This is a genomic window from Acidihalobacter prosperus (assembly GCF_000754095.2).
In the GTDB taxonomy this organism is placed as follows: Bacteria; Pseudomonadota; Gammaproteobacteria; order DSM-5130; family Acidihalobacteraceae; genus Acidihalobacter; species Acidihalobacter prosperus.
Genome location: NZ_JQSG02000006.1, coordinates 218,449 through 330,340, shown reverse-complemented (window position 1 = coordinate 330,340; position 111,892 = coordinate 218,449). Strand labels below are relative to the sequence as shown.

110 protein-coding genes and 1 riboswitch (2 of these 111 running past the window's edge) are annotated in these 111,892 nt (G+C 65.7%); of the genes, 64 read left to right on the top strand and 46 right to left on the bottom strand.

All coding sequences use genetic code 11. The annotated features are described in order from the left end of the window. Positions 1–323, top strand: the 3' portion of a protein-coding gene (locus THPRO_RS12315; protein ID WP_052064343.1) for a hemerythrin domain-containing protein. Its footprint begins 178 nt before the window's first position; only the last 323 of its 501 coding nucleotides appear in the window; its start codon lies off the left edge, out of view; the stop codon is at positions 321–323. Positions 324–372: 49 nt separating this feature from the next. On the opposite strand, the gene THPRO_RS12310 is transcribed toward THPRO_RS12315, so the two are convergent. From THPRO_RS12310 to rpsU, 3 genes are all read right to left on the bottom strand, one after another. Beyond that, the gene (locus tag THPRO_RS12310; RefSeq protein WP_065089701.1) at positions 373–1,773 is read right to left on the bottom strand and encodes an FAD-dependent oxidoreductase; all 1,401 of its coding nucleotides are present in this window, start codon (positions 1,771–1,773) and stop codon (positions 373–375) included. Between the two features lie 103 nt (positions 1,774–1,876). Further along, a complete protein-coding gene (locus THPRO_RS12305; RefSeq protein WP_038090047.1) occupies positions 1,877–2,335 on the bottom strand; it encodes a GatB/YqeY domain-containing protein in 459 nt (152 codons plus the stop codon). Positions 2,336–2,365: 30 nt separating this feature from the next. Further along, the gene (rpsU, locus tag THPRO_RS12300; RefSeq protein ID WP_038090046.1) at positions 2,366–2,581 is read right to left on the bottom strand and encodes a 30S ribosomal protein S21; all 216 of its coding nucleotides are present in this window, start codon (positions 2,579–2,581) and stop codon (positions 2,366–2,368) included. Positions 2,582–2,681: 100 nt separating this feature from the next. Between rpsU and tsaD the strand changes: the two genes are divergently transcribed. Then, positions 2,682–3,713: a tRNA (adenosine(37)-N6)-threonylcarbamoyltransferase complex transferase subunit TsaD gene (gene tsaD / locus THPRO_RS12295; RefSeq protein ID WP_236717310.1), complete on the top strand. Its 1,032-nt coding sequence runs from the start codon at positions 2,682–2,684 to the stop codon at positions 3,711–3,713. Here the strand turns inward: tsaD and plsY are convergent. Beyond that, positions 3,702–4,313 (bottom strand): glycerol-3-phosphate 1-O-acyltransferase PlsY, encoded by a 612-nt coding sequence (gene plsY, locus THPRO_RS12290; protein WP_038090043.1) that lies wholly within the window; start codon positions 4,311–4,313, stop codon positions 3,702–3,704. The two genes, tsaD and plsY, sit on opposite strands and share 12 nt — an antisense overlap. 76 nt (positions 4,314–4,389) lie before the next feature. Here plsY and THPRO_RS12285 point away from each other — a divergent pair, with 76 nt between their 5' ends. The 10 genes from THPRO_RS12285 (at position 4,390) to ccoS (ending at position 14,710) form a co-directional block, all read left to right on the top strand. Beyond that, a complete protein-coding gene (locus THPRO_RS12285; RefSeq protein WP_038090039.1) occupies positions 4,390–5,178 on the top strand; it encodes an alpha/beta fold hydrolase in 789 nt (262 codons plus the stop codon). After that, complete coding sequence (gene bioC / locus THPRO_RS12280; protein WP_038090035.1) at positions 5,175–6,065, top strand: malonyl-ACP O-methyltransferase BioC; 891 nt, start codon at positions 5,175–5,177, stop codon at positions 6,063–6,065. The genes THPRO_RS12285 and bioC overlap by 4 nt, the downstream gene beginning before the upstream one ends. 147 nt (positions 6,066–6,212) lie before the next feature. Continuing rightward, positions 6,213–7,715 carry a cytochrome-c oxidase, cbb3-type subunit I gene (ccoN, locus tag THPRO_RS12275; protein WP_407922456.1) on the top strand — a complete coding sequence of 501 codons (1,503 nt, stop codon included), beginning with the start codon at positions 6,213–6,215 and terminating at the stop codon, positions 7,713–7,715. Between the two features lie 10 nt (positions 7,716–7,725). After that, complete coding sequence (gene ccoO / locus THPRO_RS12270; RefSeq protein ID WP_038090030.1) at positions 7,726–8,460, top strand: cytochrome-c oxidase, cbb3-type subunit II; 735 nt, start codon at positions 7,726–7,728, stop codon at positions 8,458–8,460. Between the two features lie 33 nt (positions 8,461–8,493). Beyond that, positions 8,494–8,712, top strand: coding sequence for a cbb3-type cytochrome oxidase subunit 3 (locus THPRO_RS12265; protein WP_038090026.1), 219 nt, complete (start codon positions 8,494–8,496; stop codon positions 8,710–8,712). Then, entirely contained in the window at positions 8,709–9,641 is a 933-nt protein-coding gene (gene ccoP, locus THPRO_RS12260; RefSeq protein WP_065089699.1) for a cytochrome-c oxidase, cbb3-type subunit III, read from the top strand. Before THPRO_RS12265 ends, ccoP begins: the two co-directional genes overlap by 4 nt. 103 nt (positions 9,642–9,744) lie before the next feature. Beyond that, entirely contained in the window at positions 9,745–11,151 is a 1,407-nt protein-coding gene (gene ccoG / locus THPRO_RS12255; RefSeq protein ID WP_038090023.1) for a cytochrome c oxidase accessory protein CcoG, read from the top strand. Between the two features lie 5 nt (positions 11,152–11,156). Continuing rightward, positions 11,157–12,008, top strand: a complete 852-nt coding sequence (locus THPRO_RS12250) for a FixH family protein (protein ID WP_065089698.1) — start codon at positions 11,157–11,159, stop codon at positions 12,006–12,008. 24 nt (positions 12,009–12,032) lie between these two features. Continuing rightward, positions 12,033–14,525 (top strand): heavy metal translocating P-type ATPase, encoded by a 2,493-nt coding sequence (locus THPRO_RS12245; RefSeq protein WP_052064339.1) that lies wholly within the window; start codon positions 12,033–12,035, stop codon positions 14,523–14,525. Further along, complete coding sequence (ccoS, locus tag THPRO_RS12240; protein ID WP_038090019.1) at positions 14,522–14,710, top strand: cbb3-type cytochrome oxidase assembly protein CcoS; 189 nt, start codon at positions 14,522–14,524, stop codon at positions 14,708–14,710. Before THPRO_RS12245 ends, ccoS begins: the two co-directional genes overlap by 4 nt. Before the next feature lie 241 nt (positions 14,711–14,951). Here ccoS and rpoH read toward each other — a convergent pair whose 3' ends face one another. From rpoH to ftsY, 4 genes are all read right to left on the bottom strand, one after another. After that, positions 14,952–15,815 carry an RNA polymerase sigma factor RpoH gene (rpoH, locus tag THPRO_RS12235; RefSeq protein WP_038090271.1) on the bottom strand — a complete coding sequence of 288 codons (864 nt, stop codon included), beginning with the start codon at positions 15,813–15,815 and terminating at the stop codon, positions 14,952–14,954. A 167-nt stretch (positions 15,816–15,982) separates the two neighbouring features. Further along, on the bottom strand, positions 15,983–17,005 hold the full coding sequence (ftsX, locus tag THPRO_RS12230; RefSeq protein WP_082954633.1) for a permease-like cell division protein FtsX: 1,023 nt from the start codon (positions 17,003–17,005) through the stop codon (positions 15,983–15,985). Then, positions 17,002–17,682 carry a cell division ATP-binding protein FtsE gene (ftsE, locus tag THPRO_RS12225; RefSeq protein WP_065089697.1) on the bottom strand — a complete coding sequence of 227 codons (681 nt, stop codon included), beginning with the start codon at positions 17,680–17,682 and terminating at the stop codon, positions 17,002–17,004. The genes ftsX and ftsE overlap by 4 nt, the downstream gene beginning before the upstream one ends. Before the next feature lie 5 nt (positions 17,683–17,687). Next, positions 17,688–18,770, bottom strand: a complete 1,083-nt coding sequence (gene ftsY / locus THPRO_RS12220) for a signal recognition particle-docking protein FtsY (RefSeq protein ID WP_082954712.1) — start codon at positions 18,768–18,770, stop codon at positions 17,688–17,690. A 127-nt stretch (positions 18,771–18,897) separates the two neighbouring features. Here ftsY and rsmD point away from each other — a divergent pair, with 127 nt between their 5' ends. Beyond that, positions 18,898–19,497, top strand: coding sequence for a 16S rRNA (guanine(966)-N(2))-methyltransferase RsmD (rsmD, locus tag THPRO_RS12215; protein WP_038090014.1), 600 nt, complete (start codon positions 18,898–18,900; stop codon positions 19,495–19,497). A gap of 80 nt (positions 19,498–19,577) precedes the next feature. Beyond that, positions 19,578–21,104 carry a DNA recombination protein RmuC gene (rmuC, locus tag THPRO_RS12210; RefSeq protein ID WP_236717308.1) on the top strand — a complete coding sequence of 509 codons (1,527 nt, stop codon included), beginning with the start codon at positions 19,578–19,580 and terminating at the stop codon, positions 21,102–21,104. Between the two features lie 12 nt (positions 21,105–21,116). On the opposite strand, the gene metA is transcribed toward rmuC, so the two are convergent. Next, positions 21,117–22,190 (bottom strand): homoserine O-succinyltransferase MetA, encoded by a 1,074-nt coding sequence (gene metA, locus THPRO_RS12205; protein WP_038090012.1) that lies wholly within the window; start codon positions 22,188–22,190, stop codon positions 21,117–21,119. Positions 22,191–22,192: 2 nt separating this feature from the next. Continuing rightward, a complete protein-coding gene (locus tag THPRO_RS12200) occupies positions 22,193–23,035 on the bottom strand; it encodes an ATPase (protein WP_038090007.1) in 843 nt (280 codons plus the stop codon). 65 nt (positions 23,036–23,100) lie between these two features. Between THPRO_RS12200 and THPRO_RS12195 the strand changes: the two genes are divergently transcribed. From THPRO_RS12195 to THPRO_RS12150, 10 genes are all read left to right on the top strand, one after another. Then, entirely contained in the window at positions 23,101–24,342 is a 1,242-nt protein-coding gene (locus THPRO_RS12195; RefSeq protein ID WP_052064337.1) for an MFS transporter, read from the top strand. A gap of 98 nt (positions 24,343–24,440) precedes the next feature. Further along, positions 24,441–25,652, top strand: coding sequence for an amino acid ABC transporter substrate-binding protein (locus tag THPRO_RS12190; RefSeq protein WP_038090268.1), 1,212 nt, complete (start codon positions 24,441–24,443; stop codon positions 25,650–25,652). A 62-nt stretch (positions 25,653–25,714) separates the two neighbouring features. After that, the gene (locus tag THPRO_RS12185; protein ID WP_038090003.1) at positions 25,715–26,617 is read left to right on the top strand and encodes a branched-chain amino acid ABC transporter permease; all 903 of its coding nucleotides are present in this window, start codon (positions 25,715–25,717) and stop codon (positions 26,615–26,617) included. Further along, positions 26,614–27,648, top strand: coding sequence for a branched-chain amino acid ABC transporter permease (locus THPRO_RS12180; RefSeq protein WP_201786987.1), 1,035 nt, complete (start codon positions 26,614–26,616; stop codon positions 27,646–27,648). Before THPRO_RS12185 ends, THPRO_RS12180 begins: the two co-directional genes overlap by 4 nt. Beyond that, on the top strand, positions 27,645–28,391 hold the full coding sequence (locus tag THPRO_RS12175; RefSeq protein ID WP_038090000.1) for an ABC transporter ATP-binding protein: 747 nt from the start codon (positions 27,645–27,647) through the stop codon (positions 28,389–28,391). Before THPRO_RS12180 ends, THPRO_RS12175 begins: the two co-directional genes overlap by 4 nt. Further along, the gene (locus THPRO_RS12170; protein WP_201786986.1) at positions 28,391–29,266 is read left to right on the top strand and encodes an ABC transporter ATP-binding protein; all 876 of its coding nucleotides are present in this window, start codon (positions 28,391–28,393) and stop codon (positions 29,264–29,266) included. The genes THPRO_RS12175 and THPRO_RS12170 overlap by 1 nt, the downstream gene beginning before the upstream one ends. A gap of 89 nt (positions 29,267–29,355) precedes the next feature. Continuing rightward, positions 29,356–32,175 carry a type I restriction endonuclease subunit R gene (locus THPRO_RS12165; RefSeq protein ID WP_038089997.1) on the top strand — a complete coding sequence of 940 codons (2,820 nt, stop codon included), beginning with the start codon at positions 29,356–29,358 and terminating at the stop codon, positions 32,173–32,175. Then, positions 32,172–33,542 carry a restriction endonuclease subunit S gene (locus THPRO_RS12160; protein ID WP_038089995.1) on the top strand — a complete coding sequence of 457 codons (1,371 nt, stop codon included), beginning with the start codon at positions 32,172–32,174 and terminating at the stop codon, positions 33,540–33,542. The genes THPRO_RS12165 and THPRO_RS12160 overlap by 4 nt, the downstream gene beginning before the upstream one ends. Then, on the top strand, positions 33,539–35,206 hold the full coding sequence (locus THPRO_RS12155) for an RNA-binding domain-containing protein (protein ID WP_052064336.1): 1,668 nt from the start codon (positions 33,539–33,541) through the stop codon (positions 35,204–35,206). The genes THPRO_RS12160 and THPRO_RS12155 overlap by 4 nt, the downstream gene beginning before the upstream one ends. 167 nt (positions 35,207–35,373) lie before the next feature. Next, positions 35,374–36,882 (top strand): type I restriction-modification system subunit M, encoded by a 1,509-nt coding sequence (locus tag THPRO_RS12150; RefSeq protein WP_065089696.1) that lies wholly within the window; start codon positions 35,374–35,376, stop codon positions 36,880–36,882. A gap of 80 nt (positions 36,883–36,962) precedes the next feature. Here the strand turns inward: THPRO_RS12150 and THPRO_RS12145 are convergent, their stop codons facing one another. The 3 genes from THPRO_RS12145 to THPRO_RS12135 form a co-directional block, all read right to left on the bottom strand. Continuing rightward, entirely contained in the window at positions 36,963–38,252 is a 1,290-nt protein-coding gene (locus THPRO_RS12145) for a type II toxin-antitoxin system HipA family toxin (RefSeq protein WP_038089988.1), read from the bottom strand. Between the two features lie 4 nt (positions 38,253–38,256). Further along, the gene (locus THPRO_RS12140; protein WP_065089863.1) at positions 38,257–38,592 is read right to left on the bottom strand and encodes a helix-turn-helix domain-containing protein; all 336 of its coding nucleotides are present in this window, start codon (positions 38,590–38,592) and stop codon (positions 38,257–38,259) included. Positions 38,593–38,657: 65 nt separating this feature from the next. Next, complete coding sequence (locus THPRO_RS12135; RefSeq protein ID WP_145930851.1) at positions 38,658–38,939, bottom strand: hypothetical protein; 282 nt, start codon at positions 38,937–38,939, stop codon at positions 38,658–38,660. Here THPRO_RS12135 and THPRO_RS12130 point away from each other — a divergent pair. Both THPRO_RS12130 and THPRO_RS12125 read left to right on the top strand, forming a co-directional pair. Continuing rightward, on the top strand, positions 38,932–39,438 hold the full coding sequence (locus THPRO_RS12130) for a DUF6933 domain-containing protein (RefSeq protein WP_038089982.1): 507 nt from the start codon (positions 38,932–38,934) through the stop codon (positions 39,436–39,438). The two genes, THPRO_RS12135 and THPRO_RS12130, sit on opposite strands and share 8 nt — an antisense overlap. Before the next feature lie 301 nt (positions 39,439–39,739). Beyond that, on the top strand, positions 39,740–40,342 hold the full coding sequence (locus THPRO_RS12125; protein ID WP_065089695.1) for a DUF6933 domain-containing protein: 603 nt from the start codon (positions 39,740–39,742) through the stop codon (positions 40,340–40,342). Between the two features lie 19 nt (positions 40,343–40,361). On the opposite strand, the gene THPRO_RS12120 is transcribed toward THPRO_RS12125, so the two are convergent. Further along, positions 40,362–40,598 (bottom strand): hypothetical protein, encoded by a 237-nt coding sequence (locus THPRO_RS12120; RefSeq protein WP_038089976.1) that lies wholly within the window; start codon positions 40,596–40,598, stop codon positions 40,362–40,364. Between the two features lie 110 nt (positions 40,599–40,708). On the opposite strand from THPRO_RS12120, the gene THPRO_RS12115 reads away from it, so the two are divergent. Next, positions 40,709–41,740, top strand: coding sequence for a methyltransferase (locus THPRO_RS12115; protein ID WP_038089973.1), 1,032 nt, complete (start codon positions 40,709–40,711; stop codon positions 41,738–41,740). Positions 41,741–41,816: 76 nt separating this feature from the next. Further along, positions 41,817–42,443 (top strand): LysE family transporter, encoded by a 627-nt coding sequence (locus THPRO_RS12110; RefSeq protein WP_065089694.1) that lies wholly within the window; start codon positions 41,817–41,819, stop codon positions 42,441–42,443. Between the two features lie 7 nt (positions 42,444–42,450). On the opposite strand, the gene THPRO_RS12105 is transcribed toward THPRO_RS12110, so the two are convergent. Genes THPRO_RS12105 through THPRO_RS12095 form a run of 3 tightly spaced genes read right to left on the bottom strand, consistent with a single transcriptional unit; the run spans position 42,451 to position 44,941 of the window. Then, positions 42,451–42,951, bottom strand: a complete 501-nt coding sequence (locus tag THPRO_RS12105; protein ID WP_052064334.1) for an MOSC domain-containing protein — start codon at positions 42,949–42,951, stop codon at positions 42,451–42,453. Between the two features lie 16 nt (positions 42,952–42,967). Then, positions 42,968–43,246 carry an MTH1187 family thiamine-binding protein gene (locus tag THPRO_RS12100; RefSeq protein ID WP_038089970.1) on the bottom strand — a complete coding sequence of 93 codons (279 nt, stop codon included), beginning with the start codon at positions 43,244–43,246 and terminating at the stop codon, positions 42,968–42,970. A 60-nt stretch (positions 43,247–43,306) separates the two neighbouring features. Beyond that, the gene (locus THPRO_RS12095) at positions 43,307–44,941 is read right to left on the bottom strand and encodes a SagB/ThcOx family dehydrogenase (protein WP_065089693.1); all 1,635 of its coding nucleotides are present in this window, start codon (positions 44,939–44,941) and stop codon (positions 43,307–43,309) included. An 89-nt stretch (positions 44,942–45,030) separates the two neighbouring features. Between THPRO_RS12095 and THPRO_RS12090 the strand changes: the two genes are divergently transcribed. Further along, positions 45,031–45,444, top strand: coding sequence for a YchJ family protein (locus tag THPRO_RS12090; RefSeq protein WP_038089967.1), 414 nt, complete (start codon positions 45,031–45,033; stop codon positions 45,442–45,444). Between the two features lie 37 nt (positions 45,445–45,481). On the opposite strand, the gene THPRO_RS12085 is transcribed toward THPRO_RS12090, so the two are convergent. The 8 genes from THPRO_RS12085 to THPRO_RS12050 form a co-directional block, all read right to left on the bottom strand. Further along, complete coding sequence (locus THPRO_RS12085) at positions 45,482–46,348, bottom strand: glycine betaine ABC transporter substrate-binding protein (RefSeq protein WP_038089964.1); 867 nt, start codon at positions 46,346–46,348, stop codon at positions 45,482–45,484. Further along, positions 46,345–47,205, bottom strand: coding sequence for an ABC transporter permease (locus THPRO_RS12080; RefSeq protein WP_038089962.1), 861 nt, complete (start codon positions 47,203–47,205; stop codon positions 46,345–46,347). The genes THPRO_RS12085 and THPRO_RS12080 overlap by 4 nt, the downstream gene beginning before the upstream one ends. Before the next feature lie 76 nt (positions 47,206–47,281). Next, entirely contained in the window at positions 47,282–48,538 is a 1,257-nt protein-coding gene (locus tag THPRO_RS12075) for a quaternary amine ABC transporter ATP-binding protein (RefSeq protein ID WP_052064333.1), read from the bottom strand. 118 nt (positions 48,539–48,656) lie between these two features. Further along, complete coding sequence (gene cysQ, locus THPRO_RS12070; protein ID WP_065089692.1) at positions 48,657–49,478, bottom strand: 3'(2'),5'-bisphosphate nucleotidase CysQ; 822 nt, start codon at positions 49,476–49,478, stop codon at positions 48,657–48,659. Continuing rightward, positions 49,475–50,026 carry an ADP compounds hydrolase NudE gene (gene nudE, locus THPRO_RS12065; RefSeq protein WP_038089959.1) on the bottom strand — a complete coding sequence of 184 codons (552 nt, stop codon included), beginning with the start codon at positions 50,024–50,026 and terminating at the stop codon, positions 49,475–49,477. Before nudE ends, cysQ begins: the two co-directional genes overlap by 4 nt. Before the next feature lie 45 nt (positions 50,027–50,071). After that, positions 50,072–50,488 (bottom strand): YkgJ family cysteine cluster protein, encoded by a 417-nt coding sequence (locus THPRO_RS12060; RefSeq protein ID WP_052064332.1) that lies wholly within the window; start codon positions 50,486–50,488, stop codon positions 50,072–50,074. Then, complete coding sequence (locus THPRO_RS12055; protein WP_038089956.1) at positions 50,485–50,736, bottom strand: hypothetical protein; 252 nt, start codon at positions 50,734–50,736, stop codon at positions 50,485–50,487. The genes THPRO_RS12060 and THPRO_RS12055 overlap by 4 nt, the downstream gene beginning before the upstream one ends. Continuing rightward, positions 50,733–51,383 carry a 7-cyano-7-deazaguanine synthase gene (locus tag THPRO_RS12050; protein WP_065089691.1) on the bottom strand — a complete coding sequence of 217 codons (651 nt, stop codon included), beginning with the start codon at positions 51,381–51,383 and terminating at the stop codon, positions 50,733–50,735. Before THPRO_RS12050 ends, THPRO_RS12055 begins: the two co-directional genes overlap by 4 nt. 107 nt (positions 51,384–51,490) lie before the next feature. On the opposite strand from THPRO_RS12050, the gene pstS reads away from it, so the two are divergent. The 3 genes from pstS (at position 51,491) to pstA (ending at position 54,512) form a co-directional block, all read left to right on the top strand. Then, positions 51,491–52,573 carry a phosphate ABC transporter substrate-binding protein PstS gene (gene pstS / locus THPRO_RS12045; protein WP_082954631.1) on the top strand — a complete coding sequence of 361 codons (1,083 nt, stop codon included), beginning with the start codon at positions 51,491–51,493 and terminating at the stop codon, positions 52,571–52,573. A 101-nt stretch (positions 52,574–52,674) separates the two neighbouring features. Further along, entirely contained in the window at positions 52,675–53,631 is a 957-nt protein-coding gene (gene pstC, locus THPRO_RS12040; protein WP_038089949.1) for a phosphate ABC transporter permease subunit PstC, read from the top strand. Then, positions 53,628–54,512 carry a phosphate ABC transporter permease PstA gene (gene pstA / locus THPRO_RS12035; protein WP_038089945.1) on the top strand — a complete coding sequence of 295 codons (885 nt, stop codon included), beginning with the start codon at positions 53,628–53,630 and terminating at the stop codon, positions 54,510–54,512. The genes pstC and pstA overlap by 4 nt, the downstream gene beginning before the upstream one ends. A 16-nt stretch (positions 54,513–54,528) precedes the next feature. Here pstA and THPRO_RS12030 read toward each other — a convergent pair whose 3' ends face one another. Then, a complete protein-coding gene (locus tag THPRO_RS12030) occupies positions 54,529–56,283 on the bottom strand; it encodes a chloride channel protein (protein WP_065089690.1) in 1,755 nt (584 codons plus the stop codon). A 126-nt stretch (positions 56,284–56,409) separates the two neighbouring features. On the opposite strand from THPRO_RS12030, the gene THPRO_RS12025 reads away from it, so the two are divergent. Together THPRO_RS12025 and THPRO_RS12020 are read left to right on the top strand one after the other, a co-directional pair. Next, entirely contained in the window at positions 56,410–56,868 is a 459-nt protein-coding gene (locus tag THPRO_RS12025; RefSeq protein ID WP_038089939.1) for a tellurite resistance TerB family protein, read from the top strand. Continuing rightward, positions 56,865–57,575: a sulfite exporter TauE/SafE family protein gene (locus tag THPRO_RS12020; RefSeq protein WP_038089936.1), complete on the top strand. Its 711-nt coding sequence runs from the start codon at positions 56,865–56,867 to the stop codon at positions 57,573–57,575. The genes THPRO_RS12025 and THPRO_RS12020 overlap by 4 nt, the downstream gene beginning before the upstream one ends. On the opposite strand, the gene THPRO_RS12015 is transcribed toward THPRO_RS12020, so the two are convergent. The 6 genes from THPRO_RS12015 to THPRO_RS11990 all read right to left on the bottom strand — a co-directional run bounded on the left by THPRO_RS12015 (position 57,535) and on the right by THPRO_RS11990 (position 62,587). Continuing rightward, entirely contained in the window at positions 57,535–58,041 is a 507-nt protein-coding gene (locus THPRO_RS12015) for a DUF4426 domain-containing protein (RefSeq protein ID WP_082954629.1), read from the bottom strand. The genes THPRO_RS12020 and THPRO_RS12015 overlap by 41 nt on opposite strands. Positions 58,042–58,241: 200 nt before the next feature. Then, entirely contained in the window at positions 58,242–60,068 is a 1,827-nt protein-coding gene (locus tag THPRO_RS12010) for a chloride channel protein (protein WP_082954628.1), read from the bottom strand. Positions 60,069–60,171: 103 nt separating this feature from the next. After that, on the bottom strand, positions 60,172–60,477 hold the full coding sequence (locus THPRO_RS12005) for a DUF167 domain-containing protein (protein WP_065089689.1): 306 nt from the start codon (positions 60,475–60,477) through the stop codon (positions 60,172–60,174). Then, on the bottom strand, positions 60,470–61,024 hold the full coding sequence (locus tag THPRO_RS12000; RefSeq protein ID WP_038090248.1) for a YggT family protein: 555 nt from the start codon (positions 61,022–61,024) through the stop codon (positions 60,470–60,472). The genes THPRO_RS12005 and THPRO_RS12000 overlap by 8 nt, the downstream gene beginning before the upstream one ends. Position 61,025: 1 nt before the next feature. Continuing rightward, positions 61,026–61,841, bottom strand: a complete 816-nt coding sequence (gene proC, locus THPRO_RS11995) for a pyrroline-5-carboxylate reductase (protein ID WP_038090245.1) — start codon at positions 61,839–61,841, stop codon at positions 61,026–61,028. Between the two features lie 44 nt (positions 61,842–61,885). Continuing rightward, positions 61,886–62,587: a YggS family pyridoxal phosphate-dependent enzyme gene (locus tag THPRO_RS11990; protein ID WP_038089930.1), complete on the bottom strand. Its 702-nt coding sequence runs from the start codon at positions 62,585–62,587 to the stop codon at positions 61,886–61,888. A 111-nt stretch (positions 62,588–62,698) separates the two neighbouring features. On the opposite strand from THPRO_RS11990, the gene THPRO_RS11985 reads away from it, so the two are divergent. From THPRO_RS11985 to THPRO_RS11975, 3 genes are read left to right on the top strand one after another with little or no spacing between them, the layout of a single operon-like run. Next, positions 62,699–63,733 (top strand): type IV pilus twitching motility protein PilT, encoded by a 1,035-nt coding sequence (locus THPRO_RS11985; protein ID WP_038089926.1) that lies wholly within the window; start codon positions 62,699–62,701, stop codon positions 63,731–63,733. A 36-nt stretch (positions 63,734–63,769) separates the two neighbouring features. Continuing rightward, a complete protein-coding gene (locus THPRO_RS11980; RefSeq protein ID WP_038089922.1) occupies positions 63,770–64,915 on the top strand; it encodes a PilT/PilU family type 4a pilus ATPase in 1,146 nt (381 codons plus the stop codon). A gap of 33 nt (positions 64,916–64,948) precedes the next feature. Further along, entirely contained in the window at positions 64,949–66,109 is a 1,161-nt protein-coding gene (locus tag THPRO_RS11975) for a PilT/PilU family type 4a pilus ATPase (RefSeq protein ID WP_052064329.1), read from the top strand. A gap of 22 nt (positions 66,110–66,131) precedes the next feature. Here the strand turns inward: THPRO_RS11975 and THPRO_RS11970 are convergent, their stop codons facing one another. The 8 genes from THPRO_RS11970 to gshB all read right to left on the bottom strand — a co-directional run bounded on the left by THPRO_RS11970 (position 66,132) and on the right by gshB (position 72,837). Then, on the bottom strand, positions 66,132–67,013 hold the full coding sequence (locus THPRO_RS11970) for a dihydroorotate dehydrogenase electron transfer subunit (RefSeq protein WP_065089688.1): 882 nt from the start codon (positions 67,011–67,013) through the stop codon (positions 66,132–66,134). Further along, entirely contained in the window at positions 67,010–68,302 is a 1,293-nt protein-coding gene (locus THPRO_RS11965) for a dihydroorotase (RefSeq protein WP_038089919.1), read from the bottom strand. Before THPRO_RS11965 ends, THPRO_RS11970 begins: the two co-directional genes overlap by 4 nt. Next, a complete protein-coding gene (locus THPRO_RS11960; protein ID WP_038089916.1) occupies positions 68,299–69,300 on the bottom strand; it encodes an aspartate carbamoyltransferase catalytic subunit in 1,002 nt (333 codons plus the stop codon). Before THPRO_RS11960 ends, THPRO_RS11965 begins: the two co-directional genes overlap by 4 nt. Further along, a complete protein-coding gene (pyrR, locus tag THPRO_RS11955) occupies positions 69,297–69,824 on the bottom strand; it encodes a bifunctional pyr operon transcriptional regulator/uracil phosphoribosyltransferase PyrR (protein WP_038089913.1) in 528 nt (175 codons plus the stop codon). Before pyrR ends, THPRO_RS11960 begins: the two co-directional genes overlap by 4 nt. Next, positions 69,821–70,264 carry a Holliday junction resolvase RuvX gene (ruvX, locus tag THPRO_RS11950; RefSeq protein WP_161489982.1) on the bottom strand — a complete coding sequence of 148 codons (444 nt, stop codon included), beginning with the start codon at positions 70,262–70,264 and terminating at the stop codon, positions 69,821–69,823. Before ruvX ends, pyrR begins: the two co-directional genes overlap by 4 nt. A 39-nt stretch (positions 70,265–70,303) precedes the next feature. Further along, complete coding sequence (locus THPRO_RS11945; RefSeq protein WP_065089862.1) at positions 70,304–70,867, bottom strand: YqgE/AlgH family protein; 564 nt, start codon at positions 70,865–70,867, stop codon at positions 70,304–70,306. 47 nt (positions 70,868–70,914) lie between these two features. Next, positions 70,915–71,808, bottom strand: a complete 894-nt coding sequence (locus THPRO_RS11940; RefSeq protein ID WP_038089908.1) for an energy transducer TonB — start codon at positions 71,806–71,808, stop codon at positions 70,915–70,917. Positions 71,809–71,874: 66 nt separating this feature from the next. Beyond that, positions 71,875–72,837, bottom strand: coding sequence for a glutathione synthase (gene gshB, locus THPRO_RS11935; protein ID WP_236717307.1), 963 nt, complete (start codon positions 72,835–72,837; stop codon positions 71,875–71,877). A 232-nt stretch (positions 72,838–73,069) separates the two neighbouring features. Here gshB and THPRO_RS11930 point away from each other — a divergent pair, with 232 nt between their 5' ends. The 8 genes from THPRO_RS11930 (at position 73,070) to THPRO_RS11895 (ending at position 84,220) form a co-directional block, all read left to right on the top strand. Next, the gene (locus THPRO_RS11930; RefSeq protein ID WP_052064358.1) at positions 73,070–73,417 is read left to right on the top strand and encodes a response regulator; all 348 of its coding nucleotides are present in this window, start codon (positions 73,070–73,072) and stop codon (positions 73,415–73,417) included. A gap of 113 nt (positions 73,418–73,530) precedes the next feature. Then, positions 73,531–73,896 (top strand): response regulator, encoded by a 366-nt coding sequence (locus tag THPRO_RS11925; RefSeq protein ID WP_038089906.1) that lies wholly within the window; start codon positions 73,531–73,533, stop codon positions 73,894–73,896. Positions 73,897–73,912: 16 nt separating this feature from the next. Further along, a complete protein-coding gene (locus tag THPRO_RS11920) occupies positions 73,913–74,458 on the top strand; it encodes a chemotaxis protein CheW (RefSeq protein ID WP_065089687.1) in 546 nt (181 codons plus the stop codon). Positions 74,459–74,531: 73 nt separating this feature from the next. Beyond that, complete coding sequence (locus tag THPRO_RS11915) at positions 74,532–76,619, top strand: methyl-accepting chemotaxis protein (protein WP_065089686.1); 2,088 nt, start codon at positions 74,532–74,534, stop codon at positions 76,617–76,619. A 54-nt stretch (positions 76,620–76,673) separates the two neighbouring features. After that, positions 76,674–82,094, top strand: coding sequence for a hybrid sensor histidine kinase/response regulator (locus THPRO_RS11910; RefSeq protein WP_065089685.1), 5,421 nt, complete (start codon positions 76,674–76,676; stop codon positions 82,092–82,094). A gap of 34 nt (positions 82,095–82,128) precedes the next feature. After that, the gene (locus tag THPRO_RS11905; protein ID WP_038093471.1) at positions 82,129–82,602 is read left to right on the top strand and encodes a chemotaxis protein CheW; all 474 of its coding nucleotides are present in this window, start codon (positions 82,129–82,131) and stop codon (positions 82,600–82,602) included. Positions 82,603–82,604: 2 nt separating this feature from the next. After that, positions 82,605–83,297 carry a helix-turn-helix domain-containing protein gene (locus tag THPRO_RS11900; protein WP_038093472.1) on the top strand — a complete coding sequence of 231 codons (693 nt, stop codon included), beginning with the start codon at positions 82,605–82,607 and terminating at the stop codon, positions 83,295–83,297. A gap of 62 nt (positions 83,298–83,359) precedes the next feature. Next, entirely contained in the window at positions 83,360–84,220 is an 861-nt protein-coding gene (locus tag THPRO_RS11895; RefSeq protein WP_038093475.1) for a DMT family transporter, read from the top strand. A 58-nt stretch (positions 84,221–84,278) separates the two neighbouring features. Here THPRO_RS11895 and THPRO_RS11890 read toward each other — a convergent pair whose 3' ends face one another. The 4 genes from THPRO_RS11890 to metK form a co-directional block, all read right to left on the bottom strand. Then, entirely contained in the window at positions 84,279–85,013 is a 735-nt protein-coding gene (locus THPRO_RS11890; protein WP_038093526.1) for a 16S rRNA (uracil(1498)-N(3))-methyltransferase, read from the bottom strand. A 5-nt stretch (positions 85,014–85,018) separates the two neighbouring features. Further along, positions 85,019–85,882, bottom strand: a complete 864-nt coding sequence (gene metF, locus THPRO_RS11885) for a methylenetetrahydrofolate reductase [NAD(P)H] (RefSeq protein ID WP_038093529.1) — start codon at positions 85,880–85,882, stop codon at positions 85,019–85,021. A gap of 73 nt (positions 85,883–85,955) precedes the next feature. Continuing rightward, positions 85,956–87,371, bottom strand: coding sequence for an adenosylhomocysteinase (gene ahcY, locus THPRO_RS11880; protein ID WP_065089684.1), 1,416 nt, complete (start codon positions 87,369–87,371; stop codon positions 85,956–85,958). A 16-nt stretch (positions 87,372–87,387) separates the two neighbouring features. Further along, positions 87,388–87,473: riboswitch (S-adenosyl-L-homocysteine riboswitch) on the bottom strand. A gap of 32 nt (positions 87,474–87,505) precedes the next feature. Then, on the bottom strand, positions 87,506–88,690 hold the full coding sequence (gene metK, locus THPRO_RS11875) for a methionine adenosyltransferase (RefSeq protein ID WP_038093478.1): 1,185 nt from the start codon (positions 88,688–88,690) through the stop codon (positions 87,506–87,508). Positions 88,691–89,082: 392 nt separating this feature from the next. Between metK and tkt the strand changes: the two genes are divergently transcribed. From tkt to fba, 5 genes are all read left to right on the top strand, one after another. Beyond that, the gene (tkt, locus tag THPRO_RS11870) at positions 89,083–91,077 is read left to right on the top strand and encodes a transketolase (RefSeq protein WP_065089683.1); all 1,995 of its coding nucleotides are present in this window, start codon (positions 89,083–89,085) and stop codon (positions 91,075–91,077) included. A 66-nt stretch (positions 91,078–91,143) separates the two neighbouring features. Beyond that, entirely contained in the window at positions 91,144–92,151 is a 1,008-nt protein-coding gene (gap, locus tag THPRO_RS11865; RefSeq protein WP_038093481.1) for a type I glyceraldehyde-3-phosphate dehydrogenase, read from the top strand. Between the two features lie 114 nt (positions 92,152–92,265). Then, entirely contained in the window at positions 92,266–93,444 is a 1,179-nt protein-coding gene (locus tag THPRO_RS11860; RefSeq protein WP_038093483.1) for a phosphoglycerate kinase, read from the top strand. A gap of 126 nt (positions 93,445–93,570) precedes the next feature. Further along, positions 93,571–95,016, top strand: coding sequence for a pyruvate kinase (pyk, locus tag THPRO_RS11855; RefSeq protein ID WP_038093486.1), 1,446 nt, complete (start codon positions 93,571–93,573; stop codon positions 95,014–95,016). A gap of 105 nt (positions 95,017–95,121) precedes the next feature. After that, positions 95,122–96,186, top strand: a complete 1,065-nt coding sequence (gene fba / locus THPRO_RS11850; RefSeq protein WP_038093488.1) for a class II fructose-bisphosphate aldolase — start codon at positions 95,122–95,124, stop codon at positions 96,184–96,186. Between the two features lie 94 nt (positions 96,187–96,280). Here the strand turns inward: fba and bioD are convergent, their stop codons facing one another. Beyond that, positions 96,281–96,973 (bottom strand): dethiobiotin synthase, encoded by a 693-nt coding sequence (gene bioD, locus THPRO_RS11845; RefSeq protein ID WP_065089682.1) that lies wholly within the window; start codon positions 96,971–96,973, stop codon positions 96,281–96,283. 329 nt (positions 96,974–97,302) lie between these two features. On the opposite strand from bioD, the gene THPRO_RS11840 reads away from it, so the two are divergent. The 12 genes from THPRO_RS11840 (at position 97,303) to THPRO_RS11785 (ending at position 109,908) form a co-directional block, all read left to right on the top strand. Beyond that, entirely contained in the window at positions 97,303–97,602 is a 300-nt protein-coding gene (locus THPRO_RS11840) for a hypothetical protein (protein ID WP_145930850.1), read from the top strand. 9 nt (positions 97,603–97,611) lie between these two features. After that, on the top strand, positions 97,612–98,208 hold the full coding sequence (locus THPRO_RS11835) for a hypothetical protein (RefSeq protein ID WP_038093491.1): 597 nt from the start codon (positions 97,612–97,614) through the stop codon (positions 98,206–98,208). Positions 98,209–98,276: 68 nt separating this feature from the next. Next, the gene (locus THPRO_RS11830; protein ID WP_038093492.1) at positions 98,277–100,535 is read left to right on the top strand and encodes a beta strand repeat-containing protein; all 2,259 of its coding nucleotides are present in this window, start codon (positions 98,277–98,279) and stop codon (positions 100,533–100,535) included. A gap of 79 nt (positions 100,536–100,614) precedes the next feature. Continuing rightward, on the top strand, positions 100,615–101,316 hold the full coding sequence (locus THPRO_RS11825; protein ID WP_082954627.1) for a C39 family peptidase: 702 nt from the start codon (positions 100,615–100,617) through the stop codon (positions 101,314–101,316). 16 nt (positions 101,317–101,332) lie between these two features. Then, positions 101,333–102,151, top strand: a complete 819-nt coding sequence (locus THPRO_RS11820) for a hypothetical protein (protein WP_038093494.1) — start codon at positions 101,333–101,335, stop codon at positions 102,149–102,151. Positions 102,152–102,171: 20 nt separating this feature from the next. After that, complete coding sequence (gene wecB, locus THPRO_RS11815; protein WP_201786985.1) at positions 102,172–103,413, top strand: non-hydrolyzing UDP-N-acetylglucosamine 2-epimerase; 1,242 nt, start codon at positions 102,172–102,174, stop codon at positions 103,411–103,413. Further along, complete coding sequence (locus THPRO_RS11810) at positions 103,401–104,180, top strand: YaiO family outer membrane beta-barrel protein (RefSeq protein WP_052064692.1); 780 nt, start codon at positions 103,401–103,403, stop codon at positions 104,178–104,180. Before wecB ends, THPRO_RS11810 begins: the two co-directional genes overlap by 13 nt. Further along, complete coding sequence (locus THPRO_RS11805) at positions 104,161–104,961, top strand: hypothetical protein (RefSeq protein WP_065089680.1); 801 nt, start codon at positions 104,161–104,163, stop codon at positions 104,959–104,961. Before THPRO_RS11810 ends, THPRO_RS11805 begins: the two co-directional genes overlap by 20 nt. After that, complete coding sequence (locus THPRO_RS11800) at positions 104,951–106,345, top strand: glycosyltransferase family 2 protein (RefSeq protein ID WP_082954625.1); 1,395 nt, start codon at positions 104,951–104,953, stop codon at positions 106,343–106,345. Before THPRO_RS11805 ends, THPRO_RS11800 begins: the two co-directional genes overlap by 11 nt. Before the next feature lie 3 nt (positions 106,346–106,348). Then, positions 106,349–107,332 carry a polymer-forming cytoskeletal protein gene (locus THPRO_RS11795; RefSeq protein WP_038093496.1) on the top strand — a complete coding sequence of 328 codons (984 nt, stop codon included), beginning with the start codon at positions 106,349–106,351 and terminating at the stop codon, positions 107,330–107,332. 56 nt (positions 107,333–107,388) lie between these two features. Beyond that, the gene (locus THPRO_RS11790) at positions 107,389–108,432 is read left to right on the top strand and encodes a hypothetical protein (protein WP_145930849.1); all 1,044 of its coding nucleotides are present in this window, start codon (positions 107,389–107,391) and stop codon (positions 108,430–108,432) included. A gap of 39 nt (positions 108,433–108,471) precedes the next feature. Further along, positions 108,472–109,908, top strand: a complete 1,437-nt coding sequence (locus THPRO_RS11785) for a sigma-54 dependent transcriptional regulator (protein ID WP_052064695.1) — start codon at positions 108,472–108,474, stop codon at positions 109,906–109,908. Positions 109,909–109,930: 22 nt separating this feature from the next. Here THPRO_RS11785 and THPRO_RS11780 read toward each other — a convergent pair whose 3' ends face one another. After that, the gene (locus tag THPRO_RS11780; RefSeq protein ID WP_038093499.1) at positions 109,931–110,818 is read right to left on the bottom strand and encodes a phosphoribosylaminoimidazolesuccinocarboxamide synthase; all 888 of its coding nucleotides are present in this window, start codon (positions 110,816–110,818) and stop codon (positions 109,931–109,933) included. A 115-nt stretch (positions 110,819–110,933) separates the two neighbouring features. Between THPRO_RS11780 and purE the strand changes: the two genes are divergently transcribed. Together purE and THPRO_RS11770 are read left to right on the top strand one after the other, a co-directional pair. Next, positions 110,934–111,431: a 5-(carboxyamino)imidazole ribonucleotide mutase gene (gene purE, locus THPRO_RS11775; RefSeq protein WP_038093502.1), complete on the top strand. Its 498-nt coding sequence runs from the start codon at positions 110,934–110,936 to the stop codon at positions 111,429–111,431. Next, a protein-coding gene (locus THPRO_RS11770) for a 5-(carboxyamino)imidazole ribonucleotide synthase (RefSeq protein WP_038093504.1) crosses the window boundary here: on the top strand, positions 111,428–111,892 show its start. Its footprint extends 684 nt past the window's final position; the window shows 465 of its 1,149 coding nt (coding positions 1–465); the start codon lies at positions 111,428–111,430; the stop codon falls past the right edge of the window. Before purE ends, THPRO_RS11770 begins: the two co-directional genes overlap by 4 nt.

Below are 111,892 nucleotides of genomic sequence, written 5' to 3'. Positions count from 1 at the left end.
GGACGGTGGCGCGTCTGAGCGATTTCCGGTACCTGCTGCAGGATCATCTGCTGACCGAGAATGTGCGTTTCTATCTGTATCTCGGACAGCAGTTCGCACATGACGCGACCAATGCTGAACTGATCCGGGGTTTTCGTCAGGAGATGGACGCGATCGGGCGCGTGGTACTGCGTTTCCTGGACCGATACGAAAAACTGGCCGAGAATCCCGAGCTCGCGGACACCTTCCTGGGGGAGCTGGGACAGATCGGCGCGGTGCTCTCCAAGCGGATCAAGAAGGAAGAACAGACGCTCTACCCCTTGTACATGCCACGCTACCAGTAATCGGCCAGCGGTCAGTGATCGCGGGCGGGCCGTTGGCTGGACGCGCGCTTCAGACGCCAAGATAGTCGAGGATGCCTTGGGCGGCCTCGCGTCCTTCGAAGACGGCGGTGACCACGAGGTCGGAGCCGCGCACCATGTCGCCGCCGGCAAAAAGTTTCTTGTTGGTGGTCTGAAAGGGGTACCCGGTGCCGGTCGCGACGCGCCCGTCGGGGTGTAGTTCGACGCCGTGCTCGCCCAGCCATGCTGCCGGGCTCGGACGGAAGCCGAAGGCCACGATCACATGGTCGGCGGGAATGATTTCTTCCGAGCCAGGCACTGGGACCGGGCGCCGCCTGCCGCGCTCATCGGGCTCGCCGAGCCGCGTGGTTACGGTCTTGACGCCTTCTACGCGATCCGTGCCGACGATTTCGACTGGCTGGCGGTTGAACAGGAATTGCACGCCTTCCTCTCGGGCGTTGGCCACCTCGCGGCGCGATCCCGGCATGTTGTCTTCGTCGCGTCGGTAGGCGCAGGTGACGCTGGCCGCGCCCAGGCGTATCGCGGTGCGATTGCAGTCCATTGCGGTATCGCCGCCGCCGAGTACGACCACGCGCCGTCCCGCAAGTTCGACGAACTCGCCAGGGTCCCGCTCGAAGCCGAGTTCGCGGTTGGCATTGGCGACAAGGAAGGGCAGTGCTTCGTGCACTCCGGGCAGGCTCTCGCCCGGGAAACCGCCTTTCATGTAGGTGTAGGTGCCCATGCCAAGAAAAACCGCGTCGTACTCGTCGAGCAGTTCCTGCAGAGGCAGGTCTCGGCCTATCTCGGTGTTGAGGCGGAACTCGACGCCCATTTCCTCCAGCAGCTTCCGGCGCGTGCGCACGATTTCCTTTTCGAGCTTGAATGCAGGGATGCCGAAGGTGAGCAGGCCGCCTATCTCGGGATAGCGGTCGTATACCACCGCCTTGACGCCATTGCGCACGAGGATGTCGGCGCAGCCAAGGCCAGCGGGGCCGGCGCCGACGATGGCCACCCGCTTGTCCGTGGCGACGACCTGTGAAAGATCCGGGCGCCAGCCGGCCTTGAGGGCTTCGTCCGTGATGTAGCGCTCGATCGAGCCGATGGTGACCGCACCGAAACCGTCGTTCAGGGTGCAGGCGCCTTCGCAGAGGCGGTCTTGTGGGCAGACGCGTCCACAGACTTCGGGTAGGGAGTTGGTCTTGTGGGACATTTCCGCCGCGGCGAAGAGATTGCCCTCGGCAATCAGCTTGAGCCAGTTGGGTATGTAGTTGTGGACCGGGCACTTCCACTCGCAATAGGGGTTGCCGCAGGATAGGCAGCGCCCTGCCTGGCGCTGGGCGCTTTCGGCCTTGAATTGCCCGTATATCTCCTTGAATTCATGAATGCGGACTTCAGCCGGCTTTTTGTCCGGATCCTGTCGCTGGATTTCAAGGAATTGCATCGGGTTGGCCATGTGCGCTACCTAACTCCGTGGACCTGGTTGGGGACTCTAGATGGTGTTGTCATCCGGCGCGCGATCTCGCTGCATGCGCCGGGCCCGCGCGGCGAGGCCGGTCTCAGCCGGCCAGTCGGCTTTTGACGCGACCGCTGACGGTCGACATGTCCGCGCGCCCCTGCATCTGCGGGCGTAGGGCATTCATGACCTTGCCCATGTCGCGCAGGCTGGCTGCGCCCGCATCGGCGATGGCCGACTCGATGAGGCGATCTATCTCCGCATCATCAAGCGGAGTGGGCAGGAATTCCGCGATGATTTCGAGCTCCTGCCGTTCGCGCGCCTCAAGCTCGTGCCGCCCGGCGGCGGCGAACTGTTCGATGGACTCGCGCCGTTGCTTGCCGAGCTTGTCCAGAATGGCCAGCACGTCCTCGTCCGACAATGACTTGCGGGTATCGACCTCGACCTGCTGTATCGCGGCCAGCATAAGCCTGAGCGCGTCTCGACGCGCCTTATGTCCTTGCCGCTGGGCGGTTTTGACCGCCTCCTCGATCCGGGACTTGATGTCCGCGCCTGTGCTCATGGCCGTGCCTGTGCGCGATGATTCGTCGGATCAGTACAGGCGTGTGTGGCGAGCGGTCTCGCGCGAGATGCGCTTGGCCTGGCGCTTGACCGCGGCGGCGGCCTTGCGCTTGCGCACGGCGGTGGGCTTTTCGTAAAACTCGCGGCGTCGAACCTCGGTCAGTACGCCCGCCTTCTCGCAGGTGCGCTTGAAACGGCGCAGCGCAACCTCGAAGGGCTCATTCTCTTTCACGCGGACATTCGGCATATGAACTCACTAGCTCCTTGAAATCTGTGATAATGCGCGGTTTCGGGCATCCAAGGTTGCCGCGCCCTGACCGCGGAACCCAACATTTTATAGGTTGCATATGGCAATTGCTAGCATGGAGATGGGTTGCCGCCGCGTGCTGGGGATCGAAACCTCCTGCGACGAAACCGGCGTGGCCATTTACGATGGTGCCGAGGGTTTGGTGGCGGAGCGTCTGTATACGCAGGTGGGGCTGCATGCACGCTATGGCGGCGTGGTGCCGGAACTCGCGTCGCGCGACCATGTGCGGCGCCTGTTGCCGCTGGTGCGCGAGGTACTCGATGAGGTGGGTGCGGCGTGCCCGGACGGCGTGGCCTATACCGCGGGGCCAGGGTTGATCGGCGCCTTGCATGTGGGTGCGTCGGTGGGCCGGAGCCTGGCCTTCGGCTGGGGCGTGCCCGCGATCGGCGTGCATCACCTGGAAGGGCATCTTTTGGCGCCGATGCTGGAAGCGGATGCGCCCGATTTCCCGTTCGTTGCATTGTTGGTTTCGGGCGGGCATACGATGCTGATCGATGTGACCGACGTGGGTCGCTATGCGTTGCTGGGCGAAAGCCTGGACGATGCGGCGGGCGAGGCGTTCGACAAGACGGCGAAGTTGCTCGGCCTGTCTTATCCGGGCGGCGCGGCGCTGGCGAAATTGGCTTGCGATGGCGACCCCGCGCGCTTTCGTTTCCCGCGGCCGATGACCGATCGTCCGGGCCTGGATTTTAGTTTCAGCGGGCTCAAGACGTTCGCGCTGAACACCTTGCAGTCGATCGGCGAGGATGCGCGAGGGCGGGCGGATGTGGCGCGGGCTTTTGAGGACGCGGTGGTCGATACGCTGACCATCAAGTGCCGGCGGGCCCTGCAGCAGACCGGCCGCCGTCGTCTCGTGGTGGCGGGCGGCGTCAGCGCCAACCGTCGTTTGCGGGTGCATCTGGAGGATATGGCAAACGCGCACTCGGTCAGGGTGTATTTCCCCAGGCCGGCTTACTGTACCGACAATGGCGCGATGATCGCCTATGCCGGCTACCGGCGGCTGCGGGCTGGGGAAGTCGAAGATCTCGTCATCCGCTCACGGCCGCGCTGGCCGCTTGCCTCACTCGGTTGAATCGGCCCGCGCCTTGCCCCCGATGCGCGGCTCGGAGCCTGCTGCCAGGTTGCGGATATTGCGGCGATGGCGCCAAAAGATCAGTGCACTCATGAATGCCATGATCAGGCTGGCCGGGGTCGAATGTGCCAGCAGATACAGGTAAGCCGGCGCGCAGAGGAATGCGGTCAGCGCCGAGAGCGAGGATATCCGCGAAACGAGCGCCATGCCGAGCCAAGTGCCCGCCACAGCGGCACCGGCCAGCGGGTTCAGCCCGAAGATCGCGCCGAGGGCGGTGGCAACACCTTTGCCGCCCTTGAAGCCGAAGTAGAGCGGATAGAGGTGGCCGAGGAAGGCGGCGAACCCGACCAGTGCCGCTGTCGCCTGGCCGCGGCCCAACGCCAGCGTGAGGGCAACGGGGAGCGCGCCCTTGATGAGGTCGCCCGCAAGCGTGATGATGGCGGCCTTTTTCCCGCCGGCCCGCAGGACATTGGTGGCCCCTGGGTTGCCGGAGCCAACGCCCCTGGGGTCCGGAAGCCCCATGAGCCTGCACGTGAGAATGGCGGTGGACAGCGAGCCGAGCAGATAAGCGGCGACAATCAGCAGGACATCGTATGGCATGGGCAATCGGGTATTGTGAGTGGTCGCCGGTAGGCGGTTCGAGCGCGATCATAACCGATCCAAGGGAGTGTGGCCGTTGAGTCTTGCAAGCGTGACCCGTGGCGCGGGGCCTGATTTGGTGATGATCCCCGGCTGGGGCATGCACGCCGGCGTGTTTGCCGGGCTTGCCGATTCGCTGTCATCGCGTTTTCGCGTGACTTGCGTCGACCTTCCCGGGCATGGCAACAGCGCGGGCGTGGCATGGCCGGATGACGTGGGGTCTGTGGCCGATTTGCTGTTGGCTGCGGCACCGCCGCGCGCGGCCTGGCTGGGATGGTCTCTCGGCGGTCTGGCGGCCATCGCTGCCAGCGCACGCGAGGCTGATCGGATCGATCGGTTGGTGCTGCTCGCGGCAACCCCGCGCTTCACGGCGACTGGCGATTGGCTGTGCGCCATGTCGGCCGACGAGTTGGCGGGGTTTGCGGAGCGCTTCGAACGACATCCGGAGCGGACGCTGCAGCGGTTCCAGGCCCTTCAGTTCAGTCGCGATGTCGATTCCGGGCGAGGTCTGCGCCGTCTGCGCGCGCTGCTCGGCGATGGCGAGATCGCGGTGCCGGCACTTGCGGCGGCGCTGCGGGTGTTGCTTGAGGCGGATATGCGTGCGGCGCTTGCCGCTTGCGGGCGACCCGTCTGCGCCCTGCTCGGCGGCGACGATCCGTTGATTCCGGCTTGCGTGTCGTCTGCGCTGTCGCAACTCTTGCCGCGTATCCGTATCGAGCGTATCGAGGGTGCCGGCCACGCGCCTTTCATTACCCATGAGGAGGTGGTCGCCGCGACGATCGCCGATATGCTGCAGGAGCCGGCAGCGCCGGAGCGTGAAGAATGAGCGAGGATCGACAGCACGAATTGGATCGACGTGCCGTGCGGGCGCATTTCGAGCGCGCGGCGAACACCTACGACGGCGCCGCCGTGCTGCAGGCCGAAGTGGCGTACCGCTTGCTCGAACGTCTCGACATCGTGCGTTTGTCGCCGCGGCGGATGCTTGATCTCGGTGCGGGCACGGGTTTCGTCAGCGCCGATCTGTTGCGGCGCTACCCCAGAGGCGACGTGATCGCGCTCGATATGGCCCTGGGCATGCTGCGGCAGACCGGTTCGCGAGGACGCTGGCGCCGGCGCGCCGCCCTGGTGGCCGCCGATGCGGAGCGCCTGCCGTTTGCCGCCGAAGCCTTCGATCTGGTCTGTTCGAGTCTGATGCTGCAATGGTGTCAGCCGCCCGACCGCGCTCTGCAGGAAATGGCGCGGGTCGTGGCGCCAGAGGGGATGCTCATGTTCGCGACCCTGGGGCCGGATACCCTGCGTGAGCTCAGGGAGAGCTGGGCCCGTGTCGACGGTGGTCGGCACGTGAGCGTTTTCATGGATATGCACGATATCGGCGACGCCATGCTGCGAGCCGGGCTGCGCGATCCTGTGGTCGATGTTGAAACGATCACGCTGACCTACGAAAGCGCGACCGCGCTGCTGCGCGATCTCAAATCGATCGGTGCCACCAATGCGGCGACCGGGCGGGCGCCGGGTCTCGGCGGGCGCGGCGCGTTGGCCGGGATGATGCAGGCATACGAGGGCTATCGGCGCGCGGACGGTTTGCTGCCGGCCACGTATGAGGTGATTTACGGCCACGCCTGGGCGGGACGGCCGCAATCGATCGCGCCGCAGTCGCCCGGAGAGGTGCGGATCCCGCTGGCGGGACTGATGGCGAGCCGCCGCCGCGACTGAGTCGCGTGGCCAGAAAAGCCCCGCCAGGGCTTGAGACAGTGGTTATGCTTATTTAGTTCCAACCAGTGTGGATTTTTTGTATCCTGAGCAGTAGAGTAGTTTCAAATAAAACCATAAAACTGCTGATAAAGTTGCGGGGGGGAGGAGCTGATGGCAGTCACCAGCGTGGCAGGGGCTGATCCGTCTGCGGTCGGCATGCGGGTCGCGGCGCACGAACAATACAATTTCGACATCGTCAAGAAGTTCGCCTTTATGGCCTTGCTGTGGGCGGTGGTCGGGATGAGCGCCGGCGTCTGGATAGCGGGCGAACTGGCCTATCCGCATCTGAACCTGAGTCTTGCGGAAATCGCCTTCGGACGTCTGCGTCCGGTTCATACCAGCAGCGTGCTGTTCGGCTTTGCCGCCAATGCGCTCTTCGCCACGTCCTATTATGTGGTTCAGCGGACCTGCCAGACGCGTCTGTACAGCGATACGCTCGCCAATTTCACCTTCTGGGGCTGGAACATCACCATTGCCCTCGGCGTGATTTCCTATCTGTTCGGGTATACCCAGTCTCGTGAGTACGCCGAATTCGAATGGCCCTTCGATATCGCAATCGCTGTCGTGTGGGTGGTGTACGGGTGGGTTTTCCTGCAGACGCTGCGTCGGCGTTCACAGCCGCACATCTATGTCGCCAACTGGTTCTACATGGCATTCATCATCACCGTGGCGCTGTTACACATCTTCAATAATCTCGCGGTCCCCGTCTGCCCCACCTGCTTCAAGTCCTACTCGCTCTTCTCCGGAGTTCAGGACGCCATGACCCAGTGGTGGTACGGGCACAATATGGTCGGCTTCCTGCTGACGGCAGCCTTTCTGGGCATGATGTATTACTTCGTGCCCAAGCAGGCCGGCCGGCCGGTCTATTCCTACCGGTTGTCGATCGTGCACTTCTGGGCGCTGATATTCCTCTACATGTGGGTCGGCGCTCACCACCTCCACTGGACCGCGTTGCCGGACTGGACCTCCACGCTGGCGGCAACCTTTTCGATCCTGCTGCTGATGCCTTCCTGGGGCGGCATGATCAACGGCATCATGACGCTGTCGGGCGCCTGGGAGAAGCTGCGCACCGACCCGATCATGTTGTTCCTGATAACTGGACTGTCGTTTTACGGCATGTCCACCTTCGAGGGCCCGATGATGGCGCTCAAGAGCGTCAACGCCCTGTCCCATTACACCGACTGGACCATCGGTCACGTGCACTCCGGCGCATTGGGCTGGGTGGCCATGATCACCTTCGGTTCCTTCTACAATATGGTGCCGACGCTCTGGAATACGCGGCTTTACAGTCAGCGGCTGGTGTATATCCACTTCTTCCTGGCGACCATCGGCATCGTGCTTTACATCGTGGCGATGTGGGTGGCGGGCATCGGCCAGGGCCTCATGTGGCGGGCCTACGATCAATACGGCAATCTCGCCTACACCTTCGTTCAGTCCGTCGAGTTCCTCCACCAGCCCTACGTTACGCGCTGGATTGGCGGAGCCTTTTTCCTGAGCGGCGTTCTCGTGATGGTCTACAACCTGGGCATGACCATTGCTCAGGCCAAGCGCGAGGCGCGTCACGGCGGTTCGACGCAACCGGCGGGCGATGCCGGCCTGGCCAAGGTTTGAGGGCACGATCATGAAACATGAAAGCATCGAAACCAATGCCGGTCTGCTGGTGATCCTGACCCTGGTGGTCGTAGCCATCGGTGGTTTGGTCGAGATCGTGCCCCTGTTCTACCTTAAGGGGACCGTCGAGCCGGTGCAGGGTGTGCATCCCTATACCCCGCTCGAACTGCGCGGGCGCGACATCTACCAACGTGAAGGCTGTTTCTACTGCCATTCCCAGATGGTGCGTCCCTTCCGTAACGAGGCGCTGCGCTACGGGCATTACTCCCTTGCCGCGGAGTCCGAATACGATCATCCGTTTCTCTGGGGTTCCAAGCGTACCGGCCCCGATTTGGCGCGTGTGGGCGGCAAGTATTCCAATGCCTGGATGGTGCAGCATCTGATCGCGCCACGTTCGGTGGTGCCGGAGTCGATCATGCCCAATTACCCCTGGCTGTTGAGCAACGATCTTGATTACGCGCACATCGCGGCGCGCATGCGCGCCTTGCGCGATGTCGGCGTGCCCTATTCGGAGACCAAGGCCGAATACGATGCCAACGTCAAGCGTTTTGGCGCCAGAATGGCGGATATGCTCGACATCAATCGCGCGCAGGCGAATCTGATCCAGCAGGCCCAGCAGGGCGACTATGATGGCGTGCCGTCGCGATTGACCGAGATGGACGCCCTGGTAGCGTATCTGCAGGTGCTGGGGACCGAGGTGAACTTCAATCGCTATGGCGAGGGTTATTTCGTCAAATTCCGCTAGCCGTGGCTAGCGGGTTGTGGATGCGGAGGGGATGTGACTGATTTCTGGCAATGGCTGGTCGAGCTTGCGAGCCACAAGGCAACGCTGCTCGGATTGCTGTTCCCGCTCTTCATCGGCATCGTGATTTACGCCTATACCAATAAGCGCCGAACCGCGCGCCTGGAATCCTACCGGTACATGCCCTTCGAGGACGAGCCGGCATCTGGTGCAGACGGCAAGGACAAGCAGCAGGGCAGGGGGGACGGAGCATGAGTGATCCTAAGGGCAGGGGCGACGAGGGCGAAGTCGAGACCACAGGCCATGTCTGGGACGGTGATCTTCAGGAGTACAACAATCCTTTGCCCGGCTGGTGGATATGGGCTTTCTACGGCACCGTGGTATTTGCCGTCGTGTACTGGTTTTTGTATCCGGCATGGCCGATTGGCAAGACCTTCACCAAAGGCTTCGAGACCGTCACCTACACCCAGGCGGACGGCAAGCAGACGACGGTGCCCTGGAGCACGCGGGCCGAATTCGTACATGACATGCAATCCGGGCCGGAAGCGGTGAAGCAGAAAGTTTGGCTGGACAAGGCGTCCCAAGCCACGATGCAGCAGCTGGAAACCGATCCCCAACTGCTCGATTTCACGATGAAAATCGGCAAACGACTATTCGGCGACAACTGTGCGGCCTGCCATGGCGCGGGTGGGCAGGGCGTGCTCGGCCACTACCCTAACCTGACCGACGATGCCTGGTTGTGGGGCGGCAGCCTGGCCGCCATACGAGAGACCATCATGCGCGGTCATCATGGTTTCATGCCGGCATTCAAGGGCAGCTTCACGCAGACCGAAGTGACCGATCTGGCTGAATTCGTGCTGAGCTTGTCTGGCACGCCCGGTGGTAACGAGGCCGCGATCCAGCGGGGGGCGCAGTTGTTCCGCAGCGATCAAAGCGGTTGTTTCTACTGCCACACCAAGGCCGGCACGGGCAATCGTGTTGTCGGTTCGGCTAACCTTGCCGACAAGGTGTGGACGATCGCGAATGTGCCCGGAGCCAGCAGTTATACCGCCAAGGTCGCGGCAGTCGCCTCCGTGATCGACAATGGCGTGCAGCGGCAGATGCCGGCTTGGGATCATCGCCTCAGTCAGACCGAGATCAAGTTGCTTGCGGTGTATGTCCATGCGCTTGGGGGTGGCCAGTAACGCGGTACGCGTCGCCGCGCTCCGTGCCGTGCCGGACTCGCGCGTGCCGACCCTCGCGAGCCGGGTGGTGGCTTGCCGCGGGCGATGACCAGACGGGTGCGATATGAATGACCATGCCACCCAACCTTACCAGAGCCGCATCGCAATCTACCCCCGTACGGTAAAGGGGCGGTTTCGCGGCATCAAATATGCCATTCTCATATTGGCCTATGGGGTGTTTTTTCTGTTGCCGTGGCTGCGCTGGACGCGCGTCGCCGGGCCGCACCAGGCAGTACTGTTCGATCTGCCCGAGCGACATTTTTATCTGTTCGATCTGGTGGTATTCCCCCAGAACATCTTCTGGCTGGCGATCCTGCTCGTCATAGCGGCCCTGCTGTTGTTTTTCGTGACCGGGGTTGCCGGCAGGGTCTGGTGCGGCTACTTCTGCTTTCAAACGCTCTGGACCGATGTCTACCTGCTGATTGAACGATGGATACAGGGCGAACGGCCCGCACGTATGCGGCTGCGCGAACACGGCTGGACGGGCGAGCGGGTGTTGAAACTCGGCCTGACACACGCGCTGTGGCTGGCCGTGGCCTTCTGGACTGGGTTGACCTTCACCCTTTACTGGGCGGACGCGCCCGGGTTGGCGCTGTCGTTTTTCCAGCTGCAGGCGCCCTTTGCAGCATATGCGACCACGTTCCTGCTGATGGCGACCACCTATATATTCGCCGGTTTGGCGCGCGAGCAGGTTTGTACCTACATGTGCCCCTACGCGCGATTCCAGAGCGTGATGTTCGACCGTGACACCTTGATCGTGAGTTACGACCGGTCTCGCGGAGAAGGCGAGGGTGGACGTCGCAAGGTGACGCGGGAGCTGAAGTCGCGCGAGGCACGTCAGGCGGCCGGTCATGGCGACTGCATCGATTGTGGGTATTGCGTACAGGTCTGCCCCACCGGCATCGATATCCGCAATGGACTGCAGGTGGAATGCATACACTGCGCCCTGTGCGTGGATGCCTGCAACGGCATCATGCGCAACCTGGGATGGCCATCGGGCTTGATACGATACACCTCCGAGCGCGCGCTCGCAGGCGGACGTACCCGCTTTCTCAAGCTCAAGACCGTGGGCTACGGACTGGCGCTGACCGCAGCGGTGGTGCTGTTGATCGGTAGCGTGGCGACGCGCGCCGCCTTCGACGCGAGTGTGCAGCAGACGCGTCAGCCGCTGACGGTGACACTGTCGGACGGCAGCATCCAGAACGGCTATGCCATCGTCGTCAACAACACGTCCACGCAACGTCTGACCCTGCGCGTCGGTATTCAGGGACTCGCAGGGGCACGGCTGGAGGTTCAGCCCGGCGCGGAAATGATCCTGGCGCCGGAGGCCAGCCGCACCGTTTATGTCAAACTGCGGTATGCGGCGAAGGCGAGCGATCCCAAGCGGATACCCTTCAGTTTCCGGCTGACGCCCGAGGGGCGTGGCGCACCCGCGGCGCTATTGTTGCCGACGCAGTTCTACACGAGGTAGGGCGCATGGACGATCAAGTCTTGACTCATGATCTGGTGAGTACGCTGGCCATCGGCGTGGGACTCGCATTTGCCGCCTACGTGCTGCTCTATCGTCTCACCCGGCTGCGCGGCAAGCAGGTGGGCTTGATCGTCGCGGTGCTCGTCCTGCTCGCCTACACGCCCTTTGCGATCCTCTATTGGCAGGGTCTCGACGTACTGGCGATCCATCTCGCGCTATACCTGTTGACCCCCTACGGTCTGAGCATCATCACCACGCACTGGGAGGGGCACCGTGAGCTGCATATGGGCAAGCGTTGGTTCAACTGGGCGCCGGCCACCATCGTGATCTTTCTCGGAATCGTGGCGTTTGTGGACGCCGTGATCATCAATTTCGCGGAAAACGGCGTTTCGCCGAACACCGCCGCCTGGTTGCTGCCGTCCGCCGGCAAGGATGTGGCGGTCAGATCGGATTTCCCCGGTACGGTGCCGCATGATTACCAGGACAAGGCCGAGGATTACGCGAGGTATCTGGCGGCCCGCGAGGCGCAGAAACAGCTTGGTTGGACGTTGCGCAAGGGATTCCTGGAGGTTCCCGTGGCCGGGCGCGAGGAGGTCTTTCAGGTCAAGGTCAGCGACCGCGAGGGCCGGCCGGTGTCAGCCGCACGTATCGGCGGGCGTTTCATGCGCCCCTCAAACGAGGATGACGATCGTGCCTTCACCATGCATGAAGTCGAACCCGGCCTTTACCAGGCCAGCGTTTCCCTGCCCTATCCCGGCAGTTGGGAACTGTTGCTCGACATCCGGCGCGGACCGGATGTGTACGAGTCGCACGGCCTGACCGTCGTCGAGCCTGCGACCGCCGCACAAGGCGGCTGATGCCGCGTCCTCGCCGGAGCTTCGATGAACGCCAGGCCACAGGATATCAGCCACCCGCCTGCCGGACATGGCGAGCCGACGTGCTACCACTGCGGTCTGCCGGTTCCGCACGGCAGTGATTATCGGACCGTCGTGCTTGGCGAAAGGCGCGAGATGTGCTGTCCGGGTTGCGCCGCGGTCGCCAGCGCGATCGTCGAAGGTGGGCTGGAGGATTATTACCGCTATCGCACGGCCAGGCCGGAAGGGCAGCGCGATCTGGTGCCGGAGGCGTTGTCGGAACTGGCGCTCTACGACCGGCCGGAGGTTCAGCGGAGCTTCGTGCGCGGCCAGGGCGAGCAGCGCGAAGCGGCACTGATTCTGGAGGGCATCGTCTGTGCCGCCTGCGCCTGGCTCAGCGAGCGGCACGTCAAGGAATTGCCCGGCGTGGTCGATTTCAACGTCAACTACACCACGCACCGCGCGCGGCTGCGCTGGGATGAGAGCCGTACCAAGCTGAGCGACGTGCTGGCGGCGATCGCAGCCATCGGTTATCGCGCACACCCTTTCGATCCCAGCCGTCAGGCGGACATGTACCAGCTCGAGCGCGCACGCATGCTCAAGCAGATTGCCGTGGCGGGTATCGGCATGATGCAGGTGATGATGGTGGCCATCGGCTTGTACGCCGGCGATCATGGCGGCATGACGGCCGACACGCGCAGCCTGCTGCGCTGGATCAGCTTCGCCTTCGCCACGCCGGTGGTCTTCTATGCCTCACGCGGTTTCTTCGCCGCAGCCTGGCGCGATCTGCGCCGTCGCACTCTGGGCATGGACGTTCCGGTCGCGCTGGCCGTCTCCGCCGCATACGCCGCCAGCACCTGGGCCACCCTCTCGGGGACCGGCGAGGTGTACTTCGATTCGGTCACCATGTTCGTGTTTTTCCTGCTGGTCGGGCGATTTCTGGAAATGCTCGCGCGACATCGCGCCGGACAGACAGCTGAAGCGCTGGTCCGTCTCAAGCCGGCCATGGCGCGCCGACTGGATGCGGAGGGAGGCGAAGAACGCATCGCCGCCTCGGAGCTATGCGTGGGTGATCGCGTGCGCGTGCGTGCCGGCGAATCCATACCTGCCGACGGCCGGGTGATCGAGGGCACCAGCAGCGTCGACGAATCGCTGCTGACCGGCGAGCACATGCCTCATCGGCGTGTGTCGGGCGATATCGTGTTGGGCGGCGCGATCAATGTGGAGAGTCCGATCACGGTCAGCGTGACCGCCGTGGGTCCCGACAGTACGCTCTCCGCGATCCTGCGCCTGCTTGACCGGGCGCTATCCGAAAAGCCGCGTTTGGCCGTGATGGCCGACCACGTGGCGGGCGGATTCGTGGCCGGCCTGCTGCTGACGGCGATTTTGGTCTTCGCCTTTTGGTACGGGCACGATCCGGAGCGGGCGTTCTGGGTGACACTGTCGGTACTGGTCGTCACCTGTCCGTGTGCGCTCTCGCTGGCGATGCCGGCCGCGCTGACGGCCGCGACGGGCACCATGAGCCGGCTGGGCCTGCTGGCCGCGCGCGGGCATGTACTGGAAGCGCTGTCGAAAACCAGTGACGTTGTGTTCGACAAGACCGGCACGTTGACATATGGCCGGCCCGAACTGGTGGTCGTTGACGTGGCCGAGGGTGAGGACGTCGAGCGTTGCCTGCAGTGGGCGGCCGCGCTCGAACGAGATTCCGGTCATCCCGTCGCGCAGGCCTTCAAGGCCTATGTGACCACGACGATGACGGTCGAGGGCCTGGCGGCTGAACCCGGCTTCGGCGTGGCCGGGGTGATCGAAGGCAGACGCATGCGCATAGGACGTCCCGCATGGGTGGCGGGTGAGGAAACGGGCGTCTTGCCGCTGGCCAGCGACGCGGACGGAGAGGGAGACATGATCGTCTGGCTGGCCGACGAAGTCCGGGTGCTGGCCGCGTTCCGCCTGCGCGACCGCCTGCGCCCCGGCGTGGCTGCCGCAGTCACGGCCCTGCGGGCACGGGGGATCAAGGTGCATGTGTACAGTGGAGACAATCAGCCTGCGGTTGCCGAGGTGGCGGGGCGTATCGGAATCGACGACGCAATCGGCGACCTTGCGCCGGCTGGCAAACTCGATGCGCTGCGGCGCTTGCAGACCGGCGGTGCGACCGTTGCCATGATCGGCGATGGCATCAATGACGCGCCGGTGCTGGCGGGTGCCGATGTTTCGATCGCATTGTCGGCGGGCGCGCAGCTGGCGCATGCCAGCGCCGACATGGTGTTGCTGAGCGATCGTCTGGAGCGTCTGCCTCAGGCGGTCGACGTAGCCCGGCGCTGTCAGCGCATCGTGAGACAGAATCTGGCCTGGGCGGTGGGCTACAATCTGTTTGCGGTGCCGTTGGCTGCGGCTGGATGGATTGCACCGTGGATGGCGGCGATCGGCATGTCGGCAAGCTCGCTGGTGGTGGTCATGAACGCGCTGCGACTGCGCGATCTGCCGGGGGATCACGGGCGCGGGCGGGAGGAAGCGGTATGACAATACTCTATCTGTTGCTGCCGATCGCCGTACTGTTGGCCATTATCGCCATCGCCGCGTTTCTCTGGACGGTCAGGAGCGGGCAGTACGACGACCTGGAAGGTCCGCCGCAACGCATGTTGATGGACGACGACGACCCGCGGATGCCGGGCAATGCGGCGCGCCGCGGCAAGCCGCGCGCGTGAAACCAAGGGCGGCAATCGACCGCAGAGCGAGATAATCGAAAAACGGGGGGGAGTATGAACAAACAGAACATACCGCTGGTGATCATCGTGGCGCTGATCGCGCTGAGCTGGGCAAGTTTTCTGTCCGTATTGTTCGCCTATTGGCTGTAGGCGGTCGTTAGTGCGGCACATCCATAGGCAAAACGCCCGCCAAGCGGCGGGCGTCGTTCTCTCGCTCGGTTTCCCGTTTTGCGCCCGTGCTTCAGGCGGCGACTGCGCCCTTGAGCTTGCGCAGGGCATTGTTTTCGATCTGCCGGATGCGCTCCGCTGACACCTGGTATTCGTCTGCCAGCTCATGCAGCGTGGCCTTCGGTTCGTTCAGCCAGCGGCGGCGAACGATGTCCAGGCTGCGAGGGTCGAGTTCGGACATCGCGGCCTGCAGGCGCGCTTCGTGGTGCATCTGCCAGTCCTCTTCCTCCAGCTGCATGGCGGGATCGGGACGATCATCGGTGAGGTAGGCGGAGGGCGAGAAGGTCTTGTCCTCGCCGTCGCTGGGCTCCGGATCGAAGGCCGTGTCCTGGTTCGACAGGCGCGACTCCATTTCCATCACTTCGCGCGGGCTGACGCCCAAGTCGCGCGCGACGGTTTCCACCTCGTCCTGATTCAGCCAGCCGAGGCGTTTTTTGGCGCCGCGGAGGTTGAAGAACAGCTTGCGCTGCGCCTTGGTGGTCGCCACCTTCACGATGCGCCAGTTGCGCAGAATAAACTCATGTATCTCGGCGCGAATCCAGTGCACCGCGAAGGAAACCAAGCGCACGCCCATCTCGGGGTTGAAGCGCTTGACCGCCTTCATCAGGCCGATGTTGCCTTCCTGGATCAGGTCGCCGAGCGGCAGGCCGTAGCCGCGGTAGCCGCGAGCGACCTGAACAACGAAGCGCAGATTGTGCAGCACCAGCCTGCGCGCGGCCTCGAGGTCGTTCTGCTGGTGCAGACGGCGCGCGAGGGTGCGCTCGTCCTCGGCGGAGAGCACGGGCAGACGGTAAACGGCCGCGATATAGCTCTCCAGGCTGCCGGCGTTGAGGCTGGGCAGAGCAGTGCTATTGACGGTGGCCAGTGAATTGTTCATCGATTCGTTCATCCTTCGGCACGGGTCCGAACTGGGTTGCCAAACGGTTCGACCAGACTCAATGGGGGTGGTTCTCGGTCATTTCAAGCCCCATGCCCCCTTTCCACACCAACATTATACATCCCAAATGCGTTGCCGGTCCCTGACCGGGGTCAACCCGCGTGCCCTCAACTGGGCTCGATGTCGCGCAAATGCCTGCCGACGGCCAGCCATGAGCCGCCGAGTCCGAACGCGATGCTCAACAGCAGCAGCCGCAGGCTGGCGCCGAGATCCAGCCCGGTGAGGACGTAACGGCTGTCGTAGAGTCCGGCCAGATGGTTGACGGGGCCGGCCAGCAGCCAGAGGGAGAGCGTCAGTACGACCAGGGCAAGCAGGCCGCCAAGCAGTCCCAGCCAGAAGCCGCCGTAAAGGAATGGGCGGCGGATGAAGGCATTGGTGGCGCCGATCAGCTTGGCGACCTCGATTTCCTGGCGGCGATTGAGGATGTCGAGCCGAATGGTGTTGCCGACCACCAGCAGCACCGCCAGCGCGAGCATGCCGCCGACCACCCAGACGGTGCGTTGCGCGATGGTGACGATGGCGTAGAGCCGTTCCACCCAGGCCAGATTCAGCTGCGCGTCCGCAACATCAGGGCGGGCCGCCAGATCGTGCTGCAGGGCGCGTATCTGCGCAGCCTGGTGTCCCTGCAGGTGCGGGTAGACGATGACCACCGGTGGCAGCGGGTTATCCGGCAGGGCGTCGAGGGCGTCGCCAAACCCGGCCGACTGGGCGAGCTCGGACAGACCTTGCGCGGGCGTGACCGTTTTCACGCGTGCGATGCGCGGGTCGGTCTGCAACCGTTCGGCCAAAGTGGTCATGGCCTGATCCGAGGTGCCGGACTTGAGATACAGCGTCACCTGCACGCCCCTGTCCCAACTGCCGGCCACCTGCTCGATATTGGTCAGCACCACGTACAGGCCGGCGGGCAGGGCGAGCGCGATACCGATCACGGCCACGGTCATGGCGCTGGCCATGGGATTGCGATAGAGCTTGCCGAGGCTGAAAAACAGCGCGCGCGCATGGTTGAGCAGCCAGGCGCCGGGGCGGGTGTGGCTGTCGGCGGCACGCCGGGCGATGCGCGTCTTCGCGGGCTTCGGCTTGTTCGCCGTCGCCGCCGGGCGTGGGCGCCTGCGTGCGGGGCGGCCGATCATCGGTGCGGTACCGCGTGCGTGGGGTCGTTTTCCAGGCGGCCCGCGTAGAGACCGATCACGCGCCTGTCCATGATGCGAATCAGCTCGTGATCGTGGCTCGCGACCAGCACCGTGACGCCGACGCGATTGAATTCGTCGAACAGACTCATGATTTCCAGCGACAGCTCGGGATCGAGGTTGCCGGTGGGTTCGTCGGCGAGCAGGATCGGCGGCTTGTTGACCACCGCGCGGGCGATGCCCACACGCTGCTGCTCGCCGGTCGACAGCGTGATCGGCAGCGCGCGTTCCTTGTGCAGCAGGCCGACCTTGTCCAGCGCGGCGCGCACGCGGCGCAGGATTTCGGCATGGCGCAGGCCGGCGATGACCAGCGGCAGGGCCACGTTGTCACCCACGCTGCGGTCGTGCAACAGGTGGTGGTCCTGGAAGATCATGCCGATCTGGCGGCGGTAGTAGGGAATGTGGCGGTTGCCGATGCTGTTCAGATTGCGGCCGTTGACCACGATCTGACCGCGGGACGGCCGTTCGATCATGGCGATCAGCTTGAGCAGGGTGCTCTTGCCGGCGCCGGAGTGGCCGGTCAGAAAGGCCATTTCCCCGGCGTCGAGTTCCAGGCTCACGTCGGCCAGGGCCTCCTGGCCGGTCGTGTAACGCTTGCCGACATGTTGCAGGAAGATCATGCGCCCTATTCGTCTGTCGTGGCTTGCTCCGCCAACAGGGCCGAGACGAATTCGCCGGCCTCGAAGGTGCGCAGGTCGTCGACGGCCTCGCCGACGCCGATGAAACGGATCGGAATGCCGATCTGCTGGGCGATCGCGAACAGGATGCCGCCCTTGGCGGTGCCGTCCAGCTTGGTGACCGTAATGCCGGTCAGCCCCAGCGCGTTGTGGAATTCGCGTGCCTGGATCAGCGCGTTCTGCCCGATGCCGGCGTCGACCACCAGCATGATCTCGTGTGGCGCATCGGAATCGAGCTTGGCGATCACGCGCTTGACCTTGCGCAGCTCGTCCATGAGGTTGGTCTGCGTGTGCAGGCGTCCCGCGGTGTCCGCGATGAGCACGTCGATGCCGCGCGCCCGCGCGGCCTGCAGGCCGTCGAAGATCACCGAGGCGCTGTCCGCGCCGCTGCCCTGGGCGATTACCTGTACCTCGTTGCGCGCGCCCCAGGCCTGCAGCTGTTCGACCGCGGCGGCGCGGAAGGTGTCGCCGGCGGCGAGCAGGACTGACTTGCCTTGGCCCTGCAGATGCTTGGCCAGTTTGCCGATGGTGGTGGTCTTGCCGGCGCCGTTGATGCCCACCATCAGGATCACGTAGGGGTGCCGGCTCGCGTCGACGACCAGCGGCTGCGTCACCGGCCGCAGGATTTCGGTCATGTTTTCGTGCAGCGCCGCGAACAGGGCCTCGGCATCGCCGAGCTGCTTGCGGCGGACGCGCGCGGTGAGGTCGTCGATGATGCGCGTGGTGGCCTCGATGCCGACGTCTGCCATCAGCAGGCGGGTTTCGAGTTCCTCCAGCAGGGCATCGTCGATCGCCTTGCGGCCCAGCACCAGCGAGGCGACGCCGCCGGTCAGGCCGCGCCCGGTCTTGGACAGGCCCTCGCGCAGGCGCGACAGCAGGCCGCCGCGGGCGGGCGCCTGCGCGGGCGCCGGTGGTTCTGGCACCGCGGCGTCGGATGCGCGGCCGGATTCGCCGTCGTCGGTCGCGGACGGCTGCGCGTTTTCGGGGGTATCCTGATCCGGTGACTTCTTGCGTCTGGTGAAACCGAACATAATGGGCGGCATCCCGGCCGGGTGATAGAAGAGGAACAGCATGCACATGCTAGCAGGAGCGCGCCGCCGGCGTAATCCGCAACGTGCCGGACAAGGCGGGCGGCAGGGCGGCGAAGGGAGCGTTTGAATGGCACCGGGTGGCAGACGCGGGGCGGACAATCGGCTGCGCATCATCGGTGGCCGCTGGCGAGGCCGGCGTATCGAATTTCCCGATGCGCCCGGCCTGCGGCCGACCGCCGACCGCGTGCGCGAGACCCTGTTCAACTGGCTGCAGTGGTCGTTGCCGGGCAGTCGCTGCCTGGACCTGTTCGCCGGCAGCGGCGCGCTGGGTTTCGAGGCGGCCTCGCGCGGTGCCGCGGAGGTCGTGATGGTGGAGGTCTCGCCGCATGTTGCGGCCGGACTCGCCGGCAATGCCGCGCGCCTCGACGCGCCCGTGCAGGTCGTGAACCGCTCGGCGGAGGCTTATCTGCGAGGCGAGCCGACGCCGTTCGACATCGTGTTTCTGGATCCGCCTTTCGCGCAGGCCTTGCTGGAGCCGTCGCTCGCGGCGCTGGCCGAGGGCGGCTGGCTGAAGCCCGGCGCAGCGGTCTATCTGGAGTATCCGTCCACGCATGCGGCGCCCATGCTGCCGCCGGGCCTGACGTTCGCTCGCCAGCAGCGCGCCGGGCAGGTGGCGTATGCGCTGGCGCACCGGTCACCGGCGAACGGGGCTGTCGCCGATCAGTGACGGGCTGCATCGGACGGCGATTCGTACATACTCGGCACGGGAGCCACTCGCTAACCCGGGCCGCAAGGGAGGTCGTGATCGTGGAGGAACCCTGGTATCTCGCAGCCGTAGTCGCTGCCTGCCTGGCCGCGGGCTGGCTCTTGCGCCACCTGTTCGCCATCGGTACGCGCCGACTGCTGCAGTCGCGTCTTGAGGCCACCGAGACGCGGGTGGAGGAACTGCGTCCGGCGCTCGCCGAGTCGGAGCGCCAGCGTAACGAGCTGCACGAACGCCTGATCGAACGCGAGCGCAACTACGCCGAGCTCGCCGGGCGCAGCGAGGGCGAGCGGCGCCGGGTGGCCGAGCTGCTCGCGGAACTGCAGGGGCGCACGGCGGCGCTGGATGCCGAGCGCGAGCTGACCAACGAGCTGCAGCGCGATCTGGCCGAGCTGCGCGAACGCCTGACCCAGGAGCGGCGCGGCTCGGCGGAGAAGCTCGCCCTGCTGGAAGAGGCCCGCGTCAAGCTGGCGGATGCCTTCAAGGCGCTGTCTTCCGACGCCCTCAAGCACAACAACGAATCCTTCCTGCGTCTGGCGCAGGAGAACCTCAAGCGCTTCCAGCAGGGTGCGCAGTCCGATCTGGAACAGCGCCAGAAGGCGATCGAGGAGCTGACCCGGCCGATCCGCGAATCGCTGACCAAGGTCGACGGCACCCTGGGCGAGCTGGAGAAATCGCGCGTGGCGGCCTACAGCGCGCTCGACCAGCAGCTCCAATCCCTGCTCAAGCACCACCTGCCGCAGCTGCACGCGGAGACCGCGAATCTGGTCAAGGCGTTGCGCCAACCGGCCGCGCGCGGCCGCTGGGGCGAGGTCCAGCTCAAGCGCGTGGTCGAGATGGCCGGCATGCTGGAGCACTGCGACTTCGAGGAGCAGGTCAATCAGAATACGGAGGCGGGACGCCTGCGGCCGGATATGATCGTCAGGCTGCCGGGCGGGCGGCGCATCGTGGTCGACGCCAAGGCGCCGGTCGACGCCTATCTGACCGCGGTGGAGGCGGCCGACGAGGTCACGCGCGACGCGGCGTTGCTGCGCCACGCGCAGCAGGTACGCACCCATATCGGCCAGCTCGGCCGCAAGAGCTACTTCGAACAGTTCGATCCGTCGCCGGAATTCGTGGTCATGTTCGTGCCCGGCGAGGCCTTCTTCTCCGCCGCGCTGGCGCAGGATCCCGGCCTGATCGAATACGGTGCCGAGCAGCGGGTGATCCCCGCCAGCCCGACCACCCTGATCGCCCTGCTCAAGGCGGTCGCCTACGGCTGGCGGCAGGAGGCGATGGCGCGCAACGCGGTCGAGGTCGCCGCGCTCGGCAAGGAGCTGTACGACCGCATCGCCACGCTGGCGAAGCATTGGGAGGCGGTCGGCAGCCGGCTCGACCAGGCAGTGGATGCCTACAACAAATCGGTGGGGACGCTGGAACGCCGCGTGCTGCCCAGCGCGCGCAAGTTCCGCGACCTCAAGACCGTGGCGGCGGACACCGAGATCGAGCCGCTCGGCCCCTTGACCGAGGAGACCCGCCGACTGACCGCCGCGGAATTCGAGGTCGCCGCGCGCGCGGACGACTCCGATTGAGCCCGTCGGCGCTCAGCCGCGCAGCCCGGCGAGCGGGTTCTGCGGATCGATGCCGGCCATGAAGGGCTTGCGGCGGTCGCGGTCGGTGAGCTGGTAGACGAGCCCCATCCAGTTGCCGACCACCGCCTCGGCGGTGTCGTGCCAGGTGTTGTCCAGACGCGGCACCAGCAGGGCCTCGGGCAGCGGCGGCGCCGCCTCGCCGGCGCGCCGGGCCTGTTCCAGGCGCGCGCGATACTCGCGCAGCACCGCCTGCGACCAGTTGTCGAAGTAGTTCGCCACGAACGGCGGGTAGGCGTCGAGCTCGCCGGTGGCGTAGCGGCGCAGCTCGCGCTTGTACTCCTTGAGCAGCGAGATCGTGTCGTACTCCGGGTGGCCCTGGAAGAACACGAAGCGGATGCCGTCCGCGCTCGTCGCCAGATGCACCCCGATCTCCTCGCTTTCCGCCAGCACGCGCAGCCCGGCCTCACGGAACTGCACCCGCGATACCGCGTTCCAGCGCGAATGCGGCACGTCGAAGCGCGTGTTGATGCCGTCCACCAGCGGGTGCCCGGGGTCGATCACGCGGTGCGGGAACACGCCCCAGATCTTCGCCGGCCGCGGCTGGCGGCGCTGGCCGTGGCGCCGCTCCAGCACCGCGTGGGTGGCGAGGCAGGAGCACAGCGTCGAGGTCACGTTTCCCCAGGCCCATTCGATCACCTGGCTCAGCGGCTCCCAGAACGGCTGGGTCGACAGCTCCGGCCCGGTCACGTTGGCGCCGGTGATGATCAGCGCGTCCAGCCCCTGCTCGCGCAGGTCCTCGAAGCGCTCGTAGTAGCGCGCGATGTGCTCGCGCGCGTCCTCGCCGCGCGGCAGCTCGTCCAGCGTGAAGGGGTGCACGTAGAACTGCGCGATCGGGTTGCTCTGCGCCACCAGCCGCAGGAACTGGCGCTCGGTGGCGGCCAGCGCCTTGTCCGGCATCATGTTGAGCAGGCCGATGTGCAGCTCGCGGATGTCCTGGTTGCGCGCGCGGTGCGGCGACAGGATGCCCAGCCCCTCGGCGCGCAGGCGTTCGAAGGTCGGCAGGCCGTTGTGGGCGACGATCGGCACCCTCAGCCCCTCGCGATCGCCGTTTCGAGCAGAGCGAGGAAGTCCTGCTCGTCGCGCACGGCGGCGACCTCCTTCGAGGTTACCGTGTAGCCGTGGCGCGCCAGCGCCTCGTAGCGCGGCAGGCGCGAGCGGAACAGGCGCGGGAAGATCCAGCGCGTGAAATCGTCGGGGTCCATCTGCGCGGCATACTCCAGGCCGTGCTCGGCGAGGTATTCGGCCAGTTGCGCCTCCAGGAACTCGCGCCGATAGTACAGCGGCTTGGGCGCCTCCTGGGCGCGGCGGATCAGGGTGTCCTCCTCGTCCTGGTCGGTGACCTTGATGTAGAGCATCAGCGTGTGCTCCACCAGCAGGTCGATCACGCCGGGTTCGTCCAGCTCGCACAGCGAGCCGCCGACGTCGTTGACGAAATGCCGGTAGCCGTAGATCCGCTGCGCCTTGTCGATGAAGTCCGGCACGTCGTACATCGCGCGGATCTCGCCCTCGCGGTAGGCCGCCTGGCGGCGGTGGAAATCCTCCAGCTCGACGCCGCCGAGGTCCGGATTGCCGAGCTTGCCGACGAACGACAGCACCGGGCCGGGATCGGTGATCTTGATGTTGTTGCGGATGTAGATCCAGTCCTTGCGCAGCAGGTCGCGCAGAAAGGGCACCTGCATCGCCTGCGCCTTGATCATGTCGAGGATCGCCTCGTCCAGATAACGCGTGCCGATGCGGTAGTCGCCGGCGTAGTGGAACCAGTCGTGCTCGCGCAGCAGCGACGACAGGTAGGTCTTGCCCACCCCCGACATGCCGATCAGGGTGACGCGCTTGTGCGGCCACCGGCGGAATTCGTCGACGCTGAATTTCACGCTTCGCTCCCTGTCGAAAAGAGGCCATTATCCGGCATCGTCGGTGTCGGCGGGAAGCGCCGGCCTTGTCGCGCCGGCGGCAGCGGCCGGCGATTGCCGGCGGTGCCGCCGGCCGCTATCGTGACGCGATCGCTTCCGCCGTCGTGAAAAGTCGCCCGCCCATGCGCCTGCGCAACAGTCTCATCGTGCTGTACTGCACCGTGGTGTCGGTGGCGATTCTCTACGAGCATCAGGCCCTGTTGCCGCTGTTCGCGCGCCAATGGGGCGTCAGCCCGGCGGACGTCGCCCTGCTCACCACCGTCACCATGACCCCGCTGGCGGTCGCGCCGCTGGTCTACGGCTACGTCCTTGAACGCGTCTCCGCCCGCCGCCTGCTGGTGCTCGGTCTCGGCGTGCTCACCGCGGTGCAGTTCGTGCTCGCGCAGGGGCCAGGCTACGGTGCCTTTCTGCTGCTGCGTGGCCTGGAGGGCCTCATCCTGCCCGCCGTGCTCACCGCGCTGATGACCTACAGCTCCGCCATCGGCGGCCCGGCCGGCGCGCGCCGCGCGATCACCCTCTACATCGCCGCCACCATCGTCGGCGGCTTCAGCGGGCGCACCTTCTCCGGCGTGGTCGCCAGCTACCTGGACTGGCAGGCCGCGTTCTGGATGTGGTCCGCGCTGGCCGCGCTGGCGCTGCTGTCGACGCGCTGGCTGGCCACCGACCCGCGCGCCGATCTCGGCCGCGTGCGCTGGCCGGAGGTGCGCGCGCTGATCGCGCGGCCGGTCAACCGGCTGGGCTTCGCGGCGGCCTTTCTGCTGTTCTTCGTGTTCGCCGCGATGATGAACTTCCTGCCGTTTCGCATGCACCAGCTCGACCCCGGCATCACCCAGGGCGCGGTCGCCTGGGTCTACGCCGGCTACCTCGTCGGCGTCGTCGTGCCGCTGTCCTCGCTGTGGCTCATCCGCCGCCTCGGCGGCGAGCGGCGCACCCTGCTCGCCGGCTGCGCGGTGTATCTCGTCGGGTTGTCGATGCTCGCCTTCGGCGGGCTGCCCTGGGTCTACTTCGGTATGTTCGTGTTCGCCGCCGGCATGTTCACCCTGCACAGTGTGCTTTCCGCCTATCTCAACCACCTTGAAACGCGTCGCAAGGGCCTGGTCAACGGACTGTACGTGTCCAGCTACTACAGCGGCGGCGCCGTCGGCTCCTATCTGCCCGGCGTGGTCTACGAGCACGCCGGCTGGGTGCCCTACAGCCTGCTGCTGTTCGCGCTGCTGATCCTGGTCGGCGCCACGCTGTGGCGCATGCCGTCGGCTGGCGCAGCCTGAGGTCCGGTCGGCGCGCCGCGCGCGTGCTATATAAACGGAACACAGAAGCAGAAGAAGCCGCTGTCAGCGGCTCGACCATCGACCAGGGGGAGAAAACCATGAACCCACTCACCAAGGGTCTGGCGCTCGTTGCCGGCTTGCTCGCTGCTGGCGGAGCCTTCGCCGCCGACGGCACCATCGTGCTTGGCGCCGCCGTCTCGCTTACCGGCAAATACTCCACCGCCGGCACCCACACCAAGCGCGGCTACGACCTCGCCGTGGCCCGCATCAACCAGCACGGAGGAGTCAAGGTCGGCGACAAAACCTACAACATCGCGGTGCAGTACTACGATGACGAATCCACGCCCGCGCGCGCCGCCGAGCTGGCCGAACGCCTGATCAAGCGCGACGGCGTGCGCTTCATGCTCGGGCCGTACAGCTCCGGCCTGACCAAGGCCATCGCGCCGGTCACCGAGATGTATCAGGTGCCCATGATCGAGGCCAACGGCGCCTCGCGCGCGCTGTTCGACAAGGGCTACAAATACCTCTTCGCCGTGCTCTCCACCTCCGAGCAGTACCTGCAGGAGGCGATCAACCTCGCCGCCGAGCAGGCCGAGAAGCAGGGCAGGAAGCCCTCCGACGTGCGCGTCGCCGTGGCCACCGAAAATGACCCCTTCTCGCAGGATATCCGCGCCGGGGTGCTGGAAAACGCCAAGTCCTACGGCATGAAGATCGTGGTCGATGACAAGTTCCCGCGCGACCTCAGCGACATGACGGCCACCCTGGTCAAGGTGCGCGCCCTGCGTCCCGACATCCTCGTCGCCTCCGGGCACTCCAAGGGGGCCGCGCTGGTGACGCGGCAGATGCCGGAAATGAAGGTCAAGGTGCCCATGGTCGCGCTGACGCACTGCGAGTCCGCGCAGATCACCGATCAGGAGAAGTTCGGCCATCACGCCGAGGGCACGCTGTGCGCCTCGCAGTGGGCGCCCACCATGACCTATCGCGACAACCTCTTCGGCAGCGCCGCCGATTACGCCAAATTGTTCGAAAAGACCTACGGCTACGTGCCGCCGTACCAGGCGGCCGAGTCCTCGGCGGCGGTGGAGATCTACGCCGACGCCATCCATCGCGCCGGCTCGCTGGACCCGAAGAAGGTGCGCGACGCCATCGCCGCGACCGACATGCAGACCTTCTACGGCAACATCCGCTTCGACGCGACCGGCAAGAACATCGCCAAGCCCATGGTCTTGCGCCAGATACAGAAGGGCGCCTACGTGGTGGTCGCGCCGAGCAAATGGGCCACCGGCAAACTGGAGTGGCCGCACCCCTGAACGCCTGACCGCCCGCCGGCGCCGCCCGCGGCGCCGGCCGTCCAGCCGCCGGGGGAGACCGCATGGACAATCTGCTGCTGCTGTATCAGGCGCCGACCATACTGCTGCAGCTCGTCGTCGACGGGTTGCTGGTCGGTGCCGTGTTTGCGCTGGCCGCCTACGGCATGGCCCTCGTGTGGGGCGTGATGAACATCATCAACGTCTCCCAGGGCGAATACGTCATCCTCGGCGGCTACATCAGCTACTTCCTGTTCCGCCAGTTCGGCTTGCATCCGCTGCTCGGCCTGCCGATCGCCGGGCTGGCGCTGTTTCTGCTCGGGCTGCTGCTCTACCGGGTGGTGATCCACCGTATCGTCGGCCGCGACATGTTCATCTCCCTGCTCGCCACCTTCGGCATCTCCATCCTGCTGCAGCAGCTTATGAACGAACTGTTCGGGCCGGACGTGGTCAGCGTCGATGCCGGCATGCCCACCTGGTACTTCCTCGGCAACGCCGTCACCGTGCCCACCGCCAAGCTGCTCGCCTTCGGCGTGGTGCTTGCGATCGCGGCGCTGCTGGTGGCGGGGCTGCGCTACTCGCGGCTGGGTCAGGCGATTCGCGCCACCGCGCAGAACGCCCGCGCCGCGCGCGTGCTCGGCGTCGACACCGATCGCGTCTACGCGGCCACCTACGCCCTCAACGCCGCCCTCTGCGGTATGGCCGGCAGCCTGGTGGTGATGATCTGGGTGATCCATCCCTTCATCGGCCTGACCTACACCGTGCGCTCGTTCATGATCGTCATCGTCGCCGGCCTGGGCAACTTGCCCGGCGTGTTCGCCACCGGCCTCGGCCTTGGCGCGCTGGAGCAGATCGCCGGCTTCGTGCTCGGCGCCGAATTCCAGTCCGCCTTCGTGTTCAGCCTGCTGGTGGTCATCCTGATCGTGCGCAACGCCTGGCTGCGCCGCCGCCGCGAGTATCTGTCGTGAGCGCCCGCCTGCAGCGCCTGTCCGCGCCGGCCTGGACGGGGCTGATCGTCGCCGGCCTCGTCGTGCCCTGGCTGTTTCCGCACCACCTCACCGTGTTCGCCTTCGCCTGGTGCATGGTCGTGCTGGCCCTGTCGTGGGACATCTGCGGCGGCCAGATGGGTTACAACTCCTTCGGCAACATCTTCTTCTTCGGCATCGGCATGTACGCCTGCGCCGTGGTCCAGCGCGACCTCTGGCACGGCGTCGCCAGCGGGCAGGCGCAGCTCGTGCTCACCGCGCCGCAATACCTCATTGGCCTCGGCCTCGGGCTCGTCGCCGGGGTGGTCGCCGCCGTCGCGCTGGCCTTTCTGCTCGGCTCGCAGATCCTCGGCATGCGCGGTCACTATTTCGCCATCTGCACCCTCGGCCTCGGCATCGCCGCCGGCGAAATCGCCACCGGCGTCGACTTCATCGGCGCCGGCTCCGGCATGGTCACCCCGCTGATGCCGGCCGGCCTGCCCGGCAAGGAAATCTTCTACTACGCCTTCTTCATGCTGCTCGCGCTGTTCGCCCTGTGGCTGCTGTCGCGGCTGTATGCAGGCCGCTTCGGGTTGGCGCTCAACGCCATCCGCGACAACGAGGACAAGGCCGAGGCCATGGGCCTGCCCACCGTCGCCTACAAGACCACCGCCTGGGCCGTGTCCGCCGCGCTGCTCGCGCTCGCCGGCGGCGGCGTCGGCAATCTCGTCGGCTTCATCGACCCCATCGACGTCGCCTTCGCCGGCGCCAGTTTCGGCGTATGGATGATTCTCATGGCCATCCTCGGCGGCAAGGGCACGCTGTGGGGGCCGCTGATCGGCGCCTTCCTGTTCTACGCCGCCAAGGAGGTCACCTGGACCTATTTCCTCGGCTGGCAGCGCGTGATGCTCGGCGCGCTGATCGTGATCATCGTCGTGTTCTTCCCCGAAGGCATCATGGGCTGGCTGCGCGAGCGCTTCCCCGCGCGCTTCGGCGGCGCGCCCGCGTCCGAAACCCAGGAGGACCGCTCATGAGCCGCGTGCTGCTCGACGTCGCCGGCGTCAGCAAGACATTCGGTGGCGTGATCGCCAACGACGGCGTCTGCCTCAGCGTGCCCGAGGGCGCGATCTACGGTCTCATCGGCCCCAACGGCTCCGGCAAGACCACCCTGTTCAACGCCATCGTCGGCTATCACCCCATCGACGCCGGCAGCGTGCGCTTCGACGGCGCCGAGCTGTCGCGCCTGCGCGTCGGCGACATCGCCCGCCGCGGCCTGCTGCGCACTTTCCAGCAGACCCGCGTTTACGTCGGCATGGACTGCATGGCCAACATGCGCATCTCCACGCCCGCCGTCCACGCAGGCCTGCGCGGCCTGTTCCGCGGCTTCGACCCCGAAACCGACGCCCAGGCCGAGGAGCTGCTCGCCTTCGTCGGCCTCTACGAAAAGCGCCATCTGCGCGCCGGCGAACTCTCCTTCGGCCAGCAGAAGCTGCTCGAATTCGCCATGGCGCTGATGAATCGCCCGCGCATGCTGTTGCTGGACGAGCCCACCGCCGGCATCAATCCCACCCTGATCAACGGCCTCATCGACCGCCTGCGCCGCGCCAACGATACCTTCGGCATCACTTTGCTGGTCATCGAGCACAACATGCGCGTCATCATGAACCTCGCCGAGCACATCTACTGCCTCGCCCACGGCCGCATGCTCGCCGACGGCCCGCCCGAGGCCATCCGCAGCGACCAGCGCGTGATCGACGCCTACCTGGGAGCCGCCTGATGCAGCCGCGCTGGAATCCGCCCAAGCCGCCCCGCGTCTCCGGCCACGGCGAGGGCGGCGTCGATCTCGTCATGTCCGTCGAGGCCGTCGCGCGCGAGGCCGCGACGCTGGGCGCGCGCCGGCCGGACGATGCCGCCCTGCGCGCGCTCGCCGGGGATGCGCCGCTGCTCAGCCTGCGCGCGCTCGACGCCGGCTACGGGCGCATGCAGATCCTCCACGGCCTCGATCTGCACGTCGCCGCCGGCCAGTCGCTGTGCCTCATCGGCCCCAACGGCGCCGGCAAATCCACCGTCCTGCACTCCATCTACGGCTTCACCCGCATCATCGGCGGGGCCATCGAGCTGGACGGCCGCGCCATCGGCGGGCTCACCCCCGAGCAGAAACTGCGCGACGCCGGCATCGCCTACGTCATGCAGGACAACTCCGTGTTTCCGCGCATGAGCGTGGAGGAAAACCTGCTCATGGGCGGCTATCTGCTGCCCGGCCGCGAGGCCGCGCGCGCCGCCGCGGCCGACGTGCTCGCGCGTTACCCGCGTCTCTCCCAGCGCCGCCGGGCCGCCGCCGGCACCCTCTCCGGCGGCGAGCGCCGCCTGCTCGAAATCGCGCGCGCGCTCATCATGCGGCCGCGCGTGCTGCTCGTGGACGAACCTTCCATCGGCCTGGAGCCGCGCTACATCGACGCCGTGTTCGAAATCCTGCGCGAACTGCAGCGCGATCAGGGCAAGACCGTCGTCCTGGTCGAGCAAAACGCCAAGAAAGGCCTCGAATTCGCCGACCTGGCCTACGTCCTCGTCTCCGGCCAGCTCGCGCTCGCCGGCCCCGGCGACGCCCTCCTCGAAGACCCCGACGTCGGCCGCCTGTTCCTGGGCGGCTGACCCGCTCAGCCCGCCCGCGCGCGGCGGCGCCCCGCAAACCCCACGGCTTGTGTTAATTTCATCCCGGTCCATCAACGAGCCGTCAGTGAATGACGCCACAACCCGAACAACAAGCCAGGGAAGACATCGACCGGCTGCTGCAGGCGGCGGGCTGGGCGGTGCAGGACGCTGCGCAAGCCAACATCCACGCCGCGCAGGGCGTGGCGATTCGCGAGTTTCCGCTCAAATCCGGCCACGGCTTCGCGGACTACCTGCTCTATGTCGACGGCAAGGCCGCGGGCGTGATCGAGGCCAAGAAGCAGGGCGTCACGCTCACCGGCGTCGAAACCCAGTCCGACAAATACACCCAGGGCCTGCCGGACGGCCTGCCGCGCTGGCGCGATCCGCTGCCCTTCGCCTACCAGTCCACCGGCATCGAAACCCGCTTCACCAACGGGCTGGATCCCCAGCCGCGCTCGCGTCAGGTGTTCGCCTTCCACACGCCCGCGCTGCTGGCCGGCTGGCTCGGCGAATTGGCGGACGGCGTGCGCGAGACGGCGCCGGACTACGCCAGCCGGGGCGACACCTTCCTCGCCCGCATGCAACACCTGCCGCCGCTGCGCACCGAAGGCCTCTGGCCCGCGCAGATTCAGGCCATCCAGCGGCTCGAAGAATCGCTGAAGGCCAATCGCCCCCGCGCGCTGATCCAGATGGCGACCGGCTCGGGCAAGACCTTCACCGCCATCTCCTTCATCTACCGGCTGATCAAGTTCGCCGGCGCGCGGCGCGTGCTGTTCCTGGTGGACCGCGGCAACCTCGGCGACCAGACGCTCAAGGAATTCCAGCAGTACACCTCGCCCTACAACAACTTCAAGTTCACCGAGGAGTACAACGTACAGCGTCTGAGCAGCAACGCCTTCGATCCCGTGGCAAAGGTCAGCATCTGCACCATCCAGCGCATGTACGCCATGCTCAAGGGCAGGGAGCTGCCCGAAGAGCTGGACGAGGAATCCGCCGACCAGCTCGGCGGCCTGTTCAAGCAGCCCGAGCCGATCGAGTACAACCCCAATATCCCGATCGAGCAGTTCGACATCATCGTCACCGACGAATGCCACCGCTCCATCTACAACCTCTGGGCGCAGGTGCTGGAATACTTCGACGCCACCCTCATCGGCCTCACCGCCACGCCCAGCAAGCAGACCTTCGGCTTCTTCCACCAGAACCTGGTGATGGAATACAACCACGAGATGGCCGTGGCCGACGGCGTCAACGTCAACTACGACGTCTACCGCATCCGCACCGCCATCACCGAGCACGGCTCCAGGGTCGAGGCGGGATACTCCGTGCAGATTCAGGAGCGCGACACGCGCAAGAAGCGCTGGGAACAGCTCGACGACGACTTCGCCTACGACCCCAACCAGCTCGACCGCGCCGTGGTCGCGCCGGACCAGATCCGCACCGTCATCCGCACCTTCCGCGACAAGCTGTTCACCGAAATCTTTCCCGGCCGCGAGTGGGTGCCCAAGACCCTCATCTTCGCCAAGGACGACGCCCACGCCGAAAACATCGTCGAGATCGTTCGCGAGGAATTCGGCAAGGGCAACGACTTCGCCCAGAAGATCACCTACCGCACCACCGGCGCCAAGCCCAAGGACCTCATCAAGGCCTTCCAGAACAGCGCCATGCCGCGCATCGCCGTCACCGTGGACATGATCGCCACCGGCACCGACATCAAGGCGCTGGAAATCGTCATGTTCCTGCGCGCCGTCAAATCCCGCGCCTTCTTCGAGCAGATGAAGGGCCGCGGCGTGCGCGTCATCAAGCCCGACGACCTGCAGAGCGTCACCCGCGACGCCAGGGTCAAGGACCACTTCGTCATCGTCGACGCCGTCGGCGTCTGCGAGCAGGACAAGACCGACTCCCGCCCCATGGAGCAGAAGCCCACCGTCAGCTTCGAAAAGCTCATGCAGGCCGTCGCCTTCGGCAACACCGAGGACGACGTCCTCACCTCGCTTGCCGGCCGCCTCGCGCGCATGGAGCACCGCATGAGCGCCGAAGACGACCAGCGCATCCGCGCGCTCGCCGGCGGCCTGGGCGTCAAGGACCTGAGCCACCGCATCGTCGCCGCGCTCGACCCGGACCGCCACCTCGAACAGGCCAGGGTCGACCTCGGTCTCGCGCCGGACGACGACCGCCCGCTCAGCGAACAGGCCCTTGCCGCCGCGCGCCAGCGCATCGTGCTCGACGCCGTCAAGCCGCTGCACGATCCCGACCTGCGCGAAGCCATCGACCAGATCAAGAAGAAGAACGAAGTCGTCATCGACACCGTCAGCGCCGACGAAGTCCTCGAAGCCACCTTCTCGCGCGACGCCCTCGACCGCGCCCGTGGCATGATCCACTCCTTCGAGCGGTTCATCGCCGACAACAAGGACGAAATCACCGCCCTGCAGGTGCTCTACAGCCAGCCCTACCGCCAGCGCCTCACCTTCGAGGCGGTCAAGGAGCTGGCCGACAAAATCGAGCAGCCGCCCTACCTGTGGAGCGAAGCCCAGCTCTGGAACGCCTATGCCGCGCTGGAAAGGGACAAGGTCAAGGGCGCCAGCGGCCGCCGCATCCTCACCGACCTCGTCTCGCTGGTCAGATTCGCCATCCACCAGGACAACGAACTCATCCCCTTTCCCGAGCGCGTCGAGATCAATTTCCGGGCATGGCTGATGGGACAGGAAAGCAGTGGCAAGCAGTTCAACGAGGAACAGCGACGTTGGCTGGAAATGATCCGCGACCACATCGCCGCGAATCTCGGCATCGAGCCGGACGATTTCGAGTACGCCCCGTTCTCGCAACACGGCGGCCTCGGCAAGGTGCATCAACTGTTCGGCGACAAGCTGAATACGATCATTGAAGGACTGAACGAGACGTTGGCGGCATGAGTGCGATCGCGAAGCGCGAGGATGTTGTGGCGCAAGGTTGGGAGATCCGCCCGCTCGGTGAGGTCGTTAAGCCAACTCGCCCACGCATTAAGCCGTCGGAAAAACCGGGCCTACCATTCATTGGAATGGAGCACGTTGAAGCCCATACGATGAAGCTGTTGGGTACAGTGCCCGCCGGCACCATGAAAAGCTCGGCGGTTCACTTCCAGCCGGGCGATGTTCTCTATGGCCGTCTACGTCCGTATCTGAACAAGGTATATCGGCCGGATTTTGAAGGGCTCTGTTCCGCTGAATTCATCGTCTTTCCGAAGACGGAAGGTGTGGACAGCCGCTACCTGCAATATTTCCTGAATTCGTCGACGTTCGTCTCTTTTGCGTCCCATCTCAACACCGGAGACCGTCCGCGTGTCGACTTTGATCAGTTAGCGCCGTATGAATTTCCGCTAGCCCCCCTCGAGCAACAAAAACGCATCGTCGTGGAAATCGAAAAACAATTCTCCCGCCTCGACGAAGCCGTCGCCAACCTCAAGCGCGTCAAGGCCAACCTCAAGCGCTACAAGGCCGCCGTCCTCAAAGCCGCCGTCGAAGGCCGCCTCGTCGAAACCGAAGCCGAGATTGCACGACGTGAAGGCCGCAGCTACGAGACCGGCGAACAACTCCTGCAACGCATCCTCGAAACCCGCCGCAGCCAGTGGCAAGGCAAGCGCAAATACAAAGAACCCACCGCACCCGTCACCACTGACCTGCCCGGTTTGCCGGAGGGGTGGGTGTGGGCAACGGTTGACCAGTTATTCATGTCTTTGCGGAATGGCTTGTCAAAGAAACCGGAAGATTCTGGACCAGGGATTCCAATCCTTCGTATTTCTGCTGTTCGTCCACTGGAACTGGATATAACGGATAAACGCTTCTACAGACCGTTGCCTAGTGAGCATGTCGAAGAATACGAGTTAAAGTTACGGGATGTACTTTTTGTCCGATATAACGGGACGAAAGATCTTGTTGGTGCGTGCGCGTTAGTGAATGAAGTGTCCGGTGTGGTTCTATACCCAGATAAGCTTATTCGCGGACGTGTAGTCTGTGATTTGTTAATTTCACCGAGTTACCTAGTGCTGGCAGCAAATGTTGGTAAATCGCGAGAGCATGTCGATGTCTTGATAAAGACAACTGCTGGGCAGCAGGGTATAGCTGGCGGGGAAATTAAGAAGATGCCGCTCCCTTTGCCGCCAATTGAAGAACAACACCGCATCGTCGCCGAAGTCGACCGCCGTCTCTCCCTCCTGCGCGGAACCGAGGCCCAGGTGGACGCCAACCTCCAGCGCGCCGGGCGCTTTCGCCAGTCCATCCTGAGCAAGGCCTTTTCCGCGTGAACACCGCCGAGCTCACCGCCTTGCTTGACCGTCTGCGCGACGAGCCACACGAGACCGAGTGGCTGGAGTTCAAGGCCAACCGCTACGAGCCGCAGGTGTTGGGGGAATATCTGTCGGCGCTGGCGAACTCGGCCTGCCTGCTGGGTATGCCGCGCGGCTACCTGGTGTTCGGCATCAAGGACGGCAGCCATGCGGTGGTGGGCACAACCTTCGATCCTCAAGCCGAAAAAGGTAAGGGCGAGCAGTTGTTGCCGCTCTGGCTTTCCCTCGGTTTGCAGCCCAACGTCGGATTCGAGACTCACACCTTTACCTACCACGACCAGCGGGTGGTGCTGTTCGAGGTCCATCCGGCCTTCGACCGACCGGTGAAGTTCTACGGCAAGGCTTATGTGCGCGACGGCACGAGCAAGACCGAGCTAACGAAATATCCGGAGAAAGAGCGCGCGATCTGGAGCCGCCGCGTGGACTGGAGTGCCCAGCTCTGTGAGCAGGCGACCTTGGCCGATCTTGCCCCTGAGGCAATTGCCAAGGCGCGGCAGGAGTACGCGACCAAGTTCCCCCGCCAGGAGGGGGAACTGACAGGTTGGGACGATGCGACCTTTCTCAACAAGGTGCGGCTGACGATACGCGGCGCGGTGACCCATGCGGCCTTGCTGCTGCTGGGCCGACCGGAAGCCTCGGCGCTGCTGGCGCCGGCGGTGGCGCGCATCAGCTGGATGCTGAAGAACGACCGTAATGAGGAGCTGGACTACGAGCATTTTGGCCCGCCTTTCCTGCTCAATGTCGACAAGGTACTCGCACGCATCCGTAATCTGACGGTGCGGGAACTGCCTGACGGCACGTTGTTCCCGGTCGAATTGACGCAATACGACCCCTGGGTAATCCGTGAGGCTCTGCACAATTGCATTGCCCACCAGGACTATCTCCTGCGCGGCCGTATACAGGTGGTGGAAACGCCAGACAGCCTGTTGCTGACCAACGTTGGCGGTTTTCTGCCGGGACGGGTGGAAAAGGTGATCGAGCAGGACGCGCCGCTGGAAATCTATCGCAACCCATTTCTGGCTGAAGCGATGGTGAACCTGAACATGATCGACACGCAGGGCGGCGGCATCAAACGCATGTTCCTGAAGCAGCGGGAGCGCTTCTTCCCGATGCCGGACTATGACCTGTCGCAGCCGGAACGGGTGATGGTGATGCTGCGCGGACGCATTCTTGATGAGCGCTACACCCGGATTCTCATGGCGCAGACCGATCTGGACCTGACCACCATCATCCTCCTGGACAGGGTACAGAAAGGGCAGCGTATTCCCGCCGACGCGGCTAAGCGTCTCCGGGCGGTGAAGCTAGTGGAAGGTCGTTACCCGAACCTGATCGTTGCCGGCCGGGTGGCTGCGGCGACCGGCGAGAAGGCGCGGCACATTCGCAATCGCGGCTTCGACAGCCAGTACTATCGCGACTTGATTGTCGCCCTGGTGCAAGAACATCAGCCTGTCTCCAGGACGGACATCGATACGTTGCTGCTGGATAAGCTGCCCGAGATGCTGTCTCAGGAGCAAAAGCTCAACAAAATTCACAACCTGCTACGGCAGCTCGCCAGAGATGGGGTTATTCGGAACGAGGGGAGTCGCCGTTTCTCTCAATGGGTTTTGATAGCTGGAAAGTAGGTACCAATAAAACAAGGCGTAAACGACTAGCTCGTTTTAAGGGCGTGAAAATAACTCTAAGTTTTTAAAAGGGATTTTATTGATCATCTATTCGGATGTATCAAAAAACTATCAATGAAACAGCTTCTAACTGCTGTATTTGCGTGTTGAGATACCAGGATGTACGAATGAACACCGCGACCATCGTCCAAAAACTCTGGAACTACTGCAACGTCTTGCGCGATGACGGCATGAGCTATGGCGATTACGTCGAGCAGTTGACCTATCTGCTGTTCCTCAAGATGGCGGACGAGCGCACCCGGGCCCCGTACCACCAGAAGAGCCCGGTGCCGGACGAATACAACTGGCCGAGCCTGATGAAGAAGGACGGCGACGATCTGTTCGATCACTACCGCCACACGCTGGAGGCGCTGGGCAACCAGAAGGGCTTGCTCGGGCTGATCTTCAACAAGTCGCAGAACAAGTTTCAGGACCCAGCCAAGCTGCGGCGGCTGGTGGKCGACCTCATCGACAAGGAACAGTGGGTGTCGATGAGCGCCGACGTGAAGGGCGATGCCTACGAAGGTCTGCTGGAAAAGAACGCCCAGGACACCAAGTCCGGCGCCGGCCAGTATTTCACCCCACGCCCGCTGATCCAGGCGATCGTGGACGTCATGGCGCCGATGCCGGGAGAGCGCGTGTCCGATCCGGCCTGCGGCACGGGCGGCTTTCTGCTCGCGGCGCACGATTACGTGGTGCAACACAACCCGAACCTGACCCGCGATCAGAGCCGCAAGCTCAAGGAGGACACCTTCAAGGGCTGGGAGCTGGTGGTGCAGGCCACGGCGCGGCTGTGCGCGATGAACATGCTGCTGCACGGTATCGGCAGCCAGGACTACGAGCCCATTGTGGTGTCCGACTCGCTGGCTGCCGACCCCAGCGAGCGCTTCGACGTGATCCTGACCAATCCACCCTTCGGTAAGAAGAGCAGCACGACGATTGTTGGAGAAGAGGGCAAGGTCAGCAAGGAGCGCGACATCGTCGAGCGTGGCGATTTCTGGACCACCACCTCGAACAAGCAGCTCAACTTCGTGCAGCACGTCAAAACCCTACTCAAGCAGAACGGCCGCGCCGCGCTGGTGTTGCCTGACAACGTGCTCTTCGAAGGCGGCGCCGGCGAAACCATCCGCCGCAAGCTGCTGCACGAGTGTGACGTCCACACCCTGTTGCGCCTGCCCACGGGCCTGTTCTACGCGCAGGGTGTGAAGGTGAACGTGTTGTTCTTCGACAAGAAGCCCGCCTCCGAGACCCCGTGGACCAAGAAGCTCTGGATCTACGACCTGCGCACCAACCGGCATTTCACGCTCAAGACCAATCCGCTGAAGCGCGAGGATCTGGAGGAATTCGTCCGGCTCTACAACCCCGACAACCGCCACGAGCGCAAGGCGACCTGGAGCGAGGAAAATCCGGACGGCCGCTGGCGCGCCTACGACTACGAAACCCTCGTCGCCCGTGACAAGGCCAGCCTCGATATCTTCTGGCTCAAGGACGAATCCCTCTCCGATACCGACAGCCTGCCCGCCCCGGAAGTGATCGCGGCGGAAATCGTGGAAGACCTCGAAGCCGCGCTTACGCAGTTCCGCGAAATCGCGGCGGACCTGGGCGGCGAATCCGGCGAGGTAGATGGGGTCGCCTGAAGGCGCAAATCCTGTATTGCCAGCGCCCAGGCGCGGAGATGAAGGCGCCATGAGGGGGGTTACTTAGGCGCAGTCACCGCTCACCTCTTCACCCACGCCGGGTGAAATTCCTCCACATGCGCGATGCGCGCCTCCGGCACGCCCGCCTCGCCGGCGAATTCGCGCCAGCGGCGCACGGCTTCGACGACGCGGTCGAGCCGTTCGCGGGCGCGGCTGACGCCGAAGGTTTTGGCGAGGGCCAGCAGGTCTTCCTCTTCGATATCCCAGGTCTTGCCGTTCACCCGCATCTGATGCTCGCGGGTCCATTTGCCCGCCGCGGGGTTGTGCGAGAAGCAGACGTCGTAGGCTGGGGCGAGCTGCCAGTCGCCGCCTTCTTCGAGCAGGAAGGCGAGGTTCTTGGTGTGGTCGTCGCAGTTGACCGCGGCGACGTTGAAGGCGCAGCGCACGAACGCCTGATCGATCGCCGGCTTGCCGAGGTTCAGCGCCTGGATGGTGCGCAGGTACTGTTCGTAGCTGTGCACGCGTGGCTGGTTGAAATCGAGGTGGGCCAGGCCGCACAGCGAGTGGATGTGAAGCTTGCGGTTGCCGTCGCGGTCGAAGCGCCGGGTCATGAAGTGGGCGCGGCCGCCTTCTTCCATCAGCTGGCACTCGCTCATTTCGACGCCGGCCTCGCGGGCCATCAGGTAGTGCGCGTATTCGACGCGGCCGAAGCCGGCGGTGTAGCTCAGGTTGCCGTCCAGGTCGACGTCGAACTTGAGCAGCCAATGCTCGAAGCCCTCGGGCACGTCGAACTGCCCGGACACGACTTCGCCGGTCTGCCGGTTCCAGCCGATCACGGCCTTGGCCCGGGCGCCGCCGGCGGAGCTGCCGATTTCGAGGATCTGCGGCGTGATCTGCGACAGCTCGCCGCGCAGGGCGCGCCGCGCGTCCTCCACGAGCGCGGACATTTCCAGCGGCACGGCCGAGGCGTCGTCGTGCGTTTCGCTGGCGGCGGGCATGAATTCGAGCGCGCCCATCGCGCGGCGGCCGACGTAGATCAGGCGCTGCAGGGTGGTGATCTCGCCGGCGGCGTAACCGTGTCGGTTGAGGTATTCGTCGATCAGCGCGTTGCCGAAGTGGTCCGGCAGCGCGTCGGCGATCAGGCCGGGCAGGCCGTGGTAGGTTTCCTGCGCGAGCGTCTGGAAGGTGTAGGTGCGCCCGGCCGCCGAGGGCATGAGCAGCGGCGAGGGCTCGACGCCGCCCTGGGCGAAATCGTGGTCGTACTCGAAGGCGTAGTAGCCGGGAAACCGGGCGGAGGCGGTGAGCGCGCCGGCGCGTGCGCCCCACAGCCGCACTTCGACGACGGACGGCGGATCGATGCGCTCGGCCATCGGCTCACCCCTTGGCGCGCGGTTTGCGTACCCGCATCGGCTTGCGTTTGCGCTCCTCGGCCAGCAGCGCCTCCATCGGGCTGACCTCGGGCACTTCCGGCAGCAGGGCCGCGACGTTTTGCAGCAGGCCGAGCGAGCGGAACACGGCGATCAGGTTGGGCAGGGTGATGATGCCGGTCTTCTCGAAGCGCTTGATCGTGCCGACCGAAACGCCGGCCTTGTCCGCCAGCGCCTGTTGCGTCATGTTGGCGGCACGCGGCGACAAGCGATAAGCCTTCGCGGCGCTGGCAATGCGCTGGGCGATCTCGTTTTCGGATAGAAACAGGAAGCTCTCGTTCATGGTCAATATATTGTTCATTAAGTTGTTTTAAGTCAATTGGTGGTAATTATATTGACTATTTTCGGTTATTTCCCGGTGATGTGGTGATGCCGCATCTCTTCGGCGCCCATCGCGCCAGGCAGACACGGGAACGCGAAAGGGCCGGAAAGTTGCTGGAGGAGCGTCTGCAGTGAACGACTACTGCGCAGGGCAAGATCGATCAAGTCGACTTCTATGGCCTTGATGAACGCCTTTCGATGGCGTATCGAGTCAATTCGATTCGCGTCACGGGTTTTCGCCAACGGGCGACGCGCGTGCTGTGCGAGCGCCCCGTAAAAACTGTCCGCCGATGTTGATTCCATGATCATTCACTGTTCGCAAAAGCTCGCCGCGAGGTGCGGGAATGTATCCGCCGAGACGCTGCGGGAAACCAGCCCGCTCGGCGGTTGGCATGGTCATCTGTTCACGCTGGACCGTCGCCAGTGCGTGATGTTTTGTCACGACGCATCGCGCTATGTGCTGTTCATGGCCGGGCTTCGCAAGCAGCACTTCGCCGAACTGGGCAGCCGGTGGTTCCGCCGCTTGTATGCGAACACGCTTGTGATGTCCGGTTGCACCGACGCGCAGGTCCGCAAGGCGGAACTGGCGCTGGGGCCGGCGTGTTTCGATACGACCATCGACCGGTCGGTGCAGGGTTCGATGCGTATCGCCAGGCAGGATCTGGAGACCTGGATTCATGACGTGCCGAATGTGATGGATGTGGATCCGGTTGCCCTGTCCTGCAGGCTCAATGAGCGCCCGACGACCATCCGCGGAAAATGGCTATGGCCGCGCAAGGTCATGCTGGAGGCCGTGGCCGCGCTTTAGCCGATGGGCTCGGTCGGCAGATATCGGGCCTTGAGCCCATCCCGCTCGCATCCGTGTTTTTCGATCGGCGGCGCTTCCAGCCCGTCTCGGTTCGGCTGCCCGCCATTCTGGCCGCGTGGCGCGCCTTGCGCGTGCCGGAGCGGTACCGTCCATCATTGAGAAAGATTATTCGATAACGCGCTATACATTGCGTTAAGAAGGCGGAGCAGGGCTATGCATCCGCCAGGGGCTGACTAAAGAGGGGGCACGACATGGCCGATTACGGGCATGGAGTCGCTGCGCGCGGCGTGATCTTCGGGCGATGGCGTGGACAACGGACGAATGGCGCGGCGCCGGGATTCCGGCCGGGTACGGCGCGGGGGTGGCAATGCTGATTCACTGCACCCGGAGGCTGGCCGCCATGCTGCCGGCAACGAGCCGCGAGCCGCAGGCGGAGACGAGTCCGCTGGGCAGCTGGCATGCCCATCTGTACCGCATCGACCGCCGCCACGTGGTGATGTTCTGCCACGACGAAACGCGTTATACGCTGTATCTGCCCGGTGTGCGCAAGGCGGAGTTCGGCGAGTTGGGGCATTGGTTCAAGGAGATTTTCACCGCATCGCTGGCCTATATGGACATGCCGGAAAGCCAGGTGCTGCGCGCGGAACTGGCCCTCGGCCCGGTGACCTTCGATACCTGCACGAACCGCTCGGTGCTGGCCAGCCTGAAGCGGATGCGCTATCGGCTCGATGCGCATGTGCTGGAGGTTGCCGACGTGATGCTGCTGGACCCGATCTCGGTGAACCGCGGGCTGTGCCGCTATGCGCCGCGCCGGGGCAAGTCGATCAGGGTGGCTGACGAGGCGATGCGCGAGTGTGTCGCCGGTTTGCCGGGCCGCGTGCCGGTCCGGATGCCGACGCGGTGAGGCCGCGCGCTGCGGCGGGTTATTCGAGCGGCCGGGTGCGCGCGATGAGGGCGTTCCAGGCGGCGACGGCCTCGGCGATGACTTCGGCCTCGTCGCGCCCGTCGAGGGGGATGGCCGGGCCGGTCTGTCCGCAGACGGGGCAGGCCACGCGGTAGACGATGATTTCGCCGCCCTCCGCCGTGCGGCGTGTTTCGCGGCGCACGGCGACGCGGGCGCCGCAGGTGCACAGGCGCGGTTCGGGGGTGGGGACGTTCATATCGCCAGTGTACTGCGCCCGCGGCCGGTTGCGCGACGCGCGGCGGGCAGGGATGATCCGTCGGGCGTGCCGCTGTCGCTGCGTGCTCCCCCCGCCATCTCGGAGATGCCATGGACCAGCCGAATTCGCCCGATCCGGGCCATATCCTGCACACGGCCAATGCCTTCTGGGCGTCGAAGACGCTGCTGACGGCGGTGGAGTTCGACCTGTTCTCGCTGCTGGGCGAGGACGCGATGAGCGGCGCGGCGCTGGGCGAGGCGCTGGGCCTGCACCCGCGCGGTCGGGACGATTTCCTCGACGCGCTGGTGGCGCTGGGTTTTCTGGCGCGCGAGGGCGACGGCGCCGACGGACGTTACCGCAACACGCCGGACACGGCGGCGTTTCTCGACCGCAGCAGTCCGCAGTATCTCGGCGGGCTGCTGAAGATGCTGGGCGCGCGCACATTCGGTTTCTGGAACGAGCTCGGCGAGGCGCTGCGGACCGGCCGGCCGCAGAGCGAGATCAAGCATTCCGGGCGCGCCTACTTCGACGATCTGCAGCGCGATCCGCAGCGGCTGTCGCAGTTTCTGGAGGCGATGTCCGGCGTGCAGATGAAGAATTTCCACCGCCTCGCCGAGTGTTTCGACTTCGCGCCGTACGGCAGCGTGAGCGACCTGGGTGGCGCGCTGGCCCTGCTGTCGCGGGTGCTCGCCTGGCGTTATCCGCATCTGAGCTGCACGAGCTTCGATTTGCCGGCGGTGACGCCGCACGCGCGTCGGGCGGTCGAGGCGGCAGGCCTGGGCGAGCGCATCCGCGTCGTGTCCGGCGATTTCTTCAGCGATCCGCTGCCGACCGCCGAGGTGATCACCATGGGCAATGTGCTGCACGACTGGGATCTGGCGCGCAAGCAGGCGCTGATCGGCCGGGTCTACGAGGCGCTGCCGCCGGGCGGCGTGTTCATCGTCGTTGAGAACCTGATCGACGACGCGCGGCGCGAGAATGTTTTCGGGCTGCTGATGTCGCTCAACATGCTGCTGGAGCTGGGCGACGCCTTCGACTACACCGGCGCGGACCTGCGCGGCTGGTGCGAGGCGGCCGGCTTCAGTGCCTTCGAGGTGTTGCCGCTGACCGAGTCGGCCTCGGCGGGCATCGCCTACAAGTAGGGGCCGCGCGCCGGTACTGCACGCGCGCGCGGCAAGCTCTTATACTGGGCGGCTTTCGTTGCCAGGTTCCGATGTCATGTCCTATCTGCCCGTCGTCGCCGGTGTCGCCGTGGTCAACATGCTGGCCATCGCGAGCCCGGGCCCTGCGTTTTTCCTGGTCAGCCGCGCCGCCGCCGGGCGCTCGCGACGGCAGGGCGTGGCGACGGGACTCGGGGTCACGCTCGCAGCCTCGCTGTGGGCACTGGCGGCGATCTTCGGCGTAGGCATGCTGATGACGCGTTTCACGACGCTGTACGGTCTCGTGCAGCTTGCCGGGGGCGCATATCTGATCTGGCTGGGGCTGTCCGCATGGAGCGCGTCGCAGCAGACGGGTGAGGCGGCGCCTGCCGTGCCCGCGCCCGCGTCGCCCTGGCGCGCGCTGCTGACCGGGGTGTCGCTGACGCTGACCAATCCGAAGGTGGTGATCTATTTCACCAGCATCTTCGTGGCGCTTTTCCCGGGCGACACGCCGCTGTGGGTGCGGCTGGTGGTGCTGGCGATCGTGCTGGTCGAGGAATTCGCCTGGTGGGTGCTGGTTGCCTACGTGTTTTCGCATGCGCGCGTGCAGGCCGCGTATCAGCGCTTTCGCGGCGTGCTCGATCGCGTGCTGGGGGTGGCCTTCATCGCCTTCGGCGCGCGCATCGTGGCGCTGGCGCGCCTCTGAGCCGCGCCTAGCCCGGCAGCACTTCCACGGCGTCGCCCGGCGCCAGCCAGCCGCCCTCGACGACCTCCAGACAGATGCCGCTGTCGCGGCCGAGGGCGCGGCATAGGCCCGATCCCGCGACCCGGTCCAGATAGCCGCAGGGTGGGCGCGGCTTGCGGCAGACGAGCACCGCGCCGCCGATGCGCAGGCGCTTGCCCAGCAGCGCGCGCGCGTGCACAGGGCTTACCACGAGATTGCGGCGATGGCTGCCGGCGTCGAGCGCGGGTCGCAGCGCCTTCGGCGCGCGGCGGCGGGCGCGCGCAAGATCGCGCGTGCCGATCAGCGTGAGCTGGCAGGCGTCGGTGGCCTGCCAGAAACCTGCGCGCGCGGCGTAGCGATCGCCGCAAAGGCCTCGGCCGACAAGCGCCTCGGCGCGCTCGGCGAGGCGCATGGGCGTGCCGGCGGCGGGGGCGAGGTAGACGGCCGCCAGCCGCAACGGGCGGCGACCGGCGAACGGCCACATCGCCATCAGGCCGCGGCACCGATCACAGGCGCTTGCCTGCGAGGGTGGGCGGTTTGTCGGTGCGCGTTTCCAGCTTGAGATAGCTCACCAGCCGGACGGCGCCGTCGGCGTGCAGCGTGGCGTGCACGGCTTCGACGGCGTCGAGGATGTCGCGCAGCTCGCCTTCGAGATTGGTGCCCGAGGCGTGGGTTTCGATCAGCAGCGGGCGGCTCGCGAGCAGCGCGACGACGCGTTCGATTTCGCGCCGCACGGAGACGCCCGCACCGAGCGGAATGAGCTGGAATTCGGCGGTGGCCTGCATGAAAAACCCTCTTCGGTCGCGTGATTCAATCCGCGATCATCCGCGCCCAGGGGCCTGGCTTCAAGCCGGGCCGGAGGGGCGGTCTGCGAGATGGCCGTAGGGCGGCAGGGTTTGCAGGCGGGCGTCGACGCGGGCACCGCCGACGGTGAAGTGATACAGGCTCTGCAGGGTTTCGCCCTGGATGCCGAGCAGTTCGTGTACGGGATCGTCGAAGAAGCAGCCGATGCCGGTGCCGCGCAGGCCGGCGGCCTCGGCCTCCAGGTAGAGCATCTGGCCGATCATGCCGGCCTCCCAGAACAGCCGGCGATAACGCCACGGCGCCTGCGCCAGTTCGTCGGCGAATTCGGCCAGCATGCCCAGGGTGAAGGCACCGTGCGAGGCGATGTCCTGGTGGCAGGAAAGCGTGCGCACGGCCTTGCGGGCGTCGGCGGTGAGCAGCCGGAACAGGGGGAGGTGCGCGGGCGCCTCGGCGACGCGTTCCCAGGCGTATTCGGCGGACAGGGCGGCGCGCAGCAACGCCTCGGCCTCCGTGCGTCGCGGCAGGGCGTACAGTCCCGGCGGCAGACCCTCGACGCGGTGCACGAACAGCAGCAGATGCAGCCGGGGCGCCCAGTCGACGGCGTCCCAGGGTGTCACATCGGGCCGCGGCAGGGTGGCGTCGAGCAGGCGGAAGAAGTCTGCGGCGGAGATCGCCGTGCTGCCGTCGAAGGCCTGCGCGCTGCGCCGCTGGCGGATCAGTTCGACCGCCCCGAGGGTGCAGGCGGTGGGCGCGAGCGCGGGTCGCGGCTCGACGGTCTCGGCGCTCCCGGCGGTGCGCGGCTTGGTGCAGGCGGCGGCGGTTTCCTCGATCACCGGCCAGTCCCATTCGTGCTTGCCGGACAGCGCGTTGGCGCGGCCCAGCCAACGCCCTGCGGCAGCCGCCGCGAGCAGGGCGTCGCTGTCGGCTTGCGGGTTTGCGGTCCCGGTGTCGACCTGCAGCAGCACGTCGGGATGCTCGCGTTCGGCGTCGTCGTAGTCCGCGTCGCGCGCGAGGCCGAGCAGGGCGGCGAGATCGGCGTCGCCCCAGGCGTCGAGCAGGTGCACGCGCCAGCCGAGCACGGCGGCGGCATAGCGCAGCGCGGCGATGGCGTGGCCGACGTCGTGCTGGCAGTAGCGGTAGGCGCGTTCTCCGTATTTCCAGGCCTCGCGCCAGTGCACCGAGCTCAGGCCGACGAGCAGCAGGCCCGGCGGCAGCGTTGCCGTCCCGGCGGCGAAGCCGCAGCGCCGCTCCAGCAGGTGGTCGCGGCTGACATAATGATGTACGCCGTCGTCCAGGCCGGGGCAGCCGGCGGTGACCGCATAGGCTTCGGTCGGGTGGAGGTTGCCGCTGGAGGGATTGCAGCGCAGGGCCCACTTGTCCTCGCCGAAGCGCTTCCAGGCGGACAGGCCGAAGGCAAGCTCGAACAGCGCGGCGAGCGACGCCAGGCCGAGCGGCCGGGGCGGCACCGTGCCGGGCACGTAAAGCTCGGCATAGGCGGGCTCCGGGGCGTCGCCGAGCAGCGGGAATTCCACCACCGGCGCGCCCTCGTACCGGCGGAACGGGTCCGGCTGGGTGTTCCAGTCGAGACCGGGCGGCCCGGCGGCGTAGCGGTCGAATTGGTGTTTGGTGCGCCGGTGGTAGGCCAGCACACGCTCTGATGCGGCGGTATCGGTCATGGGGGCGGGGTGGATCGGGGAGGAATGGCGCGATCAGATTAACATGACCGCTCGCGGATTGTGGTCATCGCTTAGGGAGGCATCGAGGCATGGCAAAGCGGCGCGCAACGCGCACGGAGGAATGCCCCTGCGGCTCGGGACGCGGCTACGCGGCCTGCTGCGGGCGCTTCATCGACGGTGCGGAATCCGCGCCGACGGCCGAGGCGCTGATGCGCTCGCGCTACACGGCCTATGCGACGGGACGTAGCGACTACGTGTTGGCCACCTGGCATCCGTCGACCCGGCCGACCGCGCTCGATCCGGACCCCGAACTGCACTGGCTGGGCCTGCGTGTGGTGCGCACGGAGGCGGGCGGCGCCGCGGATGCGCAGGGGCGAGTGGCCTTCGTCGCCCGCGCCAAGCGCGGCGGTCGCGCGCAGCGGCTGGAAGAGCTGAGCCGCTTCCTGCGCGAGGACGGCCGCTGGTACTACGTGGACGGCGAGATCGCCCCGCCGTCCGGCTGAATTGCCGGTGCCCGGAGCCGGGCACCGGCACGCGGCCTCAGTCGAGCCAGCCCTGAACCTGCTTGGGATGGGCCTTGATGAAGGCCGCGACCACGCTCTTCACCGGCTTGCCGTTCTTGGCCTCCAGCATCATCTGCTGCAGCTGGGCGCTGCTGATCGAGAAGCGGCGCAGGAACGTGAACACCGCCGGGTCCTTCTTGATCAGGCCCGGGTTGGCGATGGTGTTGATGTGGCCGCCGACGCCGTAGACGTTCTTCGGGTCCTTGAGGTACTTGATGTCGAACTTGGCCCACATCCACATCGGCGTCCACGCGGTGACCACGATCCACTGCTTGCGCTTGATGGCGCGCTGGAGCTGTGCGGTCATCGCGGCGGTGGAGCTGGTCTGCAGCTGGAAGCTCTTGAGGCCGTAGGTCTTGATCGCGGTCTCGGTGTTCATGTTGATGCCGGCGCCGGCGCCCACGCCGACGATGCGATCCTGGAACTTGCCGGCGTACTTCTCCAGGCCGGCGATGGTGTTCACCGGCACGTACTTGGGTACGGCGAGGCCGAGCTGGGTGCCGGTGACGTTCGGGCCGAGGTTGACCACGCGGGTCCACAGCTTTTCGTAGTAGGTCTTGTGGGTGGTGGGCAGCCAGGCGGTGAGCATGGCGTCGGTGTGGTCGCTGGCCACCGCTTCCCACATCGGGCCTGCTGCGGAGGAAACCATCTCCACCGGGGTATGCAGGCGCTCGCGGATCACCGTGGCGGCGAGGCTGGTGGTAATGGCGCTGGACGGCCAGCTCTGCACGTAGCCGAGCTTGATCGTCGGTTTGGCGGCGGCCTGCGCGGCCGGCAGCATGGCGATGCCGGCGGCGGAGAACGCCAGGATGAGGGTGCCTAGCAGACGTGATATGCGTTTCATTGTTTGCCCCTTTGACCGAAGGATTGAGTGATGCGATCGAGAATGATCGCGAGGATGACGACGGCGAGACCGCCGACGAAGCCCTTGCCGACATCGAGCTGGGTGATGCCTTGCAGGACGACGTTGCCGAGGCCGCCGGCGCCGATCATCGCGGAGATGACCACCATCGACAGGCCCAGCATGATGGACTGGTTGACCCCCGCCATGATCGACGGCAGCGCGCTCGGCAGCTGCACCTTGACCAGCATCTGCCACCAGGTGGCACCGAAGGAGTTGGAGGCCTCGACCAGTTCGTGGGGGACCTGGCGAATGCCGAGCGTGGTCAGGCGGATCAGCGGCGGCAGCGCGAAGATCACCGTCGAGAGCACGCCGGGCACCAGGCCCAGGCCGAAGAAGATGACCGCCGGCACGAGGTACACGAAGGCCGGCATGGTCTGCATGATGTCCAGCACCGGCCGCATCATGCGGTCGGCCAGATCGCTGCGCCCGCCGAGGATGCCGAGCGGCAGGCCGATGACGACCACCATCAGCTCGGCGGCGAGCACCAGCGCGAGGGTTTCCATCAGCGCGGCCCAGTAGCCGAGATTGAGCACCAGCAGCAGCCCGAGCACGGCAAAGACCGCCAGCCCCCAGGCGGCCTTGCGGCGCCAGCCGAGCAGCCACAGCGAAAGTGCGGCAACCACGGCGATGGCCAGGAGCGGGGGCACGGCGAGCAGGCCGTTCTTGAGCCCGGCGATGAGGAAGTGCACGGCGGTCGTGATGGCATTGAAGGCGCCGGCGTAGTGATCGGTCAGGTAGTTGACGCCGTCGCTGACGGACTGGCCGATCGGTATGGGTGTTCCCAGCTGAAAACTCATGGCAATGCCTCGATATGCTGTCTCGATGGGCGGAACTTGGATGGAGTAGCCGCGGCGGCCTCTGGCCGCCGCGGGCTCAGGCGACTTCGGAGCCGCCGTGGTCGCCGTTGGCGGGTGGCGGGTCGGCCGCGGCCTTGCCCGTCGTGTCGCCCTGGGCCAGGGCCGCGAGCAGGGTGCTTTTGTCGATGATGCCGTTCAGGCGTTTGCGGGCGTCGAGCACGACGACCGGCGAGGTCTTCTCGGTAACGAGATTGATCAGGTCGTTCAGATGGGTGTCCGGGTCGGCGGCCGGCAGCGGCTGCAGCGTGGCGAGGTCGAGGCGTTCCTGGTCGCGCTGGCGGATCGCCTCGTCGAGGCCGATATAGCCCTGCACCTGACGGCCGTTGTCGACCACTACGAGGCCGCCGAAGCCGCTGCGTTCCATCTTGCGCAGCAGGGTGCGCGGCGAATCCTTGGGGTGCCCGGTGGTGGTGGGCTGGCGCATGATCTGCTCGGCGGTCAGCACCTGGGTGCGGTCCGCGCCCTCGACGAAGGCGGAGACGTAGTCGTCGGCCGGGCGGGCGATGATGTCCTCCGGCGTGCCGACCTGGATCAGGCGGCCGTCGCGCATGATGGCGATGCGGTTGCCGAGCTTGAGCGCCTCGTCGAGATCGTGGGAGACGAATACGATGGTCTTGCCGAGGCGGTCCTGAATCTCCAGCAGGTCGTCCTGCAGCTGGCTGCGGATCAGCGGGTCGAGCGCGCTGAAGGCCTCGTCCATGAGCAGGATTTCGGGGTCCGCGGCGAGCGCGCGGGCCAGGCCGACGCGCTGCTGCATGCCGCCGGACAGTTCGGCCGCATAGCGGGTTTCGTAGCCGCCGAGGCCGACGGTGCCGATGATCTCCTGCGAGCGTTCGCGGCGCTCGGCCTTGGGCACGCCCTGGATTTCGAGCCCGAATTCGACATTGCCCATGACCGTACGGTGCGGCAGCAGCGCGAAGCTCTGGAACACCATGCCGAACTTGCGCCGACGCAGCGCGCGCAAGGCCTTGGGCTTGAGTTGCGTGATGTCCTCGTCGTCGATGAGGATTTGCCCGGCGGTGGGCTCGTGCAGACGGTTGATGAGTCGCAGCAGGGTGGATTTGCCGCTGCCGGAAAGGCCCATGATGACGAAAATCTCGCCGCTCATGATTTCCAGCGAGACATCGAAGGCGCCGACTACGGCATTGTGCGCCAGTTGAACCTCCGTCTTGCTCTTGCCCTTGCGCAGGTCTGCAAGCGCCTTGCCCGCCTGACGGCCGAAGACCTTGCTGACTCCCGTCAGGCGGATCCTTGTCCGCGTGTTGTCCGACATCAATAACCCTGTGTTGTGTGCAACGCTTTTTACCCTAACGTATCGCCGGGGTCGAGGCAAAGCCGCCCTTCGGCACGTGGGGTTATGCGGGTGGGCAGGGGGCGAGAGGCGGGCGCGCTCAGTCGCCGCTGAGCATAGCCCAGTCGCGGCTGTCGTCGCCGAAGGCGAGGAAGTGCGGGTTGAGCAAGGATTCCTTGGTGTTGTAGCGCAGGCGGTGACCGTCGGTATCCGTCAGGTGGCCGCCGGCCTGTTCGAGCACGCACTGGGCGGCGGCGGTGTCCCATTCGGAGGTGAGGCCGAGGCGCGGGTAGAGGTCGGCGGCGCCTTCGGCGACCAGGCAGGTCTTGAGCGCGCTGCCCATGCTGATCAGCTCGTGATCGCCGATGCGTTCGAGCATCCCCTGTAGGCGAGGGCTGGCGTGAGAGCGCGAGCCCGCAACGGTCGGGCAGGCCGGCACCGGCCGCACACGGATGGCGCGCGCCGCGGCGCTGCCGTCCTGGCGCCAGGCGCCGGCGCCCTCGGCGCCGAAATAGCAGGTGTCGAGGGCGGGCGCGTGCACCACGCCGAGCACGGCATCGTGATCGTGGATGAGGGCGATGTTGACGGTGAATTCGCCATTGCGCTTGATGAATTCGCGGGTGCCGTCGAGCGGGTCGATCAGCCAGTAGGTCCGCCAGCGCGCGCGTTCGGCGTAGGGGATGGATTCGGATTCCTCGGAGAGGATCGGGTAGCGCGGTTCGAGGGTCGCGAGGCGTTCGACGATGAGGTGGTGGGCGGCGTAGTCGGCGGCCGTGACGGGGGTTTCGTCGGCCTTGCGCGCGACGTCGAACTCGCGCGATTCGTAGATCGCCAGGATCGCCTCGCCGGCGGCGCGGGCGATGTCGCGCACGACCGGCAGCAGCGCGTTCAGAGCGGCGTGGCCGGGGCGCGGCGCGCTCACAGCCGGCCGTCCCGCAGGCGGTCGCGCGTGAGGTAGAGCGCGGCGAGGCTGCGCGCCTCGGTGAAGTCCTCGCGCTCGACCAGGGCGTCGATGCGCGACAATGCCCAGGGCACCACCTCGATTTCCTCGGGCTCGTCGCCCTGCATGCGCTGCGGGTAGAGGTCGCGCGCGAGTATCACCTGGGTGAGATGGGTCATGTACCCGGGGGCGACGCTGAAGTCGGTGAGGTGGACCAGGTGCCTTGCGCCGTGCCCGGTCTCCTCCATCAGCTCGCGGTTGGCCGCGGCCAGGGGATCCTCGTTGGCCTCGATGCGGCCCTTGGGCAGGGCCAGCTCGTAGGCGTCGCGGCCGGCCGCGTATTCGCGGATCAGGAGCACGGTGTCGGTGTCGATCAGCGGCACCACCAGCACGGCGCCGCCCTCGCCGCCGACGAGGCGTTCGTAGCTGGCAAGCGCGCCGTTGGCGAACTCCAGCTCCAGGGCCTCGACGCGAAAGATGCGGCTTTGCGCCACGGTTTTGCGGTCGAGTATGCGGGGCTTTTCGAGCATGCGGGAAGTATGCGTGCAACACGCCCCCTCAGCAAGTTGGGGCATTCAGCCGTCCCAGCGCGGGAAGCGGCGCCGGCAGTAGTCGAGCAGCTCGTCGTAGCCGTGGAAATACAGCTCGAAGCCGGCCTCGGCGGGGGCATCGAATTCGCAGAAGTCGTTGCTGTATTCGCGGCAGATGGTGGGTCGTTGGGCGTAGATGCCGCAGCGGCCGTCGGCCTCCAGGTGCGTGCAGCGGCTGTCGATCAGGAGGTACCAGCCGTCAGCGTCGCGGTAGGCGTGCACGCCGCGGTGCGAAACCTGCCACAGCAGGTGATCGAAGTCGTGCTTGCTGCGCGGGGAGGGGATCTTCTGCGTGATGTAGGTGCAGCACAGTGCGCCGCTGCAATGCCCGCATTTGTTCTCCGGGGTGATGGTGCGACGTACGTGGACCGGGATGTCGCCGATGCGCGTCGGGCGGTTCATTTGACCGGGGTCGGCAGGTTGCGGATCAGGTCGAGGCGGATGCGCAGCGTCTCGCCCTGCTCGTCCAGCGCGCGCAGATAGCCGGGGCCGCCGGCGTCGTCGGGCAGTACCTCCAACGGGCGGATGCGGCCGAGAAAGGCGGCGTCGCTGCTCTCATCGGCCCAGTGCAGGTTGAGCACCTCGCCGGTCAGCGCGGCGATTTCGAGGCGCTCGCGGACGTGGCCGGGTACGGGTTGGGGCGGTTTCATGGGGCATCCTCCGTTGGGTTCAGGGCCGGATCGCTCAGTCCGGCGGCGGCGAAAGCGTCGCGGCGCTTGACGCACTGCGGGCAGCCGCCGCAGGGGCGACGACGGCCGAGCAGGCAACTGTAGCTGTGCGTGTAGTCGACGCCCAGGCGGTTGCCGAGACGAATGATCGCGGCCTTTTCTAGCGCGATCAAGGGGGCATCGACCGCGATCTCCGACAATCCGGCTGCGAGTGCGCGGAAATCCGAGATGAAGGACGGGGCGCCGCTCGGATAGGCCTCGGCGTCCTCGCGGTTGAGCGCCAGGCACAGGCGATGAGCATGCCGGTCGGTGGCAAAGCTCAATGCCAGGCTCAGCAGGATCAGGTTGCGATGCGGCAGGGGGACGTGCGGTTGCCAGGCGCGGCCGTTGCGGAAGGCCTCGCCGACCGCGCTCAGGTCGAGCCGGTGCAGTTCGAGGCCGAGCGTGGCGCATTGCGCCGCGGCCGCGGTGCGCTCGCATTCGGCGGCGCGCTGGGCATAGTCCACGAACAGGGCCTCGACCGGTCCTTCGCGGTGCTCGCGATGGAGCAGGGTGGCGCTTTCGATGCCGCCGCTGAGCAGCACCACGGTGAGGGCGTTCGACGGGTTTCGGGGGGCTGCATCTTTCATAAAAGATTCACGAACTTCCGGCCTGTGGGCCGTTCTTAGGAGTCGGACGGCGCGTAGTGCCGCTCACGTAGTTTCGCAGTTTCGTCATAAATAATTGAGGAGGTTTCATGTCTACGTCCCTGTCTTCGAACGGGCGTTGGTTGCGCCGGGTTGGCCTGGGTCTTGTGATGGGTTCCACCCTGCTGGCGGTTGCCCCGTCGCAGGCGGCCGTGAACGTGCTGGAAACCGGTTCCAGCCTGCTGTATCCGCTGTTCAATCTCTGGGTGCCGGTCTACACCAAGATGCATCCCAGCGTCCATATCACCACCGCCAGCACGGGTAGCGGCACCGGCCTGGCGCAGTCGATCAACGGCCTGGCCCAGATCGGCGCTTCGGATGCCTACATGAGCGACGCGATGATGAAACAGCATCCGACGATGCTGAACATTCCCACCGCGATCTCCAGCCAGATGGTGAACTACAATCTGCCGGGTCTGAACCACCACCACCTGAACCTGAGCGGTCCGGTGCTGGCCGACATCTACTCCGGCAAGATCACCAACTGGGACGACAAGCGCATCGCCGAGATGAACCATGGCGTGCATCTGCCGAACCACAAGATCATCCCGGTGCACCGCAGCGACGGTTCCGGCGACACCTTCATCTTCACCCAGTACCTGAGCAAGTCCACCAAATGGTGGATGGACAAGTACGCCTACGGCACCAGCATCAGCTGGGCGCCCGTGCAGGGTGCGATCGGCGCCGAGGGCAACCCGGGCATGGTCGACGCGCTGAAGAACAATCCTTACTCCATCGCTTACGTCGGCGTCAGCTACAAGCATCAGATCCAGGAAGCCAAGCTGGGTGAGGCGCGTCTGAAGAACCGCGACGGTCACTTCGTGCTGCCCGAGGTGCGCACGGTCAAGGCCGCTGCCGCGTCGATGGTGCCGCATACGCCGGCCGACCAGCGCATCAGCCTGATCTTCGCGCCCGGCAAGTACAGCTACCCGATCATCAACTACGAGTACGCTGTCGTGAACAGCCGTCAGCCGAACGAGACCATGGCCAAGACGCTGAAGACGTTCCTGACCTGGGCCGTTTCGCCCAAGGGCGGCAACGCGGAGCACTTCATGAAGAAGGTGAACTTCGTGCCCCTGCCCGAGAGCGTGGCCAAGCTGTCGATCAAGCAGATCGACAAGATCCACGGTTAATTCGGAACCGATGGATCGTTCCCCGGTCACATAGGGGGTATTGCGACGGACACCCGGTCATGCCGGGTGTCCGTTCGCTCGTCAGGGCTGGATAAAACGACATGTCAAGATTTCGCATTAGCCTGGGCGCGGTTGCCGCGCTGCTGCCGCTTTCGCTGCTGGCGATCATCACCTTTCTGGTGCTCTACGCCTGGCCGGCCATTCAGTTCAACGGCGGCGGGTTTCTGATTCACAACGACTGGAATCTCGGCAGCATGTATGCCAATCCGGTTACCATCGACGGGCAGCAGGTGTTGCCCGGAGCCAATTACGGCATTTTATTTCTGATCGCCGGCACGCTGCTGTCCTCGCTGGTGGCGATCGTGCTGGCGCTGCCGCTTGGCGTACTCTCGGCGATCTTTCTCGCCGAAGCGGTGCGTGGTCCGTTGCGCGCGGCCAGCTCCTTCATCGTCGAACTGCTCGCCGCCGTGCCCAGCGTGGTTTACGGCCTGTGGGGCTACGTGGTGCTGATCCCGTTTCTGGGGCATCACGTCTATCCGGTGCTGGAACACACGGTGGGCGCGGTCATTCCTTATTTTGCCGGCCCCTCCGGCAGCGGTTACGGCCTGCTGACTTCGGGGCTGGTGCTTGCCATCATGATCGTGCCGCTGATCACCGCCACGGTGCGCGACGCACTGGTGGCCACACCCGGCGCGCTGCGCGAATCCGGCATGAGCCTGGGCGCGACGCGATTCGAGGTCGTGCGCCACATCCAGTTGCCCGGCGTGCGCAAGGTCATCATCGGCGCCTCGATCCTGGCGCTGGGCCGAGCGCTCGGCGAGACCATGGCGGTGCTCATGGTCAGCGGCAACGCGCTCAACTACATCCCCAAGAACATCTACGACCCGATCTCGACCATGGCGGCGTTCATCGCTTCGCAGCTCGACAGCGCGCTGCAGGATCCGACCGGTATGGCGGTGCGCGCGCTGGCCGAGGTCGCCCTGATCCTGATGGTCATTTCGGTGGTGGTGAATGCCGCCGCCCAGCTCATTCTGTGGATTTCCGGAGGCCGTCGATGAATGCTACGACCGAAACCGAGCTGCTGGCGCCGCCGACGCTCGCCGGCAAGCAGATCTACCTGCGGCGCCGCATCGGCGGCTCGCTGGGCTGGACGCTGACCACCGCCGCCATCGCCCTGCTCGCCTTCGTGCTGCTGTACCTGCTGGGCTTCGTGCTGGTGCGCGGCGCACAGGCGCTGCACCTGGATATCTTCCTTACCGACACCCAGGGCATCGCCGGAGGCCTGCGCAATGCCATCGTCGGCTCGCTGCTGATCTCCGGTGGCGGCGTGATGATTGCCGCGCCGGTGGGCATTTGCGCGGGCATCTATCTCGCCGAATACGGCGACGACTGGCTCGGCCGCAGCGGCCGCTTCATGTCCGACGTGCTGGTCGGCGTGCCCTCCATCGTGCTCGGCTACTTCGGCTACATCACCATGGTGCTGTATCTCGGCTGGAAGTTTTCGCTGGCCGCCGGCGCGCTGACGCTGGCGATCATGATGCTACCGTACATCGCACGCACCACGGAAATGGCCTTGCGCCAGGTGCCGCACTCGGCGCGCGAGGCGGCCTACGGCCTGGGATGCGGCGAGGGTCGAGTGATCTGGAGCATCCTGCTGCCGGCGGCGCGCGGCCCGATCATCACCGGCGTGCTCCTGGCGCTGGCCATCTCGCTCGGCGAAACCGCGCCGCTGCTGTACACGGCCGGCTGGTCGAACTACCTGTGGAGCGGGCAGCTGACCCACGAGGGTGTCGGTTATCTGACCTACGTGATCTGGAGCTTCATCGGCGAACCCTACGCCTCGGCGCACCAGCTTGCCTATGCGGCGGCGCTGCTGATCACGCTCATGGTGCTGGCGATCAACCTCACGGCGCGCGCGGTGTTCTACCGCCGCCCCTGAGGCGGGCGGGCCGCCGCTAGCGCCCGTGCGGAAACAGACGCGCATCGGCGAGTTCCTCGCCTAGCCATTGCTCGGCGCCGATCACCCCGACCACCCGATCGGGCGCGATGTCGCCCCCGGTCTCGCCCTCGACCACCACCGCCAGCCGGGCGTCTGCCTCGTCGAGGGCGATCAGCACGTCCTCCAGGCGCGTGCCGGGGCGTACCGCGACCAGATCGGTACGCGTCGACGCCGAAGACTGCGGCCGCCAGCCGGCCAGCCGGCCGTCGCGCGCGATCAGCCGGCAGCCTTCGGCAGCGGTCGCGCTCGCGGGACTGCACGCGGCCGTCTCGGCGTCGCTATCCCAGACCGGTTCGCGCACCATGACTTCGTCGGCGCGCTTGAAATAATGCATGCTCACGTGCAGCGACTCGGGAACCACCAGACCCTTGCGCAGCAGCTTGACCGTGTAGGCATTCTCGCGCGACAGGCCGCGCCGCACCACGTAGGCCAGCGCCACGCAGAGCATCACCGGCGGTGCGACGTGGAGGTCGCCGGTCATTTCCACCATCATCACGATCGAGGTCAGCGCGGTGCCGGTGGCACCCGCGATCACGCCGGCCATCGCGGCGACCGCGAACAGCCCGGGGTCGATGCCGAGGGCGGGCCAGTATTGCGCGAGCGGCAGCGCCAGCGCGGCGCCGAGCGTGCCGCCGAGATACAGCGCGGGCGAGAAAATGCCGCCGGAGGCGCCCGAGCCTAGGGTGATGCAGGTGGCCAGATACTTGAGCGCGAACAGCAGCAGCAGGAAGCCGGGCTGGGTCAGGGTGCCGGCGATGACGTCCTGCAGGGTGGCGTAGCCGACGCCCTGAATGTAGTAATGGCCGGCATGGCGTTGCAACAGCCAGAGGGCGATGCCGACCAACAGCATGCCGGCGGCATGGCGCAGATAGGGATTGGCGAACAGGCGGTCGAACAGATCCTCGGCGGCGTAGATGCCCTTGAGAAAGGCAAAGGCGACGAGGCCGCAGGCGATGCCGAGCAGGGCGTAGAGCGTGAAGCTCTCGGGCGCCAGCGGCCCCAGCGGGTGGACCGGCAGCGGCAGCGGCAGGGCCGGCGAATCGCCCAGAAAGCGGTGCGAGATCATGGTCGAGACGCTGACCGCGAACATCACCGGTACCACCGTGCGCACGCCGACCTCGGCGAGCAGCAGCTCGACCGCGAACAGCACGCCGGCCACGGGGGTGTTGAAGGTCGCGGCAATGCCGGCGCCTGCGCCGGCCGCGACCAGGGTGGTGAGCTGGGAGGCGCTGAGACGCAGCCACTGCCCGAACACCGAGGCGAAGGCCGCGCCGATCTGGATGATCGGCCCCTCGCGCCCGATCGATGCGCCGCTGCCGAGCGACAGTGCCGAAGCCAGCGGGCGGACCAGGGCCACGCGCGGCCGGATGCGGCCCTGGCGGAAGAAGTTGGCCTCGATCACGTCGGGCACGCCGTTGCCGCGCGCCTCGGGCGCGAAGCGGTGGATCAGGAAGGCCACGCCCAGCGCGCCGATCACCGGTACCAGGATCACGCCCGCGCCCCAGACCGAGGGTGGCATGTGCACCTGGGTGTCGTAGAACAGGTCGAGGCGGCCGTAGAACAGCGCGTTGTGGAACAGGGCGATGAGGGCGCGAAAGGCCACGGCGCCGAGACCGGCCACCGCGCCGACGGCCGCTGCCATAAGCATGAAGCGCCAGCGGATCAGCGCGAGCGCGCGGCGCGCGCGGTGGCGGGTCGTGTTGGGCGCCATGAGGGGATCCCTGGACTGTGCGTTGCCGGTGAGGTCATTGTGCAGGTCGTGGCGAGCCGCCTCAACACGTGCGGCGGGTTGCGGGCTTGCGCTACCATGCCGCAAGGTTTTTTCACGGGAGCAACCATGCTGGGCGGAATCAAGTCTTTTCTCAAGGAACGGCTGCACCATGCCGCAGGGCCTGCCGATCGCGCCCAGGCGCTGCAGGTGGCCACCGCGGCGATTCTGCTGGAGGTGAGCCGGGCCGACTTCGAGATCGACGAACAGGAACTCGAGGTGGTGGCCGCCGCCCTGGTGAGAACCTTCTCGCTGGAGGAGGCCGCGGTGCGCGAGCTGATCGCCGAGGCGCTGGAGCAGGACGAGGAGGCGCTGTCGCTGTACCCTTTTCTGCAGTTGGTCAACGACCGATGCTCACCGGAGGAGAAGTTCGCCATCATCGCCGACCTGTGGCGCGTGGCCTATGCCGACGGCCGCCTCGACAAGTATGAGGAATACCAGATCCGGCGCATCGCCGATCTGCTCTACGTCCCGCACAGCGAATTCATCCGGGCCAAGCTGACGGTGCGCGCCGACGACGCGCCATGAACCTCACTCTGTCCGGCAGCGCGGGCTACGGTGCCGCCCTGCTGGTGGGGCTGCTCGGCGGCGTGCACTGCGTCGGCATGTGCGGCGGCATCGTGGGCGCGCTGGGTCTGGGCATGAGTCCCGCCCGGCAGTCGCGTATCGTCACGGCCCTGCCGGTCCTTTTGGCCTACAACCTCGGGCGAATCGCCAGCTACACGTTGGCCGGCGCACTGGCCGGCGGCGTCGGCTGGTATGCCGCGCAACTGGTGAGCGTGCATCGGGCCCAGCTCGTGCTGGGCGTTGCTGCGGGTCTGTTCATGGTCGCACTGGGGCTGTATCTCGCCGGTCTGTGGCGAGGGCTGGCCGAGGTGGAGCGTCTGGGGGGGCATGTCTGGCGGCGCATCGAGCCGTTGGGGCGGCGTCTGCTGCCGGTGCGCGGCCCGCTGCAGGCGCTCGGTCTGGGCGCGGTCTGGGGTTGGCTGCCCTGCGGTCTGGTGTACAGCGTGCTGATCTGGGCGCTGGCCAGCGGCGGCCCGCTGCGCGGCGCCTTGCTGATGCTTTGTTTCGGACTCGGCACGCTGCCGAACCTGCTCGCCATGGGCGTGTTTGCGGCGCGCCTGGCGCGCCTCGCGCGGCGGGTCTGGGTGCGCGTGCTGGCCGGCGGGCTGGTGGCCGGTTTCGGCGTGCTCAGCTTGTTGCGATGGCTGCCCTTGCCGCCCCACGCGTGAGTGCGTCGTCCGCTTGATGCGGCAGGTGGTAGCGCTGGCGGTGGCGGAAATACTGCATGCTGCCGTCGGGCAGGTCCACGTGTACGTGAAATTCGGCGACCTCGCCGTCGGCGATCGGGAAGCTGCCCAGGTAGCGGATGCCGTTCTCCATGACCACGGGGCGAATTTCGACCGTCTGATAGCGCCCGTCGGCGGTCGCCAGCGACACCGAAACCTGCGCCGGCAGCGCCTTGCTGAGCGCGGGATGCCGGGCGTCATGCACCGAAACCTCGAGCAGACCGCGATCCGGTGCGCGCGCGATGCCGGCGTGCACCGCGATGGCGGCACCCAGGAAGTCCGAGTTCAGCGTGCTGAAGTGGATCGCGTATTCGCCGGCCAGGATGACCTGATCGGCGTCGGCGCTGCCGGTCAGGGCAATGGCAAACAATGCCGCAAAGGCCCGTGCTGCGGGTGGCAGTGTACTCATGGCGTTCCCCCGTTAACGGTTACTTGCCGGTCGTTATGGTGGAGAGGATGACCGGTCGGCTCTTGCCGGGGAGTGTAGGCCAGAAGTACGTGTTGCGCGATCCCCGTTGGGCGGGTTGCGACCCGCGCGGCTGTCTGCCGGCAAAGGCCTGGCGGTGCCTTGGGGGCGCGGCGGCATGTCGTCAGGCGCCGTGGCAGGCCCTAGGACGGCGCCGCGCCGCGCAGGTCGCCGGGGAGGTTGGCGTGCTCCATCACGTCGTCCCAGGAAACGATGCCGACCACGGCGTCGGCCGCGGTGGTCGGCGGGTCGCCGGGGGCGAGTACCGCGATACGCGTCCCGGCCCCGCGCAGCCGGCTGACCAGGTCGATGATCTGGGTGTGTTCGTTCAGCAGCGTGTAGTGCGGGTCGGCATAGCGCCCGAGAGCCGTTTGATCGTCGTCTGCGGCGAGCGCGGTGGCGAGCACGTCGGAGGTGATGATGCCGGTGGGCTGGCCGTCCCGGACCAGGACCACGTGCGGTAGCGTACGCCGCGAGGTGAGGCGTTCTCGCAGGGCGCCGAGGTGCGCGTCGGCGTCGAGGCGCAGGAAGGGGGCCTGAATCAGCTCCAGGGCGCCGCGCATGAGATAGAGGTTGCTCTCGACCGCGCGCGGCAGACGCCGGCCCCGGCGACTGAGCTTGAGGGTGTACAGATCGTCGGCGATCAGCAGATGGCGCACGGCGTAGGCCAGCGACACCGCGATGATCAGAGGAATGATGACGTTGTAGTCGCGGGTCATCTCGAAAATCATCACCACCGCGGTGACGGCCGCGCCGGTGCCGGCCGCGACCATGCAGGCCATGCCGATGACCGCGCCGCCCACGGGGCTGACCTCGAGCCCCGGCAGGAAGCCGTGTCCCAGGTTGACCAGGCCGGCGCCGAGCGTTGCGCCCATGAACAGCGCTGGGGAGAAGATGCCGCCGGAGGCGCCGGACCCTAGCGTCAGCGATACCGCGACCAGCTTGAGCAGCACCAGCGCGAGCAGTATCCAGGTGACGGTGAGATGGCCGTCGAGGATGTCCTGGATGGTGGCGTAGCCGACGCCCTCGATGTAGTAGTGGCCAAGATGGCGCATCAGCAGGTACATCATCACGCCGACGATCAGCATGCCGAGGGCGTGCCGTGTGTAGTAGTTGCCCGGAATGCGGTCGAAGAAGTCCTCGAAGGCGTATACGGAGCGGGTGTAGAGCATGCCCAGCAGTCCCATTACCAGCCCAAGCATGGCGTAGGCGAGGAATACGCGGAAGGAACTGGAGGTGGCCGCGTGCAGGGTCATCGGCGGGATGATGAACGAGGCGTGGTTGCCGAAGAACAGACGCCCGACGAAGCTGGCGGCGCCGGTGGCGATCATCACCGGGATCAGGGTGCGCGCGCTGATTTCGACCAGCATGATCTCGGTGGCGAACAGGATGCCGCCGATGGGCGTGTTGAAGGTGGCCGCGATGCCGCCGCCGGCGCCGCAGGCGATCAGCACCAGGCGCTGCCACTCGGGCAGACGGGTCCATTGCGCGAGTACGGAGCCGAAGGTGGCGCCGATCTGGATGATCGGCCCTTCGCGGCCGATGGCGCCGCCGGAGCCGATCGAGATCGACGAGGCCAGTGACTTGATCAGCGCCACTTGCGGGCGGATCACGCCACGTTTGTAGTAGATCGCGTCGATGACCTCGGGCACCCCGTGGCCCTTGGCTTCGGGCGCGAAGGTCTGGACCAGGAAGGCGACCAGCAGCGCGCCGATCACCGGTACGGCGACGACGCCGATGCCCCAGGGGCTTTCAAGGGTGTGCTTGAGGGTGTCGTACTCGATCGCGAAATGGCCGAAAAAGAAAAGATTGTGGAACAGTCCGATCAGGCCGCGGAAGACGGCAGCGCCGATGCCGGCGATGATGCCGACCAGCAGCGCGAGTAGGGCGAGGGTGGGGCGTACGCCGGGCTGGCGCGGCGTGCCGGTGGCGGGCGGGAGGCTGCTGGAGCCGGGTGGTGCGCTGGACATGCGGTTCTCGCTTGCGTTCGGTCGGATGAAGGTGCCGTCGGGGCGGCGCCTAGACAGGTTGACCAGAAACGGCGCGATAAGTGCGGTTTTTCGCCCCGTGGGTTCAGCCGGCCGGCGGCCAGGGCGGCAGGCGTATGGGGGATTCGATCAGCAGTTCCTTGTCGCGAGCCTGTGCGCCGCGTAGCAGGCGTACACGCGATTTGGCCACGCCGCAGGCCTTGGCGACGAGTTCGATCAACTGTGTGTTCGCACGCCCGTCCGCCGGTGGTGCGCTGAGGTAGACGCGCAGGCGCCCGTTGGCCGCTTCGCCGAGACGCGTGCGGCTGGCGCGCGGTTGCACGCGCACCGCCAGCCGCAGGTCGCGGCCTTCCAGGTGCCAGGGGAGCGGCGTCGCGGGTGCGTCAGCCAAGGATGTTGCGGACCAGGATCAGCGCCACGTTGAGCAGCAGGAGGGCCACCAGCGGCGTCAGATCGATCATGCCGATCAGTGGCACCACGCGGCGGAGGGGCGCGAGCAGCGGCGCGGTGAGGCTGTCGAGGACGCCGGCGACCGGATTGTAGCCGCCCCCCATGGGCGAGACCCAGCTCAGCAGGGCCTGCACGATGATGGCGCCGATGTAGACGTAGACCAGCAGCACCAGCAGTTCGCGCAGCGCGATCAGCAGCACCGGCAGCAGCGGCGGCGTTATGCCCTGCAGCCATGCGGTGAGGTAGATCTCCGCGATCTGCAGGGCGATCAGCAGGACGACCGAGGCGCTGTCGATCCTGCCCACCGAAGGAATGATGCGGCGCAGCAGCTTGAGTGGCGGGTTGGTCAGGGTGACCACGAACTGCGAGATCGGGTTGTAGAAATTGGCGCGCACCAGCGCCAGCAGAAAGCGCAGCAGCACCACGATGATGTAAAAGGAAAATACAGCGTTGACCAGAAACAACCCGATTTGCGCGCCGGCACCCATGTCAGCCCTCCCCCAGTTCGCGGGCGCGCCGAGCGGCGGCGCCCATGGCATCGGCGACCAGCGTGCGCAGGCCGCCCTCTTCGAATACCCGCAGCGCCTGTTCGGTGGTGCCGCCCGGCGAGGTCACGCGCGCGCGCAGCGTGGCGGGCGGGTCGTCGCTTTCCAGCGCCAGGCGGGCCGCGCCGTGGACCGTGTGCAGCGCGAGGCTGCGGGCAGTCTCCGCATCGAGGCCAAGATGGATGCCGCCCGCCTCCAGCGCCTCGATCAGTAGGAACACATAGGCCGGGCCGCTGCCGGAAAGGGCGGTGACCGCGTCGAGCGCGCCTTCATCGTCGAACCAGCGACATTCGCCGACGGCACGCAGGATGCGGTTGGCGGTGGCGCGCTGCTCGGCATCGACCCGCGGGTTGGCATAGGCGCCGGAGGCGCCGAGGCCGATCAGCGCGGGCGTGTTCGGCATCGCGCGCACGATCGCGCGGTCGCCCCCCAGCCATTGGTCGAGGCGGTCGCTGACGATGCCGGCGGCGACGGACAGAAACAGGGGGGCCGCGGGCGTGTCGCGCAGTCCGGCTGCCGCCGTGGCCATGACCTGGGGCTTGACCGCGAGCACGATGCAGTCGGCGCCGGCCGCCGCTTCGGCATTGTCCGCGGTGACCGCGATGCCGGGAAAGCGGGTGGCCAGGGCGGCGCGCTGCGCTTCGCCGCGATCGGCCACCCGGATCTGCGCGGCGGGGAAGCCGTCACCGAGCAGGCCGCCGATCAGGCTGCTGGCCATGTTGCCGCCGCCGATGAAGGCTATGGTGTCGCGCTGTGTCATCGTGATTCCCGTGTCGATACTCGTGTGCGCACCGTATCCGAGCATTAGGGGGACGGCAAGCGCGGTTTGCGGGCGCCGAAGACGGCGGTGCCGACGCGGACGAGGGTCGCGCCCTCGGCCACCGCGGCGTCAAGGTCGCCGCTCATGCCCATGGACAGGGTGTCGAGCGCGAGGCCATCGTCCGCCAGCGCGTCGCGCAGGATGCGTACGGCAGCGAAGCCGGCGTGCTGCACGCGCGGGTCGTCGCTCGGCGCGGGCAGGGCCATCAGGCCGCGCAGACGCAGTCGCGGCAGTGCCGAGACTGCATGCGCCAGGGCGGGCAGCGCCTCCGGCGCGACGCCGGCCTTGCTGGTCTCTCCGCTGATGTTGACCTGCAAGCACACCTGCAGCGGCGGTCGGTCGGTTGGTCGTTGCCGGTCAAGGCGCTCGGCCACGGACAGGCGGTCGATGCCGTGAACCCAGTCGGCGACGGCCGCGATCTTGCGGGTCTTGTTCGATTGCAGCTGGCCGATGAAATGCCACTCGATGTCGAGATCGGCAAGCGTGGCGGCCTTGGCCACCAGCTCGTCGACGTAGTTTTCACCGAAAACGCGCTGGCCGCAGCCGTGCGCGGCGCGGATCGCCTCGGCCGGAAAGGTCTTGCCAACGGCCAACAGGGCGATGCCGCGCGGGTCGCGGCCAGCGGCCAGGGCGGCGCGCCGGATGCGTATCCGGACCGCCTCGATTCGGGGGCAAATGTCGCTCATCGGGCTGTGCTATAGTCGAAAGGCCTTGTGCCGTAAGGCTGATTTGAACAACGATAAAGCCTAACAGACTCGGCGTGCGCAGCGTGCGCCGACGATCGGGAGACAAGCCGAATGGATATCACGCAGTTGCTGGCCTTCACCGTCAAGAACGGGGCCTCCGATCTGCATCTCTCCGCGCAGTTGCCGCCGATGATCCGAGTGGACGGCGACATCCGGCGGATCAATGTCGACCCGCTGGACCACAGCGCGGTGCACGACATGATCTACGACATCATGAACGACCGCCAGCGCAAGGATTACGAAGAGCGCCTGGAAACTGATTTTTCTTTCGAAATACAGGGTCTTGCGCGTTTCCGCGTCAACGCCTACAACCAGGACCGCGGCGCCGCGGCGGTGTTCCGCACCATCCCCTCCAAGGTACTGACGCTGGAGCAGCTCGGCGCGCCTTCGGTGTTGCAGAAGATTGCCGGCTATCCGCGTGGCATCGTGCTGGTGACGGGGCCGACCGGCTCCGGCAAATCGACCACGCTGGCGGCGATGGTGGATTACAAGAACGACAGCGAATACGGCCACATCCTCACCGTCGAGGATCCGATCGAGTTCGTGCACCAGAGCAAGAAGTGCCTGGTCAACCAGCGCGAGGTTCATCGCGATACCCTCGGTTTCAACGAGGCACTGCGTTCGGCCCTGCGCGAAGACCCCGACACCATCCTGGTCGGCGAGATGCGCGACCTCGAAACGATCCGCCTGGCGTTGACCGCCGCCGAAACCGGACACCTGGTGTTCGGCACGCTGCATACCAGCTCGGCCGCCAAGACCATCGACCGCGTGGTCGACGTGTTCCCGGCCGGCGAGAAGGACATGGTGCGGGCAATGCTGTCCGAATCCCTGCGCGCGGTGATTTCGCAGACCCTGCTCAAGAAGATCGGTGGCGGACGCGTGGCCGCGCACGAAATCATGATCGGCACCCCGGCCATCCGCAATCTCATCCGCGAGGGCAAGATCGCGCAGATGAACTCGTCCATCCAGACCGGACACAGCCTGGGCATGCAGACGCTCGATCAATCGCTCAAGGAACTGCTGTCGCGCGGCGTGATCAGCAAGGAAGATGCCCGCCGCAAGGCCGCCAACCCCGACGCCCTGTAACCATTCCCCGCGGCGACGCGGGCGGAGAGATTAGGAATGGAACGCGACAAGGCCATACGCTTCATGCACGACCTGCTGAAGTCGCTGCTCAGCAAGCGTGGTTCCGACCTGTTCATCACCGTGGGCGCCCCGCCTTCGATCAAGGTCGACGGCAAGATGACGCCGCTGACCAACCAGCCGCTTTCGCAAACGCATACGCAGGCACTGGTGCGTTCGGTGATGAACGACAAGCAGGCCGCGGATTTCGAGCGCGACATGGAATGCAATTTCGCCATCGGGCTCCCTGGCGTGGCGCGTTTTCGCGTCAATGCCTTCACCCAGCGCGGCAGCGCGGGCATGGTGCTGCGCGTCATCAACACCGAGATCCCGAGCTTCGAGGAACTCAATCTGCCGCCGATCCTGCGCGACATCGCGATGACACGACGCGGCATGGTGATCTTCGTCGGCGGCACCGGTTCCGGCAAGTCCAGTTCGCTGGCGGCCATGCTCGGTTATCGTAATCACAACAGCTACGGCCATATCGTCACCATCGAGGACCCGATCGAATACGTGCACGCCCACGGCAACTGCCTGGTGACGCAGCGCGAGGTCGGTGTCGACACCGATTCCTACGAAGTGGCGCTGAAAAACACCTTGCGCCAGGCGCCCGACGTGATCCTGATCGGCGAGATCCGCGAGCGCGAGACCATGGATTACGCCAACGCCTTCGCGGAAACCGGGCATCTGTGCCTGTCCACCCTGCATGCCAACAACACCAATCAGGCTCTGGATCGCATCATCAACTTCTTCAGCGAGGAGCGCCGGCATCAGCTGCTGATGGATTTGTCGCTGAACCTCAAGGCGGTGATTTCCCAACGCCTGATCCCGCGTGCCGACGGCGAGGGCCGCGTGCCGGCAGTGGAGGTGCTCATCAACAGCCCGCTGATGGCCGACCTGATCTTCAAGGGCAAGGTGCACGAGATGAAGGAGCTGATCGCGAAATCGAACGAGATGGGCATGCAGACCTTCGACCAGTCGCTGTACGATCTCTTCGAACGCGGTCTGATCACCTACGAGGATGCGCTGCGCAATGCCGATTCCGTGAACGATCTACGCCTGCGCATCAAGCTTGAAAGCAATCGCGCGCGGGGCAAGGATCTGCTCGCCGATGCTCCCCAATTCACCGTCGCCGAGGGCGACTGATCCGAGCGGGCCAGTACCTCGCGGGTATCCATCATGAAGCTCGAACCCTATTTTCGTTTGATGGCCGAACACGGCGCCTCGGACCTTTATTTCACGACCGGCGCGCCGGTGAGCGTGCGCATCGAGGGCGACATGCGCGGCGTGGGCAAGGATCCGCTGGGGCCGGGCGTCGCCAAGCGCCTGGTCTACGAGGTGCTGAGCGACGAGCAGATTGCGACCTTCGAAGCCGAGAAGGAGCTCAATCTCGGCATCTCGCTGCCGGAGATCGGCCGCTTCCGCCTCAATGTGTACTACCAGCGCGGCGAGGTGTCGATGGTGGTGCGCTACATCAAGAGCGTCATCCCCTCGATCGAGGATCTCAACCTGCCGCCGGTGCTCAAGGATCTGGTGAGCTATCCCTCGGGGCTGGTACTGGTGGTGGGCGCGACCGGCTCAGGCAAATCGACCTCGCTGGCCTCGATGGTCGACTACCGCAACATCACGCGCGCCGACCACATTCTGACCATCGAGGATCCGGTCGAGTACGTGTTCTCGCACAAGCGTTCCATCGTTGGCCAGCGCGAGGTCGGGCTCGATACCTGGTCCTACGGCAACGCCCTGCGCGAGGCGATGCGCGAGGCGCCCGATCTCATCATGATCGGCGAGATACGCGACCGCACCACCATGGAAGCGGCCATCGCCTACGCCGACACGGGCCATCTTTGCCTGTCCACGCTACATGCGATCAACGCCAACCAGGCTCTGGAACGCATCATCAATTTTTTCCCCGCCGAGGCCAAACAGCAGATTCTCATGGATCTGTCGCTGAACCTGCGCGGTATCGTGTCGCAGCGTCTGGTGTCGACCAAGGCCAGCTCGCGGATTCCCGCGGTCGAGGTCCTGGTCAACACTTCCTATTCCAGCGAGCTGATCAAGAAAGGCGAATTCAGGGCGCTCAAGGACGTGATGGAGAAGGGGGCGACCTCGGGCATGCAGACCTTCGACCAGTCGCTGTACGAGCTGTACCGCAGCGGCAAGATCACGCTCAAGGACGCGATGGATCATGCCGATTCCCGCGGTGATCTCGAATGGCGGGTCAACTTCGGCGGCGGCATGAAGGCGCTGAAGAAAAACAAGGAAACCCTGGCCTTCCCCAGCGATGCCATCGACGAGATGCCCGGCGCGCTGGACGACCTGCAGCCGCCAGGGGAATGAGGCGCCGGCGTCGCGCGCGGCACTAGTGGCCGAAGGCGACCATGGCGGCGTCGAACACGGGTCCGTCAACGCATACGCGCTTCATCGCCGGCCCTTCCGGGGTGTTCACTCGCACGGTGCAGCCGGCGCAGCCGCCGACCGCGCAGGCCATGTATTCCTCTAGCGAAACCTGCGCGGGCAGATCGAAATCGCGTGCCAGCGAGGCGACTGCGGCCAACATGGGGTGCGGGCCGCAGGCGAAGATTTCCACCTCCGCGCGCGCCTCGGCGGACAGACCGTCCAGCCAGTGGCGGGCCAGATCGGTGACGTAGCCCTCGTGACAGCCGGCATAGCCCCGCAGGCTGGCGAGCCGCGAGGGGATGCCCCAGTCCTCCAGCAGTGGCATCGCCGCGATCACGCCTTCGGGCACGCCGGACAGCATGATCTGCGAGGGTTTGGCGCGGAACGGGAAGGGCACTTCGGAGCCAAGGATTGCGAAGGGGCTGTAATCCGGCTGCCGGCGCAGACGGTCGGCGAGGAATACCATCGGCGGAATGCCGACGCCGCCGCCGATCAGCAACGGGCGTCGCCGCTGCGGGTGCGGCGCGAAGGGGCGGCCGATCGGCCCCATCAGGCTGATCGTGTCGCCCTTCGCGCGGCGGGCGAGCAGGCCGGTGCCGTAGCCCACGGCCTTGTAGAGAAATTCCACCCAGCCGGCCTCGGGATCGACGCGCATGATCGACAGCGGGCGTCGCAGCGGCAGCATGGGGTCGCAGCTCAGGTGCACGAAGCTGCCGGGTTCCGCGTGCGCCGCGCAGCGGGGCGCCTGCACGCGCAGGATGTACTGGCCGGCGTCATGCGCCTGGTGCGACAGCACCGTGGCGTCCTCGACGAAGATGGTGTTGCGGTGCGGTTTGGCATTCATGCGTGCGGATCGCTGTCTGCAGAGGATTGGTAGACCGGCTCGCCGCGCACCAGGGTGTGGCGCACGCGGCCGCGTAGCGCCCAGCCCTGGAAGGGCGTGTTGCGGCCGCGACTGTGCAGCTGCTCGACGTCCAGGGTCCATTCGGCGTCGGCATCGAACACGCACACGTCGGCGGCGGCACCCGCGGCGAGGCTGCCGGCGCGCAGGCCCAGCGCCCTTGCCGGCCGGCAGGTGACGCGCGCAATGGCCTCGGGCAGCGTCAGCTGGCCCTCGTCGACCAGACGCAGGCAGAGCGGCAGCAGGGTTTCCAGCGAGGAGATGCCGGGTTCGGTGGCGGGGAAAGGCATCAGCTTGGCATCGTCCTCGTGCGGCTGGTGGTCGGAGCAGATGGCGCAGAGGGTGCCGTCTGCGACGCCGGCGCGCAGCGCCTCCAGGTCACGGCTGTTGCGCAGCGGCGGCAGCACGTGGCACAGGGCGTTGAAGTCGGCCACGTCCATCTCGGTGAGGAACAGCTGGTGCGCGGCCACATCGCCGCTGACCGGCAGACCGTCGGCGATGGCGCGCTGCAGGGCGCGGACGCCGGCGGCGCTGGACAGGCGGCCGAAGTGCACGCGCGCGCCGGTCTGCTCGACCAGCGCCAGGATCTGGCCCAGGGCGGCGGTCTCGGCCGCCACTGGGATGCCCGGCAGGCCGAGGCGCGAGGCGACCGGTCCTTCGTGCGCACAGCCTTCCGGCATCAGTGCGCGTTCGAGCGGCTGCACGACCACGATCAGGTCGAGGCTGGCGGCGTATTCGAGAGCGCGGCGCAGGATCAGCGGGCTGGCGAGCGGATGCAGGGCGTTGCTCACGGCCACGCAGCCGGCGTCGCGCAGGGCGGCCATTTCGGTCAGGTGGTGGCCGTCAAGGCCCTGGGTCAGCGCGCCGATCACCGCCACGCGGGCGGCATGTGCGTTGCGGCCCTTTTGCCGCACCAGGCGGACGTCGGCCGGGCTGTCGATGGGGGGCACGGTGTCCGGCATGGCGCACACGGTGGTGATGCCGCCGGCCGCCGCCGCTCGGCATTCGGAGGCGACGGTGGCCTTGTGTTCCTGGCCCGGTTCGCGCAGGCGCGCGGCGAGGTCGACCAGCCCCGGGATGACCGAGAGTCCGCGCGCGTCGATGCGTTCGTCGGGCTGGAAGTCGGCCATGTCGAGGCCGACGATGCGGCCGTCGGCGATGGCGAGGTCGGCGATTCGGTCGATGCCGGCGGCCGGGTCGATGACGCGTCCGCCCTGGATCAGGCGCCTCATGCGCGCACCTGTGGGTTGACGCCCATGACCATGCTCATCACCGCCATGCGCACGGACAGGCCGTAGGTCACCTGACGCAGGATCACGGAATGCGGTCCGTCGGCGACCTCCGAGGCGATTTCGACGCCGCGGTTGGCCGGCCCGGGATGCATCACGATCGCCTCCGGGTGGGCCAGTGCCAGGCGTCTGGCGTCCAGCCCGTAGCGCTGGAAGTATTCGTGCTCGCTAGGGATGAAGGCGCCCTGCATGCGTTCCTTCTGCAGGCGCAGCATGATGATCACATCCACGTCCTTCAGGCCTTGTTCCATGTTGTGATAAACCTGCACGCCGAGCTGTTCGACGGCGGCGGGCAGCAGGGTGCGCGGACCGATGACCCGCACTTCGCCGGTGGCGAGGGTGTTGAGCGCGTGGATCTGCGAGCGGGCCACGCGCGAATGCAGCACGTCGCCCACGATGGCCACGCGCAGCTTCGAGAGCTCGCCTTTGTGGCGACGGATGGTGAAGACGTCAAGCAGGGCCTGCGTGGGGTGGGCGTGGCGCCCGTCGCCGGCGTTGAGCACGCTGATGTGCGGGGCCACGTGGCGTGCGATGAAATGGGCCGCGCCGCTGTCCGCGTGGCGCACCACGAACATGTCGCACTGCATCGCCTCGAGGTTGCGCAGGGTATCGAGCAGGGTTTCGCCCTTGGTCGTCGCGGAGGCATTCATGTTGAGGCTGAGCACATCGGCCGAGAGCCGCTTGGCGGCCAGTTCGAAGGTGGTGCGGGTGCGCGTGCTGGCCTCGAAGAACAGATTGGCGACCGTCTTGCCGCGCAGCAGCGGCAGTTTCTTCACGCCCTGGTCGTTCATGCCGGCGAAGGACTCGGCATTGTCCAGAATCTGCTCGATCAGGGGGCGTCCGAGTCCTTCGATGGTCAGCAGGTGGCGCAGCCGCCCGTCTTCCAGTTGCATGCGCGTGGGCAGCGGCCCCGGGCGGTGAGGCGCGGGCAGGGCGTTCATGGCGTCGGCACCTCCCGCTCGCTCAGGGTCAGCGTCAGTGGTTCGGGGCCGTTGAGCTTGATGCGCTGCGTCGGCGCCAGATCGTCGTAGCGCGCGCCGACGACGTCGGCCGCGATCGGCAGTTCGTGGCCGCCGCGGTCGATCAGGGTCGCGAGCAGCACCCGGGCGGGACGGCCGAAGTCGAAGATTTCGTTGAGCGCGGCGCGTACGGTCCGGCCGGTATGCAGCACGTCGTCGACCAGGATCACCAGTTGGCCGTCGACGCTCCAGGGCAGGCGCGAAGGGCGGATGTGCGGGTGCAGCCCGCCGTGTGCGAGGTCGTCGCGATAGTAGGTGATGTCGAGGGTGCCCATGGGCTGGTCGAGATCGAGGCGCCGGTGCAGCCCCCCGGCGACCCATACGCCGCCGGTGTGGATCCCGATCAGATGGGCCTGACCCTCGTGTTCGGCCAGGGGCGCGCGCAGGGCGTCGGCCATGTGGTCGAGCAGCGGCTCGACGTCGGGCAGGCGGGTACTCGAATTCATGGGGTCTCGCTGCGATTCGGGGCGGATGGAAGCGGGATCGAGGCCAGGTAGTCGCGCAGCAGCACGGCCGCGGCCTCCTGGTCGATGTCGGGCTTGCGGATGGGGCCGCGGCTGCCGTCGCCGCGCTGGCGGCGCAGTTCGGTTTCAGCCTCGCGGGAGCTCAGGCGTTCGTCGATCAGACTGACCGGCAGGTCGTAGCGGCGGCCCAGCGCGGCGGCGAAGCCTTCGGCCGCCGTGGTCAGCGGCGTCACGCTGCCGTCCATGCGGGTGGGGCGGCCTACGACCACGTCGCTGGGCGCCCAGTCGCGCATCAGCCGATCGATGGCTGGCCAGTCCGGTTGGCCGCCGGGCATGCCGAGCGTGGTCAGCGGGCGCGCCGTACCCGTGATGCGCTGGCCGACCGCCACGCCGGTGCGTCGGGTGCCGTAATCGAAGCTCATAACCGTGCCGCCTGCCGTCATTGCCGCTGCGTCGTCCGTTCAGGCATGGCCGATATCGCCGGTCACGAGGTTGAGGTCGACGCCTAGGCGGCTGGCGGCGGTTTCCCAGCGCTGTGCGGTGGCGGTCTCGAACAGGATCGATTCCTCCGCGGGCAGGGTCAGCCAGGCGTTGCCGGTGAGTTCGGCTTCGAGCTGGCCGGGACCCCAGCCAGCGTAGCCGAGCAACACCATGGCGTCCCGCGGTTCGCCGTCGCGGGCCATCGCGGCGAGAATGTCGCGCGAGGCCGTCAGCCCCAGCGTGGGCGTCAGCTTGATGGTGGTGCCCCAGTCGCCGAGCGGGCGGTGCAGGACAAAGCCGCGTTCCTGTTCGACCGGGCCGCCATAGTGGACGGGGCGTTCCTGCAGCGACGCGTCCGTGCTTTCGATCCGCATGTGTTCGAGCAGCTCGCCGAGGCCGAGGTCGAGCGGGCGGTTGACGACCACGCCCATCGCGCCTTCTTCGGAGTGTTCGCAGATCAGCGTGAGCGTGCGCGTGAAGTTTGGATCCTCGAGCCGCGGCATCGCGATCAGGAAGTGGTTGGAGAGGGAATCGATGGGCGCCATGCGCATAGTATCCGGTGGCCGGCAATGTGCTGGCAAGCCGACGCGACTCAGCGATTCGCCGTGGTGCGCAGCTCTCCGCTTCGGAATATCCAGGTACGGGTGATCATCAGCTGGTCGTACTGTTTGCGCATGGCGGCCGGAAAGGGCGGGAAGGGCGAGGCCAGGCGCACGATGCGCTTGGCAGCGTCGTCGAGCACGGCGGAGCCGGAGGATTGCGCCACTACGATCTTGAGGACGTGCCCGGTATGGGAGATGAGAACGTTGAGGATCAGGCGTCCGTGCAGGCGGTCGCGGATCGCGGCGTCGGGATAATTGAGGTTGCCGACGCGTTCCACGCGGCGCACCCAGTGGGCGAGATAGCCGGCCTCGACCGCGGTCTTGGCATTGACCGTATCCAGGAACAGGCGACGCGGGCGCTGGTTGTAATCCTCTGTTTCGCGGCGAATTTCGGCGGTCAGCCTGGCCTGTTCGAGCTGTAGCTGAAGCAGGCGCTGGTTGTCGGGCGTGGCCTGGCTGCGGGGGCCGCGGGTGCGGGCCTCGGGAGGCAGGCTGTAGTCGGCGTTGTCGCTGGTGAGCACATCGCGGTGCTTGTGTTCGGCGGTGGCCGGCGGGGTCATCGCCATTTGCGGGACCGGCGCCACGCCGTCGGTGCGGTTCGGGTTGAGCGCGAAGAAGGGGCGTCCGGGGTGCCCGGCCCGATCGCTGCTGCCGCTGGCCCGTTGATTGGCCTGGGCGATGTAGTTGGCTTCCTTGGGCGCCTTGTCGGCGGCAGTCTGCACCAACAGCACGTTGAGCGCGGGCGGCTGCCGCTGCACCTGTTCCGAGAGGGCCTTGAACGACAGGCCGAGGATCAGAATGCCGTGCACCGCGACCGCCAGGAACAGGGTCAGGCCGAGGCGGTCCTTGTCGGTGATGGGCGCTGGCGGAGTCGTATTTTTCATGCAGGCCGCGTTCGTTTTCCGGGAGCAGTGTACCCGCCGTCGGTGCGAGCGACTAGTCGCCTATGCCTATGCGCGCGGCCGTGCGAGCCGGTTTTCGACGACTTCCATGAGCTGGCCGGCGATATCGAGGCCATGCGCCGCGTCCAGCTCGCGGATGCAAGTCGGGCTGGTGACGTTGATTTCGGTGAGATAGTCGCCGATGACGTCGAGGCCGACGAACAGCAGCCCGCGACGACGCAGCTCGGGCGCCACCTCGGCGCAGATCCAGCGGTCGCGTTCGTTCAGCGGCACCGCCACGCCCTGGCCGCCTGCGGCCAGATTGCCGCGCGACTCGCCGGGCGCCGGCACGCGGAGCAGCGCGTAGGGCACCGGCTCGCCATCGATCAACAGAATGCGCTTGTCGCCGTCGACGTATTCGGGGATCAGGCGTTGCGCCATCACCGTGCGTCGGCCGCGTTCGGTGATGGTCTCCAGGATGACGCTGGTATTGGGGTCGCCCGCGCGTACGCGAAAGATGGATTCGCCGCCCATGCCGTTGAGCGGTTTGAGGATGATGTCGCCGAATCCCTTGGCGAAGGCGCGCAGTCTGCCCATGTCGCGACTGACCAGCGTCGGCACGGTGCATTGCGGGAACCAGGCGGTGAACAGTTTCTCGTTGGCGTCGCGCAGGCTGGACGGGCGGTTGATCACGAGGCAGCCCTCGCGCTCGGCCAGATCCAGCAGATAGGTGCTATACAGATATTCGAGGTCGAAGGGCGGGTCCTTGCGCATCATCACAGCGGATATCTCAGCCAGCGGTCGATCGACCGCGTCGCCTAGCGTGAACCAGTCCGCAGGGTCGTCGCGTACCTCGACTGGGCGGCAGGCGGCGTGGACACGGCCGTCGCGTAGATACAGATCGCCCTGTTCGAGGTATTCGAGCGTCCATCCGCGGCGCTGGGCGGCGAGCATCATGGCGAAGGTGCTGTCCTTCTTGATATTGATCCGGCTGATGGGGTCCATGAGGACGGCAAGGTGGCGGGTGGGCATGGGATAGCTCGTGACGGTGGATGGGAGGCACATCGGGGATCCAGAGTCTAGCGCATGACCGTGTCCCGGCGCAGGCTTGCGAGGGGCGTTTGCGCCTCGCTCGGCAGATGGGGTACATTCGGACGTCATGTTAGGCGTAGCGGCCAGCGGGGGTGATGAGTTGAGCGTGACGGATGCCAAGCAGGTCGACGGTGCGGCGAGAGCCGATGCCGGAGACGCGCCCCTCAGGGTGATGGTGATCGACGACAGCAAGACCATCCGGCGTACCGCCGAAACCCTGCTCAAGAAAGAAGGGTGCGAAGTGGTGACCGCCAACGACGGCTTCGAGGCGCTGGCCAAAATCGCGGAATTCCGCCCGGATATCATTTTCGTCGATATCATGATGCCGCGACTGGACGGGTATCAGACCTGCGCGCTGATCAAGCAAAATGGCGCTTTCCGCAAGACGCCTGTGATCATGCTGTCCAGCAAGGACAGCATTTTCGACAAGGCGCGCGGCCGCATCGTCGGCTCGGAGGAATATCTGACCAAGCCCTTTACGCGGGATGACTTGCTCGACGCAATCAGAAAATTTACATGAGCGTCCAGGCCCTGCCGGACTCGTGACGAGCACCGTCGAGACGTGGCGGTACGAATTAGAATAAATTCATTCAGAGTGCATAGACGGCCAAGGCCACAGGAGACTAGGAAGCGATGGCGCATATATTGGTAGTGGACGATTCGCCTACCGAGCTGCATGTCATCAAGGGCATGCTGGAGAAGAACGGATTCCAGGTCACGGCAGCGCAAAGCGGTGAAGAAGGCGTCGATATCGCGCGCCGCCTCAAGCCCGATCTCGTGCTGATGGATGTGGTCATGCCCGGACTCAACGGTTTCCAGGCGACCCGCCAGCTAGCGCGCGAGCCGGAAACCTCGAAGATCCCGATCATCATGGTGACCACCAAGGATCAGGAAACCGACAAGGTCTGGGCCATCCGGCAGGGCGCGCGCGACTATATCGTCAAGCCTGCCAAGGAGAAGGATCTGGTGGAGCGGGTCAAGGGCCTGTTGGCGTCCTGAGCGGCGGTTCCGATCCATGTCCGCCATCGAGCAACGTTCGCCCTACGATTATCTGGTGCAGCTGGAGCGCAAGTGCCGCGTGGCCTCTCCCGGCCTGCCGGTCGCCGAGGCCCAGCAGCAGCAATGGTCGGGCGTGCTGTTCAATCTCGCCGGCTACGAGCTGGTGGCGCCGATGAGCGAGGTGGCGGAAATCGGCGATATGCTCCCGGTCGCGCGCCTGCCCGGCGTGAAGCCCTGGGTAATGGGACTGGCCAACATGCGCGGCAACCTGGTGGCGATCATCGATTTGCGGCGATACCTGTTTGCCACGGATGCATCCGCGACGGAGGCGGGGCGATTGCTGGTGATCCGCCATGGCGGGTCGCTGGTGGGCCTGCGCGTGGACACGGTCATCGGAATGCGCCACTTCCTGGAGACGCAGCGCACCGGCGACACACCCTCGTTGCCGCCTCCTCTCGAGGCCTGCGTGGTCGAGGGGTTTCTCGATCAGGGCATGGTCAAACCGGTTTTCAGTATCAGGCGCCTGGTGAACGATCCGGCGTTCCAGGACGCAGCATTGTGAGCCGCCTTTCGCGCGGTGCATGGTGCGAGCGGTTCCGGGGTCCGGAACCGATTGTCAGCTTGGAGAAATACGCATGAAGTCACCGACAAAGACGGATCGGCAGAAGATCGGGCTCAGCCGACGCTTTGCGCTCCTGTTCGCCCTGCTGCTGCTTTTCCTGCTGTTGGCGGGTGCGGCCTTCGTTTATACCGCGATCCAGCAGCGGCACTATCAGCGCTTTACGCACCTCAATGCCGAGCAGCAGTTGCTTTCCCAGCAGCTCGCCGCCACGGCGCTGGAGGCCGCAAGCGGCAATCAGATGGCTTTCAAGCGCCTGGCGGAACAGCGCGACCGCTTCGACGCCACGATGCGCGAGTACAACCTGGACGGCAAGGGACCCGGTCCGGTGCTGCCGGGCACGCTGCGGCCGCAGTATGAGCGCCTCGACACGATGTGGCAGACCTATCGCGATGGTCTCGACTCGATCCTCAAGGGCAAGCAGGCGGTCGCCGACATCACCCGATACGTGCACGACGTCAACCAGTACGTGCCCAAGCTGCTGGCCTATTCGGATCAGGTGACGACCGCGCTGGTGAAGCACGGAGCGAGCCCGCAGGAAATCTACGTGGCCGAGCGTCAGACACTGCTCGCGCTGCGCATCCAGAACAGTCTGGCGCGGGTGCTGCAAGGCGGCGAAGGCGCGTCCACCGCCGCCGACCAGTTCGGCCGCGACGCGACACTTTTCGGCAACGTCCTTCAGGGATTGCTGACCGGCAACGCCTCCATGAAAATCGTGGCGGTCAAGGATGAGCAGACGCGTGAAATCCTGCGCCAGATCGCGATGCTGTTCAGCTCGGTGAGCGACCATGTGGCCACGATTCTCGAACTGGCGCCCCGACTGTTTGCGATCAAGAACGCCTCCGCGCGGCTGCAGGCCAATTCGCCGCAGTTGCTGGGTGCCACCGGCGATCTGGCAAACGCGCTGAGAACCCACTACAGCCGTCTGGGCCTGATCGATCTCGCCGGCTACGTACTCGGCGGTCTGGCGCTGTTGGTACTGATCCTGCTGGGTGCCCTGATGTATCGCGACTCACAGCGTCGTCTGGCGGTGACCACCGAGCAGAACCGGCGTAACCAGCGCGCGATCCTACGATTGCTCGACGAAATGACCAACCTTGCCGAGGGCGACCTCACGGTCCACGCCACGGTGACGGAGGACATCACCGGCGCCATCGCCGACTCGGTCAACTACGCCATCGACGCGCTGCGCAGCCTGGTGACCACCATCAACCAGACCTCTGTGCAGGTGGCGACCGCGGCCGAGAAGACGCAGACCACGGCGCTGCGCCTGGCCGACGCCAGCGGCCATCAGGCGCGCGAGATCGCTTCCGCCTCGGCGGCCGTCACGGACATGGCGGACTCCATCGAGCGGGTGTCCAAAAACGCCATGTCGTCGGCGGACGTGGCCAAGAAATCGGTCGAGATCGCGGCCAAGGGCGCCGCCACGGTGCGACGTTCCATCGACGGCATGGACACCATCCGCGAACAGATCCAGGACACCGCCAAACGCATCAAGCGTCTGGGCGAAAGCTCGCAGGAAATCGGCGACATCGTCGGCCTTATCAACGACATCGCCGACCAGACCAACATCCTGGCGCTGAACGCCGCCATCCAGGCGTCTGCAGCGGGCGAGGCCGGTCGCGGCTTCGCGGTGGTGGCCGACGAAGTCCAGCGCCTCGCGGAGCGCTCCGCCAACGCCACGCGCCAGATCGAGGCGCTGGTCAAGGCCATTCAGGCCGACACCAGCGAGGCGGTGCTGTCGATGGAACAGAGCACCTCGAACGTGGTGGCGGGAGGGCAGCTGGCCGGCGATGCCGGCGACGCGCTGGCCGAGATCGAGAGCGTGTCGAACCAGCTGGCCAAGCAGATCATGACCATCGCCAGTGCCGCACGGCAGCAGGCGGCGGTGGCGGCGAACGTGACCAATACCATGAACGTGATCCAGGAAATCACGATGCAGACCTCGGATAGCACGCACGAGACGGCCCAGTCGATCGGTCAGTTGACCGAGCTTGCCGCCGAGCTGCGGCGCACGGTGGCCGGCTTCAAGCTGCCGGACAGCGAGGATACGGACACGGTCGTACTCGACGATGGCGGTGCTTCGGATATCGAGGCCGCCTGATCCCGCGGGCGGCGACCGGCCGTATTCCGGCCCGGATGAAAGGGTGGTTTGCCAATGAAGCACGAAACGACCGTCGAATTTGATGTGCTCGGCTGGGTCAAGCCTGAGCTCGATGCCTTGCTGGATCGCGCTAGGCAGTCGCTCGAATCGTATATCGAAGATGGCAACCGCGATCAGGAGCGCCTGAAACAGACCGTCAAGCTGCTTCGTCAGGTGAGGGGCACGCTGCAGGTGGTCAATCTCGCCGGGGCCGTGATGCTGGCGGAGGAGATGGAGGCCCTTGGCGACGCCCTGCTCGGCGACCGCGTCGGCAACGTCGATGCCGGGCTGGGGGTCTTGTCCGCCGCCGTGCTGCAATTGCCCGATTACCTTGAGTATGTGCAGTCCGGACATCCCGACACGCCGATCGTGATTCTGTCGCTTCTCAACGACCTGCGCGCCGCGCGTGATGCGGAACTGCTGTCGGAAGCCGTGGTCTTTCTGCCGGATTTGGCGAACGAAGGCCCCGAAACGCTCACCGCCACGGTCGAAAATGCGTCTCGCGTGGCTCTGGAGGCCAAGCGCAGGCGCCACCAGTACCAACTGGGTCTGCTGGGTCTTTTCCGCGAGCAGGATGTCGAGAAATCCCTGTCGCGCATGCTCGAAGTGGTCGATGCCCTGGAAGGTGCCGCCGGCGAAGCGGCCGCCAAGCGTTTCTGGTGGGTGGCCGGCGCAATGCTCGAGGGTGCGAATCGGGTCGAGTTGCCGGTGGCGGTCAAGTTGTTGCTGGGTCGCGTGGACCGGGAGATCAAACGTCTGATCGATCAGGGCGAAACCGCCTTCGCTGCGGGGTTGGGCGACGAACTGCTCAAGAACCTGCTTTTTTATGTCGCGCGCGCGGAAACCACCAGTCCGCGCGTCGAGGCCGTCCAGGAAACGTTCCACCTCGACGAGCTGTTGCCGCGCACATTGACGCTCGAAGCGGCGCAGCGCGAATTGTCTGCGCCGAATCTCAAGTTGCTGGAAACGGTGTCGAACGCAATCCGCGAGGATCTGGCCGACGTTCGCGACCGGCTAGAAATCTATACCCATGCAGAGAACGTGACGCTGTCGGATATCGGCGCGGTGGCGGAACGCATGCGCCGCATCGGTGATACCCTCGGCATGCTGGGGCTCGGTGATGCCCGCGATCGCGTGAGCGATCAGTCTCGCCATATCGAGCGGATGAGCCAGGGAGAGGTGCCGCCCAGCCGCGAACAGCTGCTTGATCTGGCCGAGACCATGCTGGCTGTCGAGGATAGCCTGCAGGCGTTGCTGGCGCGCCGACGCGGGGAAGCGCCAGTGGCCGACGGCGAGAGTCCGCATCACGACATCACGGCCGCCGGAATCGGCGAGGCGCTGCGGGAGATCGGGCAGGTCAAGGAAGCCCTGATCGGTTATCTTGCATCGCCGAGCGAACCGGACGGACTCGCTGGCGTGCCGGATCGCCTGGGCGATCTGTCGGCTGCCCTGTCGGTGATGGGCGTGTCCGAACCCGTCGCGCCGTTGGGACAAATCCGTGAGCAGTTCTCGGCGTTGCTCGCGGGCAGCGTAGCGGCGGAGCCGGCCTGGCTGGATCTGCTGGCCGATGCGACCACGGCAATCGAGATGTATTTGGAGGCCCGGGCCGGCCGCCGCCCAGGTCAGCCGGCGTTGCTGGCGCGGGCTGAGGAGGCGCTCGCACAGTTGCGCGAAATGACGGGCACTGCCGCGACCCGCGACGCTACCGCGCTTGCGGATACGGACGCACTGGTGGATGAAACGCAGGTCGACTGGGATCCTGCCGAGCCGCTCGACGATATGGCCGTGACGGCCATCGTGCCGGCGCCCGAGCCGCCGAAGGCTCCAGACGTTTCCTTCGAGATGCAGGCGGCGCCCGCCGACGCACCGGCGAGCGAGGAAACGCCCGGTTGGCGGATGCTGAAGCCGGATGCGGATCCCGAAATTCTGGAGATATTCCTCGAGGAGGCCGAGGAAGAATACCAGCGCATACTTTCGCTGGTGCCGCGCTGGCGCGCCGACCGCCAGGATCTGGCGGCCCTCCAGGAACTGCGCCGTTCGTTCCACACGCTCAAAGGCAGCGGTCGTCTCGCCGGTGCCGAATGCATGGGTGAATTCGCCTGGGCCTTCGAGAGCATGCTCAACCAGGTGCTGGATCAGCGGGTACCGGTACAGGAAATGCACTTCACCCTCCTGGACGAGGCCATTCCGGCTTTGCAGGCGCTGATCGTGCAGTTGCAGGGCGGGCCTGCGCCCGCCACCGACATCCGCCAGCTTGCCGCACGCGCGGGTCGGGTCGGGCAGCCGCTAGAAGAGGCGGACGAGACTGTTCCGGTCGAGGCATCGGAAGCGCCAAGCGAACCTGCGCAGACGCCGGCTGGCGTCGATGAGATCGACGCCGAGCGAAATGCCGCCTCGGAGACGCTGACCACGATGTCGACGGACGATTCGCCGGAGCCGGAGCCGGAGCCGGAGCCGGAGCCGGAGCCGGAGCCGGAGCCGGAGCCGGAGCCGGAGCCGGAGCCAGAGCCAGAGCCAGAGCCAGAGCCAGAGCCAGAGCCAGAGCCAGAGCCAGAGCCAGAGCCAGAGCCAGAAATTGAGGCTGCGGCTGAGGTGCCGAGGCTGGATCCAGTGTTGCTCGATATCTATACGCGCGAATCGAGACAGCATTTCTCCGTGATCGACGATTTCTTGAGCGCGGCCAGGGGGGCCGCCGGCCCGGTCGAGATCAGCGAGGCATTCCTGCGTGCGCTGCATACCATCCACGGCAGCGCGCAGACGGCGGGGGTGCCCGAAATCCACGAGGTGTTTGCGCCTCTCGAAGGGATCGCCAAGCACCTGGTCGAATCCCATCGCGGACTTTCGGCCTCACTGCTGGACCTCTACGGGGCCGCCAATGATGCAGGGCGCGCCGTGCTGAGCGCCCTGGTCGCCCAGCGCACGTCCCTGCCCGACACCAGTGTGCTGCGCGAACAGGCGCTGAGCGCGCTGGCCGATGCCGAGGTCAGCGTTCTGGATCAGCAGAGCGAGCGCCTGTCGAGGCCGCAGGAAGCGGGGCCGCCCGACAAGGTGGAGACGCTGGATCCCGAACTGGTAGGTATATTCCTCGACGAGGCCGACGAGCTGATGGAGGGGGCGGAATCCGCGGTGGCCGCGTGGGAATCGTCGGAAGGCGAGGCGCTGACCGCCATCGGCATGTTGCAGCGGCATCTGCACACGCTCAAGGGCGGCGCGAGGATGGCCGAATTCACCACCATCGGCGATTTGACCCACGCACTTGAGACCTGTGTCGCGCGGATGGCGGAACGCACCTCATCGCCGGACGAGGCAGGTTTCGCGTTGTTGCACGCTGCGTTGGACCAACTCAGCGAAATGCTTGAACAGGCGCGCGCGGGTGGCACGATCTACCCGCAGATGGGCATGATCCAGCGCCTGGACGCCTACGGTCAGAGCGGCGCCGCCGCGTGGATGGACGAGGCCGACGAAGCGCCCGCCGCCCAGTCCACGCCAGAGATGCCGGACGGCGCCCCGGGTGCTGCTGCCTCGACCTCGGTGCCATCGAGAGAGGCGGCGGACGAGGCTGCTGAGGCAGAGGCCCGTGGGGCGGCCAGCGACCATTTGCGAGTACGAGCCGCGTTGCTTGACGGTCTCGTCAACCATGCCGGCGAGGTCAATATCTACCATGCGCGGCTCAAGCAGCAGGTGGTAGGCCTGGGTTACAACTTGGCGGAGCTGCGTCAGACCTCGACCCGCCTGCGCGAACAGCTGCGCAAGCTGGAGTTGGAAACCGAGGCGCAGATTCTGTTCCGCTACGAGCAGGAGCATGGCGAGCTGCCGGAACAGAACGCCGATTTCGACCCATTGGAGCTGGACCGTTATTCGAATATGCAGCAGCTTTCGCGCGCGCTGGCGGAAAGCGTCAGCGATCTTTCCAGTATCGAAGAGCTGATGGCCGACCAGCTGCGCGATGCGGAAACACTGCTGCTACAGCAGGCCAGGGTCAGCACCGATCTGCAGGATGGCCTGATGCGCACGCGGATGGTGCGCGTGGGCGGATTGTCCTCGCGCCTGAACCGGGTCGTCCGGCAGACGGCGGCGGAATTGGGCAAGCGCGTGACACTGGATTTCGAAGGCGCAGAGCACGAGGTCGATCGCACCATCCTCGACCATCTGGTCGCGCCGCTCGAACACATGCTGCGCAATGCCGTGGCCCATGGCATCGAGTTGCCGGCTGCGCGCCGGGAAGCCGGGAAGCCGGAGCAGGGGCGGATTGTCGTACGCTTCAGCCGCGAGGGTAGCGAAATCGTGGTGGTCGTCGAGGACGACGGGCGCGGTATCGATGCGGAGGCCGTGAAGCGACGCGCGACCGCGCAAGGACTCATCGACGCGGGCACGGAGCTGGACGACGAACAGACGCTGCAACTGATTCTGGAAACCGGGTTCAGTACGGCGACCGAGGTCAATCAGATCGCGGGGCGCGGTGTCGGCATGGATGTGGTCGCGCGCGAGGTGCGTCAGCTTGGCGGCGTGCTGTCGATCGGTTCGGAGCTGGGTAGGGGCGCTCGCTTTACCTTGCGACTGCCGTTCACATTGACGATCACCCAGGCGCTTTTGGCGCAGTCCGCAGAGGATCTTTATGCGGTCCCGTTGTCCGGTATCGAAGGCGTGGTCAGGTTGCCGACGCGTGTGCTTGGGGAGTTCTTCGCGAGCGAGGAACCCGTCTACGAGTACCTTGGAAACCGCTATCGTCTCAAGCGGCTGGATGCGCTGTTCGGCGATAAACCGGGGCTGCTGCCCGATCATGAGGGCGTATACCGTCCCGTGCTGATGCTGCGTTCCGGCGAACAGCGCATCGCGTTGATGGTCGACGGCCTGCTGGGCAGTCGCGAGGTTGTGGTCAAGACCCTGGGTGCGCAGCTAAGCAAGCTCAGGGGCGTGGCGGGGGCCACGATCCTGGGGGATGGTCGTGTGGTGTTGATTCTCGACGTGCCAAGCCTGGTTCGGCTGGCGAGCATCAGCCTGATACGCAGCGAAGGCGGCGACGAAGCGCTGCAACCCTCGTCCGGCCACGAAATGCCGGCACGACAGACCGTGATGGTGGTCGACGATTCGATCACCATCCGCAAGGTGACCGCGCGGATGCTCGGACGCGGCGATTATGAGGTCATGTCGGCCCGCGACGGCATGGATGCGGTGGCGCAACTCGACGAACGCACCCCGGACCTGATTCTGACCGACATCGAAATGCCGCGTATGGATGGTTATGAGCTGGCTTCCTACCTGCGCAACGATGCCCGCTTCAGGGATATCCCGGTGATCATGATCACTTCGCGCAGTGGTGAAAAGCATCGCCAGCGTGCGCTCGAACTGGGCGTGGACCGATATTTGGGCAAGCCCTATCAGGAGCAGGAGCTGATGGACAATATCCGCGAACTGCTAGCCGGCCGGGGGGCATAGTAATGACTGGCCTTTACGGGTTGTGGGGGCGCGCATGGCGGTGAGCGGCATCGGCAGTCTGCTGGTCGAGTTGGTCAGCCAACGGCGATGGGTGATTCCGCAGGCCATCTTGGCGGAAATCGTGCCGGCAGACCCGCTCCAGGCGATTCCAGGCCCCGAATGGCTGCGGGGCTGGCTGGCGTGGCGTGGCCAGCAGGTGGCAGCGGTCGAGCCCGCCGTGTTCTGCGGTCTTGGCGGCGCGGAAGAGGCGCCGGTCAGTCGATATGCGGTGATTTACGCGCTGGAGCATTTGCCGGGACTGAGCTACTACGCGTTACCGCTAGCGGCTATTCCCCACCCCATGCGGCTGAGCGCCGAGGACCTGATTGCCGATTCGGCGGCCACGCTTTGCGAGCTTGAGGCTTACCAGGTCGCGCTTGGCGAGCATGTCGCCGCAATCCCCGATTTCGCCGCGCTTGAACGGCGTCTGGCAGCACAACTCGCCGGGGCTCAGGCGACCAGCGCATAGGCATGTCGCCTAAACAACCGCAATCTACACTCGCGATCCGTGCTTACGATGCGGCGCCAGGCGCCCACGCGCATGCGCACACGCAGGTGTTGTGGGCATTGCAGGGAACGCTGGAATTGGAGATCGAGGGTCAGGGCATGTGCCTGCGGGAAGGCGAAGCCTTGCTGCTGAGGCCAGGGGAACATCACGATTTTCATTCCCGTGCCGGGTGTCGATGCTTGGTGCTGGACAGCCACGATCACCACTGGGCAGGGCGCGCCCAGCGTCCGCGCAACGCGGCGACGGCGCATAAGCTTGCGCAGTATCTCGCGCTGGCGATGATTGGCGATCACGCCGTTTCGGCACAACTCGGCGTCATGTTGCTGGCCCGGGACTGGGGGGCGACGGGCACACGCATGCGGTCGCGTCGCGATGTCGACTGGGCCGAGATGACGGATTGGGTCCTGCGCAACCTCAGCCGCCCGCTGACGACTGCGGATCTGGCCGCGCACGTGTGGCTCAGCGAAAGTCGGTTCCGGAGCCGATGCGTGGAGGCGCTGGGGTGCAGCCCGATGGCATGGGTACGTGCACTGCGTCTCGAACATGCCCGCTTGTTGCGCGCGGGCGGTACGCCCTGGCAGCAGGTGGCGCGTCGTACCGGCTACGCGTCGGCGGCCGCATTGATGGCCGCGTTGAAACGCCCAGGACAGTCTTAGACGATCGTTTCCCGCAATCACGGCAGGCGCCTGCCGTGATGGGCGCCGACTAGCATGATCGCATGAGGTCGGACATCCTGGCATTGCTGGCGATACTGTTGTGGTCGGGGTTGGCCCCGCTCGGCGTTGCCCTGCATCATGTGCCGCCTTTTCTGCTTACGGGGGCCGGCCTGTTGGTGGGCAGCATGGTGGCCTTGCCGCTGTCGGGTTTCCGCGTGCATGGCTGGAGGGTGCCGTTCGTAACCTTGGCGGTAGGCGCCGGTGGGCTGTTCGGCTTTCATTTCCTGCTGTTCATGGCTTTGCGTCACGCGCCGCCCGTGCAGGCGAACCTGGTCAATTATCTATGGCCGCTGGGTATGGTGTTGATGGCACCGCTCTACCAGCCGGGGCTGCGTTTCGAATGGCGTCATGTCCAGGCCGGTGTGCTTGGGTTTGCCGGTGCCGCGATCGCGATACTGTCGCCGTCCACCGCAACGATGGGTCATTCACCGGGCTTTCAAATCGGCTATGCGTATGCGCTGGGTTCCGCGTTTGTATGGGCCAGTTTCTCGCTGCTGGTGAAACGTCTGCCTCGCTATCCGACAGCAGCCGTGGGCGGCTTCTGCGCCGTTGCGGGGGGGCTGGCGTTGATCTGTCACGCGTGGTTTGAACCCGCGGTCTCACTGTCCATGCGTGACTGGCTTTTGCTGGCGACGCTGGGTCTGGGGCCGCTGGGCAGCGCGTTCTTTTTATGGGACGCCGCCCTCAAGTGCGGTGATCCGCGCCGTATCGGTGTGTTGGCGTTTCTAACCCCGCTGGTATCGACACTGTTGCTGGTCTGGACGCATCACCAGACATTGACCATCCCGCTCGTGCTGGCAACGATGATGATCGTCGGAGCGATATTCTGGGTGAGCCTTCCGTTCAGGCGAGCCGCGCAGTGAGGATGGGGGGCTCAAGGCTCCCTTCAAGACAAGCAAACAACGGGCTTTTGGGGGGGAGCTAGTGCAGGTCGCCCCATCGGGCTTGCGCCAGCGCCAGCGCGGCGATGGCAGCGGTTTCGGTGCGCAGCACGCGCGGACCCAGGCGTACGGGGGCGACGCCGGCATCGCGGGCACGTGCGACTTCCTCGTCGGCGAAGCCGCCTTCGGGACCGATCAGTAGCTGCAGTGCCTCCGGCTCGGCCAATTGCAGGTCGCCCAGGGCGGTCGCCGCGCGCGGATCGAGCATCAGTCGCGGCGGGGCTTGAGCGATGTCATCCAGCCATTCGTCGAACGTGACGGGCGGCAGCAGCTCCGGCAGGTGGCTGCGGCCGCTCTGCTCGCAGGCGCTGATCGCGATGGCGCGCCAGTGCGCCATGCGCCGCGCCAGGCGGTCGGGCGGTATGCGCTGGCTGCGCAGGCAGGTCAGCGGCAGGATGCGCCGCACACCTAGCTCCACGGCCTTCTGGATCGTCAGGTCCATGTGATCCCCCTTGCTGATGCCTTGCACCAGGCCGAGATCCAGCGCGGATTCGGTGGCGTTGTCGGCGGCGGCGTGGACCGTGACCCGAGCTTCGCGCCGACCGACCTGCGTGAGCCGTGCACGGTAGTCCCGGCCGTCGCCGTTGAACAATACCAGTTCCGCGCCTTCGCAAAGGCGCAGTACCTGCACGCAATGCCGGAACGCGCCGTCAGGCAGCGCCAGGCCGTCATCGAGGGCGAGACTGCGCTCGACGTACAGGCGTGGTACCCGCATCGTGGTCAGGCGCCGGGGGTCGGAAGGCCCAGCCGCTGCCATAGGCTCAGCGTGGGTTCGGACTGGTTCATGGTGTAGAAGTGCAGGCCGGGCGCGCCGCCCGCGAGCAGACGTTCGCACAGCGAGGTGACCACATCGAGGCCGAAGGCGCGTATCGACTCGCGATCGTCGCCGTAGGCCTCCAGGCGCTTGCGTATCCAGCGCGGAATCTCGGCACCGCAGGCATCGGAAAAGCGGGCGAGCTGGGCGTGGTTGGTGATCGGCATGATGCCGGGTACCACCGGGATGTCCAGACCCATGTCTGCGCACTCGTCGACGAAACGGAAGTAGGCGTCGGCATTATAGAAATACTGCGTGATCGCGCTGTCGGCACCGGCCTCGACCTTGCGCTTGAAATGCAGCAGGTCGTCGCTGGCGCTACGTGCCTGCGGATGGATTTCGGGGTAGGCCGCGACCTCGATGAAGAAGTGGTCTCCGGTTTCCTCGCGGATGAACGCGACGAGTTCGTTGGCGTAGCGGAACTCGCCGATGTCGTGCATGCCGGAGGGTAAGTCGCCGCGCAGGGCGACGAGGTGGCGGATAGCGTGTTTGCGGTAGGTGTCGAGGGTTTCGCGAATATGCTCGCGGGTACTGCCGACGCAGGACAGGTGGGGCGCGGCGTCGATGCCGGAATCGCGTTGTATCTCGAGCACCGTGCCGAGCGTGCGCGCCTGGGTCGAGCCGCCCGCGCCGTAGGTCACCGAGAAAAATCGCGGGCCTAGCTCGGCGAGGGTCTGGCGGACAGCGCGCAGGCGTTCGCCCGCTTCGTCGGTCTTGGGCGGGAAGAATTCGCAGCTGTATATCTTGGGATAATCGGCTTGGGATGGCATCGGCATTGTCCGGTGGCCGGAGCCGGCGAAGCCGGCCCCGTGCCTGGTTTGGCCATACGATCGAGGCAGGCGCTCAGTAGCGGTAGTGCTCGGGCTTGTAGGGGCCGTCGACGGGGACGTCGATGTAGCTGGCCTGGTGATCGCTCAAACGCGTGAGATGCGCGCCGATCTTTTCCAGATGCAGGCGAGCCACTTCCTCGTCGAGCTTCTTGGGCAGCACATAGACCTTGTTCACGTATTGGCCATCGTTGTTGAACAGTTCGATCTGCGCCAGCACCTGATTGGTGAAGCTGTTCGACATCACGAAGCTCGGGTGCCCGGTGGCGCAGCCGAGGTTCACCAGACGGCCCTCGGCGAGCAGGATGATGCGGCGGCCGCTGGGGAAGATGATGTGGTCGACCTGCGGCTTGATGTTGTCCCAGGTGTACTGGCGCAGACTGGCGACGTTGATCTCGCTGTCGAAGTGGCCGATGTTGCACACGATCGCCTGGTCCTTCATCGCGACCATGTGGTCGTGGTCGATCACGTGGAAGTTGCCGGTGGCGGTGACGAAGATGTCGGCCAGCGGCGCGGCTTCGTCCATGGTCACCACGCGGTAGCCCTCCATCGCCGCCTGCAGCGCGCAGATCGGGTCGATCTCGGTCACCCATACCGTGGCGCCCAGGCCGCGCAGGCTCTGCGCGCAGCCCTTGCCCACGTCCCCATAACCGGCGACCACGGCGATCTTGCCGGCGATCATCACGTCGGTGGCACGCTTGATGCCGTCCACCAGCGACTCGCGGCAGCCGTAGAGATTGTCGAACTTGGACTTGGTCACCGAGTCGTTGACGTTGAAGGCCGGGAAGGGCAGGCCGCCGGTCTTCTCCATGTGGTAGAGGCGGTGCACGCCGGTGGTGGTTTCCTCGGTCACGCCCTGGATGCTTGCGGCCAGTTTGCCGTAGAAACCGGGCTGGCCGGCAAGGCGTTCGCGCATGGCGGCGAAGAGGGCGACCTCTTCCTCGTTTTCAGGCTCGCCGAGCACGCTCGGATCCTTTTCCGCTCTGGCGCCCAGCGTGACCGCCAGGGTGGCGTCGCCGCCGTCGTCCAGGATCATGTTGGCCGGGCTGCCGTCGGGCCAATAGAGGATGCGGTGGGTGAAGTCCCAGTATTCCTCCAGGGTTTCGCCCTTGTAGGCGAACACCGGCACGCCGCTGGCGGCGATCGCGGCGGCTGCGTGGTCCTGGGTCGAGTAGATGTTGCAGGAGGCCCAGCGCACCTCGGCGCCGAGCGCGGTCAGCGTCTCGATCAGTACCGCKGTCTGGATGGTCATGTGCAGGCTGCCGGCGATGCGGGCGCCCTTGAGCGGTTGGCTGGCGGCGTATTTCTCGCGCAGTGCCATGAGGCCCGGCATTTCGGTCTCGGCGATGGCGATTTCCTTGCGCCCCCAGTCGGCGAGGGCGAGGTCTTTCACGAGGTGGTCGTGTGTGGAATCGTTCACGATGGCGTTCATGGGTGTTCTCCACGTCCGTTCGCGAGCGCCGTTGCAATGGATGAATGGCCGCGCCGCCAGGCCTGGCAGGGGATATGCCCTGTTGCAACGCTCCCCGGCGGCGCGGTGTCTGCCCGTGGTGGGCGAGGACGGCGTTACATCGCGCCGGCCTTGGATGTCGGCGCGCCCGCGGCCTCGGCGAGCTGCTCGGCGCGATCGGTGCGCTCCCAGGGCAGGTCGACGTCGGCGCGTCCGAAGTGGCCGTAGGCCGCGGTCTGCCGGTAGATCGGGTGCAGCAGGTCGAGCATGGTGATCAGGCCCCAGGGGCGCAGGTCGAAATGCTCGCGCACCAGGGCCTCGATGCGTTCGTCCGGGATGCGCCCGGTACCGAAGGTGTCGATGCTGATCGAGGTCGGCTCGGCCACGCCGATCGCATAGGACACCTGGATTTCGCAGCGCGAAGCCAGCCCGGCGGCGACGATGTTCTTGGCGACGTAGCGGCCGGCATAGGCCGCGGAGCGGTCGACCTTGGACGGGTCCTTGCCGGAGAAGGCACCGCCGCCATGGCGTGCCATGCCGCCGTAGGTGTCGACGATAATCTTGCGTCCGGTGAGGCCGCAGTCGCCGACCGGGCCGCCGATCACGAACTTGCCGGTCGGATTGATGTGGTAGCGCGTGTCGGCGTCGAGCCATTCCGCGGGTACCACCGGGCGGATGATGTGCTCCATCACCGCCTCGTGCAGATCCTTCTGCGACACGGCCGGGTCGTGCTGGGTGGATAGGACCACGGCGTCGACGCCGACCGGCTTGCCGTTGTGGTAGCGGAAGGTGACCTGGCTCTTGGCGTCCGGACGCAGCCACGGCAGCGTGCCGTCCTTGCGCACCTCGGCCTGACGGCGTACCAGCCGGTGCGCATAGGTGATCGGCGCGGGCATGAGTACGTCGGTTTCGTCGCTGGCATAGCCGAACATCAGGCCCTGGTCGCCGGCGCCCTGGTTTTCCCGGGATTCCCGGTCGACGCCCTGGGCGATGTCGGGCGATTGTTTGCCGACGGCGACGATAACCGCGCAGCTGGAGCCGTCGAAGCCGAGGTCGCTGTGGTTGTAGCCGATCTGGTTGACGGTCTCGCGGACCAGCGCCTCGTAGTCGATCTGTGCGGTCGTGGTGACCTCGCCCGCAAGCACCACCATGCCGGTCTTGACCAGGGTCTCACAGGCCACGCGCGCATGTTTGTCGGTTTTTAGAATGGCGTCGAGAACCGCGTCCGATATCTGGTCGGCCATCTTGTCGGGATGGCCTTCGGATACCGACTCGGAGGTAAACAGGTGCTCGTAGCTCATGGATGCGTGGACCTCAATGCGAGGCGCCGGTGGCGCGGTGTTGTCGGTGGGGATTCTTCAAGCCTGCAAGTGTAACCGAGCCCGTCGTGACATTTCACCCATTATGCCGTCGGGGTATCGCCTCGGGGCCGGCAGGCGCCTGCTAGGCGGGCAGTCATAAGTCGATCTCTCGGTCACATATAAGAAAGTGTCGCTATTGCTCCCGTACGATGAGTCGGGTAACAATGGCAATCTTTTTGAGTCCGGGGCGGGCGTGTGCGGCGGTTGCCCGCGCAACGCCTCGGGCGCGCCTAGCGGCTGGTGCCGGGTTTGCCTCGTCGCGCATCCCCGACGTGGACCCGGCGCCGACACGGGCCCAACGGATTCGTCCAGTCTATAGGGAGATCTTAGCTATGCCTTCGCGTAGAGAGCTTGCAAACGCCATCCGTGTGCTCAGCATGGATGCGGTACAGAAGGCCAAGTCCGGCCACCCGGGTGCACCCATGGGTATGGCCGATATCGCCGAGGTGCTGTGGAACGACTACATGCAGCATAACCCCGGCAATCCCGGTTGGGTCAACCGTGATCGCTTCGTCATGTCCAACGGTCATGGCTCCATGCTGGTCTACTCGCTGCTCCATCTGACGGGCTACGACCTGCCGATGGATGAGCTCAAGCGCTTCCGCCAGCTGCATTCCAAAACCCCTGGGCACCCCGAGTACGGCTACACGCCCGGTGTTGAAACCACGACGGGACCGCTGGGTCAGGGCATCACCAACGCGGTCGGCATGGCCATCGCGGAGAAGGCGCTGGCGGCGCACTTCAATCGCCCCGGTCATGAGGTCGTCGACCATCACACCTATGTCTTCCTCGGCGACGGCTGCATGATGGAAGGCATCTCCCACGAGGCCTGCTCGCTTGCCGGCACCTTGGGGCTGGGCAAGCTGATCGCCTTCTACGACGACAACGGCATTTCCATCGACGGCGAGGTCGAGGGCTGGTTTACCGACGACACTCCGGCCCGCTTCGAGGCCTACGGCTGGCATGTGGTGCGCGACGTCGACGGTCACGACGCCGGCGCGGTCAAGGCGGCCATCGAGGCCGCGCGCGCCGTCACGGACAAGCCGACCATGATCCAGTGCAAGACCATCATTGGCTGGGGTTCGCCCAACAAGCAGGGCAAGGAAGAATGCCACGGCGCCGCGCTGGGCGAGGAAGAGGTCGCCCTGGTGCGCAAGACCCTGGGCTGGAATCACCCGCCCTTCGAGGTGCCCGAGGAGATCTACGAGGGCTGGAGCGCGCGTGAGCGCGGCGACACCCTGGAGGCGGCCTGGCACGAGCGCTTCGCGGCCTATCAGGCGGCTCACCCGGAACTCGCGGCCGAATTCGAACGCCGCATGAGCGGCGAGCTGCCGGCCGACTGGCAGGAGAAATCCCAGGCCTATCTGCGCCAGGTGATCGAGAAGGGCGAGACCATCGCCTCGCGCAAGGCCTCGCAGAACGCCATCGGCGGCTACGCGCCGGCGCTGCCCGAACTGCTTGGCGGCTCGGCCGACCTGGCCGGTTCGAATCTCACGATGTGGTCGGGTTCCAAGGGCGTCAGCCACGCCGATGCCGACGGCAACTACATGTTCTATGGCGTGCGCGAGTTCGCCATGACGGCGATCATGAACGGTATCGCCCTGCACGGCGGCTTCATCCCCTACGGCGGCACCTTCCTGATGTTCTCCGACTATGCGCGCAATGCGATCCGCATGGCGGCGCTGATGAAGCAGAGGGTGGTGCTGGTCTACACCCATGATTCCATCGGCCTCGGCGAGGACGGCCCCACCCATCAGCCGATCGAGCAGGTGGCCAGCCTGCGCCTGATCCCGAACCTGGATGTCTGGCGTCCCTGCGACGCGGTCGAGACCGCGGTGGCCTGGAAGCGCTCGATCGAGCGTCAGGACGGCCCCACGGCACTGATTCTGTCGCGTCAGAATCTGCCGCACCAGGCGCGCAGCGAGGAGCAGCTTGCATCCATCGCCCGCGGCGGCTATGTCCTCAAGGATTGCCAGGGCACGCCCGAGGCGATCCTGATCGCCACGGGCTCCGAGGTCGCGCTGGCCATGGATGCGGCGGCACAGCTGGAAGCCAAAGGGCGCAGGGTGCGTGTGGTCTCCATGCCGTCGGTCGAGGCGTTCGAGGCGCAGGACGAAGCCTATCGCGAGGCGGTGTTGCCGCGCGCGGTGCGCGCGCGGGTCGCCGTCGAGGCGGGCGTGACCCATTTCTGGGGCAAGTACGTGGGCATGGACGGAGCCGTGGTCGGTATCGACCGCTTTGGCGAGTCCGCGCCCGCCGGCGAGCTTTTCAAGTACTTCGGCTTCACCGTCGAGCATGTGGTCGAGGCGGTGGAAGGAGTGCTCTGAGCCCGCACGGGCGACGCGCCGACAGAGCGCGCGCGATACGAGTTGCTTAATGACTGGGAGAGTCACATGACTGTGAAAGTAGGTATCAACGGCTTCGGTCGCATCGGCCGCATGGCCTTCCGCGCCATCGTGCAGGAGACGGAGTTCAACGGGCTGGAGGTGGTCGCGATCAACGATCTGCTCGACGCTGACTATCTGGCCTATCTGCTCAAGCACGATTCCGTGCATGGCCGTTTCAAGGGCGAGGTGGTCGTCGAGGGCGGCCAGCTGATCGTCAACGGCAAGCCGATCCGACTGACCGCCGAGCGCGATCCCGCGAACCTGAAGTGGGGCGAGGCGGGTGTCGATCTGGTGATCGAGTGCACAGGTTTTTTCCTGACCGAGGAAACCTGCCGGAAGCACATCCAGGCCGGTGCCAAGAAGGTGGTGCAGAGCGCGCCCTCCAAGGACGCCACGCCGATGTTCGTGTACGGCGTCAACCACGAAACCTATGCGGGTCAGGCCATCGTCTCGGCCGCTTCCTGCACCACCAACTGTCTGGCGCCGGTGGCTAAGGTGCTCAACGACGGGTTCGGCATCAAGCGCGGCCTGATGAGTACCGTGCACGCCGCCACCGCCACGCAGAAGACCGTGGACGGCCCGTCCGGCAAGGACTGGCGCGGCGGTCGCGGCATCCTGGAGAACATCATCCCGTCCTCCACCGGTGCCGCCAAGGCCGTGGGCAAGGTGTTGCCCGCGCTCAACGGCAAGCTCACCGGCATGGCCTTCCGCGTACCGACCTCCGATGTTTCGGTAGTCGATCTGACCGTCGAGCTCGAACGTGCGGCCTCGTATGCCGATATCTGCGGCGCCATGAAGTCGGCCGCCGAGGGCGAGCTCAAGGGCGTGCTGGCCTATACCGAGGAGAAGGTCGTGTCGACCGACTTCCGCGGTTATCCGGCACCCTCGATCTTCGACGCTACCGCCGGCATCGCCCTGGACGAGACCTTCGTCAAGGTTGTGGCCTGGTACGACAACGAGTACGGCTATACCTGCAACATGCTGCGTTTCGTCCGTCACGTGGCGGCGAACTGATCGTTGTGACCCATCTGGGGCGCCGCTGGCGCCCCAGATTTCGACGATGGAGAGATTTTCGGTAATCCTCTACATCCCATTACCCAAAATCTTTCGAACCCAGGAGCGCCAGGTATGTCCTTCATCAAGCTGACCGACCTCGATCTCGCCGACAAACGCGTACTGATTCGCGCCGACCTCAATGTGCCGCTCAAGGACGGCAAGGTCAGTTCCGATCAGCGTATCCGCGCCTCTCTGCCGACCATCGAGCATGCGCTGGCTGCCGGGGCGCGGGTCATGGTGATGTCGCATCTCGGCCGCCCCGAGGAGGGTGTCTACGACGAGCAGTATTCGCTCGCGCCGGTGGCCGATCATCTGGGCGCCCTGCTTGGGCGCCCGGTGCGCCTGGTGAAGGATTACCTGGACGGCGTGACGCTCGCCGCCGGCGAGCTGGCCATTCTCGAAAACGTACGCTTCAACAAGGGCGAGAAGAAGGACGACGAAACCCTGGCCAGGCGTTATGCGTCGCTGTGCGACGTGTTCGTGATGGATGCCTTCGGTACCGCGCACCGCGCTCAGGCTTCCACCCATGGTGTGGGCCGGTTTGCGCCGGTGGCCTGTGCCGGCCCGCTGCTGGCCGGCGAACTGGAGGCCTTGGGCAAGGCGCTGGACAATCCCGCGCGGCCGATGGTCGCCATTGTCGGCGGCTCCAAGGTCTCGACCAAGCTGACGGTGCTGGAGTCGCTGTCCAAGATCGTCGATCAGTTGATCGTCGGCGGCGGTATCGCCAACACCTTCATCGCGGCAGCCGGCAAGCCGGTCGGCAAGTCCCTGTACGAAGCCGACCTGATCGATACCTGCCGTCAGTTGACCGCCGACGCGCAGTCGCACGGCGCCGATATTCCGGTGCCGGCCGACGTGGTTTGCGGCAAGGAATTTTCCGAGTCGGCCGTCGCGGCACTCAAGTCGACCGACGAAGTTGCCGACGACGACATGATCTTCGACGTCGGTCCGCAGACCTCGGCGCGCTTCGCCGAAATCCTCAAGAGTGCCGGCACCATCGTCTGGAACGGCCCGGTCGGCGTGTTCGAATTCGACCAGTTCGGCGAGGGTACCAAGGCGCTGGCCGAGGCGATCGCCGAATCCGACGCCTTCTCGATCGCGGGTGGCGGCGACACGCTGGCCGCCGTGGATAAATACGGCATTGCGGACCGGGTGTCCTACATCTCCACCGGTGGCGGCGCCTTTCTCGAGTTCCTCGAAGGCAAGCAATTGCCCGCGGTCGCCATGTTGGAGGCGCGCGCGCGGGATTGACGACGGCGATCGGGACCGATTGTCACGTCCCGGCCATCTGCGCGGTTTAGGGTGCCGGAAGTCAACCGGACGCGTCGCCTGCGGCGTATTACGCAGGCACACACGGCTCAAAGGAGTCCACAGAGCATGCGACGAACCAAGATAGTGGCGACCATGGGGCCTGCCACGGACGAGCCAGGCGCGATCGCGGCGATCGTGCGGGCGGGCGTTGATGTCGTCCGACTCAACTTTTCCCACGGCAGTCCTGAATCCCATCGCGAGCGCGCGAGACTGATCCGTGCCGAGGCCGAGCGCCAGAGCCGCTATGTGGCTGTGCTCGGCGACCTGCAGGGCCCAAAGATCCGCATCGACCGTTTTGCCCAGGGCAAGGTGGAACTCGTCGACGGCGCACACTTCATCCTCGATGCGGCGCTTGGCCGCGACGACGGTAGTCAGGAGCGCGTGGGGCTCACGTACAAAACGCTGCCCGATGACGTGGTGGCGGGCGATGTGCTCCTGCTCGACGACGGTCGCGTGGTGCTTGAGGTCGAGCGTGTCGAAGGCGCCGAGATTCACACCCGGGTGGTGGTCGGCGGCGAACTCTCGAACAACAAGGGTATCAATCGTCAGGGCGGAGGTCTTTCGGCCAGCGCCCTGACCGACAAGGATCGCGAGGATATCCGCACCGCCGCGGAAATCGGTGTCGATTATCTGGCCGTGTCCTTCCCGCGCAGCGCCGACGACGTGCATGAGGCGCGTCGCCTGCTGCGCGAGGCCGGCGGGCAGGGCGGCATCGTGTCGAAGATCGAGCGCGCCGAGGCTCTGCCGGTGATCGAGGAAATCATCGAGGCCTCCGACGTGATCATGATCGCGCGCGGCGATCTTGGTGTTGAGATCGGCGATGCCGAGCTGCCGGGTGTGCAAAAGGATCTGATTCGCAAGGCCCGCAGCATGAACCGGGTGGTGATCACGGCGACGCAGATGATGGAGTCGATGATTCAGAATCCGATCCCCACGCGGGCAGAGGTGTTCGACGTCGCCAACGCGGTGCTCGACGGTACCGACGCGGTGATGCTCTCGGCCGAGACGGCCACGGGGCGTTACCCGGCCAAGGCCATCGCGGCGATGGGCCGGATCTGCGAGGCGGCGGAAAAGCGTCGTTCGGCCATGGTTTCCGAACATCGGATGGACGTCGAGTTCCAGTATGTCGACGAGGCCATCGCCATGGCGACGATGTACACGGCCAATCATCTCAAGGTGCGCGCGATCGCGGCGATGACCGAATCCGGTTCGACCTGTCTTTGGATGTCCCGCATCAGCACCGGCATCCCGGTCTATGCGCTGACCCGTCACGAGCAGACGAGCCGCAAGGTGTCGCTTTATCGCGGGGTGTATCCGATGGCCTTCGAGACGATTCAGTCCAGTCACGCCGAGGCCAATCGCCAGGCGGTCAAGCTGCTGCTCGAACAGGGCGTGGTGAGCGAGGGCGACCTGGTGATCATCACCAAGGGAGACATGATGGGTATGCACGGCGGCACCAATGCGATGAAAATCGTGCGCGTGGGCGACCCGATCCTGTCGGACACCGCCTGATGCAGGCGATGGGCCTGCGCCTAGCCTGATGCCGGGCCGAGGTGCGTTCGAAAACCGAATTCATGCAGTACCTACAATTCCACCACGATACCTAAGGAGGTCAACATGGCCCTCATTTCGTTACGTCAGTTGCTGGATCATGCCGCCGAACAGGGTTACGGCATGCCGGCCTTCAACGCCAACAACATGGAGCAGGTGCATGCCATCATGGATGCCGCCACCGCGGTCGACAGCCCGGTGATCATCCAGGCCTCCGCCGGTGCGCGCAAGTATGCCGGCGAGCCCTTCCTGCGCCACCTGATCGTGGCGGCCGCCGAGCAGTATCCTGACATCCCGATCGTACTGCATCAGGATCACGGCGCCGAACCGGCGGTGTGCTTCCGCTCGATCCAGTCCGGCTTCACCTCGGTGATGATGGACGGTTCGCTGCAGGCCGACATGAAGACGCCGTCGACCTACGAGTACAACGTCGAGGTCACGCGCAAGGTCGTCGAACTGGCGCACGCGCTCGGCGTTTCCGTCGAGGGCGAGTTGGGCTGCCTGGGCTCGCTCGAGACCGGCATGGCGGGCGAGGAAGACGGTAGCGGCGCCGAGGGCGTGCTCGACCACAGCCAGCTGCTGACCGATCCGGAAGAGGCCGCCGACTTCGTCAAGAAGACCGGCGTCGACGCGCTGGCCATCGCCATCGGCACCAGCCATGGCGCCTACAAGTTCACCCGCCCGCCGACCGGCGACATCCTGGCCATTCAGCGCGTCAAGGAAATCCACGCGCGCATCCCCAACACTCATCTGGTGATGCACGGTTCCTCGTCGGTGCCGCAGGAATGGCTGCAGATCATCAACAACTACGGCGGCGACATGGGGCAGACCTATGGCGTGCCGGTCGAAGAGATCGTCGAGGGCATCAAGCACGGCGTGCGCAAGGTCAACATCGATACCGACCTGCGCATGGCCAGTACCGGCGCGGTGCGCAAGTTCCTGGCCGAGAACCCCAAGGATTTCGATCCGCGCAAGTGGCTCAAGGCTTCCACCAAGGCGATGAAGGACATCTGCCAGGCCCGTTTCGAAGCCTTCGGTTCGGCCGGTCAGGCGTCCAAGATCAAGGCCCTCGGCCTTGAGGCGATGACCAAGCGTTATCAGAGCGGCGAGTTGGATCCCAAGATCAACTGAGCGAGTCGCAAGCGACGCAAGACGAGAAGGGCGGCCGAGAGGCCGCCCTTTTTTATTGGCTGCGAATCATTGCGCGATGGAGGTAAACGGGCATTCAACGGATCAGGTGTTCTGCCAGTGCCGCCGCCAGCGGCGCCATTCCGTCGGTGTCGGCAACGCTATAGAGCGGCGTGTCCGGGGTCAGCGCCGACAGCTCGGTCGCATTGTCGAGTTGCGCAGGTCTCTCGGGGTCAGGCAGGCGGTTGAGCACCACGCCCGCCACGTCGAGACCGCGGCGGGCGGCCGCTTCGAGGGTCAGCAACACATGTCCGATCACGCCCAGACGGTCGGGTGCCAGTATCAGCAAGGGCAGGCGCAGTCGGCTGGCGAGATCGGCATTGAGGCCATCGCTTGCCAGCGGCGAGTAAAAGCCGCCGGCACCTTCCACCAGCAGGAAATCGCCCTGCCTTCCCCCCACCAAACATGCCCGTTCGAGTTTGTCGAGCGTCAGTGAAATACCCTCCAGCGCAGCGGCTCTGGCCGGTGACAGCGCGGCGCTGAGGCGGTAGGGGGCGACCGCTTCAAGCGATTCCCGCTCACCTGCGGCACGTTGCAATGCCAAGGCATCGGCCGGCAGCAGGTTCCCGTCCTCGTCGTGCGCGCACCCTGATTCGACCGGTTTGCGGACTCTGACGCAGCTGCCGCGTGCGTGGAGGGCTGCGGCGAGCTGGCTGGCCAGCGTGGTCTTGCCCGTACCGGTATCGGTTGCCGTCACGAAGAGGCCGGTCGGCGTCCAAGCGTGGTTCATAACACCTCCTTATTTCATGCGCGTCCAAGGTTTAAGACAGATGTTTGCTAAAAAAACCTTTCATAACAATCATTTGAGAATTTGCCCCATGGGCGTCTCATTTTAGAGACGAAACGGTGAGGCTAAGAGCCAGCGAAAGCGGGTTTTTCCACGGTCGCATCATACCTGCCTGTCGCAGCGCTGAGACGATTCGCAGATATTGAGCCTGTGGAATGTATTCAAATTTGGATTGCGCGGATTTTTTGATAATTTTTTTCATTTATTCAATGGCTTGAATCGATGGCACGAAGATTGATATGGCAGGGGGAGAATGCGTATCGAGGATCGCCATGAAGCCGCTTCTAGTCATCAGTCTGCTCGTCGCCAGTGTCCTGTCGAGCGCTACGTGGGCGACCGCCGCCGATACCCGGCTATCCGGTTTCGCCCCGTTGAGCGAGTCGCACCTGGCGGAAGTCTATGGCAAGGGTCTGCCGACGGCCGGCCCCAGCGTCCGAATTCGCGTGCGTACCAGGGTCAGGTTGTGGGATTCGTCGAATACTCGCCCGCAATCCGGAAATATCAATCTCCGCAGCGGCCTCGGCAATACGCAGGCAACCAAATTAAACGTGCTGGTTCCCGTGGTGAGGTGAGGGGTCGATATGAAAACGCTTTATGTCTCTGTTCTCGCGCTTGTCGGGTGTTTCGGCTTCGCGGCGGGCATGTCGGCACACGCTGAGGGTGGCAGTCAGAGTCTGATCGGCGGCCAGGCCCTGCAGGGTGCGAGTGGGGCGCTGGGGCTGAATATCGCGGCGGGTAACGGCAACGTGCAGGCCAATCTCGGCAGTCTTGCCGTGGGCTCGCTTGCAGGATCGGAGGCGCGACTGTCGCAGAGCGCGGTGTCGTCGTCGGCCGGCGGTCAGTTGGGGGCGACGATCACGGGTCAGGTATTTGCCGGCGCCAGCGGTCTATTGCAGGCGAATCAGGCCAGTGGCAGCAGCAACGAAGAGGCAAATAGCGCCGCCATCGGGTTGGGGTCGGTTCATGCGCTGACGGCGGGCGGCCTTGGGCAGCAACTGGCCGCAGTGCCGAATGGCGCGGGCAAGTCAGGGAATGCGGATGGCGGATCAAGAACGGCGAGCATTTCGGCTCAGGCATTTGATCGCGCGCACGGCGTTTTACAAGTAAGCCAGGCGGCTGGTAACGACAACCGCCTGGCCAACGGTTTCTCCCTGCAGGTTGAGGGAGCAGTCCCCTGACGGGGTGGTTCGCGGTAACGGTCATTACCGCATTTTTATGGATGCACTTGAAGTGTAAGGAGAGCGAAATGAATAAGCAATTTAAGCTCGGTGCGCTGGCGGTGGCGATCGGGGCCGCCATGGCGGCACCTGCGGCCTATGCGAGCGGCGGCGAGCACGGTACGACGAGTTCGGCGGTCGCGAACCTGTCCAGCGACCAGGCGAGCATGGGTATCGGTTCCGTGTCGATGGATGCCAGCAATCAGGCCAAGGCCAATCATAAGGTGCTGCAGAATGCCAGCGGCAACATCGGCCTCAACGTGGCTGCCGGCAGTGAGAACATGCAGGCCAACAATGCCACGCTCGGGATCGCGGCAGGTTCGCTGCTGACGCGCACCAGTGCCGAGGCCTCGGTGGGCAATGCCCAGGTCGGCAACATCGACAGCTTCTCCATGAGCCTCTCCCCATGGTGGTGGTACGGTGGTTCCAACAGTGCGACGGTTTCGAATCAGGTGATGCAGAACGCCAGTGGCAATATCGGCCTCAACGTGGCCGCCGGCGATCAGAACATGCAGGCCAACAATACGGGCATTGCCGTCGGCGTCGGTTCGCAGGCCTTTGGCGAGGCCGAGTCGAGCATCGGCAACCTGCAGGATTCCGGACTGTTCTTCTTCTGGGGCGACGGGGACGCGGCGCAGCAGTATGGCTCGAATCAGGCCAGTCTGAGCGATCAGGTGCTGCAGCATGCCAGCGGCAACATCGGTGTGAACGTGGCGGCGGGTGCCGAGAACATGGGCGCGAACAACATGGCGCTGGCGCTCGACACCAATGGCTTGTACGCCACGGCAGGCATCGACAGCCAGCAGATCAGCGGCATGCTGCAGGCCTGGAGTCAGTACGCCCTGAACACGGCCTATCTCAACGATCAGGTGCTGCAGTATGCCGGCGGCAACATCGGCGTCAACGCGGCGGCCGGTCTGCAGAATCTGCAGGGCAACAATCTGGCCGTATCGACTGCGGGTGCGGGCTATCCGAGTTCGCCCGTCGCCACCAAGAGCAGTAGCTCGGCGAGCGTCTACAACGGTCAGATGGCGAACGTGCTCAACGCCTCGGAAAATACCGGCGGCAATAACAGCGCGAGTGTTAGCAACCAGGTGCTGCAGCACGCCTCCGGCAACATCGGCGTGAACGTGGCGGCCGGTACGCAGAACATGCAGGCCAACAACAGCGCGATTGCCGTGAGCTGGGGCACGAAGTCGAACGGTGTCGCGGCAGGCAGCGCGGAAAACCGTCAGAGCTCCGGTCCGTTTGCCTTCGGTGGCAGCCGTTACAGCTACAACCAGGCAGGCCTGGGCGATCAGGTGCTGCAGGATGCCAGCGGCAACATCGGCGTCAACGATGCCGCGGGTGCGCAGAACCTGCAGGGTAACTCCCTGTCGGTGGCGTACAACAATGCCGGCAAGCGCGCCATTTCGATGATCGGCAATGATCAGGCGAGCGTTGCTCAGTTCGCCGCGAACCAGGGTTACGGCTGGTGGTTCGGCGGGCAGAACACAGCGAGCCTGAGCGGCGAGGTCATGCAGCATGCCAGTGGCAACATCGGCGTCAACGTGGCGGCAGGCACGCAGAACATGCAGAGCAATGCCACCGTGGTCTCCAATGCCGCCGGAACGACGGGCAGCACGACCAGCAGCCTGGCATCGATCTGGGATGCGCAGTCCGGCAATAACGGCATGACGCTGTGCCGCTGGATGTACGCACCCAGCGTGGCGCTGCTTTCCCAGACCAGCAACAACGCGTTCATCAATGGCAACGTGCTGCAGGACGCGACCGGCAATATCGGCGCGAACGTGGCTTCCGGCGTGCAGAACATGCAGGGTAACAACACCGCCATTGCGACCGCCTGGGGCACCAAGCTTGGCGGCGATGCCGCCGCGATGGTCTTCGGCAGCCAGACCGCCGGCGGCCTGGCCGGTACGTTGTCGGTGGGCACGCACAACGACGCCAGCGTGTCTCAGTATGCCCTGCAGAACGCCAGTGGCCACATCGGCGTGAACGTCGCTGCGGGTGCCCAGAACATCCAGGGCAACGATCTTGCGTATGCCTACAATCGCGGCGGCCGCAACGGCGTTGCGGTGACCCAGGTTTCGCAGGTCTCGCTGGGCCAGCTGAGCGCCACTCTGCCCAAGGGGGATGGTGATTACGACGGCGACGGCATGATACCGGTCAACACGGCGTCGGTCACGGGCCACGTTCTGCAGAATGCTTCCGGCGATATCGGCCTGAATGTGGCGGCGGGTGCCGGCAATCTGCAGCGCAACACGCTGACCATCAGCGACGCGGATTGAGGTCCGTTCCCTGGGAGGTCCGGTGTTTGCCGGGCCTCCCCTTCTTCCCGCTTCTTTCACGGTTGCCACGAGGTGCTCCATGTCGAAAGCCGTGACCCAAGGTCGCCGGATCGGTGCGTTCATTCTGGTCGCCGGTCTATTGGGTGCGGGGCCCGGATGGAGCATGGGCCTCGTGGTCCCCGGGCTTCTCGCGGGGACGAGGCTTCATGTGGACAGTATCCAGGCGCTCAAATTCAAGGATGTCGTCCCGCAGGGCACGGATTACAGCTGTGGTTCCGCGGCGGTGGCGACCATCCTGCGATACGCATACGGCAGACCCGTGGATGGCCAGGAAGTGCTGCGCGGCATGCTGGCGGCGAGTGATGCCCAGGAAGTGAGAAAACGCGGGTTTTCGATGTTGGACATGCAACGGTATGTCGAGCGTCTGGGTTACAGAGGCATCGGTTATCACGTCCCGCCCACGGTGCTGTCGACGCTCAAGATGCCGGTGATCGTGCTGCTGAGTTTGCATGGGTACGAGCATTTCGTCGTGCTCAAACGCGTCGATGACGGGTATGCCTTTGTGGCGGATCCGCGCCTGGGTAACCGGGAGATTCGCCTGCCCGAATTCGTGCGCGACTGGAATGGGGTGATTTTCGCGATCGTCGGCCGTGACTACGACCGGTCCACGCCATTGCGAAAAGGCGGCGTCACGCGCGTGCGCGCGGTCATGCCGCTCGTGCACGAGATCCTGGGCGCCCCGATAGGACATTTTGGCGTGACGCCAATCAATCAGTTCTGAAGGAGAGGTGCAGGAGATGAACCGGATGATTTTCAGGGTGAAATCCGACTGGATGAGATTCGGCCTGCGTGTCGGCCTGGGTGCGGGCGCGCTGATGCTGGTGTCCGGCCCTGTGATGGCGATGCCCGTGACGTCCTTGGACGGGGCTGCCGGCGCGCTGGGCATGACCGCTCGTTATCCCGTGCTCACGTCCGCGGGTCTGGCTGGCATCCGTGGCAAATACGTCGATGGAGCCAACGTCGTGTATTTCGGTTTGCAGATGGTGAGCAGCTGGCAGACCGGACAGGGCGACAGCATGACTGTCGGGACCGATATCGGTATCGGCACGGTTCAGGGCCGCCCGTCGGTCACGTTTGCGAGTTGGTCTAAGGAGCGTGGCGGTTTCGAGTCGGCGACGCAGCCAGGCAACCGTACGGCGTCGGGGAGTCTCGCGGGTCATGGCCAGGGCGTCACGCAGGGCATACAGGTGGCGGGAGACGGCAATCAGGTGAGCAATCAGGCGGACGTGCAGGTGGGACCGTCAGGCGCGATCACGCCGCTCGCCGCCTCGGGGCCTGGCGTGATCGAACCCAATCTGGTGGTGGTCAAGGGCGGCGCGGTCGGTACGGTCAGCGTGGGCGGCAATGGTGTGTCGCTCGGCATTACGCTGCCGGGATTCGGCTCCGTGAACCAGCAATTGGGCGTCGGTGGGATCAGTCAGAACGCCCAGGTGGTGTCAAACGCGAACCAGGTGACGAACCAGCTGTTGATGCGGGTCGGCACGACAACCGGCACGCCGATGATCGCGCAGCGCATGGGATTGCTGCTGCAGGGTATCGGCGCCCTTGCGCAATGACGACATGAAAAGGAGCGAGGGTGAGTAATTTCCAGGATATGGGAGAAGCCGGAGATGGGGCGGGCCTGAATGCCTGCCGGATGTCGCTGTTCGATGTCGGGGATGCGGCGTGCGACGTTCGTCGTCCCCGCGTCGCGCTGTTCATCGGCACGCGACCGGAGGTGATCAAGATGGCGCCGGTCCATCGTGCCTTGGAGGCGGCGGGCGTTGCGTCGCTGGTGATTCATAGCGGTCAGCACGAAGCGGTGACCCATCCGCTGTACGAGTTTTTCGACATGGCGCCCACGGTCAGCCTGCTGTTGAATCGCCGCGAGCCGGGACTGTCGCATCTGACGGAACGGTTGCTGTCGCGGATTTCGGAAACGCTGCGCAGGCTGGCGCCTGATGCCGTGTTGGTGCAGGGCGATACCACCAGCGCCTTTGTCGGCGCGCTGGCGGCCTTTTACCTGCGCCTGCCGGTGGGCCACGTAGAGGCCGGGCTGCGCTCGGGCGACCCCGAGGAGCCTTTCCCGGAGGAGATCAACCGCCAGCTGATCTCGCGTCTGGCCACGTGGCACTTCGCGCCCACGGTGCGCGCGGCCGAAAATCTGCTCGCCGAAGGCGTCGCGCGCCATAGCGTTCAGGTAACCGGCAATACCGTGGTGGATGCTGTGGCCTGGGGCCTTGGGCGTATCGGTGCCGCCCAGGAGGGGAGGGATGAGAGGGAGCGGTTGCTGCTGGTGACGGCGCATCGCCGCGAAAACTGGGGCGATGGCCTGACCCGGCTGGCGCGCGCGGTGATGGCCTTGCTTGCGCGTTACCCGGACATGCGCGTGATCTGGCCATTGCACCCGAATCCCGAGGTGCAGCGAGCCGTCAGGTGCGTCGTCGATGCCGCCCCCGCCGAATCGAGCTCGCGCTGCAGTCTGGTCGAGGCATTGCCTTACCAGGCCATGCTGCAGTTGCTTTCGCGTGCCTGGCTGGTGATCACGGATTCCGGCGGCATTCAGGAGGAGGCGGTCTGCGCGCGCGTGCCGGTACTGATCGCGCGACGGCAGACCGAGCGGCCGGAGGTGATCGAGTGCGGTGCCGGTCGTCTGGTCGGTACCTGCGAGGAGGAGATATTGACTGCGGTCGAATGGTTGCACCGCCATCCCGAGGATTGGGCGGCGATGCGCGCACACGTGAATCCATTCGGAGACGGCTGCGCGTCGGAGCGGATCGCGGGCAGGATCATGCAGCATTTGTCCACCCGCAACGAGGCCGCCCGATGCACCGCCTGATGCGTTGCGCCTGCGTCCTGGGCGTGTTGTTGCCGCCGGTCTGCGCGTCGACGGCGCGGGCATCGGGCTACGTGGAGGGAGGCGCGATGAATTACCGCCTGACCCAGGGTTATGGCAGCTGGCAGGGCCTTTATGCGGCGGGTGTGTGGGGCGTGGGCAGCGGCACTGTGTGGAACTGGGAGCTCGACCACAACCGCGAGTTCGGGCAGCGCGCGAGCTACGGCGTGATCGGCCTGACCCAGACGTTGTCGCCACGCTGGTATACGAGCCTGAGCCTGGGCGGCAGCAATGCCGGCGACATCATGCCATCGCGCCGCTTCGACGCCAGTCTTGCGCGCAAGTGGCTGGGGGGCGGCTGGCTGATCACCTCGGTCGGCGCGAGCCGCATCGAATTCCGTGACGGGCACAAAACCTCGGCGCTCAATGCAGGCCTGGTGGCCTATCTGCCCGCCGACTGGGTATTGCAGGGGGGGCACGACTGGGCGCGCAGCGATCCGGGCGCTGCTTTTGCCGGCCGCAGTTTCGTGGCCGTCACGCAGGGGCGTGCGGGACGACACTACCTGACCTTGCGTTACGGCTGGGGCGGCGAGGCCTACCTCGTGCTCGGGGCGAATGCGCTGAATGTGAATTATCAGAGTCGCGATATCTCGCTGAACTGGCGGCAGTGGGTGACGCCGGACTGGGGGTTTTCGCTTTATCTTGAAGATTACAGCAACCCCTACTATCGACGAACCGGAGGCCGGATCGGTGTCTTCTACGCCTTTTGACGACATCCAGCGCCAGCGCCATCAAGGCTGGCGGGGCGGCGATATCCCACTGCATCGCGGCTTGCGTGTGCTGCAGGTCACGAGCGGACTGGCCTGGAGACCGGCCGCGCTCGGCGGGTTGTTGTGTGCGCTGACGATCGGTGCGGTGCCCCTGTTGATACTGCCCCTGTGGTTCCAGATCGAATCCTTGTGGTGTGCCGGCATGACCGGGGGCGAGTGCGTGATGGAGAGCACCTACCCGCTGTTCGGACCTTATGCGCTGGCGTTGCCGCTGCCGGCGCTGGGCGCGCCGCCGCCGAGCAGCCTGCAGTGGTGGTGGGGCGCGCTGTTGGTGTTGGCGGGGGTGCTGCTGGCGTGGCTGATGCCGCGCCGTTGGCTCCCGTTGCGTCTTTTCGCGGCCAGCGGCGCGCTCGCACTGGCGATCGCGCTGCTGAGCTTTACGCCGGTGCTCGGGCCTTTCCCGTACGATCTGGACGGCTATCTCGAATCGCTGCTGATCGCAGGGCTGATCCTGGTGTGCCTGGTACCGCTGTTGTACGCGCTGATCTACTATCCGCTGGACTTCTCGCTGGGGCGCCAGCTCCTGCTGACCTGGCTGACGCAGCTTTGGCTTGTGATCTTCATACCCATGCAGTATCTGCTGCATGCATGGCTGATCCGGCATTTGTCCTTGCTGGCCATGGCGCCGCTGTTCCTGTTCGCCGGTTTGATGCTCGATATCGCGGGTATCGTCGGCCTGTATACCTGGGCCATGAGTTGGAGGACTCGACATGTATCATGAGGTCCTGCCGGTCACCGCAGTCGCCGCCGGCCCCGCCCTGCTGCAGGACGGCCCGCCAGCGCGGGCGGCGATTGCCGGAGGCGCCGCGCATGGCGCGCTGATCGTCGTGCTGGAGCCGCTGGCCGTTTTCATCATCGCGCTGCTTGCGCTTTATACCATCAGGCATCTGGTGTTCACCCTGAACCGCCTGCTGGCTCGTCAGCACCATCCCTATCTGGATATCGTCGAAGCGGACTGGCCGCATGTCGCCGTCCTGATTCCGGCCCATAACGAAGCGGCCGTCATCGCGCATGTTCTCGATGCCTTGCTGGAGGCAGACTATCCGCGCGAGCGTCTGCGTATCGTGCCCATCGACGATCGTTCGGAAGATGCGACAGGCCGCATTCTCGACGACTATGCGGCACGGCATTGCGATCTGATTCATCCCCGACACCGCAGCGAGGGTCTGAGCGGCAAGGCGGCGGCGCTGGCGTCCGTCACCGGCGAACTGGAGGCGGAGATCGTGCTGGTCTTCGATGCGGACTACCTGCCGGGACCGCGTTTGATCAAACAGCTGGTCTCGCCGTTTTTCGATCCTGAGGTGGGCGCTGTGATGGGGCGCGTGGTACCGCACAACAGTGCGTGCAATCTGCTGACCCGTCTGCAGGATCTGGAGCGGGCCGGCGGATACCAGGTCGACCAGCAGGCGCGTATGAATCTCGGGCTGGTTCCGCAGTACGGCGGCACCGTTGGCGGCGTGCGTCTGAGCGCCCTGCGCGAGGTGGGCGGCTGGGATGTCTATTCGCTGGCGGAGGATACCGAAATGACCTTCCGGCTGTTGTTGAACGGCTGGAAGACGGTTTACCAGAACCGTGCCGAATGCTACGAGGAGGTGGTCGAGAACTGGCCCGCGCGCTTCCGCCAACTCAGGCGTTGGTCGCGCGGCCATAACCGTGTGCTGATGCGTTATATCGTGCCGCTGCTCGCTTCGCGCGTCGTCAGCATGCGCGAGAAACTGGATGGCGTCGCCCTGCTGGGCATCTATGTGATGGCGCCGATCCTGATGCTCGGCTGGCTGATCATCTACCTGCTCTGGCTTCTGGGCGACAACCATCCCGGGTTTTTCATCATGCTGGCGGTCGTCAGTTATGGCACCTTCGGCAATGCCGCGAGTTTCTACCAGCTGGCCAGCGCGGCGCACCTGGATGGTACGCCCGCCAAAGGCCGGCTCGTACCGCTGGCGATACTGGGTTATCTCGTGTCGACCTATGCCGTGACTTCGGGGCTGATCCTGGAGTTGCTGGCCGTGTTCCGGCGCCGGCACGTGCACTGGCAGAAGACCGAGCGATTCCGCGCACCCGGTGCCGGTCATGGCGAAGTGCCGATCGATCCCAAGGAGGGGTGAGGCATGTTGCTCGGACTCATTATCCTGACGTTGGTGCTCGCGGTCCTGCCGCTCGTTTCGGCCTTGATGGTATGGCTGACCGGCAAAGAGGCCGCCCCTTTGGCCCTGTCGGAGGACGGCTACCGTCCCGATTATCTTGCCAGGCGTTTTGCCGCCAAGTTCGGCGCCATCGGTACTGGCCTTGCCCTGGCCGGCGAAGGCGTGCTGCATCACCCGCTCGAATCCGGCGAGGATGTGCTGGTCGTGCCGGCGACGCGGGGGCATCCCGCGACCCTGGATCCCGTCGATCCCGACAAGGGGCGGGTGGTGCTGGCCCAGGGCGGGCTTTTCGTGCCGGCGAATACGCGGTGGTTGCGCGAAATCTGGGCGCGGGGCGATCTCGTTGCCGGTAGCGGTGGCCTCTATCGTGCCCTGCTTGCGGATGGCGACATGCGATTGGGTGTCGCCACGACGGTGCTGCGCTGGTCCCATGCCGAACGCCATCTTGAGGCCGGTGCGGACTGTCGGCTTTTTGGGCATACCTCGGCCGGGGAGATCATCAGGATCGGCAGCGGATGCGCCTTCGAGTTCCTGATCGCCCCGTGGATCGTCGCCGGCGACGTGCCGGACACGCCACCCGAGCGCTGGATCAGACAGTCAGGCGGCGGTCGCGGGCGGCGCGCGGACATGATTGCGAAATCTTCCCTGTTGCTTCCGGCCGGCACACATTGCCGGGGCAGCGTGAAGGCTCACAAGCGGCTGGTGCTGGGACGCGACACGGTGGTGGAGGGTGCGGTGGTCTGCCGTGGCGATGTGGTGATCGGTCCTGGCTGCCGCATCAAGGGGCCGGTGGTCGCGGATGGCCTGTTGACCGTCGCACCCGGGTGCCTGATCGGCGATCCCGACGTGCAGGCCTCGGTGACCGCGCACCGGATAGAAATTCATGCGGGCGTCACCGTCTGCGGTTCGGTACAGGCTCGTGACTCAGGTCATGTGGTGGCCGAGTGAAGCTTGATCCTGCCGGTTGCGTGCCTGTCAATAAATGCGAATAAGAAGAGGAATTTATGCAACGAAATGCGATACCTTTGGTGTTGTGCGCGGTGCTTTTTGCGGCGCCTTTGTGCGCCAGGGCGGCGGTTGGCAGCAAGCCGCCGGAAGAAGGCAGTGTCGCCAGCGTATATCAGCAGCAGAATGCGCTGTTCGTGCCGGGACAGTTCACGCTCGAGCCGGGTTTTACCTACGCCTATTCGGACAGCAATGCGCTCACGCTCAACGGTTTTCTGGCGCTGGGCGCAATATTTCTCGGCAATATCAATGTCAGCAAGGTCACGAGCAATATCGAGACCTTCAGCCTGCAGGCCACTTATTCGCCGACCGATCGATTGCAGCTGGGCGTCGCTGTGCCCTATCTGATGCGCCAGAGTACCTACGAATCGGTCGGCGTGCAGGGATCGACCACCCAGGCGAGCGAGCAGACCGTCAGGAACGGGGGGCAGATTGGCGATATCGCGATGCTGCTCAACTACGAATTGATAGGTCAGGGGCACGCATATCCGGCGATCATCTGGAACAATCAGCTCAAGTCGCCGACAGGGCGCAGCCCGTACGGAATACAGCTGCAGACGCAGCCGCAAAACAACAACCTGAGCTTTCCGTCCTCGCTTGCGACCGGCAGCGGCGTATGGTCCTATACGACCGGCTTGAGCTTCATACAGACCACGAGTCCGGCCATATTGTTCGGCAGCCTGAGCTATACCTATAACTTCGAACGTCACGTGCCCAATATCAACAGCCAGCCACCGTCCGCCGGCGGCGACGTGCTGGCGGGCAACCTGATCGGCATTGGTTTCGGCACCGCCTTTGCAGTCAACGACAAGATGAGTCTCACATTCGCCTATAACGACGCCATTTCGCAAGAAACCCGTCTGCGGCCGGATGGCGGCGCGTGGCAGAATGTCGTCGGCAGCAACGCCAATGCCGCCGCGCTTGCGCTGGGGGTCTCCTACGCGTTGAATAGCCACACGACATTCGTGACCAATGTCATGGTGGGACTTACCAAGGATGCCCCCAATCTGCAGGTGAGTCTGAAGGTCCCCTATGCGTTCTGAACGGCGTTCCCGGACGTCGCAGAAAGGAAAGGGTGTGGAATGATCGAATACAAGGCCGATGGCTATTTGGACGTCATGCCCTATACGGCTTCGTCGGGACCGTGGACGGCGGTCGATCCCGATCGCCAGGAACGCCGCGTGGTCGCCTATCTGGGCGATCCGGTAACGGCGCTTGCGCCGCTGTTCGATGCATTGCGCGATGCCGGCTGGTCGGTGCGCCATATTGCGCCCGATGCCGGTATCGAAGCCCTGCGGGCGAGCGAGGCGGTGATCGGGATCGTCGATTTCGCGCAATGCGCGCCCACCCGCCTGGTGCGGCAGGTCATGGGCGAGCTGGCCGCCCAGATGCGCTGGGTCGCGCTGCTCGACGAACAGGAATCCGACCCGGAGCTGCTCGGCCTGGTGGGGCAGTACTGCCACGATTTCCATCGCATGCCGGTCGACGCGGAGCGTTTGCTTCATACCCTGGGCCATGCCTGGGGCATGGGCGTGCTGACGCATATTCATGGTCCCGAGACCGAAGTCGAGCTGATGTCCGAGCGTGACATGGTGGGCATGAGTGCGCCGATGCTCCAACTGTTCGGCGACATCCGCAAAATCTCGCATACCGACTGCTCGGTGCTGGTGCGGGGGGAAACGGGAACCGGCAAGGAATTGTGCGCATTGGCATTGCATGCGCATTCAAGCAGAGCCAACGGCCCCTTCGTGGCGATCAATTGCGGTGCCCTGCCGCCTGAATTGATCCAGTCCGAATTGTTCGGGCACGAAAAAGGCGCGTTCACCGGCGCGCATCAGCGCAAACAGGGTCTGATCGAGACCGCGGCGGGTGGTTCGCTGTTTCTTGACGAAATCGGCGACCTGCCGGTGGGTCTGCAGGTTCATCTGCTGCGTTTCCTCCAGGAAGGGCAGTTCACGCGGGTAGGCGGCACGCAGACGGTGTCCGCCGATGTGCGCATCATTGCGGCCACTCACGTCGATCTGGAGCAGGCCGTGGCGGAGGGGCGTTTTCGGCAGGACCTGATGTTCCGCCTGAACGTGATTCCGCTATATGTGCCGCCGCTGCGCGAGCGGCCTGGCGATCCCGCGTTGCTGGCACGCTATTTCCTGCAGCGGTTCAGGCATGAATCGAGGCGGCAGATCCAGGGGTTCAGCGAGGATGCGCTGCAGGCCCTGGATCAGCACGACTGGCCTGGCAACGTGCGCGAGCTGATCAATCGCGTGCATCGCGCCGTGGTCATGTGCGATCACAAGCTGATCCGCCCCGCGGATATGGGTTTGCGCGCACGCATATCCGGCAGCGTGCCCACGCTGGACGACGCGCGCGAGAAGGCCGAGCGCGAGGCGGTGCATCTGGCTCTTTCGCAAACCGGCAACAACGTGTCGGAAGCAGCCAAGCTGCTCGGCGTGTCCCGGGCCACGCTCTACCGCCTGCTGCAGCGCCTCGGCCTGGCGCCCACGGAATATTCCAGCGGTTGACGACGCGAGGGCCGCCGACCGGTCATCCGGTGAGGCGCTGCAGAGCCTCGGCGTATTTTGCCGCGGTTTCGGTGACGATTTCCGGCGGCAGGCGCGGTCCCGGCGCCTTCTTGTCCCAGTCGAGCGTTTCCAGATAGTCGCGCACGAACTGCTTGTCGAAAGACGGCGGGCTGGTGCCGGGGCGGTAGGCGTCGGCTGGCCAGAAACGCGAGGAGTCGGGCGTTAGCGCCTCGTCGATCAGTATCAGCTCGCCCGTCTCGGGGTCGCGGCCGAATTCGAACTTGGTGTCGGCAATGATGATGCCGCGTTCGAGCGCATAGCGCGCGGCTTCGCGGTAGAGCGCAAGACTCAGTGCGCGGACACGGGTCGCCTGTTCGTGGCCGATGGTGTCGCACAGGCGGGCGAAGTCGACGTTTTCGTCGTGGTCGCCGACCGCGGCCTTGGTCGAGGGTGTGAAGATGGCCTCCGGCAGCCGTCCCGCAAGCGGCAGACCGGGCGGCAGTGCAATGCCGCAGACGCCGCCGCTGCGCTGGTAATCCTTCCAGCCCGATCCGATCAGGTAGCCGCGCACGATGGCCTCCACCGGAAGAGCCTCCAGGCGACGCACGATCATCGAGCGGCCGACCAGCGGCGTGCGCTCGGCGCGGTCCGTGATGACGTCCTCGATGCGCAGCGGGGCGAGATGGTTGGGGCACAGGTGCGCCAGTCGCCCGAACCAGAAACGGGAGATTTCGGTGAGCATTCGCCCCTTGCCGGGGATGGGGTCTGGCAGGATCACATCGAATGCCGATAGGCGATCGGTGGCGACTATAAGCAGATGCCGGTCGTCGACGGCGAAAATGTCCCGTACCTTGCCGCGGTGAAGAAGCGGCAGGCTGCTGATCTCGGCCTGGAAGAGGGTGTCGGTCATTCCGGACGGCTCCGTGGGCAAAAGGCTATTGTATGCTTTCGCGCGCCGCGCTTGGCATCGACGTCGGCCTGGGCGAGAATCAACGGTTTTTCGATACACAATATCGGGGTGAGCGATGCAGGATGCGCCGTTGGTCGGCATTGTCATGGGCAGCGACAGCGATTGGCCGGTGATGGCCTGCGCGGCCGAGTGTCTGACGACGTTCGATGTGCCGCACGAAACGCGGGTGGTTTCGGCGCATCGCACGCCGGACCTGCTCTTCGAATATGCGTCCACCGCGCGGTCGCGCGGGCTGGCCTGCATCATCGCCGGCGCGGGCGGTGCCGCGCACCTGCCCGGCATGCTGGCGAGCAAGACCACGCTGCCCGTGCTGGGCGTGCCAGTCCCCTCGCGTCATCTCAAAGGCATGGATTCGCTGTTGTCCATCGTGCAGATGCCGAAGGGCGTGCCGGTGGCCACGTTTGCCATCGGCGAGGCAGGCGCGGTCAATGCGGCGCTGTTTGCGGTGGCGTTGCTGGCCGGCGAGGACGCGGCGCTGGCCGGGCGTCTGACGTCATTCCGCGAGGAGCAGGCGCGCAAGGCGGCCGCCATGACCTTGCCGCCGCAGGGATGATCCTGCCCGGCGCCACGCTCGGTCTGCTGGGCGGCGGCCAGCTCGGCCGCCTGTTCGTGCTGGCCGCCCACGAGTCGGGCTATCGTGTGATCGTGCTAGATCCGGATGCGGACAGTCCGGCGGCCAGGGCGGCAGACGGCCATCTGCGCGCGCGCTACGACGATGCCGAGGCCCTGGGGCGTCTTGCCGCCGAATGCGCGGCCGTGACCACCGAGTTCGAGAACGTGCCGGCCGAATCCCTGCGTATGCTGGCGCAGCACGTGCCCGTGCACCCTGCGGCGGAAGCGGTGGCCACGACGCAGGACCGCCTGCGCGAGAAGCGTTTCCTGCAGGCTATGGGCTTGGCGACCGCGCCTTTCGCCGCCGTGCGGGGACCGCAGGATCTGGCGGCCGCGGCTGCTGCGGTGCGATTCCCGGCGATACTCAAGCGCGCCAGTTTCGGTTACGACGGCAAGGGTCAG

Excerpts from the sequence above, each read along its gene's own strand:
- THPRO_RS12310 (WP_065089701.1), bottom strand. The coding sequence starts at position 1,773 with ATGGCCAACCCGATGCAATTCCTTGAAATCCAGCGACAGGATCCGGAC.
- THPRO_RS12305 (WP_038090047.1), bottom strand. The coding sequence starts at position 2,335 with ATGAGCACAGGCGCGGACATCAAGTCCCGGATCGAGGAGGCGGTCAAA.
- rpsU (WP_038090046.1), bottom strand. The coding sequence starts at position 2,581 with ATGCCGAATGTCCGCGTGAAAGAGAATGAGCCCTTCGAGGTTGCGCTG.
- tsaD (WP_236717310.1), top strand. The coding sequence starts at position 2,682 with ATGGCAATTGCTAGCATGGAGATGGGTTGCCGCCGCGTGCTGGGGATC.
- plsY (WP_038090043.1), bottom strand. The coding sequence starts at position 4,313 with ATGCCATACGATGTCCTGCTGATTGTCGCCGCTTATCTGCTCGGCTCG.
- bioC (WP_038090035.1), top strand. The coding sequence starts at position 5,175 with ATGAGCGAGGATCGACAGCACGAATTGGATCGACGTGCCGTGCGGGCG.
- ccoO (WP_038090030.1), top strand. The coding sequence starts at position 7,726 with ATGAAACATGAAAGCATCGAAACCAATGCCGGTCTGCTGGTGATCCTG.
- ccoP (WP_065089699.1), top strand. The coding sequence starts at position 8,709 with ATGAGTGATCCTAAGGGCAGGGGCGACGAGGGCGAAGTCGAGACCACA.
- ccoG (WP_038090023.1), top strand. The coding sequence starts at position 9,745 with ATGAATGACCATGCCACCCAACCTTACCAGAGCCGCATCGCAATCTAC.
- THPRO_RS12250 (WP_065089698.1), top strand. The coding sequence starts at position 11,157 with ATGGACGATCAAGTCTTGACTCATGATCTGGTGAGTACGCTGGCCATC.
- THPRO_RS12245 (WP_052064339.1), top strand. The coding sequence starts at position 12,033 with ATGAACGCCAGGCCACAGGATATCAGCCACCCGCCTGCCGGACATGGC.
- ccoS (WP_038090019.1), top strand. The coding sequence starts at position 14,522 with ATGACAATACTCTATCTGTTGCTGCCGATCGCCGTACTGTTGGCCATT.
- rpoH (WP_038090271.1), bottom strand. The coding sequence starts at position 15,815 with ATGAACAATTCACTGGCCACCGTCAATAGCACTGCTCTGCCCAGCCTC.
- ftsX (WP_082954633.1), bottom strand. The coding sequence starts at position 17,005 with ATGATCGGCCGCCCCGCACGCAGGCGCCCACGCCCGGCGGCGACGGCG.
- ftsE (WP_065089697.1), bottom strand. The coding sequence starts at position 17,682 with ATGATCTTCCTGCAACATGTCGGCAAGCGTTACACGACCGGCCAGGAG.
- ftsY (WP_082954712.1), bottom strand. The coding sequence starts at position 18,770 with ATGTTCGGTTTCACCAGACGCAAGAAGTCACCGGATCAGGATACCCCC.
- rsmD (WP_038090014.1), top strand. The coding sequence starts at position 18,898 with ATGGCACCGGGTGGCAGACGCGGGGCGGACAATCGGCTGCGCATCATC.
- THPRO_RS12190 (WP_038090268.1), top strand. The coding sequence starts at position 24,441 with ATGAACCCACTCACCAAGGGTCTGGCGCTCGTTGCCGGCTTGCTCGCT.
- THPRO_RS12185 (WP_038090003.1), top strand. The coding sequence starts at position 25,715 with ATGGACAATCTGCTGCTGCTGTATCAGGCGCCGACCATACTGCTGCAG.
- THPRO_RS12175 (WP_038090000.1), top strand. The coding sequence starts at position 27,645 with ATGAGCCGCGTGCTGCTCGACGTCGCCGGCGTCAGCAAGACATTCGGT.
- THPRO_RS12170 (WP_201786986.1), top strand. The coding sequence starts at position 28,391 with ATGCAGCCGCGCTGGAATCCGCCCAAGCCGCCCCGCGTCTCCGGCCAC.
- THPRO_RS12165 (WP_038089997.1), top strand. The coding sequence starts at position 29,356 with ATGACGCCACAACCCGAACAACAAGCCAGGGAAGACATCGACCGGCTG.
- THPRO_RS12160 (WP_038089995.1), top strand. The coding sequence starts at position 32,172 with ATGAGTGCGATCGCGAAGCGCGAGGATGTTGTGGCGCAAGGTTGGGAG.
- THPRO_RS12145 (WP_038089988.1), bottom strand. The coding sequence starts at position 38,252 with ATGGCCGAGCGCATCGATCCGCCGTCCGTCGTCGAAGTGCGGCTGTGG.
- THPRO_RS12140 (WP_065089863.1), bottom strand. The coding sequence starts at position 38,592 with ATGAACGAGAGCTTCCTGTTTCTATCCGAAAACGAGATCGCCCAGCGC.
- THPRO_RS12130 (WP_038089982.1), top strand. The coding sequence starts at position 38,932 with ATGATCATTCACTGTTCGCAAAAGCTCGCCGCGAGGTGCGGGAATGTA.
- THPRO_RS12135 (WP_145930851.1), bottom strand. The coding sequence starts at position 38,939 with ATGATCATGGAATCAACATCGGCGGACAGTTTTTACGGGGCGCTCGCA.
- THPRO_RS12125 (WP_065089695.1), top strand. The coding sequence starts at position 39,740 with ATGGCGTGGACAACGGACGAATGGCGCGGCGCCGGGATTCCGGCCGGG.
- THPRO_RS12120 (WP_038089976.1), bottom strand. The coding sequence starts at position 40,598 with ATGAACGTCCCCACCCCCGAACCGCGCCTGTGCACCTGCGGCGCCCGC.
- THPRO_RS12115 (WP_038089973.1), top strand. The coding sequence starts at position 40,709 with ATGGACCAGCCGAATTCGCCCGATCCGGGCCATATCCTGCACACGGCC.
- THPRO_RS12110 (WP_065089694.1), top strand. The coding sequence starts at position 41,817 with ATGTCCTATCTGCCCGTCGTCGCCGGTGTCGCCGTGGTCAACATGCTG.
- THPRO_RS12105 (WP_052064334.1), bottom strand. The coding sequence starts at position 42,951 with ATGGCGATGTGGCCGTTCGCCGGTCGCCGCCCGTTGCGGCTGGCGGCC.
- THPRO_RS12100 (WP_038089970.1), bottom strand. The coding sequence starts at position 43,246 with ATGCAGGCCACCGCCGAATTCCAGCTCATTCCGCTCGGTGCGGGCGTC.
- THPRO_RS12095 (WP_065089693.1), bottom strand. The coding sequence starts at position 44,941 with ATGACCGATACCGCCGCATCAGAGCGTGTGCTGGCCTACCACCGGCGC.
- THPRO_RS12090 (WP_038089967.1), top strand. The coding sequence starts at position 45,031 with ATGGCAAAGCGGCGCGCAACGCGCACGGAGGAATGCCCCTGCGGCTCG.
- THPRO_RS12085 (WP_038089964.1), bottom strand. The coding sequence starts at position 46,348 with ATGAAACGCATATCACGTCTGCTAGGCACCCTCATCCTGGCGTTCTCC.
- THPRO_RS12080 (WP_038089962.1), bottom strand. The coding sequence starts at position 47,205 with ATGAGTTTTCAGCTGGGAACACCCATACCGATCGGCCAGTCCGTCAGC.
- THPRO_RS12075 (WP_052064333.1), bottom strand. The coding sequence starts at position 48,538 with ATGTCGGACAACACGCGGACAAGGATCCGCCTGACGGGAGTCAGCAAG.
- nudE (WP_038089959.1), bottom strand. The coding sequence starts at position 50,026 with ATGCTCGAAAAGCCCCGCATACTCGACCGCAAAACCGTGGCGCAAAGC.
- THPRO_RS12060 (WP_052064332.1), bottom strand. The coding sequence starts at position 50,488 with ATGAACCGCCCGACGCGCATCGGCGACATCCCGGTCCACGTACGTCGC.
- THPRO_RS12055 (WP_038089956.1), bottom strand. The coding sequence starts at position 50,736 with ATGAAACCGCCCCAACCCGTACCCGGCCACGTCCGCGAGCGCCTCGAA.
- THPRO_RS12050 (WP_065089691.1), bottom strand. The coding sequence starts at position 51,383 with ATGAAAGATGCAGCCCCCCGAAACCCGTCGAACGCCCTCACCGTGGTG.
- pstS (WP_082954631.1), top strand. The coding sequence starts at position 51,491 with ATGTCTACGTCCCTGTCTTCGAACGGGCGTTGGTTGCGCCGGGTTGGC.
- pstC (WP_038089949.1), top strand. The coding sequence starts at position 52,675 with ATGTCAAGATTTCGCATTAGCCTGGGCGCGGTTGCCGCGCTGCTGCCG.
- pstA (WP_038089945.1), top strand. The coding sequence starts at position 53,628 with ATGAATGCTACGACCGAAACCGAGCTGCTGGCGCCGCCGACGCTCGCC.
- THPRO_RS12030 (WP_065089690.1), bottom strand. The coding sequence starts at position 56,283 with ATGGCGCCCAACACGACCCGCCACCGCGCGCGCCGCGCGCTCGCGCTG.
- THPRO_RS12025 (WP_038089939.1), top strand. The coding sequence starts at position 56,410 with ATGCTGGGCGGAATCAAGTCTTTTCTCAAGGAACGGCTGCACCATGCC.
- THPRO_RS12020 (WP_038089936.1), top strand. The coding sequence starts at position 56,865 with ATGAACCTCACTCTGTCCGGCAGCGCGGGCTACGGTGCCGCCCTGCTG.
- THPRO_RS12015 (WP_082954629.1), bottom strand. The coding sequence starts at position 58,041 with ATGAGTACACTGCCACCCGCAGCACGGGCCTTTGCGGCATTGTTTGCC.
- THPRO_RS12010 (WP_082954628.1), bottom strand. The coding sequence starts at position 60,068 with ATGTCCAGCGCACCACCCGGCTCCAGCAGCCTCCCGCCCGCCACCGGC.
- THPRO_RS12000 (WP_038090248.1), bottom strand. The coding sequence starts at position 61,024 with ATGGGTGCCGGCGCGCAAATCGGGTTGTTTCTGGTCAACGCTGTATTT.
- proC (WP_038090245.1), bottom strand. The coding sequence starts at position 61,841 with ATGACACAGCGCGACACCATAGCCTTCATCGGCGGCGGCAACATGGCC.
- THPRO_RS11990 (WP_038089930.1), bottom strand. The coding sequence starts at position 62,587 with ATGAGCGACATTTGCCCCCGAATCGAGGCGGTCCGGATACGCATCCGG.
- THPRO_RS11985 (WP_038089926.1), top strand. The coding sequence starts at position 62,699 with ATGGATATCACGCAGTTGCTGGCCTTCACCGTCAAGAACGGGGCCTCC.
- THPRO_RS11980 (WP_038089922.1), top strand. The coding sequence starts at position 63,770 with ATGGAACGCGACAAGGCCATACGCTTCATGCACGACCTGCTGAAGTCG.
- THPRO_RS11975 (WP_052064329.1), top strand. The coding sequence starts at position 64,949 with ATGAAGCTCGAACCCTATTTTCGTTTGATGGCCGAACACGGCGCCTCG.
- THPRO_RS11970 (WP_065089688.1), bottom strand. The coding sequence starts at position 67,013 with ATGAATGCCAAACCGCACCGCAACACCATCTTCGTCGAGGACGCCACG.
- THPRO_RS11965 (WP_038089919.1), bottom strand. The coding sequence starts at position 68,302 with ATGAGGCGCCTGATCCAGGGCGGACGCGTCATCGACCCGGCCGCCGGC.
- THPRO_RS11960 (WP_038089916.1), bottom strand. The coding sequence starts at position 69,300 with ATGAACGCCCTGCCCGCGCCTCACCGCCCGGGGCCGCTGCCCACGCGC.
- pyrR (WP_038089913.1), bottom strand. The coding sequence starts at position 69,824 with ATGAATTCGAGTACCCGCCTGCCCGACGTCGAGCCGCTGCTCGACCAC.
- ruvX (WP_161489982.1), bottom strand. The coding sequence starts at position 70,264 with ATGAGCTTCGATTACGGCACCCGACGCACCGGCGTGGCGGTCGGCCAG.
- THPRO_RS11945 (WP_065089862.1), bottom strand. The coding sequence starts at position 70,867 with ATGGCGCCCATCGATTCCCTCTCCAACCACTTCCTGATCGCGATGCCG.
- THPRO_RS11940 (WP_038089908.1), bottom strand. The coding sequence starts at position 71,808 with ATGAAAAATACGACTCCGCCAGCGCCCATCACCGACAAGGACCGCCTC.
- gshB (WP_236717307.1), bottom strand. The coding sequence starts at position 72,837 with ATGCCCACCCGCCACCTTGCCGTCCTCATGGACCCCATCAGCCGGATC.
- THPRO_RS11930 (WP_052064358.1), top strand. The coding sequence starts at position 73,070 with ATGGTGATCGACGACAGCAAGACCATCCGGCGTACCGCCGAAACCCTG.
- THPRO_RS11925 (WP_038089906.1), top strand. The coding sequence starts at position 73,531 with ATGGCGCATATATTGGTAGTGGACGATTCGCCTACCGAGCTGCATGTC.
- THPRO_RS11920 (WP_065089687.1), top strand. The coding sequence starts at position 73,913 with ATGTCCGCCATCGAGCAACGTTCGCCCTACGATTATCTGGTGCAGCTG.
- THPRO_RS11915 (WP_065089686.1), top strand. The coding sequence starts at position 74,532 with ATGAAGTCACCGACAAAGACGGATCGGCAGAAGATCGGGCTCAGCCGA.
- THPRO_RS11910 (WP_065089685.1), top strand. The coding sequence starts at position 76,674 with ATGAAGCACGAAACGACCGTCGAATTTGATGTGCTCGGCTGGGTCAAG.
- THPRO_RS11905 (WP_038093471.1), top strand. The coding sequence starts at position 82,129 with ATGGCGGTGAGCGGCATCGGCAGTCTGCTGGTCGAGTTGGTCAGCCAA.
- THPRO_RS11900 (WP_038093472.1), top strand. The coding sequence starts at position 82,605 with ATGTCGCCTAAACAACCGCAATCTACACTCGCGATCCGTGCTTACGAT.
- THPRO_RS11895 (WP_038093475.1), top strand. The coding sequence starts at position 83,360 with ATGAGGTCGGACATCCTGGCATTGCTGGCGATACTGTTGTGGTCGGGG.
- THPRO_RS11890 (WP_038093526.1), bottom strand. The coding sequence starts at position 85,013 with ATGCGGGTACCACGCCTGTACGTCGAGCGCAGTCTCGCCCTCGATGAC.
- metF (WP_038093529.1), bottom strand. The coding sequence starts at position 85,882 with ATGCCATCCCAAGCCGATTATCCCAAGATATACAGCTGCGAATTCTTC.
- metK (WP_038093478.1), bottom strand. The coding sequence starts at position 88,690 with ATGAGCTACGAGCACCTGTTTACCTCCGAGTCGGTATCCGAAGGCCAT.
- tkt (WP_065089683.1), top strand. The coding sequence starts at position 89,083 with ATGCCTTCGCGTAGAGAGCTTGCAAACGCCATCCGTGTGCTCAGCATG.
- gap (WP_038093481.1), top strand. The coding sequence starts at position 91,144 with ATGACTGTGAAAGTAGGTATCAACGGCTTCGGTCGCATCGGCCGCATG.
- THPRO_RS11860 (WP_038093483.1), top strand. The coding sequence starts at position 92,266 with ATGTCCTTCATCAAGCTGACCGACCTCGATCTCGCCGACAAACGCGTA.
- pyk (WP_038093486.1), top strand. The coding sequence starts at position 93,571 with ATGCGACGAACCAAGATAGTGGCGACCATGGGGCCTGCCACGGACGAG.
- fba (WP_038093488.1), top strand. The coding sequence starts at position 95,122 with ATGGCCCTCATTTCGTTACGTCAGTTGCTGGATCATGCCGCCGAACAG.
- bioD (WP_065089682.1), bottom strand. The coding sequence starts at position 96,973 with ATGAACCACGCTTGGACGCCGACCGGCCTCTTCGTGACGGCAACCGAT.
- THPRO_RS11840 (WP_145930850.1), top strand. The coding sequence starts at position 97,303 with ATGAAGCCGCTTCTAGTCATCAGTCTGCTCGTCGCCAGTGTCCTGTCG.
- THPRO_RS11835 (WP_038093491.1), top strand. The coding sequence starts at position 97,612 with ATGAAAACGCTTTATGTCTCTGTTCTCGCGCTTGTCGGGTGTTTCGGC.
- THPRO_RS11830 (WP_038093492.1), top strand. The coding sequence starts at position 98,277 with ATGAATAAGCAATTTAAGCTCGGTGCGCTGGCGGTGGCGATCGGGGCC.
- THPRO_RS11825 (WP_082954627.1), top strand. The coding sequence starts at position 100,615 with ATGTCGAAAGCCGTGACCCAAGGTCGCCGGATCGGTGCGTTCATTCTG.
- THPRO_RS11820 (WP_038093494.1), top strand. The coding sequence starts at position 101,333 with ATGAACCGGATGATTTTCAGGGTGAAATCCGACTGGATGAGATTCGGC.
- THPRO_RS11810 (WP_052064692.1), top strand. The coding sequence starts at position 103,401 with ATGCACCGCCTGATGCGTTGCGCCTGCGTCCTGGGCGTGTTGTTGCCG.
- THPRO_RS11800 (WP_082954625.1), top strand. The coding sequence starts at position 104,951 with ATGTATCATGAGGTCCTGCCGGTCACCGCAGTCGCCGCCGGCCCCGCC.
- THPRO_RS11795 (WP_038093496.1), top strand. The coding sequence starts at position 106,349 with ATGTTGCTCGGACTCATTATCCTGACGTTGGTGCTCGCGGTCCTGCCG.
- THPRO_RS11790 (WP_145930849.1), top strand. The coding sequence starts at position 107,389 with ATGCAACGAAATGCGATACCTTTGGTGTTGTGCGCGGTGCTTTTTGCG.
- THPRO_RS11785 (WP_052064695.1), top strand. The coding sequence starts at position 108,472 with ATGATCGAATACAAGGCCGATGGCTATTTGGACGTCATGCCCTATACG.
- THPRO_RS11780 (WP_038093499.1), bottom strand. The coding sequence starts at position 110,818 with ATGACCGACACCCTCTTCCAGGCCGAGATCAGCAGCCTGCCGCTTCTT.
- purE (WP_038093502.1), top strand. The coding sequence starts at position 110,934 with ATGCAGGATGCGCCGTTGGTCGGCATTGTCATGGGCAGCGACAGCGAT.